This window comes from Vibrio ponticus (genome assembly GCF_009938225.1).
Taxonomy (GTDB): domain Bacteria; phylum Pseudomonadota; class Gammaproteobacteria; order Enterobacterales; family Vibrionaceae; genus Vibrio; species Vibrio ponticus.
In genome coordinates this window covers 1903161-2018503 of the sequence record NZ_AP019657.1, presented here as the reverse complement: position 1 = coordinate 2018503, position 115343 = coordinate 1903161, and the positions used below count along the sequence as shown (strand labels likewise).

The window sequence follows — 115343 nt, the reverse complement described above, 5'->3', positions numbered from 1 at the left end:
AAGAGATTGAGATTCGTCCAGAAGCGAAACGTGCAGTTGGTCTGTTCCTATTTGGTGCACTAGCCGTGGTTATTATGGGGGCATTCCCATTCCTACGACCAAATTTTGATGGTTCACCGATGGGCATGGCACATACGATTGAAATCATCATGCTAGCCATGGGTGCGCTGATTATTTTGATCTGTAAACCGGATGGTAACGCGATCACGCAAGGTTCGGTATTCCACGCGGGTATGCGTGCGATCGTCGCAATCTTCGGTATTGCCTGGCTTGGTGATACATTCATCGGTGGTCACGATTTGATGGTGAAAGAGGCGGTATCAGGCATGGTGGAAGTCGCGCCATGGACGTTTGCATTTGCGCTGTTTGGTCTATCTGTGATGGTAAACAGCCAAGGTGCAACGACTGCGGTATTGGTGCCTGTAGGTATTATGCTTGGTCTGCCACCAGAAGTAATTATCGCGACGTTTGTTGCGGTTAACGGTTACTTCTTTATTCCTAACTACGGTCCAATCATTGCCTCAATTGACTTTGACCGTACAGGAACGACTAAGATTGGCAAATATATCTTTAACCACAGCTTTATGATTCCGGGTCTACTGAGCTTAGTGTTCAGTATTATCTTCGGCTTTATCTTTGCAGGTATCGTGTTGTAATTATCTGATTAAAAACGCTATATGCTGCTTTGTTGTGGCAGTATAAAAACAAAGGCGCCTGCGGGCGTCTTTTTGTTTTTGTACGTGTTAGCAGAGGGAACACGCTAAAAAGCAGATATAAAAAAGCCGCGTCCTAAGACACGGCTTTTCTATGGAATTTGGCTCCTCCTGCTGGGCTCGAACCAGCGACCTGCGGATTAACAGTCCGTCGCTCTACCAACTGAGCTAAGGAGGAATTGCATTTAGCGAAGCGGATGTTAGCCGCAGCCATTCTCACTGTCAATAGTTGCTGAGGGAAAACAATAAAAATTAGTGAAGAAAAATAACTTTACTTTTCCCTAGCCCTCATGGCTATTGGGCTGCAAATAGTTATCCACTAAAATTGTGGATAAGTGTGTTAATTATGCTTTAATAACTATTTTGATGATTAAAACATGATCAAAGTCGCTCTGTTGTTGCGCAAATAGATCTTTGTTTAGATGTAGTAATAACAACCGTTTGTGACTGTTTTTGATCCGATTTGAGAGTGAGTGCAAAAAAATGATCAAAGCACGATCTGAGCTTAAATAGGAAATTTTGTGTATAAGCTGTGAATGGTTGAAAAGCGTTTTTTAGGCTGGGTGCCTTGATAGGGGCAGGAATATTATCAGCTTATGAGTCAGGGATCTAGCGTCAACATGAAAAATAATCGATAAAAGCAAAGCGAATTTTTCGATTAGGACTTGAGTCTGTATATATATACAGACAAAATGGCACCATTATTTTTAGATTAGATATCGAGGATGCGATGAGCAAACTGTATGACTTGGTCTCAGATTATAAGCCCTCAGGTGATCAGCCAACGGCAATCCATCAATTACTAGAAGGACTCGATGCCGGTCTTGCCCATCAAACCTTGTTGGGTGTAACCGGCTCAGGTAAGACTTTTACCTTGGCGAATGTGATTGCGACTGCTCAGCGCCCTGCAATTTTGCTCGCGCCTAACAAAACGCTTGCGGCGCAGCTCTACGGAGAGATGAAAGCATTTTTCCCTAATAATGCGGTTGAGTTTTTTGTGTCTTACTACGATTACTACCAGCCAGAAGCTTATGTACCGACTACGGATACGTTTATTGAGAAAGATGCTTCGATCAACGCGCATATCGAACAAATGCGTTTGTCGGCAACCAAAGCACTACTTGAGCGAAAAGATGCCATCATTGTCGCTTCGGTCTCGGCGATTTACGGCTTGGGTGATCCGCAATCGTATCTAAAAATGATGTTACATATTCGCCGTGGCGATGTGATGGATCAGCGTGACATATTGCGTCGTTTAGCAGAATTACAATACAGCCGTAATGATGTTGCTTTTGAGCGTGGGCAATTCCGCGTCCGTGGCGAAGTGATTGATATTTTCCCAGCGGAATCAGAGCAAGACGCAGTTCGCATTGAAATGTTCGATGACGAAATTGATTGTATCAGTGTGTTTGACCCATTAACGGGTGTGGTGAAACAGCGTGATTTACCACGCTACACGATTTACCCGAAAACCCACTACGTAACGCCGCGTGAGAAAATTCTTGATGCGATAGAAGAGATCAAAGTCGAGTTAGAGCAACGCAAAAAGTATTTGTTAGACAATAACAAGTTGCTTGAAGAGCAGCGTATTAGTCAGCGTACTCAGTTCGATATTGAGATGATGAATGAGCTTGGATTCTGTTCCGGCATCGAAAACTATTCCCGTTACTTAAGTGGTCGTAGCGAGGGTGAGCCGCCACCAACCTTGTTTGATTATCTACCCGCTGACGGTTTACTCATTATCGATGAGTCACATGTTACTGTGCCGCAAATTGGTGCGATGTATAAAGGCGACCGCTCACGTAAAGAAACGCTGGTGGAATACGGTTTCCGTCTACCTTCTGCTTTGGATAACCGCCCACTCAAATTTGATGAATTTGAATCACTGGCGCCACAGACGATTTTTGTTTCAGCCACACCGGGTAATTATGAGCTAGAGAAATCAGCGGATGAAATTGCGGACCAAGTGGTTCGTCCAACCGGTCTACTCGATCCAGAGCTTGAAGTTCGTCCAGTGGCGACTCAGGTTGATGATTTACTCTCAGAAGTGCGTATTCGCGCCGCTAAAGATGAGCGTGTGTTAGTGACCACTCTCACTAAACGCATGGCAGAAGATTTAACCGAATACTTGAGCGAGCATGATGTTCGCGTTCGTTACCTTCACTCAGACATTGACACTGTTGAACGTGTGGAGATTATCCGTGACTTGCGCCTTGGGGAGTTTGATGTGTTAGTGGGTATTAACTTACTGCGTGAGGGTCTTGATATGCCGGAAGTATCGCTGGTCGCGATTCTGGATGCGGACAAAGAAGGTTTCTTACGCTCTGAGCGTTCACTGATTCAGACGATTGGTCGTGCTGCGCGTAACGTCAATGGTAAGGCGATTCTCTACGCAGACCGTATTACCGGTTCGATGGAACGAGCAATGGGGGAAACGAATCGTCGTCGCGAGAAACAGCAAGCGTATAACCTAGAGCAAGGCATTGAACCACAAGCACTGAAACGTAATATTAAAGATATTATGGAGCTAGGGGATATCGGTAAGGCTCGTAAACAGCGTAACAGTAAGGCAGTACCACTGTCGAAAGTTGCCGAACCGTCGCAAGACTACCAAGTGCTTTCTCCGCAGCAGCTTGAAAAAGAGATCAGCAAATTGGAAGCGCAAATGTATCAACATGCGCAAGATCTTGAGTTTGAATTGGCTGCCGCTAAGCGAGATGAGATTGAGAAGTTGCGTGCGCAGTTCATTACCAACAGCTAACCAACTTGGTTGCTAAATTTCAGACAAAAAAATAGCCAATAGAAAAGGTTCTATTGGCTGTCATTTGTGAATACTAAGTTCACTAACAACGTCAGTTGGCTAGGTGACCCGTTAGGGTCATTGTTAATACTGCACTATTCGTGCCAATTAATTTTCTGCTGAATACCCTCGATATTTTGTATAGATCTAAGCTTTTTTGATGACGAGATTTGCAAAATGCAATGCGCAATGCAATTATTGGAACAAAATGCAATCAAAAATCTATGGCTAGGTTATGCAGCAAAATACGTTTACACAAAAAAATCGCTATCTTTTGATGGTAGAAGATACGGCTTCCGTTGCCGCCTTATACCGCTCTTATCTCACGCCGCTCGGGATTGATATCAACATTGTTGGTACAGGTCGAGACGCTATTGAGAGTCTTTCTTTTCGTACCCCTGATCTGATCCTACTGGATTTACGTCTACCTGATATGACGGGTATGGACGTTCTCCATGAAGTAAAACAACAAAACCCAGATGTGCCCGTGATCTTTATGACGGCGCATGGCTCAATTGATACCGCAGTTGAGGCAATGCGACATGGTGCACAAGACTTCTTAATTAAGCCTTGTGAAGCAGACCGATTGCGCGTTACGGTCAATAATGCAATTCGTAAAGCAAGTAAGCTAAAAACTGAAGATGGAATAAATCAAGGTTATCAGGGTTTTATCGGCAGTAGTCATACGATGCAAGCGGTCTATCGCACCATAGATTCAGCGGCAGCAAGTAAGGCGAGTATTTTTATTACCGGTGAAAGTGGTACCGGTAAAGAAGTGTGTGCGGAAGCTATCCATGCGGCGAGTAAGCGTGGAGATAAGCCATTTATCGCGATTAACTGTGCCGCAATACCGAAAGACCTCATCGAAAGTGAGTTGTTTGGTCACGTAAAAGGCGCGTTTACTGGCGCGGCGACAGACCGTCAAGGGGCAGCAGAACTTGCTGATGGTGGTACCTTGTTCCTTGATGAATTGTGTGAAATGGACTTGGATTTGCAAACTAAACTACTGCGCTTTATTCAGACGGGTACTTTCCAAAAGGTGGGTTCGTCAAAAATGAAGAGCGTGGATGTGCGTTTTGTTTGTGCGACGAACCGCGATCCGTGGAAAGAGGTGCAAGAGGGACGTTTTCGCGAAGATTTGTATTATCGCTTGTATGTCATCCCACTTCATTTGCCACCTTTACGTGAGCGCGACGAAGATGTCATTGAAATTGTATACTCTTTGCTAGGTTTCATGTCGAAAGAAGAGGGCAAAGACTTCATCAGGCTGTCGCCAGAGGTCGTTGATTGCTTCTCTCGTTATGAATGGCCAGGAAACGTACGTCAATTGCAAAACGTATTGCGTAACGTTGTGGTGTTGAATAACGGCAAAGAAATTCGGTTAGATATGTTGCCACCGCCATTGAATAAGCCAATTCATGGCAGTGAGGTTAGTGCCTCACAAGAGAAAGAAGTGCTAACTGTGCACGATATTTTTCCTTTGTGGTTGACGGAGAAGCGTGCCATTGAGCAAGCCATTCAAGCTTGTGATGGCAATATTCCCAAAGCTGCAGGGTATTTAGACGTTAGCCCGTCGACAATTTATCGCAAGCTGCAAGCCTGGAATGAAAAACAACTATAGTAGGGTCTCATGGACATTATTAATCAACAGCAAGTTGAACGTTTGAAGCAAGAGATTGGTGCGGATAATTTACCAATTTTATTGGAAATTTTCTTAAATGAGCTCAATCAATATGCCGAGAAACTGGATCTGCCAGACAGCGATCAAGACGCTTATCTTAAAGAGATAAGCCATGCCTTAAAAAGCAGTGCCGCGAGCTTTGGTGCAGAAGCGTTATGTCGTCTAGCGATTGATTATGACAGTTCAGGGAAGTCAGGACTGGCATTAACCAGCCCTGAAGATAAGCAAAAAATGTTAGATTTACTCAAAGAGACCCATCAACAATATGAAGGGTTATTGAGAGAGTAACTCAATAATGGCGGCATGGAGTTTTTGACGGTCATGTCGCCAGTCTCGGTTTGGTGAAGCCAAATCGGTTGTCACGCAATTCCAATCACTGAGTTCAGGATGCGATTCAGCACCTAGGACCACGTCGAGTTTACGACCTTGGCAAGCTCGCTCACACCACTCTAATTTTTCACGCAATGACATGCGACCAGCGGGACCGTATTCTGGTGATAAGTTTTCGACAAACACCAATTTAGCGGCACTATTACCAGCAATCGCGCGTCCAATTTCTGGTAATAATAACGGTGGCATAATGCTGGTGAGAAAGCTTCCTGGACCAAGAATGATCATATCTGCCTGTTCGATAGCTTGAACGCCTTCTTTTGTGGCGGGCACTTCAGGTTCGAGGTCTAAGCGTTGTAAATCCGCCTCCATCTCATCCACGCTGGTTTCGCCAGTCACCCATTTGCCTTCTTTTGAGAGGGCTTTAAGATCCGATGGGTGTTCAGACATCGGCACTAAATTGACATCCACTTTCAACATATTGCGGATCAGGTTAATTGCATCGAGTGGGCGCACCGAAAGGTTATCAAGAGCGGTCAACATCAGGTTACCAAGATTATGTCCATCCAATTCGCCAGCGCCTTTAAAGCGATATTCAAACATCATCGAGCTGATTGATGGTTCGGTAATGAGCTGATTAACACAGTTACGAGTATCACCCCAAGCAATGCCGCCTTGGCAGTGACGAATTCGTCCAGTGGAGCCGCCGTTATCTGTGGTGGTTACAATACCTGTCGCATTGGCTCCAAAATCCTTTAGCGCCGCAAGCATACGACCTAAGCCATGACCGCCGCCAATTGCGACCACTTTTTTTTCTGAATAGATTGTCATTCGTTTTCTTATTTTCAGCTATACCAACTACAATTTAAATTAATCGATTTACTCTGAGTACTCAATAGGGGGCAAATTGAGTGAGCTGTGCGTTTTTTTTCACTCTAAGGGTGGAATCCCTCACAGTTTTTAAGTATTTTATGCGGTAGCTGCTGTTAAATTCTCAATTGTACAAATTGTGAACATGTAACGGTTGCCATAACTCCGAGCTCCGTAAGCTAAGTTCAGTGACGAATAAGCTTTGTGAGCCAGTGACATGATGTCACAAGGGCACAGTTGGAAATGACTATGCCTCCCGTGTTTGGAAAGGTGTTCCGTGGCGCAACAATTAGAAGATAAATTCCATCGCAAGTTTTACTACTTGCGTCTCTCTGTTACAGATGTTTGTAACTTTAAATGTACATATTGCTTACCTGATGGTTACAAGCCTTCGGGGCAAAAAAACTCGTCTTTTTTATCGCTTCCTGAAATTCAACGTGTAGTACGCGCATTTGCTGACTGCGGTACGAGTAAAGTTCGTATCACCGGTGGTGAGCCAAGTTTGCGTAAAGATTTTACGCAGATTATCGAAACGGTTGCCAATACTAACGGTATCCGCAAAGTCGCCACCACCACCAATGGCTACCGTATGGAGAAGCAAGTTGCCGAATGGCAGCAAGCGGGTTTAACGCATATCAATGTCAGTGTTGATAGTCTTGACCCACGTCTTTTCCATCAAATCACAGGCGAAAATAAGTTCAATCAAGTAATGGCGGGTATCGACCGAGCTTTCGAGGTTGGTTATTCACAGGTCAAAGTCAATGTTGTATTGATGAAAGATCTGAACTCACACCAATTGCCGCTATTTCTTGATTGGATTAAACACCGCCCAATTCAATTACGTTTTATAGAATTGATGCAGACTGGTGAAATGGACGAGCTATTTCAAAATCATCACGTCTCCGGTGTACAAATTCGCAATCAGTTGATCGCAAATGGTTGGTTACTCAAAATTCGCGAGAATAATGACGGTCCTGCTCAGGTTTTTGTTCACCCTGACTACCAAGGTGAAATCGGTTTGATCATGCCTTATGAAAAAGGATTTTGTGAAAGCTGTAACCGACTACGCGTATCCGCATTGGGTAAACTACATCTTTGTCTGTTTGGTGATCACGGGGTTGAACTGCGTGATCTGCTTGAGCAAGATGAGCAAGAACCTTTGTTAATTCAACGCATTCAAGAGCAGTTACAAACCAAGTCTGTTAGTCATTTCTTGCAAGATGGCAACACAGGTATGACGCCACATCTGGCATCAATTGGCGGCTAATCAAACTCTCTTCCAAATTATTTATCGCTGACGTAGAGCGGCGAACAAAACTAATCACGATAGGTAGGTGAGCAAATGGGTCATGCAGAAAGCAAGTTCCAACCAGCAAACATTGCAGTTCTAACCGTTTCTGACACTCGTACAGAAGAAAATGATACATCAGGTCGTTTCCTAGTAGAAAACGCTCAAGATGCAGGTCATAACGTTGTTGATAAGCAAATTGTTATTGATGACATGTACAAAATTCGTGCGATCGTTTCTCAGTGGATTGCTGATGAAAACGTGCAAGCAATCATGATCACTGGTGGTACTGGTTTCACTTCACGTGACAGCACGCCTGAAGCGCTTAAGCCTCTATTCGACAAAGAAGTAGAAGGTTTCGGTGAGCTATTCCGTCTGGTTTCTTACGAGGAAATCGGTACATCGACTATTCAGTCTCGCGCGATCGCAGGCTTTGCTAACCATACGGTAATTTTTGCGATGCCAGGTTCAACGGGTGCATGTCGTACTGGTTGGACAAAGATCATCAAGCAACAGCTAGATGCGAGCCACCGTCCTTGTAACTTTATGCCACACCTTTCAGTTTAATTACTGAATCATCGAACGCGGAGCACTCATGAGCCAGTTTACCCATATTAATGCTTCTGGCGAAGCAAACATGGTGGACGTATCGGGCAAGGCAGAAACAGTACGTGAAGCACGCGCTGAAGCTTTTGTTCATATGGCACCAGAAACCTTGCAATTGATTATGTCTGGTCAACATCACAAAGGTGATGTGTTCGCAACGGCGCGAATTGCAGGCATTCAAGCAGCCAAGAAAACGTGGGATTTGATCCCGCTTTGCCATCCACTACTGCTTTCTAAAGTGGAAGTGCAGCTAGAAGCGAATGAAGCGGAAAATTACGTACGTATTGAGTCGTTGTGTAAACTGGCAGGTAAAACGGGCGTAGAGATGGAAGCACTAACAGCCGCTTCGGTTGCTGCGTTAACCATTTACGATATGTGTAAAGCGGTACAGAAAGACATGGTGATTGGGCAAGTTCGTCTGTTAGAGAAACTTGGCGGTAAGTCTGGACACTTTAAGGTGGAAGCATGATTAAGGTTTTATTCTTTGCTCAAACTCGAGAGTTGGTTGAAACCGATGAACTGCAACTTGAAGGTGAATTCACTACGGTTGAAGAGTTGCGTGCTCATCTAGCGGCGCAAGAGGGCAAGTGGGATCTCGCACTTGATCCTGGACGTCTTTTGGCTGCGGTAAATCAATCAATCGTTCCACTGACTCACCCGCTAACCGCTGGTGATGAAGTTGCTTTCTTCCCACCGGTTACCGGAGGCTAAGATGGATCCTCGTGTATTAGTACAAGTTGAAGACTTCAACGTTGGCGACGAGTACCAAGCACTCGCGCAGAGCAATGCTTCTGGTGCCGTGGTGACTTTTGTCGGCAAAGTGCGCGACATGAACTTAGGCGACGATGTAGTGGGTCTTTCTCTTGAACACTACCCAGGTATGACAGAAAAAGCTTTGGCTGAAATCTGTAATGAAGCTGAGCAGCGCTGGCCGTTAGAAGGCATTCGTGTTATCCACCGCGTAGGTGATATGACAACTGGCGATCAAATCGTGTTTGTTGGTGTGGCTAGTGCGCATCGCGGCGCAGCATTTGAAGCGTGCGAATTTGTTATGGACTACCTAAAAACCAAAGCCCCGTTCTGGAAAAAAGAGCGCACAACAGAAGCGACACGTTGGGTAGACTCACGTGACTCAGATGCGAAAGCCGCAGAGCGTTGGCAAAACTAGTTTTTAGATTTGAGCCGTATTTTTTAAGACCATAGGTATTTGCCTATGGTCTTTTTTTATCTCTCTTACGTAGCGATAGATAAAACCTATCAGAAAAATTGTTGCTTTCCATTTAGTAAAATCAAGAAATTAGGCGACACTTAGATTAACAACGTTATTTCTCAATAGAGTTTAGTCAGTGGCGCGACATAGGAGACCAACATGGAATCGTTAAAAGTAAGAGACTACATGAAGCTACAAGCGGTAACTTTTACACCAGAGATGTCACTCAGTGCGGCCCTAGATAAAGTGATGGGTTCCGATTATCTAGGTGGACCTGTTATCGATGAGAATAAAAAAGTAATTGGCTTTTTGTCGGGACAAGATTTGCTCGATAAGTTGATTAAAGTGAGTTATTACTGTCAAGACACCCATATTGTTAGCGATTGCATGTACCCTGATGTGCTTTCGGTATCACCGGAAATGTCAGTGATTGAACTGGCTGAGATGATGCAAGTGGGTAAGCCAAAAGTTTACCCAGTGATCGAAAATGGTAAGCTAATCGGCATCATTACGCGAAAGGATGTTTTACGAGCCATCGCTAAAAATATCGATGAGTGTTTCAAGCATCCTGTGTGATAATAATTTTGAACGAGATAAAGGCGCCAAGGCGCCTTTTTGTTTTGTTGAACGTATGGAAGTGCAGATGTAAACGGATTTGAGGAGAAAGCATGGAAAATCAAAGTGCCAAGTTTGTTGAAGGCTCAACAATGCGCCATATTCTGGTGATGTCGGGGGCCGGTTCGGTTGGTCTTATGGCACTTTTTGTTGTCGATCTCCTTGATATGCTGTTTATCAGTATGCTTGGTCAAGTGGAGTTAGCGGCAGCCGTCGGTTTTGCTGGTACCTTGGTTTTTTTCTCGACTTCTATATCAATTGCGACGTCAATCGCGATGGGCGCGTTGGTGTCAAAAGCGATTGGCAGTAAGCAGTTTACGTATGCTCGAACCTTGAGTAGCAGTACGTTACTCACCGCATTTACTATTAGTTGTGTAGTCAGCGCAGTGATGTACAGCTACATTCCAGAGTTGCTCGCAGCCATCGGTGCACAAGGTTTCGCCGCTGAAAGAGCGGCGGCGTATTTGCAAATCTTAATACCGAGTGGTCCAATTCTCGCGCTTGGTATGGCGGCAGGGGCTGGTCTTCGTGCTGCTGGTGATGCTAAGCGTTCAATGTGGGCAACGTTGGCTGGTGGTATTGTTAATGCAGTATTAGACCCACTGTTTATTTTTGTTTTTAAATGGAACGTAGAAGGGGCGGCGGCCGCTTCGGTCATTGCACGAATCACTGTGTTCGTATTTTCAATCTACCCATTGATTAAAATCCATGATCTCGTTGCTCCTCCTTCTTGGTTTGCATGGCGCTGCAATGCCAAACCCATTTTGGCGATAGCACTTCCCGCGATTATTACCAATATCGCTACCCCGATTGGCAACGCGATTGTTACTTCATCATTGGCTCAGTTTGGTGAAGATTTTGTGGCAGGTTTTGCGGTAATTGGACGGATCATTCCGGTCTGTTTTGCTGTGATTTTCGCACTGTCCGGCGCGGTAGGACCGATTATCGGGCAGAACTTTGGCGCAGAACGTTTTGATCGAGTGAGAGAGACGCTCAATAACTCGTTAATTGTTACTACGATTTACACCATCTTGGTGTGTATTGTGCTCTATTTTGTTCAAGGTTTTATCATCAGTGGTTTCAGTCTTACCGGTGACGCTGCCTTAATTGTGGGCGTATTTTGTACTTATATTGCCATCACGAATATTTTTAATGGTATGCAGTTTGTCGCGAACACTTCGTTTAATAATTTAGGTAAACCGCTATATTCGACGGCACTAAACTTAGGGAAAGCGACATTAGGGACATTACCTTTTGTTCATCTCGGTGCGGTTTGGTTTGGCGCTTTAGGTGTCCTTTATGGTCAGGCTTTGGGTGCAATTGTATTTGGTTTAATCGCAATTTGGGTGCTTCGTAAGCACATTCGAGACTTGATGCAAGGTGAGGTCACAGAGCTTGAACCTAAAGATCCGGCGATTAAAAGTGTTAATACCACACCATTTTGTAGTCATGATGCGGTATTAATTGAAGAAGTAGCCGCGAATAAAACGAAATTGACCGATTAAAAGCTTGACCTTGGAGTGTACTCCAAGGTTTATGCTTAGGGTGTACTTTGATAGGAGAATCAATTATGTGCACCAAACATGAAGCATGCCGCACAAACAAAGCGGTAGCGAACCCAACTCAAGCTAGCTCATGCGCTAGCCCGAAAATTACCAGTATAAAAATGGCTGGCGTTGAAAGCACTGGCTCAGAGTGTTGTGCTAGCTCAACCTGTGGTAGCGGCTCTGATCCAAGTGATGAGGAAGGCGATTCCGGCTTATCTTCACAAGCGCGTTTTAGCCATAGCTGGAAAATTAATGGCATGGATTGTCCTTCTTGTGCCCGAAAAGTCGAAACCGCAGTCAACAAGATCCAAGGGATTACCGAAGCCAAAGTGCTGTTTGCCACTGAAAAGCTGATTATTAAGTCTAATGACGCCTCAATTGCCGCTTTGGTCGAACGAACTATTTTAGATACTGGCTTTACCTTTAGTGCACCCAATCAAAAATCGACCCAACCTAAGCCGACTGGCTGGCTACCGATTATTAAGCAAAATGGACAGATTATCGCGATTGCTGCGGCAATGGCTTTTGCCGGTTTGATTAAGCCTTATCAACCCCAGTTAAGTGAATGGTTGTTTATTCTTACCTGTTTGGTTGGCCTCTATCCCATTGCTAAAAAAGCCATCTCTTTAGCCAAATCAGGCACGCCATTTGCGATAGAAACCCTGATGAGTGTTGCCGCCATTGGTGCACTTTATTTAGGTGAAAGTGTTGAAGCGGCGATGGTACTGCTGCTATTTCTGATCGGTGAACGTTTAGAAGCTTTTGCCGCATCCCGCGCACGCAGTGGTGTACAAGCGTTAATGGAATTGGTGCCAGAGACCGCGACCAAGATCATTGATGGTAAGCGAGTGGAAGTCTCCGCGAGTGAACTCAATCTTGGTGACGTAATTGAAGTCGCACCGGGTGCTCGCCTTCCTGCTGATGGCAAAATTATCGCTGGTGCCGCAAGTTTTGATGAGAGTGCTTTAACGGGTGAGTCTATTCCGGTGGAACGCTTGGCGAATGAATCGGTGATGGCAGGAGCCGTGGTGGTCGATAAAGTCGTGCGCTTAACCATTACTTCGCGCCAAGGCGAAAATGCTATCGACAGAATTCTCCATCTGATCGAGGAAGCGGAGTCGCGTAAAGCACCGCTAGAGCGATTCTTAGATCGCTTCAGCCGTTGGTATACCCCATTGATGATGTTGGTCTCGCTGCTGGTGATCATCACGCCACCATTGTTGTTTGCTCAACCGTGGGAAACGTGGGTCTATCGTGGTCTCGCTTTATTGCTGATCGCTTGTCCTTGTGCCCTTGTGATTTCAACGCCTGCGGCAATCACCTCAGGGCTTGCGGCGGCGGCTCGTCGTGGTGCTCTGATTAAAGGCGGTGCGGCATTGGAGCAACTTGGTCATGTACAAACGGTAGCGTTTGATAAAACTGGTACGCTAACCAAGGGTAAGCCCGAGGTAACGGATGTTGTGCCTGCTGACCATATTGATTCAGTTTGGCTGCTGAAACACATCGCGGCAATTGAAGTTGGCTCGAGCCATCCTTTGGCGAGCTCTCTAGTGAAACACGCTGAGAGTAAAGGGATTGAATTACCCGAAGCTAGTGACAAACAAGCGCTAATTGGTAGTGGTATTCAAGGTGTGATTGATGGTGAGCTATTCCGAGCATTGGCACCGAGCAAGCTAGAGTTTGAATTAGACTTTGCTTTGAATCAGCGCGTAGCCGAGTTGGAAGATCAAGGCAAAACAGTGATTGTGGCACTGAAGCAGGATCAGGTGTTAGGTTTGATTGCTTGGCAAGATACGTTGCGTGAGGATGCGAAGCAGGCAGTGAAAGCGCTTAAAGCCCTTGGTATCAGCTCAATTATGCTTACCGGTGATAATCCACGCAGCGCTTCAGCGATCAGCTCGCAAATTGATATCGACTTTCAAGCCAGTTTACTACCGCAAGACAAAGTACACTTTGTTGAGCAGTTGTCATCACGCAATAAGGTTGCAATGGTCGGCGACGGTATTAATGATGCACCAGCGATGAAAGCGGCGAGTATCGGTATTGCGATGGGCGGCGGAACCGACGTTGCGCTGGAAACCGCCGATGCGGCTATTACTCATAACCGTTTGGTTGAGTTGCCAGCCATGATTGAGTTGTCTCGCGCAACATTGAACAACATTCGCCAGAATATTGCGTTGGCATTAGGTCTAAAAGGGGTATTTTTAGTCACCAGCTTGTTAGGTATTACGGGGTTGTGGGTTGCGGTGTTAGCCGACAGTGGTGCGACAGCGATTGTGACGCTCAATGCGCTCCGACTACTTAAATTTGAAAGTAAGCTTGATTAACTCCCCTTTGCTGCGTTGGTAGCAAGTTAAGGTTGAAAGTAAAAATAGCCACTAAAGTCAATTTAGTGGCTATTCTTTTTATGCAATCACATCAGTTGTTATACATTGTTATGTGATGCCAACCGTTTTTATGTGCAAGTTGGTGGTTTATTACTTTTTTATGTGTGACATGTATCACTCTATATCCTAGGTGAGTTAGTTACATTAGTTGCGTACCCAATGAATTTATAGATCGAGTGTTAAACAACAACTCGACGTAATAAGGAGTTTCCTCATGTCTCAAGCTGTATTCCATTTAGGTGTTACCGAAGCCGATCTAGCTGGCGCAACTCTAGCGATCATTCCAGGTGATCCTGCGCGTGTACAAAAAATTGCAGAGGAAATGGAAAACCCAGTTTTTCTAGCCAGTCATCGTGAATACACACTTTACCGTGCAGAGCTTGATGGCAAGCCAGTTATTGTGTGCTCAACCGGTATTGGCGGTCCTTCAACATCGATTGCGGTAGAAGAGCTTGCTCAATTAGGCGTACGCACTTTCCTACGTGTTGGTACCACAGGTGCAATCCAACCGCACGTTAATGTGGGTGACATGATCGTCACTACAGGCTCTGTTCGTCTTGATGGCGCAAGCTTACACTTTGCACCAATGGAGTTCCCAGCCGTGGCTGACTTTGAAGTTGCGACCGCAATGAAAGCGGCAGTTGAAGAGAGTGGTGCAACGGTTCACATGGGTGTGACGGCATCAAGTGATACTTTCTACCCAGGTCAAGAGCGTTACGATACTTTCACTGGTCGAGTTGTTAAGCGTTTCCAAGGCTCAATGCAAGAGTGGCAAGAAATGGGCGTACTAAACTTCGAGATGGAGTCAGCAACGCTACTTACCATGTGTGCAAGCTCAGGGCTAAAAGCTGGTTGTGTTGCCGGTGTGATTATCAACCGTACGCAGAAAGAGATCCCAGATCACGCGACGCTAAAAGAAACCGAAGCACGTTCAATCAAAGTGGTGGTCGAAGCTGCACGTAAAATGCTGTAAGGCGATTGCCTGATGCTTGAGTCTGACGATTTAAAGTGATTTCTAGAAAAGATGCCGACCGTTGAAGTCGAATGAGTCAGCTTAAATGAATACCCCAAACACCCTCAATATTTAGCAATAAGTATTGGGGGTGTTTTTATAATGGCGTGTGGCGTTAGCCTGCAAACTCGATTGAGTCTGGGCGTTGGGTAAACTGCACACCGTTTAAGAAGTCACACAGTAGCTCATCACTACATTCTTTGTAGTTCTTATTGTTTGGCTTGCGGAAGAAAGCACCAATCTCATACTTGCTAAGGCTGATGCCCATTAGCTCAAGCGCATCTAACACATCTTCGTTCTTCATATTTAGCGCGATACGCAGTTTCATAAAGATCATGTTATTCGTCAGTTGTAGCTCAGGTTTTGGTTGCTCACCTTCTTTCTTGCCACGCTTAAGGTTAATAAAACCATTTAAAAATACCGCAAGATCTTTATCTTTCATTTTGGCGAAAGATTTTTCGTTCTCTGCTTTCAACCAGTTGTTCACTTGGTCATGGGCAACCGACACATCAGCTTGCTCAAAAGCTTTGATAATTTGGGCATTTTTCAGGTTCAAAGCGTGCTGAATGCGACGCAAAATTTCATTATTAGTCAAAGGTGATCCTAGTCTGGCTATGGGTTGAAGCGAATTGCTGCAACGAACGATATCAAGAATGAGCGCGACTCTATCAGAGAATGACCGCTATCAACAGAACTAATGGTTTTACGGTTAGTGCGCTTTACTCTTTTCTGTGTGAATGGTGGCAGATGAAATATCGGGCAGAGCCTGATAGAGGCTTTGCGTAATGTCAGACAACATATCATCATAAACTTGAGCAATGAGCTGTGAGATATCGGTGGTGAGTTGATAGAGATCTGCTTGGTTGATATCCAGTTTGTTTGCTGCAACCAGTTCATCGAGTTGCTCAAGCACTTGGGTGCCAACGGGAGAACGAATTGGCAGGGGGCTGATCAAACTGAGTTGGTGCAGTTTATGGCGAACTTTATCGCCGTAGTATCTGACTCTCATTTCACCAATTGGCTGATCAATCTCTTGAATACAAATTCTCAGTTGCGTTAATACCTCCATGCTGTCGAGCACTTGCTGCCAGTTCATATGGTATTCATCACTGAGATCGGCACGCCCAGACTCTAAAAGCCAAGCCAGAGCGATATCATCAATCAGAAACATACAGTGACGAATCGCCGTACCATGAATACGCTGGTTGCGGGCAAACGAACGTTGCTGCCACTCATTACTCAATCCTTTGAGTTTCATTTGCAGCACTCGGTACATGGGTTTATGGTCAAAATTAGCCAAGCTGATTAATCGGCTAGATTCTTTGTCTAGCTGTTGATCAATTTGCACCAGCGTATCCTCAATCGCTGAGTGGTTATTGGTCGTAGCAGCATGGTGAGTAACAGCGCGATGCTTTCGGCATAGCTCCATTACTAAGCGCAAAGTAACGATTTGTTGATAGTTACGCTGGTGGGAAAGAGAACGTTGCCTTGAGTAGTGATAGATCAAAATCAGAATGAGAACGGAAACCGAGATAGAAATAATAATGAACATAGCGACTCCTTGCTGCTGGTGGCATTAGAGTCTCAGCACTATCAGTGCCAGATTTTAAGCTGTTAATTATCAATAATTTAGAGTGAGAAGCTTTGTGTGGCTGTACCATTTTGGTGCAGTGGTTCACCAGTGAGGGGAGGGTATAATACCAACCAGCATAAGTCTTTAATCATTCGTGCTGATTAAAATCGCTTATAACGTTGTTGCAGATTTTGTAATTAGAATAACTAGTTAGCGGCAATCTGCGCCTAGTTCTAAGCGATTTTCCTTGCGCAATTTTCTGACCACTTACTTATCCTGATTGGTATAAAGTCGTTAAATAAAAAAATCCCCGCAGAGGCGAGGATTTTAAAGTGATTACAATACAAGCTTGAAGCTTACATTACACGCATACCAGGTTGAGCACCTTCGTGTGGTTCAAGGATCCACAGGTCGGCACCGCCAGGACCTGCTGCTAGGATCATGCCTTCAGACATACCAAACTTCATCTTACGAGGTTTAAGGTTAGCGACCACAACCGTTAGTTTACCTACTAGGTCTTCTGGGTTGTAGGCAGCTTTAATGCCTGAGAATACTTGACGCATTTCACCACCGATATCCAATTGGAATTTCAGTAGTTTGTCTGCTTTTGGCACTGCTTCACAAGAAACGATTTTCGCGATACGTAGATCAACTTTTGCAAATGCATCAAACTCAATTTCTTCTGCGATTGGGTCTTTGCTTAGCTCAGTTTCAGTTTTCGCTGCTTCTGCTTTCTCTTTTGCTGCCATTTCTGCTGCTGCGTCTTCTTTTGATGCTTCGATCATCGCTTCGATGTTCTTAGGATCAATACGGTTGAACAGAGCTTTAAACGCCGTGATTTCGTGAGCCGTTAGTGGCGCAGCAATACCTTCCCAAGTTAGTTCTTGGTTTAGGAACGCTTCAGTACGAGCCGCAAGTGCTGGCATTACTGGTTTTAGGTAAGTCATCAGAACGCGGAATAGGTTGATACCTACCGAACAGATTTCTTGAAGTTCCTGATCTTTGCCTTCTTCTTTTGCCACAACCCAAGGTGCTTTTTCATCAACGTATTGGTTTGCTTTGTCAGCCAATGCGGTGATTTCACGAATTGCACGACCAAATTCGCGAGTTTCGTAAAGCTCAGCAATGCGATCTGCTGCTGCAACGAATTCGTTGTATAGCTCAGGCTCTGCGAAGTTTTCAGCCAGTTTGCCTTCAAAACGTTTAGTAATGAAGCCAGCGTTACGTGATGCTAGGTTAACAATCTTGTTTACTACGTCAGCGTTTACACGTTGAGAGAAGTCTTCAAGGTTAAGGTCTAGGTCATCAATACGGCTGTTTAGTTTTGCCGCGTAGTAGTAACGTAGACATTCTGGGTCTAGGTGATTTAGGTAGGTGCTTGCTTTTACAAACGTACCTTTCGACTTAGACATTTTCGCGCCGTTTACCGTTACGTAGCCGTGAACGAATACGTTGTTTGGCTTACGGAAACCGCTGCCTTCTAGCATTGCAGGCCAGAATAGGCTGTGGAAGTAAACGATGTCTTTACCGATGAAGTGGTACAGCTCAGTTGTGCTGTCTTTCTTCCAGTATTCGTCGAAATCTAGACCTTCAGTTTTGTCACATAGGTTCTTAAATGAAGCCATGTAGCCAACAGGTGCATCTAGCCATACGTAGAAGAATTTGTTTTCTTCGCCTGGGATTTCAAAGCCAAAGTATGGTGCATCACGTGAGATATCCCACTGTTGCAGACCAGACTCAAACCATTCTTGCATCTTGTTCGCAGTTTCAGATTGTAGCGAGCCTGAGCGAGTCCACTCTTGTAGCATGCTTTCAAACTGAGGTAGGTCGAAGAAGAAGTGCTCAGAATCTTTCATGATAGGTGTTGCGCCAGACACTGCTGATTTTGGATTAATCAGTTCAGTTGGGCTGTACGTTTCACCACAGTTATCACAGTTATCACCGTATTGGTCTTCAGACTTACACTTAGGGCAAGTACCTTTAACAAAACGGTCTGGTAGGAACATCTCTTTTTCTGGGTCAAACAGCTGAGAGATAGTACGGCTAGAAATAAAGCCGTTTTTCTTCAGTTGTAGGTAGATGTGAGACGCCAGTTCGCGGTTCTCTTCTGAGTGCGTGCTGTGGTAGTTATCAAAACTGATATCGAAGCCAGCGAAGTCTTTTTGGTGCTCTTCGCTTACTGCTGCGATCATCTCTTCTGGAGAGATACCCATCTGTTGAGCTTTAAGCATGATCGGCGTGCCGTGAGCGTCGTCAGCACAGATGAAGTTTACAGTGTTGCCACGTAGGCGTTGGTAACGAACCCAGATGTCAGCTTGGATATGCTCAAGCATATGACCTAGGTGGATCGAACCGTTAGCGTACGGAAGGGCACAAGTTACCAGCATTTTCCTTGCAGGAAAGTTTCTTGGATCGTTTGCCATACTTAATATTCGCTTTTCTCGATAGGTACAAAAAATAGAGACTAATACTACCCGATTCAAACAGCGACTCCAAGGTGTCAAATTGGCAATCCCCTAGTTTTTTCAGGGTTCTGTATCGGCGATTCGAGTGCTACGATGGGAGGGATAAAGGAGGACCTATGCGTCAGTTCAATTCCAAACAAGATTTTTGCGATTGGTTAAGCCAATACGAGCACCATTCTGTGATTCAAAACTGGGCATCGACACCGGGTATTGTCAGTGTTGATGCAGAAGGTTTTTTTGATATTAAACTGCCTTATGCTGCGAATCAGTTAGTGACGGACATCGATCAGTGGATTCAAGCTCAGCAGCAGAGCCAAGCGGTGGCAAAATTTAACTACCGTATTGGTGTGCAGGTGAAAACACTGGCGAATCACGTTGGCAGTTCGGTCAAAGGTGTGAAAAACATTATTGCGGTTACCTCTGCGAAAGGCGGCGTCGGTAAGTCGACCACCTCAGTAAACTTAGCGTTAGCCATCTCACGTAGCGGTGCCAAAGTTGGGCTACTTGATGCGGATATCTATGGTCCTTCTGTACCTATGATGATTGGCCAAGTAGAGGCGCAACCCGCAGTACGCGATAATAAGTGGATGCAGCCAGTTGAAGCCCATGGCATTTATACTCACTCGATTGGTTATCTGGTATCTAAAGATGAAGCCACCATTTGGCGTGGTCCGATGGCATCGAAAGCATTGGCTCAATTACTCAATGAAACGGATTGGCCGGAGTTGGATTACCTTGTGATTGATATGCCGCCAGGCACGGGTGATATTCAATTGAGCCTCGCGCAGCAGATTCCAGTCACAGGTGCGGTGATTGTTACTACTCCGCAAGATCTTGCTTTAGCTGATGCGCGCAAAGGTGCCGCGATGTTCGATAAAGTGGGGATCCCTTTGGTCGGTTTGGTTGAGAACATGAGTTACCACATCTGCAGCAATTGTGGTCACCAAGAACATATCTTTGGTACGGGTGGCGCGGAGAAAATGTCAGCAGAATATAACTTGGATTTATTGGGGCAGATCCCACTCGATATTCATCTGCGTGAAGATATTGATGCGGGTTGTCCGACCGTGGCTGCACGCCCAGACTCAGTGCATACCAAACAGTACCTAGAACTGGCTGAAGCAGTCTGTGCTCGCCTCTACTGGCGAGGTGATGTTCAACCCGATGCTATCAATATCACCACGTTGTAAGTGTTGTTGCATATCTATATTTAGCTGGCGTTATGCCAGCTAAACGTTTGCTCTACCTTTTCTTATTCCATTTTGTATAGAAAGACGATTTCGTCTATTACTTTCTGGTATCTCACCAATGAACTCCCTATAATCAGGCAGTTTAATTTGGCTCTGCTAACCTTTCCATGCCAAACTATTAGCAGGTCACAGCTCACCAATCAATTCATCGGGTGCAAGAATAATGTCTGATAATAATCAATGTGTAATCGTCGGTATTGCTGGCGCTTCAGCTTCTGGTAAAAGCTTAATCGCAAGCACTATTTATAATGAACTTCGCGAGAAGGTAGGCGATCATCAAATTGGTGTAATTACGGAAGATTGCTACTACAACGACCAGACTCATCTGAGCATGGAAGAACGTGTAAAAACCAACTATGACCACCCGAGTGCACTAGATCACGATCTACTGTGTGATCACCTAGAGAAACTAGTTAAAGGTGAAGCGGTTGAAGTGCCTGAGTACAGCTACTCAGAGCATACTCGTACAGAGAACACCACAACAATGACACCAAAGAAAGTGATCATTCTTGAAGGTATTCTACTTCTAACAGATCCACGTCTACGTAAACTGTGTCACGCGACAGTATTTATGGATACTCCGCTTGATATCTGTCTACTGCGCCGTGTTAAGCGTGACGTAGAAGAACGTGGTCGTACAATGGAATCGGTACTTAAGCAGTACCAAGAGACTGTACGTCCAATGTTTATGCAGTTTATTGAACCATCAAAGCAATACGCAGATATCATCGTTCCTCGCGGTGGTAAAAACCGTATCGCAATCGATGTGCTTAAAGCGCACATTGCTAAGCTTCTGAAATCTTAACCTAATTCTGATTTTAGAGACTTTATTTTCTTCTAGATAAGTGGCACTTTAAGTGCCACTTTCTTTTTGCTGCAAGATAATCGTTTTTGTACTAATTTTGCGCTAAACCATTATACTTTCAGTAAACTTTTCCCATATCGCCGCTAGGCAGTTAAGCAAGGACTCTGCTGATGAAGAAAATCGCGTTAGTGCTCGCCATTCCTATCGTGGCAATCATCGCCGCCATATTGGCATTGGTGTTGCTCGTTAATCCTAACCAATTCAAACCGCTAATCGTTGAGCAAGCTAAACAGCAAACTGGTTTAGATCTTGTGATTGAAGGCGATATTGATTGGCAATTCTTCCCTTCGGTTGGTTTTACGTTAGGCAAAACTGAACTGAAGAACCCACAAGGTTTTAGTCAACCCAATTTGTTTAAAGTCGAACAGGTCGGTATTGATGTATCAGTGATGCCGCTGTTTAGTCAGCAGCTAGAAATTGGCAATGTGACACTTGATGGTGCAGAGTTTTATCTTGAAACGCGTAAAGATGGCGTGAAAAACCTTGATGCGTTGCAAGCAAATAAACCGCAAGCTGCTTCTGAGACAAAACAATCTGCACCGGAAAATACGCCAGCGACAGAGCCGAGTGCACAACCAGCATCTGCGTGGACGATCAGCCTAGCGGGGATCTCGATCACCAATGCATTACTTGATATTCAAGATGAGCAGGCAGGTACGCACACCAAACTATACGATGTGTCACTAACCTTAACCGAGTTCGCTTTGGATGCTTGGAGCAAAGCAGATTTTGCGATGAAAGGTGAAACCAATCAGCAACAATTTGCAGCGCAAGGCACCGCAGAGCTGAAATTGATGACAGGTTTTACTCAATATGAGCTGAAAAACATCAGCTTTGACGCGAGTTATAGTGATGCGACTAACAAGATCGAATCAGCTTCTATTCAATTGGATACCTTTGCTTTCGATCAAGCCAACAACCTTAAATACGCTGTGAAAGGAACCGCGGCAGACTTAGCCCTTGACCTAAAAGGTGGTGCGCAGCTGACGGTGGATAAAGCGATCAGTAAAGTGACTATGAAGCAGTTGGGTCTAGATGCGACATTTGAAGGCGCTACGCTGCCACAATCGCCAATGAAAGTGGATATGGCATCAGACTTAACATTTGATTTAACTAACAGCCACTTAAGTTTTGTATTAGAAAAACTGACGGCGAACGCCTTGCAGTTTGACGGTAAGCTGGACGTGACTCTTGCTGAGATTCCCAAGATTGTCTTTAACCTTCACAGCCCTGAAATTGACGTTGATGCCTTCCTAGGCGCTGACAAAGACGAGCAAGCCAAGGCGGACAAGGATGAAGCGAAGTCAAATGAATCGGCAGAAATTGCCAAGGATGACAGTAATCAAGAACCTGATCTCTCTGCGTTAAAAACACTGGATGTGACCGGTGCAATCACGATTGATAAGTTCAAAGCAGGCAACGCTAAAATGCAAAATGTTGCCGCTAAATTTAGCGTTAATCGTGGTCTAGTGAAACTCACCTCATTCAGCTCAAACCTTTACGATGGCTCTATCAAAGCGACTGCTACGTTAGATGCGCGTAAATCGCCAGCGACCTACAGTGCGAAGAAGCAGATCAAAGGGGTGCAAGTGCTGCCGTTACTGATTGATGTGGCACAAAACGATAAGCTAGAGGGTACTGGCAATATTGATGTGAATGTGACGGGTAAAGGTCTTGCGACAACCACAATGAAGCAAAACCTTGCGGGTACAATTAAGATCAACTTTGCGGATGGTGCAGTTAACGGTATCAACGTCGCGCAATTAATTCGAGAGAACTACGCGAAGTTCAAAGGTGAATCTTTAGAAGGTCAAGAGCAAGTTAAGAAAACCGACTTCAGTGCGATGACAGCAACACTAAACTTGAAAAATGGTGTGGTGTCGACCAATAACCTTCACGCTCAATCACCATTGCTACGTGTACGTGGCGAAGGCAGTGCAAACTACCTCAATGATACCGCAGATTTTACGATCAGCACCTCGATTGTTGGCTCACTAGAAGGGCAAGGTGGTAAGGATATCGATGAGCTAAAAGACATCACGATTCCAATCAACGTATCAGGCAAATGGGCGGATCCGAAGTTCAAATTGGTCTTTGATGATGTGCTGAAACAGAAAGCACAAAAAGAGATCGACCGTGGTCTTGAAAAGCTTGATGAAAAATTAGGCGAGAAAATCAAAGATGAAAAGACCAAAGAAGCCATTAATGGCTTGCTAAAAGGTCTGTTTAATTAACTCTTTAGAGCGTTCAATCGAAGCCCGCGTGATGACGCGGGCTTTTTTATACTTGGTACATTTATCTGATAGCGGTGATGCATTAGCCAGTCACAATCAGATTGGCGAAATTACCAATCCACGCCTTTAAGCGCTTTAACGCCAGACTCAAACGCATGCTTGACGTTTTTCACTTCAGATACGGTATCAGCCATCTCAATTAGAGTGCGATGCGCCGCTCGTCCGGTAATCACAACAGACTGCATTTTCGGGCGATTATTGAGCGCTTCAACCACTTCATCAAGATCAATGTAGCCGTAAGTAACCATATAAGTCAGCTCATCAAACAAAATGACATCAATAGACTCATCTTGCAGCATGCGTTTGCACTCTTGCCACACCAATTGAGCGGCCTCGGTATCGGCTTGTTTATTTTGCGTTTCCCAAGTGAAGCCCGTTGCCATGACTTGAAATTCAACCCCGAGCTTTTCTAGCAGATTACGCTCACCGTTGTCCCAAGTACCTTTAATAAACTGAGCCACTGCGCATTTTTGACCATGACCAACAGCACGAGCGATAGTGCCAAAACCTGAAGTAGATTTGCCTTTACCGTTACCAGTGATGACCAAAATTAAACCTTTAACTTCGGTTGCGGCAGCAACTTTGGCGTCTACCTGCTGTTTTACCTTCTCTTGTCGTGCTTTATGACGTTGTTGTTTGTCGTTTTCTGTCATGTTGCTAATTCCTTTTTTCGATTCGCTATTCTCGCTATGATAGACCAACCCAAGGGTAAGAAAAACCATTGATAATTCAGGGGAACGAATGAAAAAGATATTGGTTGTCTGTATGGGAAATATCTGCCGATCACCAACGGGTGAAGCCGTATTGCGTGCCAAGGCAAAGCAATTGGGGATTGATGTGGAGGTAGACTCAGCGGGTACGATTGGCTATCACCAAGGTAATCCACCTGATGAACGCTCACGACAAGCTGGCGAGAGACGCGGCTATTCGTTTAAAGGTATTCGTTCCCGTCAGGTTGAGCCACAAGATTTTACCTACTTTGATTTAATCCTGGCGGCAGATAATGATAATTTAAGCGATCTTCAAGCAATCTGCCCAGCAGAGCACCAATTTAAATTAAAGCTTTATCTGAGCTTTGGAGATTCGGAGCAACAAGAAATTCCTGACCCATATTATGGTGGTGAGCGAGGATTTGAGTTAGTACTAGATTTGTTGGAGGACGCAGCGGAGAGCGTACTGCGTCAGTTATAAATAGGAAAATTAGGCCGCCATTATGCGGCCATTGAAATAGTCATTGGTGACAATGTACTCCGTGTTACGGATGACTTCGTCTTGAACTTCTGCCCAATTTTGTCCGTTAGCTTCACCACATGGAACAACACCTCCAACGCGAATATTGAAAGGGTCGAGTTCTTTTGCCCAGCTTTGAGTAAACCCTGACACAAATGAAGATGCATTATCAAAACCCGCCATATCCTCATAGTTGGTGTAACCAATCACGTTGACGATCACGCCGCATTTATTCTCTTTTCTCATTCTATCGGCAGACACTTGCCCAAAGCCAAACAGCGTACTCGCCATTGAAGACAGGTTCATGGCAAAAGTGTCGTAAGCGCTGTGCTCAAAAATGTTTGGGATCGCTTTGGTGGTAAAGGTATTGATTAAAATGTCAGGCGAGCGCCCCAATGACGTCTCGATTGATTGAAATAAATGACGAATAGATGGGATTGAATAATCTTTAAGATCATATCGATGGACATTGTCATTGGTTGTGCGGCAACGTTGATAGGTTTCATCTAGAAGACGTTTGTCGCTATCACATAGAATAATGTGTGCACCTAAAGATGAAAAATGAGCTGCGAGTGTGCTCCCAACTCTAGAACCAGCAGAGGTCACTAACACAACTGCATTGTCTATTTTCATACCTTTGCTCTCCATCGATTGGTGACTAAATTTCTGTTCACAACAGAATGGTAGATTTATTGTTATTTAGATGTGAATAACATCAAATAAGCTGTGAGTATGTAGTATTAGTTGTCAGTTTTTTGCGTCTATTCACAAACTTGTAAACCCAAATATTGAATAGAAAAATATGTGCTAGAGCTCGCAATTCATTATGCTTGTGCGCGGATCTGATAAGTTCTTTGTGCTTCAACTAATTGATTATACAGATCAAAAGGCATGAGCTTCTTCGGCTCTTTCTCGCCAAGTTGGCGCTGTTGATGTAAAGACAGGTTATGGTAAACCTCTTCCGGAAGGGTATGGGTTTGTTCAGGAAGATAAACCAGCGCCTCTGGCATCAAATAGTGCGCAAGCTTTGCACTGGCGAGACCGCCTTGATGAAATTGGTGCGCTTGTTGTGCCGATATTTGATATGAGCTTTGGTCTGCTTGTAGCTGTTGAGGGCGCTGCAAATCAAAACGCTGACGTAAGGTTTGGTCTGTAATCTCAACATTATCAATTTGCTCGACAGGCGTGTTGTCACGTACGTCATTAGAGAACATTGAAAGGAGTAAAGCGAAGTCGGCACGACGACCTTCGTGAACGGCATGGTTAATCCCCGTACCGAACTGAAGTTCGTTGATAGCACTGATGTTATTGATCGCGTCGATTTGCATTGCGTCCCTCACTTTCCAGTTAAGTTAACGGCTAACTGTCGAGAAACTTTAAGCAAATTTTGCTGATAAACGAAAAAAGCCTGCATGATGCAGGCTTTTGAAATTTTGCGTAACCGCTGGATTACTTAGCTAGGTTCTCTGCTACGAAATCCCAGTTAACTAGAGCCCAGAAACCGTTCATGTAGTCTGGACGAACGTTACGGTAGTCGATGTAGTACGCGTGTTCCCATAGGTCAACAGTTAGAAGCGGAGTTACGCCTTCTTCTGTTAGAGGAGTAGCCGCGTTTGAAGTGTTAACGATCTCTAGAGAACCGTCAGCTTTCTTCACTAGCCAAGTCCAAGATGAACCGAAGTTGTTGATTGCTGAGTCAGTAAACTTAGCTTTGAACTCTTCGAAAGAACCGAATGCTGCGTTGATTGCGTCCGCTACTGCACCTGTTGGCTCGCCACCCGCGTTTGGCGCTAGACAGTGCCAGTAGAACGTGTGGTTCCAGATTTGAGCTGCGTTGTTAAATACACCGCCAGTAGAAGTTTTAACGATCTCTTCTAGAGTCTTACCTTCAAACTCAGTACCTGGGATCAGGCCGTTAAGTTTTACAACGTAAGTGTTGTGGTGCTTACCGTGGTGGAAATCTAGTGTTTCAGCTGAGATGTGTGGTTCTAATGCGTCTTTCGCATAAGGCAGAGCTGGTAGTTCAAATGCCATTGCTCGTTTCTCCATATATATAGAAAGAGATAACACTCTTTCAATTGCTTCCAGATGTTTATTGTTTTATCCGACTCGCAGCCTTGCGCGTCGTTGTCAATTTGACTGACTTGTTGCTAGTTTATCAAGTTTTTACGTGATTAAAAGCACACGGGAGTAAATAGTTATAGAAAAAATTCGTTTCTAACTGTTTATTTAAGCACATAAAAAACGTGGTTTTAGCGAAAATTCAGTGAAATCAGCTTGAGATTACGCCTAGGTAGATAACGTGTTAAGATAGCGTGAAAACGCCTTTAGTAATACCCGCAATAATTCTGTGCTTTTTATTCTTCAACAATGGTTTAAAATGTGCTGATATCTTGCAGTAACTCCATCAGAGGAAGCAATGGAAACTATTGAAAAAATCAAACAGCAAATCGCAGAGAACTCAATCCTTCTTTACATGAAGGGTTCACCTAAACTACCTAGCTGCGGTTTCTCTTCACAAGCGGCTCAAGCACTAATGGCTTGTGGCGAAAAATTCGCTTATGTAGATATTCTACAAAACCCAGACATCCGTGCAGAGCTTCCAGCATACGCGCAATGGCCAACATTCCCACAACTTTGGGTTGAAGGTGAGCTAATTGGTGGCTGTGACATCATCATCGAAATGTTCCAAAAGGGCGAACTTCAGCCGCTAGTTAAAGAAGCAGCTGCACGTGCTCAAGGCGATGCTGAATAATACTGTTTAAATTCACAGTTTTTCTTGATTTATAAGGGTCACATTCGATAATGTGACCCTTATTTTTTTGTGCTGCTGATAGAGATCACTAGGTACGTTATGTCACGTTTATTTATTGCTGAAAAACCAAGTTTAGGGCGAGCAATTGCTGCGGCACTTCCCGGGCCGAAAAAGAATGAACAAGGTTTTATTCGTTGTGGTAACGGTGATGTGGTGACTTGGTGTATAGGTCACCTGCTAGAACAGGTTGAGCCAGACGTCTATGACGAGCGCTATAAAAAATGGAACCTCAATGATTTGCCGATTGTGCCAGAGCAGTGGCAGTTAAGACCGCGCAAGTCAGCCAGTAAGCAATTGACGGTAGTACGTAAGTTACTTAAAGAGAGCGCACAAATCATTCACGCCGGTGACCCGGATCGAGAAGGGCAGCTCTTGGTTGATGAGGTGTTGGATTATTGCAAGGTATCTCAAAGCAAAAAGCAGAGTGCTCAGCGTTTGTTGATCAGTGACCTTAACTTACCTGCGGTGAAACGTGCAATTGGTTCAATGCGCAGCAACCGTGACTTTATTCCGCTCTCTGTATCGGCTTTAGCACGCTCTCGTGCCGATTGGCTCTATGGCATGAATATGTCTCGCGCTTATACCCTTTTAGGTCAGAAGGCCGGTTATCAAGGCGTATTGTCAGTGGGGCGGGTGCAAACTCCGGTATTGGGTTTAGTGGTACGCCGCGATGAAGAGATCGAGAACTTTATTCCGCGTGACTATTTCAGTCTCCATGCGCTGATTCCATATCAAGGCGAGTTTGGTGCGTTTGATATCCGTGCTAAATGGCAACCAAGTGATGCTTGTAAGCCTTGGCAAGATGAAGAAGGGCGAGTGCTGAATCGTAAGCTGGTGGAAAATGTTGCCAGTCGCATAGCCAATCAGCCCGCCAAGGTGACCGAGTCTCAGCAAAAGCAAACGAAGCAAGCTGCGCCACTGCCGTATTCATTGTCTGCACTGCAGATCGATGTCGCCAAACGCTATGGCATGAGTGCGCAACAAGTGCTGGACACGTGTCAGTCATTGTATGAAAAACACAAGTTGATTACCTATCCTCGTTCGGATTGTCGCTACTTGCCGCAAGAACATTACGCACAAGCGGGTAGTGTGTGTCAGGCTATTGCCCATAACGCTAAAGAGATGAGCGCTGCGGTTAATGGCGCTGATTTAGCGCTTAAGTCAAAAGCATGGAATGATAAAAAAGTCGACGCGCACCACGCAATTATACCCACGCCAAAGCAGGCTTCAGTCAATGGGTTGTCGGGCAATGAAATGAAAGTGTATCAGATGATTGCTCGTCAATATTTGATGCAATTTTATCCGCCAGCTGTCTATGCAGAAGCCAAGTTGGTGTTTGATATTGCCGGTGGTGTGTTTGTGGCAAAAGGTCGTCAGTTGGTTGCCGCAGGTTGGAAAGCCTTGATGGGTAAAGCGGACGATGACGACGCAGGTGTCGATAACGTGCCGCCCCTAGCGGAAGGGACAGTGCTGACTTGCCGTGAAGGGGAGATTAAGCAGCACCAAACTGAGCCGCCAAAACACTTTACCGAAGCAACGCTGCTGCAAGCGATGACAGGGATTGCTCGTTTTGTTGAAGATAAAGAGCTGAAAAAAATTCTACGCGAAACCGATGGTCTTGGCACTGAAGCGACGCGAGCGGGTATTCTCGATACGCTATTTAAGCGCCAGTTATTAACTAGACAAGGTAAGAGCATCCTAAGTTCACCAGCCGGTCGAGGGTTGATCCATGCACTGCCTAATGAGTCGACTTATCCGGATATGACCGCCAATTGGGAGCACCAACTGCAAGGCATGGCAGAACGAAATCATGCTTATCAGCCATTTATGCAAGCATTGCAGGAGCGAATCACAAATTTGATGACTCAAGTGAAAGGTGGTGAAGTGCCCGAGTCTTTGCGCCATCTACCGAAAGTTGAGCGACCAGCGTTTAAGCGTAAAAAGCGTTCATTCACTAAATCGACAGGCAAAAAGCCAGCGTCAGGGAAAGGTAAAGCGAGTAAATAACAGAGGCGGCTACGTCACAAAGCCGCGCTCGAACTAATCAAATAGGTTGCCATTATCAGCGATCGCTCCGCGTACATCATTTTGCGTCAATACTCGTTTACCAAGTTCACTTTTCACCTGCTTGCCCAAGTCAATCAAAGCATCTCGATTGGCTTGAGTTTGGCGTTTGCCAGCACTTCGTAGACAGTAATTCAACTCATGCGCTTCACTGAAATTCACTAGATGTTTATCCGCCATCAGACTCTCCTTATTGAGTGAAATCATTTTAATTTTGGAAGCCGGAGGCGAATTTTCAAGCGCGTTTAATAAGTTTATAAACTCGCTTGTATAGGGAATGTTGTAGCTAATTGATCACCAAGGAATTTGACTACCATCGAAATTGATAAACTGCCCGGATTGATCCTGGGTCAAATTAGCGATTACCTGTGTTAAGCCATTCACTGAGGTTGCGACATCAATCAGGGCATTAGGTCCGCCCATCTCGGTTTGAACCCAGCCCGGGTGCAGTGCCACGACAGTAAACCCTTGAGGTGAGAGATCATTGCTTAAGCTTTTGACCACCGAGTTTAGCGCTGCTTTTGATGAACGATAGATATAGCCCCCACCTGAGGTGTTCTCGGTCATACTGCCGACTTTCGATGATAAACAAGCAATGGTTGAAGAATCGCTTTGAGTGAGATTGAAATGCAGTGCCTCGACTAATTTAAGTGGCGCTATCGAATTGGTTTCAAATACCTTGCGCCATTCGTTAACGTCGGTATTGCCAAAACCATAGCCTTTAGGACCATAGTAGCCTGCATTATTGATTAGCAGATCGAGTCGTCCAATCGTCGCACTGAGCCGTTCGAACTTGTCATAGTCGGTGATGTCGAGACAATGGCAGTGCAGATTAGTATGTTTATGGGCAAGTGCGAGCAGTTGTTCGGCACTGTTGATATCACGGTAAGTTGCGTGAACTGTCGCTCCTTGTGCTAGGTAGTGATGAACAAACCCTAAGCCAATACCGCGGTTTGCACCGGTGATGAGTATGGTTTTCATTGCCTCTCCTTGGAATAGTGATAATGGTCTAGGTGATATTGTGTTAGGGCATAATAATAAAATCAATCATAAGCCATGCGGTGAGTATCATCGTGATAAACGCCAACATCGCGCCCAAGGTTCCGGCGGCAATGCCCAGCCAAAAATAGAGAGTAGAAGAGTACATAAGATTTAATTGAAAATGATAATTAATATCAATTAAATCTTTTTTGCAGCACAATTTCAAGCTGTTAACATACAGAGATACTTTGTTACTGCGATTGTCTCTATGCTTCCTATTGTTTACCACGCTATCTATTCGCAACTTGAGCTGCCAGCAGAGCACCGCTACCCAATCAGTAAATATCAGCGTTTGTATCAAGCTCTAGTAGAGAAACAACAGCAGGATTCAAATTGGTTGCAGTTGTTTGAGATAACGCAACCGTCCCCGCTGACTATTGAGCAGGTGCAGCAGGTACACAGTCCTGACTACATCGAGGCGCTGTTCAATAACCAATTGCCGGCAGCGAAGATGCGCCGAATTGGTTTCCCTTGGAGTGAGCAATTGATTGAGCGTACTTTGACTTCGGCAGGGGGCACCTGTTTAAGTGCCGAATTGGCGTTAGAGCATGGTTTGGCCATTCATTTAAGTGGCGGTTATCACCATGCTCATTATGACTTTGGCTCGGGATTTTGTCTGATTAACGACTTAGTCTTAGCAGCTAAACGAGCACTGGAATTTCCCCACATAGACAAAGTACTGATTATTGATAGTGATGTTCATCATGGTGATGGCACCGCGACTTTGTGCGCAGGTGAGGAGGATATCATCACGCTTTCCTTCCATTGCGATAAAAACTTTCCAGCCAAGAAGCCGGATTCCGATATCGACATCGCGTTGAGTCGAGAAACGGGTGACCAAGAATTTCTCGACCATTTCTGCAGTGTGGTGCAAATCGCGGTGAATCTGCATCGTCCTGATTTGATTGTTTATGATGCGGGTGTTGATATTCATCGTGACGATGAGCTGGGCTACTTCAACGTCTCGACACAAGCGCTATTTCAGCGAGACAGTTTTTTAATCCAACTAGCGAAAGAGAAAAGCATTCCCATGGCTTGTGTGGTTGGTGGCGGTTATCGTAGTGATCACCAAATGTTGGTTGCTTTGCATATGCAGTTGTTGGAAGCGGCATTTGCCAACTATACGGCTTAGCTGCATTGATGCTATGACAAAAAAAGCCAGTGACGAGAATCACTGGCTTGTGTCTGAGTAAGATCAGTATTAATTGAGCATTGAGAAACCACACACAGTAAATAGTGCAGTGGCAATCAGACCCGTTGTAATCGCGTATGGGAACTGAGTTCGAATGTGGTCAATATGGTCGTTCTTGGTCGCCATAGAGGAGACAATGCTGGTATCACTAATTGGTGAAGTCATATCACCAAAGATGGCACCTGAAATTGCCGCGCCAATCATAAGCTGAGGGTCAATGCCAACAGCTGCACCGACTTGAACGCCGATAGGGATCATAATCGAAAACGTTCCCCATGAGGTCCCAGTCGAAATCGCCATTAATACTGAAATCAAGAATACAAATGCCGCAGAAAAGCCCGATGGAATAATGCCGTCAATCGATTGAGTGATAAATGCGCCAGTATTGAGCTCTCCAGATACGTTACCCATCAAAAATGCCAGCGTCATGATCGCGCTAAGAGGAATCATTGACGCATAGCCAGCAAATAAGTGCTTAAAAAATGTATCGACGTTTAGGATTTTACGGCTGGTGAAGTAAACAAAAGAACAGGCGGTTCCGAGCATTACCCCCCAGAATACCGAGGTTGAACCAGAGCCGTTAGCGAGATCACCATTACCAGTAATGTAGAGACCCACAGGTACCATGATCGTTGTCGGAACTAATGGGATCAAAAAGTTAAGAATCGACTCTTTGTTGTGTGCACTTTCTACCACTTCAACGTCTTCTTCTGAAGTGATCGGAAACGCACCTTCGCGCAGTTCTTGTCCTGTGAGTGCTCGGCGCTCCGCTTCACCCATCGAGCCCCATTTGAAGCCACTAAAGATGTAGAAAAGCACGGAGGCGAGAGTGAGCCAAGCCATAAAGTTGTAAACCATGGAGCCGGCTAAAATACTGAAAGGTTCGCCATCGATGAAACCTTTGCTTACTTGCACGCCAATCACGCCCATCATGGCTGCGCCCCAGCCGTTAATCATTACGCTAGAGCAGACTGAAACACAGGATGCTTGAATGACGTAAGCCATTTTTTCACGCGCAACACCATAGCGTTTGGCTAACTCATTGGTTGAGGTACCCGCTGCCATGATGGAGATAGAGGATTCAATAAAGATGATGCTAGTGATTAGCATAGCCAACAACTGAACCGCTTTCGGGTTGTTGATGATATGCGCTTTTTCCGTTAAGTAACGGACCAGCGCTTTGGTGCCGCCAGTTACTTGGATTAAGCGAATCAATCCGCCCACCATAAAACAGAACAAAATGGTGCGGGTTGATCCTGCGGAAGAAAAGACATCGATGATGCCATCTAAGGTTGCCGCAATGCCAGAAAAAGGGTTGAAGCTATGAATAACCGTAAAGCCAACGAAAATCCCCGCGAGTAGCGATAGGATGACTTGGCGAGTCCAAATAGCCAGACCGATTGTGACCAAAGGTGTAATGATGGTCCAAATACCATAATCAGTCATGGATTAAGCCTCTAATGCTTGCTTAAGATCGTCAATAAGATCATCAGCATCTTCAATGCCAATCGAGAGGCGCAGAGTTTCAAAGTAGATCCCCATCGCTTCGCGTTCCTCTTTTGGTACCGAACCATGCGACATAGACGCAGTGTGATTAATCATGCTTTCTACACCACCTAATGATTCTGCCAAAACGAAATAACGCAACTTTCCAATGAATTGACGAACCTCTGCTTCTCCGCCAGCAAGACGAATCGTTACCACCGCACCACCGGTCTTCATTTGACGTTGACACAGTTCGTGCTGTGGGTGTGAAGCTAAGCCAGGGTAGTGAACTTCGATGACTTTGTCGTGTGTCTCAAGAAATTGTGCCACTTTCAATGCATTGGCACAGTGGCGCTCCATGCGAACGTCTAGTGTTTTTAATCCACGTAGGGATAGATAGGAATCGAAAGGCGAGGCAATGGCACCAACTGTGGTTTTAAACGCATTCAGGTGATCCGCGAGCTCTGAGTTGTTGGTGATCAGCGCACCCCCAATCACATCTGAGTGACCGCCAATGTATTTACTGGTTGAAAGCATCACCATGTCAGCGCCCAGAGCGAGCGGGCGTTGGTTCCACGCTGTTGAGAACGTATTGTCCACGCACGTCGTAATGCCGTTTGTTTTGGCTAAATCACACACCGCTTTGATATCAACCAGCTCTAGGAGAGGGTTGGTTGGTGTTTCAATCCAAATCAGCGCGGTTTGCGCGGTGATCGCTGCCTCAACAGCCGCCAAATCATTGAGATTAACATAACTAAATGTCAGCCCCGAAGTGCGTTTGCGCAGGCTTTCAAAAAGTCGATAAGTCCCACCATAGACGCTCGACATCACAATCACGTGTGCGTCTTGGTTTAGGATCTCCAAAGCGAGTGTCGTTGCCGCCATGCCAGAAGCCGTGGCAGTAGCGTAAATGCCACCTTCTAATTCGGCTAATGCAGTTTCATAAGCATGGCGAGTTGGGTTACCACAGCGAGAGTAAAAGAACTCACCACTTTCCCCCAGGTTTGGCTGGACAAACGTGCTCGCAGTAACAATCGGTGGAAAGATCGCGTTATTGCCCTTATCAGTTTGATTGCCACCATGGATGGCAATTGTGGCAATTTTATTGCTTTTCATAGGAGATCCTATTGGGTTTCGACGTTGAGGACGATGAATATCGCATAATGTAAAACTGAGTGAGGGGGGAACTCAATCTATTTAGAGTCAAATTAGTGAATAAGGTATCGAGGTGAGAAATTTTGTTGTAATGACTCACCGCTATTCGCTGAATAATTTCAATCTATTATTAGCGAGCAAGCAGCTAGATAGCTGCCGCTCGGGTTTTGTTGAGATGACTGGTGGAAATTAGTTTCGGTTTGAATCATCAATACAATCGAGGATCACCACACAACCTTTGCCTGCTGCTTTCGCTTGGTACATGGCGATATCCGCTTTATGGATAAGGTCATCACTATCACAGCAGGAGTCTTGGCAGTAATGTCCGCCAATACTGGTGCTCAGTTGGATTTTGATACCAGGCTCAACTTCAAATGGGCGCTTCACCACATCCAGTAACTCATCAGCATATTGCTGCGCTTGTTCAAAAATCAGCGATTGATGCAACAGCACCGCAAATTCATCGCCACCAATTCGACCAATAATCGCTTGTTCACCATATACCGATGTAATTGCTTTGGCGACGTGTTGCAAAGCGATATCCCCACCGCGGTGGCTATAGTTGTCATTAATCGCTTTGAAGTCATCCAGATCGATGAACACTAAACACAATGGGTTACCCTCTTTATTGGCTTTTTTCACTGCTTCAAGTGATTTTTCCTGGAAAGCGCCGCGGTTATACAAGCCAGTTAGATTGTCATAATGGGCTAAGTAGTGAATACGGCGATCGTCGCGATGCAGTCTCAGTTGATAGGTTGCAATGCAAAGCGCTAATACAATGCTGAGTAATACGCCAAGTTGGATCATCGAACCATGGAATGCTGTCGGATGCTGTACATCAATACGTTTTTCAAAATCCGCATAAGAAACCAATTTCCACGAGGTGGTATCATTGTTTGATACATGGAAGTCTTGGAAACAGTAAGGGTTAACTCTGTCTATCGCACCAACGGATTCTACCGTCATAATGCCAGTTTCAGATTCAAGTTGACCTGAAACAGTGGCTTTGATTTGCTCGGCTAATTCGGGAAACCTTGTATAAACAGTTTGATCTTGTTTGTCTTCAAACATAAAGGCAAATTCAAGATCCGGTCTTTCATCATTAAACAGAAAGTAGCCACTGTTGTTGATCAGCATGTAGTTGGTGCCGCTGTCTAGGTTAAACAGACGCAGACCATCCATCAGATATTTAGCTAGATAGTTGATGATCACGATGCCACGCTTCTGACCTTGCTCGTCTACAACAGGAGTTGCCATACGTATCATCGGCTTGTGTGGTTCTTCAATCATGCCATGTTCGATATTCAAATCGATTGGGGAAACATAGACTTGATTGCACCCTAGCGCCATTGCCTTTTGAAAGTAGTAGCGGTGGGCTTTGTTTTGCAGTTCATCTTTGGCAATAAGGTGTGCTTTACCATCGTAGAAATTGACGCGCACAATTTCATTGCCCTCAAGATCGAGATAGCGAATCTGGTCATAGATTTCTTTACGTTGACTCATTGCCAAAAGGGCGTTGCTGGTATGTTGTAGCAGCTGATTTTTGGTCTGTTCATCCAGCTGCGTACCGGTCTTGTAGATCTTTTGTTGACCTAAAAGATCGGCTAATAGGGCGGTTTCCTTAACAACCGAACCAATTACCCATTCAATGTAGTTTTTCTTGCCTTCAAGCAGTGCGCTTTGCTCCACTTTCATATTGCTTTTTACAGACGCAAGCTCTTGTTGAGAGTGATAAGTAAAAATGCCTAGAAACAACAGAATAAAGGCGCTGAATAAGACGAAAAATCGGGTAAAGAAAAACTTAAAGTCAGAGGAGTTCATGGCTGCGGACAAATCGAGATAATTCAAACGCGCGTATTATAGTGATACGAGTCACATATTGGTAGCAATAAAGCGAATTGTTTTCACGACAAAAATCTATTGAGTGTCGAACGAAGTTTACACATTTTGTTTACGTGATCAGCGGATTTCGCTTAAGGTCTAGATGATTGAATTTATGGGGAGCATACGATGGAGTTTTGGCGTAAAAAACGCTCGGCAAAGATCCGAGCGAATTTCAAAATCGTTGTTATGCACTTGCTTGGCTAGCAAGACGACCTAATTCGGTGAAGGTGGTGATGTTTTGTTTGGACTCGAAACGAGCGCGTTCACCATCGCCGCAGATGATCGCTTCGACAATACCTTTATGGCTCACCGCACTCTGCGACAAGTCATAATCGGTGTGAGTAAGCTTGATATAGCTCTTAAGTAGATTCGCGATTTGATCGTAAATCTTAAGAAACTTAGGGCTAGTACTGATCTCAACCACTTTTCGATGCAGTTCGAAGTCTTTTTGACAGACCGTCACTAACTCCAATGGTCCATTTTGGCACAACTGGCAAAACTCATCATAAACCTGACGCAGAGCCAATTTGTCTTCAGCGGTTGCTTTTTCAGCTGCCATTACCGCCGCTTGCGACTCAATTGCCACACGAAGGTGGTACAACTCCCATAAATCTTCATCAGAAAGATCGAACACTTGCCAACCAACATAGGGTTTTTGCACCACTAAACCTTCATGGGCGAGGGTATTGAGTGCCATTCGTACCGTACTACGAGAAAGTTCTAGCTGTTTTGACAAAGAACTTTCAACGATCTTTTCTCCTAGCGAAAGCTCACCACTGACGATCATATGTTTAATAAATTCAGTAGCTTGGTCTTCTAGGCTTTGTTTATTTATTTTCATTTCCCAGACTCATTAGTCACACGCATTTCAGAATATTCAAAAATATTACACCAAGTTGTGACTTTAGTCATATTTTGTCGTTTGTTTAACTGTATAATGCCGATTGTCGGACAATGGACAATTAACTGTTTAACGATAAGACAGAGTACATACAATGAAAGCAATAAAACTTTCTTCTACAGACAACGTAGCAACGCTACTTGGTGATGTAGAAAAACACGAATTAGTTGAAATCATTTCAGCAGACAACGAAGTAATCGCAGAAATCAAAGCGCTACAAAAGATCACTTTTGGTAATAAGATTGCGCTTGGCGATATCGCTAACGATGAGCACATCATGAAGTGTGGTCACTCTATTGGTAAGTCGATTGTTGAAATCCCACTCGGTCAACTTGTTCATGTCCAAAACGTTCGCAGCGAACGCCTAGACATTCCAGAAGCAATCATCGAAGAAATCATCAAACAAATGGGGATCGAGCAATAATGACTAGCACATTTAAAGGTTACCCACGTCCAAACGGTACATTTGGTATCCGTAACAGCGTAATGATTGTTGCTATTGATGAATGTTGTGAAGGTATCGCACGTAACATCAGTAAAGAGATTGATGACTCAGTTGTTGTAACTAACCACTACACCTGTATGTATGGTGGTAACGAAGAGATGATCGACACCATCATCCACACAGCAACTAACCCGAACATCGCAGGCGTACTGGTTATCGCAATGGGTTGTGGTTCAATCGACCCACAAATGATTGCAGAGCCAGTGCGTAAAGAAGGTCTACCGGTTCACACGCTAACAGTAATCAAGAACAAAGGTACTATCGAGACAATTAAAGATGGTATTGAGCTGGCAAAAGAGCTAAAAGCATACGCGGATAGCGTAGAGCGTGTTGATGCACCAGTTTCTGCACTGCGTATCGGTATCAAATGTGGCGGTTCAGACACATCAAGTGGTCTAGCTTCTAACCCATCTGTTGGTGCAGCTTCTGACAAGCTAATCGACATGGGCGCAACTACAATGGCGGGTGAGCTGCTTGAGCTACTAGGTTGTGAAGAGATTCTAAAAGAGCGTTCAGTAACACCTGAAGTGGGTGAGAAAATTGAACGTCTGATCGCTGAAGACCTAAAACGTTGGCACGTAATCGAAGGCACAGAAACCATGTCTATCGGTAACAGTGTTGGCGGTCTAACGACTATCGATGAAAAATCACAAGGTGCAATGCACAAGACGGGTACGCGTCCAATCCAAGATTGTTTGCGCATCAACCACATTCACCGTGAGAAACCAACCACGCCTGGTTTCTACCTAACTGAAACAACCATGCTATGTGGTGGTGCTGCAATGCACTTCGCTTCTCTTGGCTGTCAGTTAATTCTTTGGACTGCAGGTGCTGCAGGTTTCAACAACTCAATCGTTCCAGTAATCCGAGTGTCTGGTAACAGCTCTCTAATTACGGCTGATATGGATATCAACGCTTGTGGAATCATGGACGCAACAGACACTATCGACAATGTATCGAACAAGATCATTGAGCGCGTGTTTGATGTTGCAAATGGTGAGCCTACCAACCTAGAAGGTGTTGGTTTCGCTTACGCATCTCTATACCAAAAAGATCAACGTCTAGAACACGTTATCGGTATTTGCCCACAATAATCACTAAGTTGTTTACCCAAGTAAGTCTTGAGTGATACAGCGAGAAATTGCTTGGGTTATCCCAAAGGCGTTAATGAAACGCCTTTATATGAGAATAAAAAAATGAGTAAACCTGCTCCTAATAAATCACTTGGTTTGACCATCGCTCTTGTTTGTGCCGCCCTATGGGGTGCATCGTTCCCACTTGGCGGTGTGCTAGCTGGTAAGCTAGATCCTGTTGTTCTAGCGGTTGCGCGTTACGCGATTGCTACACTAGGTTTTGTTGTGCTATTCATGTTCTCTAAGAAGCACACACTTAAGAAAATCCAAAACAAAAAAGACGGTTTCCTATTGGCTGCAGCAGGTGTTTCTGCGCAAGCGGTATTCTTCTACTTTACTATCCTAGCTTACGAATACACCTCATCTGGTGAGATCGGTGTTATCAACGGTATGGCTCCGTTCCTAACCATGCTAGCGGTATTTGTTATCGATAAAATTAAGCCATCTGCACCTAAAGTATTTGCAGTTGTGCTATCTCTAGTGGGCGCTGGCGTTATTGCTTACGACCCATCGAACAAAATTCAAGGTCTTAACCTAGGTCACCTGTTCGCACTATTTGGTGTACTTGGCTTCGTAACTTACAACTACATTCTTGGTAAGTTCGGTTCAGATCTAAACTCTCGTTACGACACATTCTCTAGCTGTTTCTACCAATTCGGTGCAGCAACAGTCGCTCTACTTGTTCTTGGTTTAGTAACGGGTGCAGACTTCGCTTCAGCTTCAGTACTGGTTGAAAACGGCAAGCACATCGGCAGTATTCTAGCGCTTGGTCTACTGTGTTCAGGTATCGCATACGCTCTATGGGAAATTGCAACACTGAAAACTCAAGACGCAGTTATCACCACTATGGCACTGAACGTTCTACCGTTATTCGCGATGATCGTAGCTTACTTCCTACTAGGTGAGCTAATGACTCTGCAAAAACTTGCAGGTGTTGTGACTGTAGTTATCGCGCTATGTATCTACACAGTGGGTGACCGTTTCACTAAGAAAAAACCAGCTGTTCAAGAAGAAAAAGCAGCGGCTTAATTCTTAATTCAACCACGAGTTATGGCTGTCAGCATCGGGACTGACAGCCAATTCCCCCAAAAAATCAAATCGCTCCACAATTTGATTAACCCTGAAAGAACTTATTTATCTGAGTCACCTCAATATCGCTGCGCCTAGAGCGTGAGGTGACTTGGCTATCAATTGAATTATTGCCAATAGTAGAGAATTAACATGCTATTTAACGAATTAAAAATTACTGAAGTAGAAGTTATCCACCTACGCGTTCCAGCTGTTGATGAAGCGTGTGAATGGGGTGAAGATGGCGTACTAATCCGCGTTCACACTAACGCTGGTATCACGGGTGTTGGTGAATCTGACAGCTCACCAATGATGATCGAAGCTTGTATCAAAGCAACACAAAGCCACGGTTCTTCTCAAGGTCTTGAGCGTCTTTTAATCGGTGAAAACCCACTAGAAATCGAACGTCTATACACTAAGATGTACAACGGCACGCACTACGCAGGTCGTCGCTCTACAATGATCCACGCTATCTCTGCAATCGATATGGCGCTTTGGGATATCGCAGGTCAGTTCTACAAAGTACCTGTATGGCAACTTCTAGGCGGTAAATTCCGTGAGAAGATCCGCGCATACGGTACATTTATCCCGTCAGCAGTGAAAGAAGAGAACGTTGCTCGTACAACTGAGCTACTGGCTCAAGGTTTCACTTCGCTAAAATTTGGTGGTGGTCCGCTAGGTAAAAACGCAGAAACTGACTACGAAATCATCAAGACAGTGTGTGAAACAGCACGTGCGATCAACAAAGACGTTGAAATCGCAATCGACCTAGCAAGCGCGTGGCGCACAGCGGGTCACACCATTGAGATGGCTAAGAAGCTAGAAGAGTTCAACCTACTATGGATTGAAGAGCCAATCACAGATGACGTACTAGCGGGTTACCGTAAGGTTTCTCAGTCTACTTCGCAAAAACTTGCTGGTGGTGAGACGCTAACTACGCGTTACGAGTTCGCTAACTTCATCGAAAAATCAGGCGCTGACTTCGTTCAACCAGACGTAACACGTTGTGGTGGTATCACTGAAATGGTGAAGATCTACGATATGGCACATATGGCTGGTATGAAGCTAGTTCCACACGGTTTCTCAACCGGTATCCTGATTGCAGCAACGGTACACTTCCTAGCTTCTCGTGAGCACGGCGACCTAATTGAGTACTCTCAAAGCACAAGCCCACTGTTTACTTCACTAGTGAAAAACCAAATCGCATTTGAAGACGGTTACGTAGCAGTACCAAACACTCCAGGATTGGGTGTGGAGCTTGACGAAGAGATCATCGCTAAGTACCGCGTAAACTAATTGACGCGTCAGGATAGGAATTTGGGTCTTATCCTGGTTTATCGTCATAGTCAGCTTTGACGAAAAATTGGAACAGAAATAACGACAAAGAGGCAGCCATTGGTTGCCTCTTTTTTTATATCTAAATTAGAGGCTGTAAATAGGAGGCTTAACAAGAACAGCAACAGAGATACAACTATACTTATAGTGACGACTCAATCGATGAGGAGTGGCTGAATATGGACTTTACAGAGAAACTCCGTTTGCGCGGCAAGGTAGAAGAAGACCTCTATTTCGCCGAGCTAGACCGCCAATTGATCAAAGCGATGCATGAGCAGCATAAGCTTGATTATGGTGAGTGGAAAGCTTTTCAATCTGACTCTGAACGTATTGATGAACGAGAGGGTGAGAAATAAATACAACGTTTACCAGATGTATTTCAGCTTACTAAATGTGTGAGAGTGTGAGATCGCCTTCGATGAGGGATCTGAGTCCTTCATAAGTTTTTGGCGTTTTAAAACGAGAAAACTCGGGGACGCCTAGTCGGGGACGCCCAGTCCAGTCTTGCGACTCAATAATGTATAGGCTTAGAAACGACGAAAGCCCGCAAATTTCTTTGCGGGCTTTCTAAATGTGGCGGAGAGATAGGGATTTGAACCCTAGATACGCTATTAACGTATGCCGGTTTTCAAGACCGGTGCTTTCAACCACTCAGCCATCTCTCCGTGTGGTGCGCATAATATAAGGGAAGCCTTTGCTTGTAAACCCCTGTTTTTACTGTTTGATTTATTTGTGAGCGATTTAGGCTGTTTTTTTTGCTAAGAGATAAAAAAGTTGTGTTTAGTGCTTGTTTGATAAGTGACAACAGAGGCTAAAGGAAAAGATTATCAATTGAAATTGATAATCTTCACATTGATTGCGCTTAGTGTATTTTGCTAAAATTATTAATAAAAATAATAATATGTATTACTGTGGACTCACTTGATAGCCAAACGCAGATATTTTACAAACTCCTCGATCTTGACGATGAACACAAGCAATCGTTTTTAGAAAAACTGCAACAAGATAATCCTGCTCTGTATGCTGACGTCATTTGTTTGGTAAATGCAGATGCAGATGCGGATCAGCATTTAACGAAAATTCTTGGTTTTAACCTTTCATTTGCTAGCTCTCATAAAAGCGACTTAACTCATCAACAAATTGATAAGTACCTGATCACCCATGAGTTAGGGCGGGGTGGGATGGGGGTTGTTTATGCTGCATGTAGAGCTGATAAACGCTTCGAGCAAAAACTGGCAATCAAAGTCATTCATAAACAATTAGCGTTGATTTTCGATGAAACTGCCTTGTTTTCAGAAGCTCAGATGTTGGCCAAACTTAACCATCCGCATATAGCCAAAGTTTTTGATGGTGGAGTATATAATCAACAAGTCTACATTGTGATGGAGCAAGTAGATGGGGGGAACTTATCGTGCCTTTGTCAGCAGCAAGAATTAGATAGTCGACAAAAAATAGAGTTACTTCTCCAAGTCTGTCAGGCAATAGAGTATAGCCACGCTCAAGGGATCGTTCATGGGGATTTGAAGCCTGAAAATGTGCTAGTTGATGTTAATATGCAAGCCAAGATTATTGACTTTAACCTTACTCAGAAACTCAGTGCCAACGAAGGTGCTGTAACCGCACTTAGTCCATACTATGCAAGCCCTGAACAAAAGAGTGGTGCTAAACTTGAGCCTGCAAGTGATATTTTTGCTTTAGGTAAGTTATTAGAATGGCTGTTTTTGACTAAAAAAACACCGACAGATTTAACTTGTATTATTCAAAAAGCGACCCAAATACGCCCAGAACAACGTTATCAAACTGCATATCAATTGAGGTTAGATTTAGAGAATACTCTTAATAAACGACCGATCTCACAACGCAAGGGAAATATTCCTTATGTTTACTTGCGCATGTTTCAACGCCATCCAATATCAAGTTCATTAACCGTCACTCTTATGCTAACCGCAGTTATTTTCACGTCAGTGGTGTTGAACAAAAATAAACAGCTCGAACATGAGAAAAGTGTCGCGGAAAATCTTATCTATGAAGTGACCAGCATGATGTTTCATTCCAAAAGCTCTGCAGCACAAGCAATGCCAGTTAGCGCAGTGTTAGATCATACTCGTCGACGAATTTTATCTAATCCTCAGATACCTAAGCATATAAAACAGAAAATGTTTTTAGTAATGATTGAACCTGAGGATCAACTAGAAACGCTTGAGAAACGACAGAGCAAATAATTATGGACGATTTATTAGTAGGAAGAAAAGTAGGGTTGCTGCTGGTATTGCTTAGCTCGCCTTTGGTTTTTGCAGAGCAAGAGCCTATTCAGACGGGTTATTATATTGATGCGCCTGTTACTGGTCTGTACTACGAAACCAGTTCAAACCTGTCAGGATTTACAACTAAGGGTGCCTACAATTTTCGTCGTGGGGATGTGGTGAGCTTTTATCTTGGTGTTGACGAAAATAGCTTTTTACTAAGTCGGCTTTCTAGCCAAGAGGTAGTGACTCCGACGCTATCCACAACCAAACCATCACGAAGTATCAATATGACGCGTTTGTTACTTTCACTCGATAGTACACCAGAAAATCGCAGAGAAATTTTGTTACTTAGTGACTTGTTATCTGATCCTAAAGTTCAACAACAGTTGCAGCGTTTGGATCTAAATAATCTCACTGACGAACAGTTAGAGCCTCTAAATGTTGATTTAGTTTCAACTCAGGAGGCTGTTGAGCATTTAAATCAAAGTCAACAATACATAACAAAGAACTTTGCGTCAGATGAAATAGTTTTTGAACCAGTTAATCAGAAAGTAAAAAATATTATTATAAAACTGCGTGATTATAACGGGAAAATATGTGCTTACGATTTACGTTTACGAAATCATCCTGAATATCATCCTCCAATAGGAGGGCTAACTTACCGGGTTACCAAAAACGAATTGATTGAATACCCCGATATTGGAGACAGATTTAATGGATGCTTAATCCAACCTAATCAGAATGCTAAGGACATTCAGTATACGCCTTTAAGTGAAATGCCAGGCTACTATGGTGTGATGCGTTGCGCTCAAAACGGGTGCACGAGAAATGAAGTAAATGGTTTCATTATCGATGATTATAACGATGAGGGAGACTGGAAGTATCGTTCGCTCTCAATCAACTTTGATCCGACTACGCAACTTTTGATGGAAAAAATGCAGGGATTGGGGCGTACAAAAAACATCCATCATAGTAATCAGATTGAGGAAATTTGGTTTACGTATCCAGCGGAGTTTCATAATCAGTTTGCTTACGAGGGCATATGGAAGCAAACAACCTATCATGAGGGTTATTTAGCTGAAATTTGTTTATTGATTGAGGGGGGAAGCATCAAGAAATCTGAGTTAGAAAATTTGCAATGCCCTAATACTCGTTCCGCGTACCAAGAGGATGTGACTCTTCAATATGGTGATATGTGGTGGGTATCAAGTCAGTCCACAAGCTCCTCATTAGAACAAATGAATATGTCAGTACGCTGGTATCCAACCCCAGGTGTATCACAAATTACAACATGGGAATATTTACCGACAGGTAAAGATTGGCATCAGGGTATTTTGTATCGTTATCAACAAAATTTAAGCTTAGACTCAGACGGTATGGAAAAACTGAGCACACATACTATATCAGAATACGAGAAAATTCATGGAGTTATAATTTAATGGCATTACCTAACATACGCGATATAGAAAAAAGGAATACAGAGGATAAACAGTCGGATAGTCAACTTTATCAATTTATCTATTTTCAATTACGAAAAATTGCTCAACAAGAGCGGGAGCGTTGTGCGCTAAAGCATGGGGAACAAAACAAAGTCCTACTCGATAGTGTGAATAGTACAACAGCTCTTGTTCATGATGCGTATGTGAAATTATCCCAAAGTGATAATGCAGAACTGTGCAATCAGAGAGAGTTCTATTTAATGGCAGCTAAAGCAATGCGACAGATATTAATTGATAATGCTCGTATTCAATTAGCTCAAAAGCGTCAGGCAATCGTAGAAACTGATGAGTTTGCAACAGAACAACTTAGTTTCGAAGAGCTATTACTTGTAGACAAGGTTCTTGATGTGTTTAGTGATTCTTATCTAAGGCAATCTAATGCACTTAAGCTGAAGTATTTTATGGGTATGACAAATGATGAGATAGGTCAATTGCTTCATTGTAGTAGTAGTTTAGTAGAGAAAGATCTGCGATTCTCGAAAAGCTGGCTTCAGGCAAGGATGGCTTAAGATTAATTTGAACTAGAAATGGTCTAGCGTGGCGCTTGTTATTTCGATCTCTCAATTGAATGGGTTTACCTATCTATTACCTTCCGAAGGGACTACCTGTTGAATGAGTTAGGAAATGATACTTACGATTTTCGATTAGGGTTGTAGGGCTGCGGGAATATGGAACTCGCGTGGCCCCTAGCTGAGCTAGATTGTTTTGAGTTTCCAAGGCATTCTCAAACGGGGCAAGAGTCGTTGTCATTAGATGTAAATTGCTTACCGTATGACGAGTTCGTCGCAGGTGAAACCTAATGCTACATCGTACGCCCTAAACCCCAGTACGAAGATTGGGTTGAAGAAATTAAGCTAAACCTCATTTGCTCGTCTAAACAAAATTAATGAGAAAAATAATAAAAAAGTTTGAGGCTTTTTGTGCGTTTTTCGTGTCTTGAACAGTATGAGTAAAACTTCTATAAATTCGCTCGTTTTCTAACAAATATAATGAAGAACGGATTTAGGAATTCTTACAATGAAAAGAATCAGTTTACTAGCAGCGTCAGTGGCTATCGCTCTTTCTGGTTGTGGTGGTGGTGATAGCAGTTCATCGTCGAATGAAGGAAGTCAAGTAACGGGTGTAACTATTACTGGCTTTGATGGTTACTTTAATCAAGCCGTAGTGTTTGATGATAGAGACCATAGCGGTACTTTAGACAACAAAGACCTGATTATCGGTTTAACTGATGCTAACGGTAAATTTCAGCTATCAGAAAGCCAGTTTGCTGAGATTCAGCAGCTAGCGCTACAAACGATTATTCCTGGTGGTGCGATGCAAAAATCTTTGATTGAAAGAGATCCGCAACGTTTTGCTGGTAAATACACTATCGATATGGACCATCCAACTCAAGCTATGTCTCATGAAGTGGTTTTACGTGCCATCCCAGGAGATAAAGTGGTTTCGCCACTGACTGATTTAGTGGTTATTGAGGCTGGCGATAATCCATCGAAACAAAAAATCGAAGCAGCTAAAAAAGCAGTTAATGCATCATTAGCATTGCCTGAAGATAGCACCAGTGCTTTTGAAGATGTTATTGCAGCAGATAACAAAGTACTGCACAAGACGGCTCAAATTCTTACTGAATCGAAAGCAGCTGCTGGCACTGGTACATACGATCCAATTAAAGTAGCGACAGAAGCGAATAAAGTTGTTACTGAGAACCCAGATAAGCTAGATGACATCAATTTCAAGCCTGTAGTTGATGGTGATATAACAACAGTTCCTGTCATTAACAATAAACTGATTGTAAACGAAGACGTGAAGAAGCACTTGTTGGACTCTCTTGAACTTCAAGAGTCACACCAAGGACTTGATATTAGCTTGCCATTGAATCTTGAGGGTAAAGCGCTATTTTCAGATGCAGATAACGCTAATATTGAAATCGTTGCAACGATGACTTCTGCAACGATGGAGAGCGTTAGTGGCGTAACTCTAACTGCAACGAATGGTGATGTACTCACCATTGAGGGAACACCTTCGATTAAGCGCGAAGTTTATGTTGTGACGTTAACTGCCGTTGATGAAGATAAGCAAGGCAATGTTACATCAGGTAAAGCGATTGCTGCGTTTGAATTAAAGTTCAAACTAGACAATCAAGCCCCGGTAGTTGATGGTGACGTAAGCCAAGTAGTTCAAGAGCAGATTGAAAACCTTAAGTTAGTGCAAGGTGTGGCAGTGTTGTCTGAACCGATTGTGTTGAACGGTTTATTTGATGATGCAGATAATGACGCACTGAAATTGAGCGCGTTTAGCTCTTTAGCTGGTCTTGAGGTATCAGTTGAGCAAAATGAGCTAGTCGTAACAGGTAAGCCTCTTTATGAATCAGCAGCTGGTCAAACAATTACTATTGGCGCTAGTGATGAAAAAACGACGACTTACCACAGTTTTAGTTTGGGTGAAGTAGAGCAAGCGATTTCTATTGATAATTCTCGCCGCGTTGAGATTCAGTCTGAGATTAATGATGCGCTTGTTGATTTAGTCAGAAACGAACCTATCGTCGTGCATTCTCCAATTGCTATCGATACCCTTTTCAATACAGATAATGTGCCAACGGGTGTTGTTGAATACTATGCTGGTGATGACCAGGATAATGTCGGACACACAAGTATTCCAGGTATCAATGTTCGTGTGATTGAAGGTACCGGTGAAATTGAATTTTTCGGTACGCCAACGGTAGCGGCATCTGAGGGATATTTCTATATTGCGGCAGGCATGAATCTCGACACTAAAGATGAAGTAACATCGGAAATGGTCCGCTTTGCTATACCGGAAGTCGTAATTGCCGGTGGTATCGGTCCAGGTGAACCTGAAATCCATTCGTTAGAAAATAAATTCCTGCACTTCTCAGAAATGGGCGGCTTAAATGCGTGGTGTGATACCGTGTATTTTGATTCAGAAACTAATAAGGTGTACTGGAACAACCGTGCCGCAAGTGGTAATCAGACACAGACAACTTGTACTGAAACCGACCTTAGCATTGAAGGTGCGTATAACTACGAACTTGATTACGTGATTGAGAATGGTGTAATCAAAGCGATTAGTCCATCGAAGGAGCGCAGTGCGACATGGGTATTGAAGCAAAGTGTACTCGATGACTTTGTCGATGAGGAAAACCTTAATCGTTATATTCTAAGCATCACATTTGCTGAGAACAATGTTGTTGATGGCGAAATAGTAGAATCAGATAAAAGCACTGAAATCTACACATACTACGTAGACCCAAAAGCTGTAGAAGCCTCTTTAGCTCAGGAGACGGGCAAATCTATGTCGAATAGTGCGTGGGTTACTAAGATGCAACATTCTGTGATTGATAACCAAGTAGACGGTTTTGATGTTGGTGCAGCAGTCGAGGAATTTGATTCACCGACAGGTCAATTTGAAGGCACATATCGAGCGGCGAGTATTTATGGTAGAAACCCAGAAGTGTGCAAAACATTGAAGGATGACTACAACATTATGGAGTCATTTGATCTCTATGAGTCTACACAGCAAGCAAATTCTTACTTCTCACAGAAAGTTAATTATGAGCAACTTAATGATGGTTCTTGTTACTTCAAATTGTTGCCAGCTTGGGACCCTATGTTCCCGGATCAGCCTATTACTGCTTTGCCGAAAGGGATGTATACCATTCAGGTGAAACCACAAAATGAAGCTGAACTAGAACGCATTGTTATTAGCTTTAAGCACTGATAAAGTAAATAAAGCAGAAGTGTTCATCTGATAAAACCCTCGACTGCTATCGAGGGTTTTTTATTTTAATAACGGTAGCTTAGTACTGAACTGGCGTACTTAAGTACAGAGTCTTATTCAGTGTGGTTGTGTTCGGCTCTAGCTCGAAGTTCCAGTTACCCACGATTGGCTTGTGATAGCCACCTTCAACAACGAACTCAACGGTTTTGCTGGTCTTCTTCCAGATGCGAACCATACCCTCAATATTACTGGTGCGGATAATGCTGTGTGCGATTGGGTCTGCGCAACCTGGTAGGAATTCACCTTCGTTCAAGGTGATTTTGTAAAGAGTACGGTTTGAATCCACTAGGAAGTCTTCTGCGTGCACGCCATCGACATTGAGTGTTGCTACCGTGTTTGCAAGTGCATGTGGGGTATCTGGTGGAGTCACGTCGATATCAACTGGAATACGAATAGTTAAATCATGGTCAGTTGAAAGTACGCTTTTATCTAGCGTGAAATCAACGAAGTTAACCGCGCTGTGATCAAATTCACCTGAGATGCGGTAGCTAACTTTGTTTGCAGTTGCACGGTAAGGACGAACGATGTTGTGAGTCGAAATCGTTGTCGCCGCTTTTAGTGTGTTGACGTTGGTTGTGTTTAACGTCGCGCCTTCAAGTTCAACGTGCAGTTGGAAGCCAAATAGAATGTGCTGGTATGGAAGCACATCGTAGTTCACTTTAATTTTAGGAACTTCGATACCGTAGCGCTCTGCGTCTTCAACTGAAAGCGTGTACTCGTGAGCCATAGCAGGCTGAACCGCCAAACCTAGCGACAATGCAGAAGCCAAGAATAATGCAGTAAGTGATTTATTGGTTTTCATTATTACACCGTTGTTTTTCATTGAAAAAGGGAATGGGAAATTGGTGCTGCAAATTGCTGGAAAATGGTTGTACTGGCAATAAATTCGATAAAAATGATTTTAGAATTGAGATCTTGGTGCAAGGTGTTGATTTATAAGTGGTTGTTTGGGTTTGTAGCTGTAGGTGAGGTTGGGGGATAAGACTTGTGGGGAAAAGCGTACTTGTTAGTCGTTATAGGCGTTGAACCATGTGCTGTGTTTGGGTGAGAGAACGTTGCTAGAATTTTGAATACAGCCGAGTGTGGGGGCGCACAGTCCAATCTTTCGACTTAATAATTTGTAGGCTCAGAAACGACGAAAGCCCGCAAATTTCTTTGCGGGCTTTCTAAATGTGGCTGAGTGCTGGGGTCGCACACGACTAGGGATTTAAATCCCTTCGGGAATTTTTAGCTTTTTAAAACGAGAAAACCCCAGTCTTGCGACTAGGGTTTTGAATGTGGCGGAGAGATAGGGATTTGAACCCTAGATACGCTATTAACGTATGCCGGTTTTCAAGACCGGTGCTTTCAACCACTCAGCCATCTCTCCGTGTGGTGCGCATAATATAAGGGAAGCCTTTGCTTGTAAACCCCTGTTTTTACTGTTTGATTTAATTATGAGCGTTTTTGGTGTTTTTTTTCGTTAAACTCAAGTTTACTAACTTTTTATTGATTGTTGAGTAACAAAAAAGAGAGCCGAAGCTCTCTTTTCCTGGTGTATGGTCGGACTGAGAGGATTTGAACCTCCGACCCCCGACACCCCATGACGGTGCGCTACCAAGCTGCGCTACAGTCCGATGCGGTTAATTTATCTACATTAACCGCTGGGGTCAAACATAACTTTATGATTTATTGGCTTTTTGTGTAGAAGCGCTGCAATTCTGTTAATCCTTGCATAATGACAGGCAGTGCAGGGTTCTCGTCACGTAAGCGTTTATACTCGCTGTCATACAGCTTGTAGTTGCCATATTTATCAATCACGGTTGTATTCTGTTTAGTGATCAGAGCAAGTTCATGATAGTCACCTGCAAGAATCCACTTACGATTGCGTTCATCAAATAGGTTGCGACCGCTACTGTAGTCAGCTGGATTTGAAGAAACACCCATCAAGTCTTGCAAAATCGTTACTGATAAATCTAAATGGCTTGTGCGGTGGTTGTATTGTCCTGCCACCTTACCTGGCCAGTGAATTACCATTGGTACTTCCAACTGGTAACGACTGTAATTAGAGCTAGAACCCCAGCTATTGGTGCGAGTTTCATTAAACTCAGTACCGTGGTTTGAAGTAATGACTACAACCGTTGAATCAGATAAATTCAGCTCGCCAATTTGCTGGTACAGCTGCGCCAACTCGTTGTCGGCAGACATCACTGATTGCTCATAGCTGCTCTTTAGATCCGCAACCGTATCTCCGGAGTTGGTGCTGTATTGGTTAAAGTCGTCTAACGTGGTCAATTCAATAAAGCTAAACCAAGGTTGGTTGCCTTGCGCTTGTACCCAGTGACTCCACGCTTGGATCGCTTTCTGATCGCCGCTATCACCTTCATCTTCAGTAACCGCGGTCACTTCTAGACCATTGAAAACAATATCGCTGTAAAGCGGATCACTAAAGTTATCGCCACTAAATAGACCAATTTGGTAATCATTGTCTTTTAGTGTTTTCAGCATAATTGGCAGCGATTCTTGAGTCTTGATGCTGCTGGCGTAGCTGGTTGGCAAGCCATAGAACAGACCAAATACCCCATTGCTATCGTTGCTCGAACTAAAGTGATTATTGAAGCTCAAGTTGTCGAGCGAATACTGGAAGGTACTCGGCATGTTGGTCGAGTTAAGAGCGTCTGCGCGTAGATTGTTTATACTAACAACCAATACATTCAGTGGATTAGAACGGCGGCTGAACTCAAGCTTTTCTAACGGATAGCGAACTAATTCGGCTTCACCTAAGTTAGCTTGCTGGCGTTTTAAGTATTCTTCACGGTCAAGCAAGCCATGTTTTTCCATAAATGACTTCGCGGTCATTGGATACGACAGTGGGAAATTAGACTGCTGTGACGTGATTGGGTTGTAGAAATAAGCGTCTGCCCAAACATAAATTAGGTGGCTTGAGATAAAGCAGAGGAAAAAGACACCGGCAATCGGGCGACCAATATGTTTGTGTGAAAGCTTACGTTGTTTACGCCAAACCCACTCAGAAAGAGCAAGTTCAACAAGGAAAATGAGCGGCAGTACAACAAATAAATGCTGTAAGTCGGCACTGACACCGGTAATGTTTTTGCTGTTATCAGTAAACAGCACTTCCCATACGACAGGGTTAAGGTGCAAGTTAATCGATTGATACGCTTGAGTATCAATCAGAAGTAGAGTCAAACCTAACGTGGTTAAGCATACCGTCACTAAGCGGAATAGCTTTCGTGACGGTATCACGAAGGTTAACGGGAAAAGAACTAGCAGATAAACCGCAAATACAAGGAATCCGAAGTGACCAACCCAAGAAACCGCGAGGTATAGTTGCCCAAGTAGTGTTTCAGGCCACGGCGATTGAGTAATGTATCGGGTACCGATAAGCATGGCTGCGATAATGTTGAAAAAGGCGAACCAGTGTCCCCAACCAACTAGACGCGAAACTCTCTCGGCGTATGTATTTCCGTTATCTACCATGTATAGTTCTATTATCCGGTTAAATTAGTGTGCTTTGTCGTCGATTGAAGACAGTAGCGCTTGTGCAAATTTTTCCGCGATTGCTTTGCGTTGAGTAACACCCACGCGCTCGTTAATCACGTTAGTTGCAATGTTGCCAGCGATCATTAGTGATAGATCTGGACCTGCGCCATGCTTTTCAAGCACAGCAGCAACTTCCGTCAAAATGTTTTCGAATTTTTCGTCGCTGTATTTAGATGTAATCGGCATAAAGACTCTAATGAACAATAGTAAAGCGGCTTATGATAACCTACAATGCCGAGCAACTGAATCCTAGAAAGACGATAAATTTAACATGAGCCTACACCTTTCAAACGTAATTTTACATCAATTGCAAAAAAACGATTCTGATGAGCTGGTGGTTAACTTTCGCGCTGAAGCGCTAGCGAACGATAGCTCAACCGAAAACCTGGTCGCTGAACTGCATCGAGTATTTAACTCTAAAGCGGGTAAAGGTTTTGGATCATTTAAGTCTGACAGTGAATTCCAGCTCTGGTTGCAAGAACTTCGCAAAAATGAGCGTGATTTCTATGATTTCTCACAAGTTAGCGCTAACCGTTTAAAAGATGAATTAGCAAAATACCCATTTGCTGATGAAGGCATTCTGGTACTTGCTGAATACCAGTCTTTAGCAACAGACTACCTATTTGTTGGTATTATCCCATCAAATCAAAGCCTAAAAGTCACCGAAGGGTTAGATATTAGCGCTACAGAATACCTTGATCTAAGTAAGATGGACATTGCGGCTCGTATCGACCTATCGAGCTACGAAACCGACAAAGACTCGAATCGTTACCTTTCTTACATCAAAGGTCGTGTAGGGCGCAAGGTAGCGGATTTCTTCCTGGATTTTCTGCAAGCTGAGATTGGTCTTGATACCAAACAGCAAAACCAAGTGCTAATGCAGGCGGTAGAAGACTTCTGTGCCGATTCTAAGCTAGAAAAAGACGAAGCAATTAGTTACAAAAAGCAGGTCTACGATTACTGCAATGATCAATTGAAATCGGGTGATGAAGTGTACATTAAAGAGCTGTCAGGTGAATTGCCACCAGCGCAAGATGGCACTAGCTTTTTAGATTACACCCAAGACCATGGCTATGAACTTGAAGAAAGTTTCCCAGCCGATCGTTCAACTGTACGTAAGTTAACGAAGTACGTTGGTGCTGGTGGTGGTTTGAACATTAATTTCGACAGCCTGCTGTTGGGTGAACGTGTGTTCTATGATCCAGAAACTGACACACTGACCATTAAAGGTACGCCGCCAAACTTGCGTGATCAGTTAACGCGCAACCGCTAATACCTTCTCTGACTATCTAGCCTCGCTTTTTTAAGCGGGGCTTTTTTGTGCTTTGTCGACAAAATAATCAATCAAATCTACCGTTCAAAATTTTTCCGTATATGCTTGTATTGTTGGACAATAAAAGTGAAAAGCATATGGATAAGCGTCAATTGAAGCTAGGTTGGTCTCTAGTATTGGTCTGGTTCGTTCTCATTGCGGCAACAGCATTCAATTATCAAACCACAGAAAAGCGTGTGCAAAAAATAGAGCAGATGGCTGATTATGTGCATGACTTTCGCAACTCGCTCTATTTTGATAAGCCATATCGAACAGAGATGACTGCGCAGCAAGTTGAATTGCTAGAGAACATTAAGCGGTTGTGTGACGAGCTAAAAATTCCCGTGCAGTTTGCTTGGTTTCAGCCGGATGCGCAGCAACTGGTTTTTACTACAGGTCGCTTTGTCGAACTCAGTAAAGCGTTTATCAGCACCGAACTTGCGCTTAAAGATTTGATTGTAGACATTCAAGATAAACGCGAACAATTTGTCGCTGAGCCTCATGTCCAAGCCTATTACTATCAATTGAGCGCCAATGTTTTTGAGGCGTTGTTTGCTAACCAAATGGCAAGTTCGGTTGCCTACCGCTTACTGGATGAACTCTATAGCCAATCTCTTGATCTCGATGCACAACCACGTTCGAATTTACAGTCTACGCTTGCCGAGACTTCAAGTGTCATGGGGAGTTTTGCCAAGGGTGGGTACTTGGTTGAACAGCTGGTTAACCATTCGGTACATGAAGAGTTGCATCAAGTAAAAGTGCAATACCACCAAAACTCAGAGCGGATGCTGGTTTTCGGTACGGTGGTAAGTGGCGTGTTAATTTTGTTTTTGATGGGGACTTTGCACAGCCAATTGGTCAATCGTCAGCCTACACCAAGCGATGAGTTTGTTGAGGAAACAGCGGCGAGCAGCAGTGTTCATATTGACTCAAACTCCGACTATAACGTCGCGGAAGATTGGCAAGAGACTCCAGTCGAGAGCAAAACCCAATCGAAAGTCGATTTCTCTGCAATGCTCGATTCTCTGGATGGCGATCAAGAATCGCTTTGTATGTTGCTTGAAGTCTTTGTTGACGACCATGAAAACGACGTCGCTGAATTAACTCAATTACTCACGGACTCTCCTGAAGATGCAATGCGTAAAGCGCACAGTTTAAAAGGTGTGGGCGGAAACTTGGGGGCGTTTGAGTTACGAGATATTGCGGCGAGAATAGAAGTTGCGATAGAAAAAGACATTACCCAAGTCCCAGCTTTGCTACCGGATCTTGATAACAAGCTTAAGCGGGCGATTGAAGATGCCAAACAGTACATTGCTCAGCAAGGGTAACGTGGATAAGGGGGCGTTAAGCCCTATTGGAGCAGTTTTCTTGTTTGCTGATAATTTAATCAGAACTTTGAACTGTTTCTGACTCAGCGAAACGCAATTTGATGTATAAATAGACGTTCATATCCAAGCGATACTCTTCAATATGCTTGGATCACAAACTCAATCTATTTTGTTGTCAGGTTGGATTATGTTTATCGCTCGCTTTATGCCTTTCGCCACATTAGTGGTGTCCCTCTTCTTATCAGGTTGTTCGCTTCTTGAAGTGAAAATTGATAGTCAAACGGTCCCTCTCACCAAGCAAGAACTCAATATGCGTATTATGACTCGAGAATACGCACAGCAGTTTTTTGCTCAAGTTGAGCAAGCGGCTGATGTGTTGCACGGTCAATATGACTCACGTGATCAAATTAATCAGTCATACGTGCTGCTATGGAAAATAAACGCTGAAGAGGGGCTACAATCGGCGGCATACCAAGTGTCGCCAATGGCAGGGTTGATTGACACTTGGGTATTTACCGAGCAGATGAACCAATTCTACTCACAAGGCAATGGAAAAAGCTTGTTTAGCCATGATGCCGCCAAATTGGTATCTGCCCATCTCGCCAATGAAATCGATGAACTTGCTAAAGCACTATTGAAAGGAAATTCCTATCAAACATCACGTCAGTTTGTGACCGAGTTTGCCAAGCAACACCCATTCAGTGATTTAGGGTTCATTCGCACCCCTGCCTATCGTGCATGGCTTGCGGCAAATCAGATCAGCGAAGAAGATGCGGTGACGACGTTGGGTACTATGCCAGAAGCGATCGGTGATGTATCTGACCGTTTAAGCTTGGTTTCAGAGCAAACGCCAAAGATTATGACGTGGAAAGCGCAACTGCTGGCGATTAACAGCACCGCAAGCATCGAGCAAGTGAATCAAGCATTAGACAGTTTGAAAGTGACTTCAGATGCACTGAATGATTTCATTATTAATAACCCGCAATATATGAGTGACTTGGCTGAAAAGATGGCGATAGAGCTACAGCCGTTAGTTGAAGATATCGATAGTAAAACCGAGCAGCGCTTAAATCAGTTAAGTGAAGAGCGTAAAGCGCTAGAAGCGATGGTGGCAAGAGAGCGCCAAGAGGTTGCCGCGATTATCTCTCATGAGCGCGAGCAGTTAACCCGAGATTTAGACCATGTTTCACAGCAAGTGGTCAATCTTGCAATGGATAAGCTGATTGAGCTGATCAAAAGTACCATTTTGTACTTTGTATTGTTTATCCTAGTGATCTTCTTTGCGCCATTAGGGCTTGGCTATATGTTGGGTAAACGCTCGGCGGTAAGAAACAAGATCGCAGCTTAATCCAATAGGCTGATTTTATTCGATAGCAAAAGATAGATATAAAAAGAGCGCCTCACTGTTTGTATATAGTCACTTACAGGGGGGCGCTCTTCAGTTTTCACTAAACCATTTTATATAGCTTGTTTACGCAGTTTGCTGCTTCAACTCAGCTTGCTCATCATTATTGGTTTGAGCTTGTGGCTCGTATGGGTCAACAAACCAACCCATGTATGAACAGGTGATGGTAACGATAATACACACGAAGCTTAACCACATAAACGGCGCGTACGATAGGGTAGCAACACCAAGGATGCTCGCCATGTAGATACCGTTATCACTCCAAGGCACCATACCAGATGTCAAAGTACCGCCGAACTCGGCATTACGAGATAGGTTCTTGCGTTTGAAACCCAAGCGGTCATAGTTTTTCGCGCAGATTTTTGGTGTTAAGATCAGTGATACATACATCGCTGAGCCAAAAACGTTACCCATAAAGGCGGTTGCGATGGTCGAGGTTGCAAGAGAGCCCGCGCTCTTAACACGACGTTCGAATAGCTTGGCAATCGTTTCTAAAACGCCCACTTTGTCGAGCAGACCACCAAAACCTAGACCAAACACGATGACCGCAACTGAGCCTAGCATTGAAGACATGCCGCCACGGTTTAGAATTGAGTCAATAAAGTCGACGCCCGATGAAATCGCAAATGGTGCCCATGCGGTGTTAAATGCGGTGAGGAAGTCAACATCTTGAACCGTCACCGCCCAGATAATGCCGAGTAGTGAGCCAAAGCTGATCACTGGGAACGAAGGCATACGCATCGCCAGCAGAACCAGCACAACCACCACTGGTACAAATGAAAGTGGGGTAATGTAGAACTGGTTGTCCATCGCCGCAATCACGTTTTGTACTTGTGACATATCCACATTACCTGCGTAGTGGAAGCCAAACAGAGTGAACAGAATCCCGGTAATGATGTAGCTGATCAGCGCGATTGGTAGCATACCTTTAATATGCTCCATCACTTCAACGTTAGACATTGATGATGCCAGAATCACTGAGTCTGATAGCGGTGACATTTTATCGCCAAAGTAACAACCCGACAGTACCGCACCAGCCGTAATCGGGGCAGGAACACCAAGACCTTGACCAATCCCCATCATTGCAATACCCGCAGTACCAGCCGCGCCCCAAGAGGTGCCTGTTGCCAATGCTGTCAGCGAGCAGATTACCATGGTAGCCAAAAGGAAGATTGAAGGGTGGATAGCTTTAAGACCATAGTAGATGATGGTTGGTACAATACCGCCAGAAATCCAGGTACCGACTAGAGCACCGACCGCAAGCAAGATCAATACTGCACCGAGACCATTTGAAATACCGTTTAAGGCTGCTTGTTCAAGATCTTTATATTTGTGACCAAGTCTTAGACCCAAGGTAATGATGATGAACCAACCGATATAAAGTGCTAGCTGAATTGGTAGATTTAACTGGGCAGTAAATGAAAATGCCATCAGTAGAAATAAACCAAGTGAAACAATTACTTGTGTCAGGCTTGGCAATCGAGGGGTAAGTTGCGTCATAGCGAGCCTCTTTGCTATTAAAATCGAACTCTTCACGCGGTTTAACCCGATTATTCTGTAAATAATCATAGGTTGAACTGTTTCTACTCATGAGTGCGGGTTTTTTATAGTAAATCTCGCTTGAGAGTATGAAATTAGGTGAAGAACTTGAGTGTTAACTCCTTTTTATTCGGCGAAACCATACATTAGCTGGGTGAATATTTCGAGATTTTGTCGCTCTTTTGTAGGAAAAAACTTCAACTCAGTAAATGTGCGGTTAATTCGGTTAACAGTGTGTGATCTTTGGTTGGTCTTAATGTGCTGTTGTGTAGTGGTGATGTGCCACAGATGTTTCGTTGAGGCTGGTGGATGTTTGCTCGTTTAACAACGCTTGTTTAGCAAAATTGTCGCCTAAAAATGCCTTGTAACAACATTAATTTAAAAATAACCGATTAAAGTTCAATTTTTCACTTGAGATTTTTGTACGAAAAATGAAAGATGAGAGGAATACCTTTTTTAAATGAATACACGGAGAGTTGACGATGAGAGTAGGTTTAGTTGGGTGGCGTGGCATGGTTGGTTCTGTGCTGATGCAACGAATGGTAGAAGAAGGCGATTTCGACCTTATTGAACCCGTATTTTACAGCACATCACAAGTAGGCATTCCTGCGCCTTTCTTGGGTAAAGATGCTGGTGATCTACAAGACGCCTTTGATATTGAAAGTTTAAAACAGCTTGATGCGGTGATTACCTGTCAAGGTGGTAGCTATACGGAAAAAGTTTACCCAGCACTTCGCCAAGCCGGTTGGAAAGGTTATTGGATTGATGCTGCTTCAACGCTACGTATGGCAGAAGACTCAATCATTACCCTTGATCCAGTTAACCATCTGCAAATCCAACAGGGTATCCATGGCGGAACCAATACTTTCGTTGGCGGTAACTGTACCGTAAGTTTGATGCTAATGGGCTTAGGTGGTCTATTTGAAAAAGGTCTCGTGGAATGGACCAGTGCAATGACTTACCAAGCCGCATCGGGTGCCGGCGCGCAAAACATGCGTGAATTGATCTCACAAATGGGTGTGATTAATGACGCGGTGAGCTCAGAGCTTGCAAACCCTGCCAGTTCAATCCTTGATATTGACAAAAAAGTTGCCGACACAATGCGCAGCGGTACGTTCCCAACTGACAAATTCGGCGTGCCATTGGCTGGCTCTTTGATCCCTTGGATTGATGTTAAGCGTGACAATGGTCAGAGCAAAGAAGAGTGGAAAGCAGGTGTTGAAGCAAACAAGATCCTTGGCTTCCAAAACGCACCAGTGCCAATTGATGGGACTTGTGTCCGTATCGGCGCAATGCGTTGTCACTCTCAAGCATTAACCATTAAGCTAAAACAAAATGTGCCAATGGATGAGATTGAAGAGATCATCGCAACTCACAATGATTGGGTTAAAGTGATCCCGAACGATCGTGACATCACAGCGCAAGAACTGACGCCAGCAAAAGTAACAGGCACGCTATCAATCCCAGTGGGTCGTCTACGTAAGATGGCAATGGGTGATGACTTCCTCAACGCTTTCACTGTGGGTGACCAATTGCTTTGGGGCGCGGCAGAGCCGTTACGTCGCACACTGCGTATCATCTTAGCTGAAAAGCAATAAGTACTCAGCTAAGCAAAAATAGAAGGCTACAGCACACGCTGTAGCCTTTTGCGTTTATTCTGGTTGAATTTAATGCAATGCTGAGCATATTTAGAGCATACAGTTGTTAATGCGGCGTTATTAGTTCGGTGCTCCGATAGAATTTGGTATGATAGACCAAACATGGAAGGGATGTCGCAATCGGAACCGAGCGACGTATGCAAAAAACAAACACTATTCGTAACAATGAAAATCAATAAACAGAGCTTAGAAGAACAAGCAGCAGATTACCTGAGAGAAAAAATCGTCAAAGGCGAGATGGATCAGGGCGAGAAAATTGTTGAAAGCACGCTGGCAAAAGACTTAGATTTGTCGCGTAGCACTGTTCGCATGGCATTAAACACCTTATCTCACGAAGGTTTAGTGGTACAAAAGCCTTATGCAGGTTGGCACATCTTTTCTCTAGATGATGAAGACTTGTGGGAGCTGTATAACTTGCGCGTGGCGTTAGAGAGCCAAGCGGCAGCGATGGCAGCAGAAAAAGCCACCGAAGAAGATAAGACAAAGTTGCGAACCGTTTTCCAAGAGTATTGCGATCTTTGCGCGCAGCCTGAAAGTGATATTCAGATGATCAGTGAGGCAGATTTTAATTTGCATCGCTGTATTATCGAGATCAGTGGCAGTAAGCGCATGGAAAAAGCGTTTAGCCAGATAGCCAATCAACTACAAGGTTATCTATGCATGACACACGAAGATTATGATTTGACGCAAAGTGCGTTAAGTCATGCGCCTATGATTGAGGCGATTTGTGCTGGTGACGCAGATAAAGCTTGGACTGAAGCAAAAGCGAACATCACCCCTGTTACGCAGCAGTGTCAGTCATTGAAAGACAGCCAATAAGTGACGCTCAAATCGATTTGTTACAGATACCCACTTCGCGTGGGTATTTTTGTATCTGCCAAGCGGAAAATTGAAAGAATGGCTGTAACCCTGATCAAAAAGAACGCCATGCAGCGCTCTTTTCAGTATTAATCGACCGGAACTACTCGTTCGTCTGGCTCGGCTAAGTCACTGCCACAGTGCTTACAATACATCGCATCCGACTCATGCCCAGCTTTGGAACAGTTAGGGCACTTAACTAAAGTGCGGTGCGATTTCATCTCATTATTCAGCTCTGCGGTAATGATGCCAGTGGGTACCGCAAGAATCGAGTAACCCAGCAGCATAGTTAAAGATGCAATGCCTTTACCCAATGCCGTTTGTGGGACTAAGTCGCCATAGCCGACGGTGGTAATGGTGACGATCGCCCAGTAAATACTTTGGGGAATACTGGTAAAGCCATTCGCAGGTCCTTCAATCACGTAAATTAATGAGCCTAATATCGTGACGAGAATCGCGACGGTATTGAAGAAGATAAAAATCTTACGTTTTGCCATCAACAGCGAGCGCAGCAAGATATTAGAATCTTGTAGGTAACGCACCAATTTGAGTACGCGAAAAATACGCATCACACGCAGTAAGCGCACCACACCCATAAAGGCAACCGACGGGAAAAATATCGCGATGTAGGTTGGCAGGATTGCTAGTAAATCAATAATGCCGTAGAAGCTGGTGGCGTAAGAGCGAGGCTTTGGTGAGCAATAAAGTCTTAATAGGTATTCCATCGTAAATAGCGCAGTAAAGAAATACTCGCAGTAACGCAGCTGAGTGCTCCATTCAACCATCACCGATGGCAGCGACTCTAACACCAGAATCACAAGAGAAGTGAGGATGGCGATAATTAGCGCGATATCAAAGATGCGCCCAGCTTTGGTGTGGGTGCCAAAGATAACAACATATAGCTGATGCTTTAAGGATGTTTTAGGCATGATGTATCAAAGTGATTTTATATATCTGGCATCATACCAGAAAGGGGAGGTGAGGCTAACCGCCCTTAAGCGGTTAGCTTATATTTAGCCAGTTAGCCCATCAATGCCGGGAACAAGCCGCGTAGACCGTTGGCAATAAATTCGATACCTAGCGCACCAAGGATAAGACCCATGATACGAGTGATGATGTTGATCCCAGTTTGACCAAGGAAGCGCACGATAAATGGCGCTGAACGGTATAGAAGCCACGAGCAGAAACAGAATGCCACAATCGTTAGTGCAATACCGACGGTATCCACCATGTTTGGGTAACGTGCACCGTAAACGATGGTTGAGCTGATCGCACCAGGACCCGCTAACAATGGCATCGCTAATGGCACTACACCGATTTGTTCGCGGCTGATTGATTCGGTTCTTTCTTGGTTGTTCTGCTTATCTTCACCTAGCTTACCGCTCATCATCGAAAACGCGATGCTTAGGATAAGCAAACCACCTACTACGCGGAATGAATCAAGCGAGATACTGAACATATCAAGTAGCACCTGACCACCAATCAAAGAGATGATCAAAATACTCGCAATCGCAATGTGCGCCGTCAGCGCGGTTTTACGCTTTTCTTCTAAGGTCATATGACCCGTTAAAGAAACGAAGATTGGCATGATGCCAAGCGGGTTAACCGCAGCAACCAGTCCTAAAAAGAACTGTAAGAAAATAGCGAGCTCGATAGTCTGCATAGGGCACTCAAAGATTCACAGAGTTGAAAAACAGTAGGGGTAAAATTGCGCGCATAATGTAGTGCAAAACGGCTAAGTAAACGAATGAAAAAAACTAACGTATAAAGGTCGCTACGAGTGAGAAAATCTTATCGTTGGAGAATGTTGTAACGACAGAGGAGGTTGAATGTTAACCAGAGTGCTGTTTTGACACTTTGAGTGCTTCACAAACGTTAACATTCGCACACTTTCAACAAAATTTATGTCGAATTATAGAGAGATAATGTGGTTGAGATATACTCCTAGTAGCACAATTTTCGGGAGCTACATGAAAGTGTGTGGCGAAAAAATGAAACTTTTTTACAGATTATTGTCGTTTTATATGTTTTATGGTTCGTTTGCTTCTTTTTTGTCCAGTTTTTGTTTTTGTTGAAATGGTATGTTTTTCAATGATTTATGTGACTTTTCTGCAATTAAGCACCACTTTAGGGTTAATTAAATTGCGAGAACTGATCCAGGTCAATTTTTTTCACAACTTGAAATAATATACTCAGCCCTGAAAGCAATTTACTAAGCTTGTTGAAAGTCGGACCACAAGATGTGATTTGAAGCAACACAAAGCAACAGACTTAATAAAAAGTTTTTAATATTTGTTAATTTTAGGAGATTCCCTATGCCTGTAACTAACTTAGCTGAACTAGATGCTCTAGTAGAACGCGTAAAAGCGGCTCAAGCTGAATTTGCTACTTACTCTCAAGAGCAAGTAGACAAAATTTTCCGCGCAGCATCTTTAGCAGCTAACCAAGCTCGTATCCCGCTAGCACAACAAGCGGTTGCTGAGTCTGGTATGGGTATTGTTGAAGATAAAGTAATCAAGAACCACTTCGCATCTGAGTTCATTTACAACAAATACAAAGATGAAAAAACGTGTGGCATTCTTGAAGAAGACGACAACCTAGGCACAATGACTATCGCTGAGCCTGTAGGTATCATCTGCGGTATCGTTCCAACTACTAACCCAACATCAACAGCGATCTTCAAATCTCTAATCTCTCTGAAGACTCGTAACGGTATCATCTTCTCACCACACCCACGTGCGAAAAACTCTACTAACGATGCAGCTAAACTCGTTCTAGATGCAGCAGTAGCAGCAGGCGCACCAAAAGACATCATCGGTTGGATTGACCAACCTTCAGTTGAGCTATCAAACGCTCTTATGAAGCACGATGGTATCGCTCTTATCCTTGCAACTGGTGGTCCAGGCATGGTTAAAGCGGCTTACTCTTCTGGTAAACCAGCAATCGGTGTAGGTGCAGGTAACGTTCCAGTTGTTATCGATGAAACTGCAGACATCAAACGTGCTGTAGCCTCTATCCTAATGTCTAAGACTTTCGATAACGGCGTAGTATGTGCTTCTGAGCAAGCTGCAATCGTTGTTGACTCTGTATACGACGAAGTGAAAGAGCGTTTTGCTTCTCACAAAGCATACGTACTAAACAAAGCTGAAGCGGACAAAGTTCGTAAAGTTCTGCTAATCGACGGTGCACTAAACGCGAAAATCGTAGGTCAGCCAGCAGCAGCAATCGCTGAAATGGCAGGCGTTAAAGTTCCAGCTGATACAAAAGTTCTCGTTGGTGAAGGTCTAGGTAAAGTATCGATCGATGACGCATTTGCTCACGAGAAACTATCTCCAACACTAGGTCTATTCCGCGCTGACAACTTCGAAGACGCAGTAGCTCAAGCAGTAACAATGGTTGAGATCGGCGGTATCGGTCACACATCTGGTCTATACACTAACCAAGACGTGAACGCAGACCGTATCCGTTACTTCGGCGACAAGATGAAGACGGCTCGTATCCTTGTAAACATCCCGACTACTCACGGTGGTATCGGTGACCTTTACAACTTCAACGTAGCACCATCTCTAACGCTAGGTTGTGGTTCATGGGGTGGTAACTCTATCTCTGAAAACGTGGGTCCTAAGCACCTAATCAACAAGAAAACTGTTGCGAAGCGAGCTGAAAACATGTTGTGGCACAAACTACCTAAGTCAATCTACTTCCGTCGTGGTAGCCTTCCAATCGCTCTTGGCGACCTAGAAGGTAAGAAACGCGCATTCCTAGTAACTGACCGTTTCCTGTTCAACAACGGTTACGCAGATGACGTTGTTCAACTACTGAAAGCACAAGGTATGGAAGTTCAAACGTTCTTTGACGTTGAAGCTGACCCAACGCTATCTGTAGTTAAGAAAGGTGCAGAAGCAATGCAAAGCTTCCAACCTGACGTAATCCTAGCGCTAGGTGGTGGTTCACCAATGGATGCGGCTAAGATCATGTGGGTAATGTACGAGCACCCAGAAACTCACTTTGAAGAACTAGCAATGCGCTTTATGGACATCCGTAAACGTATCTACAAGTTCCCTAAAATGGGTCAAAAAGCTGAGCTTGTATGTATCACTACAACTTCAGGTACGGGTTCAGAAGTTACTCCATTCGCAGTTGTTACAGACGACGAGACGGGTGCTAAGTACCCACTAGCTGACTACGAACTAACACCTCAAATGGCTATCGTAGACGCGAACCTAGTAATGAACATGCCTAAGTCTCTAACAGCATTCGGTGGTTACGACGCAGTAACACACGCTCTAGAAGCTTACGTATCAGTTCTAGCGAACGAATACTCTGATGGTCAGGCTCTACAAGCACTTAAGATGCTAAAAGAGTACCTACCTTCAAGCTACGCGAACGGTGCAGGTGACCCAATCGCTCGTGAGAAAGTACACAACGCGGCAACAATCGCTGGTATGGCATTTGCGAACGCATTCCTAGGTGTTTGTCACTCAATGGCACACAAACTAGGTGCTGAGTTCCACCTACCACACGGTTTGGCTAACGCACTACTAATCTCTAACGTGGTACGTTACAACGCGAACGACAACCCAACGAAACAAACTGCGTTCTCTCAATACGACCGCCCACAAGCACGTCGTCGTTACGCTGAAGTTGCTGACCACCTAGGCTTAAGCCAAGCTGGTGACCGCACTGCTCAGAAGATTGAACGTCTACTAGCATGGTTGGACGAGCTGAAAGGCGACCTAGACATTCCACTGTCTATCCAAGCGGCTGGCGTAAATGAAGCTGACTTCCTAGCGAAAGTTGATGAACTAGCGGTAGAAGCGTTCGATGACCAATGTACTGGTGCGAACCCACGTTACCCTCTAATCACTGAGCTAAAAGAAGTTCTACTTGCTGCTTACTACGGTAAAGCTTTCGTTGAAGGTGAAACTTTCGAAGGTACAACTGTAATCAAGAAGAAAGCAGACCAAGAAGAAGCGAAAAAAGGTAAGAAAGAGAAAGCTGGCGCTTAATTAGCTTCTCCGTTATGAACTAAGGTTTTCGCTAGCACGTAACCTTAATTCGGGAAAAGGTGCGAAGCCCCCATCGAAAGATGGGGGCTTTTTTCTGCGCTTTCGCTTGGGAACGCAAAGCGAAGCTTTGCTATGGAAGACGGAACGTGCAGCAGAGCTGCACTTCGGGAGACGAGAATCGAGAACGCCCAGTAGGCTGGGCTTCGAGATGCGGGATTTGGGAACGCACTGCCAATGCAGTGCTTCGGGAGGGAGGAACGCAAAGCGGAAAAACGGAACGTGCAGCAGAGCTGCACTTCGGGAGACGAGAATCGGGATCGCCCAGCAGGCTGGGCTTCGAGAATCGAGATTGTAGAGCCGACCGCTCGCTTTTCCCCAAGCTTGGCTATGCCAAGCATTCCCGCATCTCGAAGTGGAGCAGAGCGAAACGTTCCGTATTCCGTAGCTAGGCAACGCCTAGCGTTCCGTTATCTTTCCCGAAGCGAAGCTCGGCTTCGCGTTCTCGCCTCTCGAAGCAAAGCTTTGCTTTGCGTTCCATTTATTCGCATACAAAAAAGCCGATGCATGTGCATCGGCTCTTTAGTCAGCGAAAAAATGCCTACTTCTCTTCATCCGGCAACTTAACGTTTAGCTCTAACACTGAGATATCGTCATCTTTGTGTTCAAACGTTAAATCGACCATTGAAGGATCAATCGCAACATACTTACTGATCACTTTAAGAATGTCTTCTTTAAGTTGTGGCAAGTATGAAGGCGCTGGATCGTCGTGACTGCGACGCTCAGCGACGATGATCTGCAAACGTTCCTTGGCTAAGTTTGCAGAAGTCTTCTTTTGCGGACGGAAAAATTCCAGTAATGACATGCCTTGTTAGCCTCCAAATAGTCGTTTGAAAATCCCTTTCTTCTGCTCCGTTAGGAAGCGGAAGTCAATTTGCTCACCTAACAGGCGATCAACGGTATCAGAATAAGCTTGACCTGCATCTGACTGTTCGTCAAAGATTACTGGCACGCCTTTGTTTGAAGCGTTTAATACCGCTTGGCTTTCAGGAATCACGCCTAGAAGAGAAATGTGCAGGATCTCTTCAACGTCTTCCACGCTTAGCATTTCGCCTTGGTTTACGCGAGCTGGGTTGTAGCGAGTTAGCAGTAGGTGCTGCTTAACTGGCTCTAGACCTTGCTCTGCGCGGATAGATTTAGAATCAAGAATGCCTAGGATACGGTCTGAGTCACGTACAGAAGATACTTCAGGGTTAGTTGTGACAATCGCTTCATCGGCGAAGTACAGCGCCATTAGAGCGCCTTGTTCGATGCCTGCTGGCGAGTCACAGATGATGAACTCGAAACCCATTTCGTCTAATTCATCAAGAACGCGCTTCACACCTTCTTTGGTTAGGGCGTCTTTATCGCGAGTTTGCGAAGCTGGCAGAATAAATAGATTCTCAGTACGCTTATCTTTGATCATCGCTTGGTTTAGCGTTGCTTCGCCGTTAATAACGTTAACGAAGTCGTATACTACGCGACGCTCACAACCCATGATCAAATCAAGATTACGTAGACCGATATCGAAATCGATCACTGCTGTCTTTTTGCCTTTTAGCGCAAGACCAGACGCAATCGCAGCACTAGATGTAGTTTTACCTACGCCGCCTTTACCTGACGTCACAACAATAATGCGTGCCATTCTTTAATCCTTATAATCTTTAAATCGTCAACAACTCGAATTTCAGCGAGTCATTTTCCAAACTAAATAAAACTTTCTGTTGCCAAAACTGTTCGGCAAATTGCTCGGTTAGCCAATAGTGACCAGCAATCGACATCAATTCTGCGTTGAGTTTATTACAAACAATCACCGCGCCGGTATTGCCACTTGCGCCTGCAATCGCGCGACCACGCAATGTGCCATGAATATGAATTGAGCCATCGGCGATCACTTCGGCGCCTTCGCTCACATGGTTGAGTACGACTAAATCTGCGTCTTTTGCGTAGATTTGCTGACCGGAGCGCACGGGGGTGCGTACAATCTTAGTCGGTGCCATTTTCGCGGGCGCTTGAGCGGCAGATTTGCTGGCAGACATAATGGCAAAGCCAGCTTCACGAGCCATATTTTGAATACGTTTGTCTTTGCTACCAGTGACCCCTACAGGGATCATACCCACATCAGTAATCCCTTGTTTAAGGGTGGCGAAATCAATATCACCTTCTACCAAAGAGACATTGATTACGACAGGGGCTGATGCGAAAAATGCGGGAGCGTGTTCAACCTTTTCCTGCAAGAAACGAATGGTTTTTTCAACATCGTTATCTGAAAGATGTAAAACTGACAAAGTAAAACTACTACCTTTTAGATCTGGGGTATGTGACATCTTTTACTTTGGACCTCTTTTGAAATTCGCTGTTGCAGAAATGACGTTGCCTGCGAGTAGGGGTCTCATGTTATATTCCCATAATAAGCTCAGCAAGTTATCTTGCTGTCAATTGCGTGTTTTGCTAAAAAAAAAGACAAAACACACATATTCCCAATGATTGATGGATTAAAGGCTACTCATGCTTTGTGCAATTTACAAAAGTGCTAAAAAAGAAGGCGCTTACCTATACGTGCCAAAAAAAGACGATTTTTCACAAGTTCCTGACCAACTAATGCAAATGTTTGGTAAACCTACCATGGTGATGATGGTGAACTTAGCGGGTCGTACTCTAGCGCAAGTAGATATCGAAAAAGTGAAACAGTCGATTAATGAGCAAGGATTTTTCTTGCAATTGCCACCACCACCAAAGAATCTATTAGACGAATACAAAGAACAGAAAGCACGTCTAAAATCAGAATAAGAACTCCGATTCTCAGGGAGGTAAGAGTGAAGAAATTACTGTCAGTTTTACTAGGTGTAAGCTTGAGTTCAACAGCGTTGGCGCAAGATAAAGACTTTGACCAGTACGTTGAAGGCTTGAAAGCGCAAGCACTGGAACAGGGCATTTCACAGCAAATTGTAAATAGTGCTTTTGCCGAGGTCACTTACAAACCTCGCGCCGTAAAAGCCGATCGCAACCAACCAGAAAAACGCCTGACGTTGGATGAATACATTCCGCGTGCGGTACCTGATTGGAAAGTCAAACAAGCCAAAGAGCTGTATAAAGAGCACCAAGCGGAGTTAACTCGTATTGGTGAAAAGTACGGTGTACAGCCAAGATTTATCGTTGCGCTGTGGGGCGTAGAAAGTAACTTTGGTCGCTTTACTGGCAACTATAGCGTGGTCGATGCACTTTCGACTATGGCGTACGATGGTCGCCGCGAAGAGTTCTTCCGTAAAGAGTTGATGGCAGCACTGACGATTCTCGATCAAGGACATATCGAAGTAGAAGATATGAAAGGCTCTTGGGCTGGTGCGATGGGGCAATGTCAGTTTATGCCAAGCTCATTCATCAACTTTGCCGCTGACGGCAATGGTGATGGTAAAAAAGACATTTGGAATACCAAAGCAGACGTTTTTGCTTCTACAGCGAACTACCTGAGCCAATCAGGTTGGGATGACAGCTATACTTGGGGACGCCAAGTTAAGTTGCCTAAAGGGTTTGATATGAGCCTGGAAGGACGTGTCGAAGGTAAAGAGAAGTCATTGGCGGAGTGGAGTAAGCTCGGTATTACTCGCTACGAAGGACAAGCGTTACCTAACGTCGATGTCAAAGCATGGTTGACCGCACCAGATAAAGCGGACGGTCGTGTCTACTTGGTTTACAACAACTACAACGTATTGATGAAGTGGAACCGCTCATACTACTTTGCATTAGCGGTAAGTCATTTAGCTGACCGCATCATGCTAGATTAAGTTGAATATCCACACGTATACTAAGGGGCTCATTGAGCCCCTTCAATTTTTCTAGGAGACGCTGTGCTTTCAGAACGAGCCGCACAAATGGTGGTGTTTGCTGCACTACTTAAACATAAGAACTTTACCCAAGCGGCAAAAAGCTTAGGGGTGTCGGTTTCGCACGTCAGTAAACAGCTTGCCCTGTTAGAACAATCGTTAGGTGTAAAGCTTGTGCAGCGCACTACACGCAGTTTTACCGCTACCGAAGCGGGGGAACGCTTTTATCGTCACTGCCAACAAATCGTGCTGACGATCGATGAAGCGCAAACCGAGATTGAGAGCCAACGAGATGAAGTGGAAGGCTTGGTGAAAATCGGGCTTTCACAATCATTTGGCACACTGCATATCATTCCTGCTATTCAAGAGTTAAGAGCGCAGCATCCTGACCTGCAGGTAGAGGTTCATCTGTTTGACTACAAAGTGGATATGCTCGAAGAAGGGCTCGACTTGTGGATCACCAATAATGAACGACTGCCAGAAGGCTATGTTGCGCAGCGTATCGCCGATTGCCAGTTTGTGGTTGCCGCTTCACCAGATTACTTAATGCATCACGCCGCGCCAACCCACCCGCAAGAGTTAGCCGAGCACAATTGTCTGATCTATCGCAGTTGGGAGCGTGACTACACCAACTGGAGCTTTAGTAATGCTGAGCAGCAGTTAGCAGTTAAAGTGAGTGGTAACTACTCGGTCGACTTAGCTGAAGCGGTGCGTGATGCGGCAGTCGCAGGGTGGGGCATTGCTTACTTGGCGACTTATCTGATCCGTGATGAGTTCAAGCACGGTCAGTTGATCCAATTGCTGCCAGAGTGGCGAGCCAGTCAAAGCATGCCATTTTATGCCGTGTATCCAAGCCGTCATTACATGCCGAAAAAGACCTCGGCGGTGATTGATTTCATCAAACAAAAAATTGGCTCTCCTTGTCACTGGGATGTTCAATTAGCCCCTTATATTAGCCGACCAAACGTTTAGTTATTTTTTCTGAAGTCAGAAACATATTTTCCATTTGGAAATAATGCTGTTTGGCAATCGTTTATCCTGTTAAAAAACATATGGTTACATTGGTGGTTGAAAACTAACCACTCAAAACCACAACTTTGCAACAAACGTGACTTGCGTCTCATTTTTTCGCGGTTATTATCCGGCGCCAATCTTGTTCCCCCACTTTTGTCGGATTCATTTTATGAACTCAATCCTTGGTATTGTGGCGATTCTGTTTACAGCATGGCTACTATCTACAAATAGAAAAAATATTAACTACCGAACGGTATCTTTGGCGTTTGCACTACAAATCACGTTCGCATTGCTAGTTCTGTATGTTCCGGCAGGTAAAGAAGCGCTAGGCAGCGTAACTGCAGCGGTTTCTAACCTAATCAACTATGGTCAAGAAGGTATCGCATTCCTATTCGGTGGCTTGGCAACAGGTGGCTTCACTTTTGCAATCAACGTATTGGGTATCATCGTATTCTTCTCAGCGCTGATTTCTGGTTTGTACCATATTGGTCTAATGCCAAAAGTGATCAACCTGATTGGCGGTGGTCTACAAAAACTTCTTGGTATCGGTCGTGCTGAATCTCTTTCTGCTACAGCAAACATTTTCGTTGGTATGATCGAAGCGCCACTTGTGGTTAAGCCTTACCTAAAACACATGACAGACTCTCAGTTCTTCGCAGTAATGACGGGTGGTTTGGCATCAGTTGCCGGTGGTACGCTAGTGGGTTACGCATCACTGGGTGTGGATCTCAACTACCTAATCGCAGCGGCATTTATGTCTGCGCCTGCGGGTCTGCTTATGGCGAAAATTATGATGCCTGAAAGCGGTGAAGTTGCACCAGAAATGGATCTAGAGAATGTAGAAATGCCAAAAGCAACTAACGTCGTTGAAGCAATGGCAGATGGCGCAATGTCTGGTCTACGTATCGCGGTTGCGGTAGGTGCAACACTGCTAGCGTTCGTCAGTGTGATTGCACTACTAAACGGTATTCTTGGCTGGGCTGGTGATCTATTTGGCATTGAACTAAGCTTTGAGCTAATTCTTGGCTACCTATTTGCACCAGTGGCATGGCTACTAGGTGTGCCATGGAATGAAGCGACCATCGCAGGTTCGCTAATCGGTAACAAAGTAGTGGTGAACGAATTTGTGGCTTTCATCCAGCTAATGGAAGTGAAACCACTGCTAAGTGAACACTCACAAGCTATCGTAACGTTCGCTCTATGTGGTTTCGCTAACATCTCGACTATGGCGATGCTAATCGGTGGTCTAGGCAGCCTAGTACCAGAGAAGCGTACATTCATCTCGAAATACGGCTTTCGCGCAATCGCAGCAGGTGTAATGGCGAACTTAATGAGCGCATCACTAGCTGGCGTAATTCTGAGTCTTTAAGGGATACGGAACGCGAGGTGAAAACCTCGCTTACGGATTCGAGATGCGGGAACGTTCGGCTGTGCCTCACTTCGGGAGTTGAAAAGCACACGCTAAAAGCGTTCCGTGGATTAAATCTTCAAATTAAAGCAAAGGGCTGACGATTATCGTCAGCCCTTTGTCTATCTCGTAGTTAGGCATCGCCTACCAATCTCGACTCCCGAAGCAAAGCATCGCTTTGCGTTCCCGCATCCGTAAGCCATGCACTCGCATGGCGTTCCCATTCCCGAATCATTGCTGTATATTACTCAAGCCTAAAACGATAAAGAGCGGTTGGTTATTCCGCTCCTTACCTTTGGTAAGAATTCATCTTTAGATTCCTTGGCACTACTTTCCTTATGGAGTAGTGCGTCTATATGTGCTGCTCCTACAACCAATTGGAGTACATACATGCCATTTACCATCAAGCCTATTTTATATTCTCAGGTCGAAGCAACGGCTCAAGTTATCTTTGACTCATTCGCTCGCGACCAATTTGATAGTGAGCATGTCAACCAAGAGTTCTTAGGCTACCTGACGTATGTCAGCTCTGAAAATGTTGAAAACGCATTGGGTTACGTTGCGTTGAACGAAAATGATGAAGTGATTGGCGGCGTCTTATGCTGCGATCTGAATGGGGCTCTATCTTTTGAAGGCGCTGACGAAGATTCAATGATGGCGATTTTAAAGTTACTTAACTCAAAATACTTTGAAAATCTCATGGTTGAAGAGAAAGCATACCTTCAAGTTAAGTTTATTGGTGTTCATGCTGATTATGTGGGACAAGGAGTTGCGACATCACTGATTAACGCGGCTCTTGAAAATGCTCTTTCGTTGGGCTTCAAATTTGCTCAAGCAGAATCTGCGGGCTCTCGCTCGCAATGGGTTTTTGAGAAGAGGGGTTTTGTTGCTAAGGCAGAAGTAAAATATGACGAATTCGTATTTAATGATACGAAGCCATTCCCTTCAACAAAAGACCACCAATCGATAAAGTTGATGATCAAAGAATTGTAGTTTCGCCTCTGCGTCGCATTCTAATCCTAACTTCTTTGTCATTCCATAGAGCGCGCAGCGCGAGTAGGGAATCTTGTTCTTGTTGAAGTTAACCCCGAGATCCCCAACTCGGTCGTCCCTCTCTCTCGGGGATGACAAGCGAACGGGAAGGCTGGGCTTACGCCTCACTTCGGGAATTGAAAGACACACGCTAAAACTATCCGTGGATTAAATCTTCGAATTAAAACAAAAGGGCTGACGATTATCGTCAGCCCTTTGTTTATCTTGTCGCTAGGCATTGGCTAGCGTTCTCGATTCCCGAAGCAAAGCTTCGCTTTGCGTTCCCGCATCCGTAAGCGTAGCGTTCCGCTCCGCCTACTTCTCCGTATGGAACTGCTCACAAGCCAGCATGGTGTTCTCAATCAGGCTTGCTACCGTCATCGGACCCACACCACCAGGCACGGGAGTAATGAAGCTCGCGTTCTCTTTGGCTTTAGCATATTCAACGTCGCCGACCAGCTTGCCAGTATCTAGGCGGTTAATGCCCACATCTACCACGACTGCGCCTTTCTTAATCCATTCGCCAGGAATAAAGTTTGGCTTACCTACCGCGACAACTACCACGTCAGCTTGGCGAACGTGACCTTCAAGATCTTTAGTAAAGCGGTGACAGGTTGTAGTGGTACAACCGGCTAGCAATAGCTCAAGTGTCATCGGGCGACCCACAATGTTTGAAGCGCCAACGATCACAGCGTGTTTACCACGTAGGTCGATGTTGTAACGGTCGAGTAGGGTAATGATACCTTTAGGCGTGCATGAGCGTAATTTAGGGATACGCTGCGCGAGACGACCGACGTTATATGGGTGGAAGCCATCGACGTCTTTTTCTGGATGAATTCGTTCTAATACGTGCGTGGTATCAATACCTGCTGGCAGCGGAAGCTGTACCAGAATGCCATCGATCTCCGCATCACCATTCAGTTCATCAATCAGGCTAAGTAGTTCTTCTTCTGACGTAGTTGCAGGAAGATCGAAAGACTTAGAGACAAAGCCTACTTCTTCACATGCTCTACGCTTACTACCTACATAAACCTGAGAGGCAGGGTCTTCACCAACAAGCACTACGGCTAAGCCCGGTGCACGTAAGCCTGCTTCCTTGCGTGCTTTTACTCGTGCTGCAACTTCAGATCGCACTGTTTGCGATATTAACGTCCCATCTATGTTTTGAGCTGTCATGACTTTCCTTCATAATTGAATGGCGAGAAATACGCGGTGCATTGTCGCAAAAAATTTGACGAACATCTATAAGCAAACGTTTGCTTCGTGTTATTTTTGCTCTTAGCCACGGATAATGAAGTTTTTTTAAGCATTCAGATCAGAATGTTACGAAAACCCCTTGTGTTAAGCGTTCTAACTCGTATAATCCTGTCCCTGTAGCGCGCCCTTAGCTCAGCTGGATAGAGCACGTCCCTTCTAAGGATGTGGTCGTAGGTTCGAATCCTACAGGGCGTGCCATTTATTCAAGAAAGCCCCGATAACTCAATGAGTTGTCGGGGCTTTTGCTTTTCGGCGGCATCAGCCAGCCACAATAGTTAACTCATTGTTTGACATTTTTAAGTTACACGTTTTACTAAATTAGTATCTCATGGATTTCAAGTTCATCTAATTTGAGATGTAATCTATGGTCTGGCCCACTTCGAAACTGGAAAGATAAGGGCATTCAGAAAGTAGACCTATCTATTCTACTTAAGGGTTTGAACACTAGGTGCTGAGACAGCAACAACGAAGTCTAAATGCTTCAGCTTTCTTGGGGTATAAGCCGAACCTATGGTGAGTCGGTTCGGCTTTTTATAAGGTGTATATGTCTCAGTAGCTTAAGGGGTGGGTTTAATCAGGTTAATCTTAAGCTCACTCTTTATTAAAGGAAACTTGCTCTGATTAATTGCAACACTAATTGCTTTGCGTAAATTGCTATTGGCAGCACCGACTAACTCATCTTGAAAAAAACAAAGCAATATTAGATTCAAGGAATTAAGTACTGATATTTCGCGCGTCCTCCAACTACTAAAGTCACTCGGAGAAGCAACATTAAGACCCTCAATCTGACCTGTTTTAGTCATTCTGAATAGCTTTGAAGAACCATGCACTGCTTTTGATAAAGTCGCGTATTCAGCTTTTAGTGTTTCAATACCATTGATAGTCGAATTCGTAGAGTGAAACTTTGGGTGCTTTAACAAGTAGTTTACCGTCTCAGTGAAACCTAACTTGTGCTTCCCTTCTGTCCACAACTCCAACTCAACTGGGTGCTGAATGTAATAAAGTCCAAATACTGTATTCTCTATACAGCTTCTAAGCGACATCAAGGCAACTCGCCAAGAACCTTGTCTCGCTAGAGAATGAGACATTAGCGCGTCATTTTGGGCTTCAATGAAAAATGACAATGACTCCTCACAAGTCACTTTTTCCAAAATCTCGCTCATCCAAGCTTGATAGGAAACCAAACGTCGATAACTTAGCTTAAACTGCTCTTTATCCGTATTGTTATTTTGAATAACATTGTCGATATTAACTTGAACTTCATTGAAAAAAACTTCGAAGTTAACATCGATCTCTTTGATAAATGAATCCATATCTAAGTCAACAATATGCTAAGAGCATCGGCTAGCTCTGAAGAAGAATTCGATACTTTTTTAGTTTTCTTCCCAGATAATTGTTCGCGAGCCTCTTTATTCTTGGAAAGGTAGTTTAATAGTTTCCCAATAATATCTCTGGTTGCATCACGAGAGCGAATATCTAAAGGAATATTATATTCTTCGATTAAGGCTAGCCACTGAGATTTTTGGACATTATTCAACCCAACGAGCATGCTTAAAGCACGAGGAATATCACTCTGCTCAACTGTCGGCTCAACATAAGATACGCTCCCGAAATTATTTATGTCTAATTGGTCTAGTTCTACATTTGGTCCGTTCTTAAGGACCTTAGCCATAAGTGCTAATTGTTTTGCAAAATCGTGACTCTTCATACTAACCTTCTATGCGTTCTAGGAGTTCTTCACACACAGCTAAAAACTCTTCTTTTGCCGCAATATCATTTAATGAGAAAATCGGCTTATTAGATTGTGCTGCCACACTAACAGATGTTCTTTCTTTTATTACACTATCGAGAATTGCGTCTCCAAATTGTGCTCTCAAAGTAGCATCTGTTTCTTCTCTATGTATCGCGGGACGACCAACTCGTGAAATAACAACGCCTGCTTGCTTTAAACTATGGTCGAGATCTTGGCCAAACTCTTCAACACGTTTAACTAATAGACTAACACCAATAGCAGACAGGAAATCCAATGTCACAGGAACAACATAGTGAGTACTGAATGCTAGTGCGTTTTGAGTAGGAATTGTAAGGTTAGGAGGACAGTCGCAGATCACAACATCATAGTTTTCCAGTACGTCTTTCAACGCGTTTTTCAATTTTGTTTCACGAAAGCGTGCAGAAGCTAGGTCTAAATCTACGGTAAAAAGGTCTATGTGAGAAGGTATTAAATCTACATTCTTGAAGACGTTCTTTACTATCACCTGTTCCGCGGTTTTACTTTGGCCTTGAGCACTAGTGTGTCTTTTAGCCCCTAGCAAATCAGCAACGGTGCCTTGGACTTTAACTTCATCATTCCACTTCTTAACACCAATCGTAGAAAACGTTGCATTGGTTTGAGGATCTAAATCAACTAGTAAGGTTTTTTTACCTTGAATACCGCAATAGGCGGCAAAATTTACAGCTAAGGCTGTCTTACCTACACCACCTTTTAGATTGATACACGATACGACCTTTGTCATATAAGCTCCAATTTATAATATTAACCAACTGATTTTTGTGGATTAGCTTATCATGAATTTAACTTCGCATATGAAACATCGTTAAATCGTAAGCAATAAAATATGATCAAAGGCATTGTTACCAGAGTTATCATTGCATCAGGTGTTGATAGTTAGTCAAATTTACCCCCGTAATGCAACAAAGGGATTAACACCAAACAGTATTATAAGTATGGATAACTTTTGGTAGGGAAAACGCATGTTAACAATATATGAATGAATATTTACCCTAACTTGGTTTAAGGCAAAACCAAGTTAGAACTACTTCTGTTTCAACTACTTCTGTTTCAAAGAAGCTCTTTATCAACCAAAGATAAACACCAAACTAGGTAAAAATGCAGGACAGCATTTTTAGGTTTTCGGCGTCGGGAACGCCTAAAACCGACCGGACCACACCAGCAGACTAAAGCGCCTTTCTGGTTACTCTTTGGTAAGGCAAAGAGTAACTGGACCGCTCGTAGTAAGGTGAAAGAGACCGGCAGAGTACTAAGCGGGACATACCAACATATCGTGCTAAAACGGATAGCCTTCAACCTCACTCCACATCAATAAAGTACGTCGATTGCGATGAAGGATTTAGATAGTGATACTGATCCAGCGTTAAATTTTTATCCGTTAATACTTTGTTGATGCTTAAGCCAAACTCACCAATATTGATAATCGCTGCTTGGTCACGTGGTACGTCCTGGTCATAGACCAAAACAAACGGGCTGAGGCGATTCTCTTGGTTGGTAGAAACCACCACGCCAATTTGGTGATCTGAAAGTTCAACCAAGGTTCCCGGTGGATAAACCCCAACCACACGAATTAGCGCCATAATGTCCTGCACATCATGTTGATCGCGGCACTTATTGTATAAATAGGTGAGGGCATCATGGGGGCAGCACTGGTTTTCTATTCTATTGCACAAGTTATCGTAGGCGTTGGCTAAGATAAGTATCCGAGATAGCTGGTGGATTTCATCTTTGTGCAGCCCTTTTGGGTAGCCTGTACCATCGTTGCGTTCGTGATGCTGGCTAATGAGTTTTAGCGCGGCTTCGGGAAACTTAGGAATTTTAGCGCCAATTTGTAAACTCTTATCCAAGTGAGAGCGAAGCCTTTGTCTATCACCGGCTTCCATGGGTTCATGAGCAGTAAGCAAACTCAGCGGCAACTGAGTTTTTCCTATGTCGTGATACAAGCCAGAAAACGCGACCAGTTGGCATTGCTTAGGTGTGAAACCTTTCGCCTGACAGATTAAGACTGATAATAACGAGACATTGAGTGAGTGGTAATGCAGGCGGCTGTAACCAACCGAATCGTTCATTAAGTGGATCGCGCTACCACTCTCACCACTAATGTTTTTATAGATAAAGTTTACGATCGCTAAAGCGTTATTGATGCTCGGACTTTGGGTGAGTTTGTCCAAGTCAAAAATGTCTTGGACATCATTAAGCGTGTCAGCAAAGGCGACCTTAGAGCGTTGAATTCTCTCTTCAATCGCCGCAAGTTTTTGACGACCTTCTTGTTTCTTCGACCACATATCATCGAGTGCTTCTGCTGCGATAGGCACAAGCTCACATTCGGTCTCAGGGGCAACAAGGTTGTCAGGCGCTGCTGTTTCATCGGGCGTATCGAGAACGTCACTTTTAAGCGCATTGATCGTGATAGATTTCAGACCAAGCTGCTTGATAATGGTGAGCTGTTCTTGGGTTTTGATCTTGAACGAATTGAGTAAGAAAGGGTGCTGTCCCCAACTAAGCGGGAGATGAACATAATGCCCAATCTGCAATTGTTTTACGTCTAGTCTTACTTTCATATTCGTTTCAAATCAAAAACTAAAAATAGTGTTTTGCCATTGGTAGGACGATTAAGTGCAACGGCAAGAATTCGCGTGGTCATTAATGCCTTGAATTCAGTAATTTGGCAAGATGAGAGTCTCGAATAAGTGACATTTCTATCTCAATGGAAGGGCGTTTATCTGTTCGCGGCTGATGCAATGAGAAAAGTTGGCGATAGGGAGATGGCTATCAATCTCTATAGAGATAGTAATTTGCTAGAAAAGGCGCATAATCGCGGTATACAACATACACAGAAGATATGACTCATGACTAACTTTCAATACTACTTCCATCAATTGCCATGCTTTAACTGCACCAAGACCACGGTAAGCACTGATCTTGGTTGGCTAACACCAGCGATGAAAGACGATGTTCTAGCGCAAGTGGCTGCGATTATCGAGCAAGGTAACGTTGAGGCAGATCTTTCAGTTAATGTGACTTGCACGAAAGAAGAAGCGCGCGAATATTTGCTGTTGAATTTCTTTGGCTATTCAGAAGAAGAATTGGCAAATGAAGTGGAAGCGGAAGATGAGCAAGAAGTTGCTGATGAAATCGCTGAGCTACTGGCTGAAGGTAACGACAAAGCCGTGTTTGAGCATGAAATCGCGCTACAAAGCTGTAATGATTGCGGTGTTGAGGAAGAGTAATTCCGCATCGAGTCTTTGAAAAGACTGATTAAACCGAATTGAAATTGAGGCGTTAACGGGATTGTTCTGGTTAGCGCCTTTTTTGATTGTTAGTTGGTATGGGTTGTATGTCCCGCTTTGGCGTTCGGTGTTGTTATTGTGCCTCGCTCAAACCTTAGGTCTTTGAATTAAGCAGCTAAACCAAGCCAATTAAATCAAGCCTTTCAACTTGGCTAGACCGTAGGCTGCGGTGGTTACACAATCTTTGATGTCGCCGTCTATCAGCATCTGTTCAAATTGCGAAAGTTCAAATGCTTGGCTAATGAGGTCTTCTTCTTCCAGATCAAGCTGGGTATCGGTTTGAGTTAGGTCGGTTGCAAGGTAGATATGGCATTTTTGGTTGAGAAAACCGTACGCGATAAATTGTACACCCACATAAACCATACTTTCGGCAACCAGCCCCGTTTCTTCTCTAAGTTCACCTTTGGCTAAATCAAGATGATCAGCATCAGGGTTGGCTTCCCAAGCGCCTTGAGGCAGTTCCCAAAAGCTCCCTTGTACGGTATAGCGATACTGATTCACTAAGTGGATTTTGCCATCACCAATTGCAATGATGGCAGCGCAATCGGGTTTATCCACTACGCCATAGATCCCTTGCTTACCGCTAGCGCGTTCAATTTTATCTTCTCTCACCGACATCCAATTATTTTGGTAAACGACGGTAGATGAAAGTTGTTTGATAGGCGGCATGGTGTGTCCTTGTTTTGGGCTGGAAGTGCTTGTAGAAAGCATATTATTAGAGATAAGTAGCTGGTTAAAGACAAGATTTGTATCACGAGTGAGCTAAATCCTTATCTGTTGCTCACAAAAAAGGTGGTGCGATGACACCACCTCGAATTGTCTTTTTTTTACGTTTTGGGAGAGCGGGTGCTTAACCCAAAGCCGCCAAAATCGCTTCTGCTTTACTCACTTCAAATTCTTTGGGCGCTTCAACGTTAAGAGTCGTTACCACACCATTATCGATGATCATCGCGTAACGCTGTGAGCGAATGCCGCCAAAGGTTGCGGTATCCATTTCTAAGCCTAGTGCTTTGGTAAAGCTGCCATCACCATCAGCGAGCATGGCAATTTCTTCGGCATTTTGTGTTTCTCCCCATGCTTTCATTACAAAAGCATCGTTAACACTCACGCAAGCAATCATATCGACACCCTTGGCTTTGAGTTGGTCAGCCAATACGACATAGCCAGGTAAATGCGCTTCTGAACAGGTTGGAGTAAACGCGCCAGGTACGGCAAATAGCACCACTTTTTTATTCGCAAATAGCTCGCTGGTTGAGTGATTTACCATGCCATCTTTGGTTAATTGGCTAAGTGTCGCTTCTGGTAATGCTTGTCCTTGTTGAATCATGGTTTGAATCCTTACTGTGTAAATGTTTAGTCAGTTTAGCGGCTCAGGGTGGCTCTAACCACCGAGAGAAAATAGGGTTACTGATTTAGAGGTTCTATTTCACTTGCGTACCGTTTACGTCGTGATTCTGTTGTTGGATCGTTTGCTGCAAAAAACTCACGAAGGCTTTGGCAGCAGAAGAGAGATAATGGCTCGATTTCCAACCAATGCCCAACTTTAAAGGTATGGCTGGCTCAAATGGGATGGCTTTTAGTTGCGGATCATCGGCAACCAACACCGGCAAGCAGGTACCAATGCCAATCTCTTTTCTCACCATTGACTTCAACAGTTCAGGCAGGTTGGTTTCAAAGTGGACATCCGGTTTGATTTTATGCCGTTGGCAATAGCTGTTCACGGCTTCGCGTAAGAAGTAGCCGTTTTTAAACAGCACAAGAGGCTGCTGGCAAAACTCCTCTAACGTTACGCTTTGTCTGTTTGCGAAAGGGTGATGGCTAGGCACGCAGGCAGAGATGTGATCTTCGGCTAAGAAGATCCGTCGGATCTGCTCATGCTCACGATCGCCGCGGATCAGCGCAAGATCGAGTTCACCGTTGATCAGCATCTGCTCAAGAGTAGCAGTGCCGGCTTCTTGAATTTTGATTTGGATACCCGGATAGGCTTTTTTGAATTGCTCTAGCGCATCGGGAAGAAAGTAAGACGCCAACATCGCTGAAGCGCCAAAGCTAATCGTCCCGCTGGTTAATCCTTTCAGCTCTTGCAGTTCTTTTTCTGCTTGTTCGACATCTTCCAAAATAATCTTGGCATGACGTAACAACACTTGCCCTTCTGCCGTCAAACTCATCTGTCGCTCGGTGCGATTGATAAGCTTTAGACCCGTTTGTTGCTCAAGTTTTTTGATGCTGGTGCTTAGCGCTGATTGAGCGATACCAAGCTGATCAGCAGCCTTGGTGAAGTTGCCCGTCTTCGCTAACTGGTGAAAATAGTGCAGCCGTTTAAAGTCCATTTTATCCGCCAATCTATTTTGGTTATGGAAAGTATATATACCATATATTGTTAATATGACCTCGCAAAAGTTATAGTTTTGTTAACTAAAGCGGAGGGCAAATTAGCCTAATCGCATGACAACAAAATAACGTGAAACGCAGTTTGCCTGCTCAGCCAAATAAGGAAGTTCAACAATGAATATTGCTAAGGTTTTCAATAATAATGTAGAGGAACGTTGTGGTTTTACTGTGACTGCTCACTCAGAAAATGCACGCCTTCAAGTGGTCACACTGAGCAAAGAAACCTTGGATACCTTTGCTGACCTGATCCAGAACTACAGTCTGCAATCTCTCGAGTACAAGCCATTTCTACGTTTCGCTGTTGCGGATGCATTAGATAAAGCGTGTGACTACCAGCTTGGTCAGTTCTTGGTTGAAGTGATGGAAGATCGTGAGCGAGCGGCATTCTTAGTTGAGCCATCAGAAGAAGCGGCAGCACTGTATGAAGATAGCGAAGCACAACGTGAATTCTTTGTGATTCTTTCTACGGCGATTTCGCACCTGATCGGTATTCCAAACTTTGATGCGATGTACGGCAAGTACTACGCACGCTTTACGGTGAAAAATGCCGATAACAGTGATAGCTACCTACGTCAAGCACACCGCCGTATGGAATTACACAATGACGGTACTTATGTAAATGAGCGTACTGACTTCGTTCTGATGATGAAGATGGATGAGAAAAACATGCAAATGGGTGACTCTCTATTGCTACACGTTGATGACTGGCAAGATCTTGAGAAGTTCTACCACCACCCAATGGCGAAGCAAAACATCGTATGGAGCGCGCCACCAAGTAAAAATGTCGGTTACAGCATTGAGCACCCAGTCTTTTTTGAAGAGGATAAAAATGGCAAACCACACATGCTGTTTATCGACCAGTTTGCTCAGCCACAGAACATGCAACAAGGTCTATACCTAAACGAGATGAGTGAGTCACTTGAGAGTGATACTAACTGTTTCAACGTGCGCGTGCGCATTGGTAGCATGTTGGTGGTGCAAAACCACTGTTGGCTACATGGTCGTGATAAGTTTGTTGCTCATGAAGGCTTAAAGCGTGAGCTGCTACGTCAACGTGGTCACTTTACTCGTTAAGCAATGAAACTGGCTAACATTAGCCTAGTTTAACCGCTTACTCTCTTATCAAATTGAAGTTGCAGTGGGGTGAACTGCAGCTTCAATTTATTTGCGTATTTATACCCAAGCAACTTCAAAGAAAACATCGCCACTAAGGTTTATGATAACAAGGTTTATGGTAACAAGGTGTTATGGTAACGAGTGAACTATTCAGGGGAAAATAACTTCTAAATAGTATGGCTCGACTCAGTAGGTTTCTTGGGTATAACTAAAATAAAGAAAGTGAAGGAGCACCGAAGTGAACAAAATGTATGATTACGTCGTCGTCGGCGGCGGGATTGTTGGCGTATCGACGGCGTGGCAATTACAAAGTCGTTTCCCAGATAAATCGATTCTACTTATTGAAAAAGAGTCGGGTTTTTCTTGCCATCAAACAGGTCACAATAGTGGCGTGATCCATGCTGGTGTCTACTATGCGCCGGGCAGCCTGAAAGCAGAATTTTGCAAAGCTGGGGTAGAAGCGACCACGGCGTTTTGTGCTAAGCATGACATTCCCGTAGAGAACTGCGGAAAATTGCTGGTGGCAACGTCAGAGCTTGAAGTCGAGCGCATGCAGGCGTTATTCGATCGCTGTCATCAGAACGGTTTGGATGTTGAACTGTTGGATCAGCACCAGCTTAAACAGCGAGAGCCGAATATTGTCGGCTTAGGCGCGATTTTTGTTTCGACCACAAGCATCGTCAACTATCGTCAAGTGACGGAAAAAATGGCACAAGAGTTTGCCGATGCTGGTGGCGTGATTTCACTTGAAACGGAAGTGCGTGGCTTAGTTGAACATGACGATAAAGTCGTGATTTCAACCCATTCTAAAGGTCAACCAGTTAACTTTGATAGCCAGTTTATTGTGGTGTGTTCAGGGCTTATGGCGGATCGCATGACCCGAATGATGGGCATCGACACTGACTTTCAAATTATCCCATATCGTGGTGAATATTACCGTTTACCAGCGAAGTATAATGACATCGTGAATCATCTCATTTATCCAATCCCTGATCCTGATTTGCCATTCTTAGGTGTGCACCTGACGAGAATGATTGATGGTTCAGTGACAGTTGGTCCTAATGCGGTGCAGGGCTGGAAGCGAGAGGGCTACGGCAAAATTAATATTAGCCTGCGTGACGTATTGGATATGTTGGGCTTTGCAGGTTTTTGGAAAGTCTCTGCTAAGCACCTAAAAACGGGTCTTATTGAAACCAAGAATTCATGGTGGAAACCGGGTTACTTAAAACTGGTGAATAAGTACTGTCCAAAAATCAAAGTAGAAGATTTGCAGCCATATCCAGCGGGGATACGCGCGCAGGCAGTATTGAGTGACGGTACTTTAGTGCATGACTTTTTGTTTGCCGAGAGCGCGCGTAGTTTGCATGTGTGTAATGCGCCTTCACCTGCCGCGACTTCTGCTATTCCGATTGGCGGTTATATCTGCGATAAGATCATGAAAAAGCAGGGGATTGAGCAGGCAGAATCGCCAGCAGAACAAGTTGCTGAAACCGCGTAATTTAACCAGTTAACTGACGAAGAACCTGAAGCTAAGCTTCAGGTTTTTTTATCGCCGTACCATTGGCGAGTTATTCTTTTATTTTCCGATAATAGTCGCGCATGGTTTTGATAAATAATGATCTCAATTTATTAATTGAGTTGGTTTTCTTGGTAATTGCCATGATCTCTAGGTAGTAATAGCGATCGCTTGGGGCAATTGCTACCAACTCACCTGAGTCGACATAAGGCTTGGCATAGTTTTCTGGCAGATAACCAATGTAGCGCGACGAAAGAATCAGCGCTAAGCGTGACTCATAGTTATACGCGGTGGCTTTAAGATTCATTTTCGCCAAGTGTGAATTGAGCCGTTCTTGAGTTTTGATACCGGCGTAGGCAACAGGGAAGCCATTGATTACCTCATCGGACAGCTCTTGTTCTGAAAGCTCAGCCAGAGGATTATCTTTGCTGGCGTAGAGGTAGCAGATATCGGTATAGAAGTGTTCGTACTCTAATCCATCGAGTTCGCGGTGGAAGGGAATAAAGCCAATATCCGCTTCTTCTTGTAGCACTTTACGTTCAATTTCCGTCATTCGTGCGACTTCAGCGGTTAGATACACTTCTTTGGCGATATTGGCAAAATTACGGATAACCTCTGGCATATGGGCGCGGGTATCCAAACTGATATTGTCGCTAAACAGCACCGTTAAGCTGCCGGATGGTTGAATATCTAAGTGGTTAATCGTATTGCGAAAATCTTCCAGTTCTCCGAGTAATTTAACCGTTGCATCATAAACTACCGCCCCTTCTTCCGTTAACGCAAATCCTGATCGCCCCCGACGGCACAAAATTAGGTTTAGTCGTGATTCTAGGTTAGAGATGTGAATACTGATTGTTGAGCGGCTCACGTTCAGTTCGGTTTCAGCAGCAGAGAAGCCACCGCAATCGGCGACCACTTTAAATATTTTCAGTTGTTTTATTTCGTAGTCACCAATGTGACCGATGGGCACAGAATTTTTAGTCATTGTTTTAGATCCGTAAAACTTTATGTTTATCGAGGAATATTTATGTTCCTCAAACGCTTGTTATAATTTTGTTACGTTCTGGCGCTATTATGCGCGATTTGGTTTTTTTTATCTTTGACATTGTTAATGTTTATAACAGTAGGAATGGAACTAATGGCAGATTTGGTCTTATCCCGTGGTTTTATTAATGGAGAGTGGGTTGATGCCATAGATGGCAAACAGGTTGATGTTGTTAACCCATCCACTGGTGAGCTTATTACTTCTGTGCCTGATATGGGCAAGGAAGAATCAGAAGCTGCCGTTGTTGCTGCCCACGCAGCGTTTCAAGAATGGCGTACGACGACTGCCAAGCAGCGTGCCGTATTGCTAAAGAAATGGTTCGATCTTATTGTCGAGAACGCTGATGCGCTCGCCAAACTCCTAACGACCGAGCAAGGTAAACCATACAAAGAAGCCTACGGTGAAGTGCTGTATGGTGCGTCGTTTATTGAGTGGTTTGCGGAAGAAGCGAAGCGCATTTATGGCGACGTGATCCCAGCGGCTAACCCGAACAATCGTTATATGACCATCAAACAACCAATTGGTGTGGTGGCTGCGATTACGCCGTGGAATTTCCCAGTCGCGATGATCACACGCAAAGTCGGTCCTGCACTTGCTGCGGGCTGTACGGTAGTGATTAAGCCAGGGGAAGATACGCCGTTATGTGCACTTGCAATGGTTAAACTGGCTGAGCAAGCGGGCATTCCTAAAGGTGTGGTTAATGTGGTGACGACTTCACGCCCGGCTGTGGTTGGTGATGTTCTTTGTCGTCATCCATTGGTGCGCAAAGTGTCGTTCACAGGTTCAACACCAGTGGGCAAATTAATCCTACGCCAAGCGGCAGATACGGTGAAAAAGGTGTCACTTGAGCTTGGCGGTAATGCACCGTTTATTGTTTTTGATGACGCTGATATTGATAAAGCAGTCTTAGGTGCGGTGATCTCAAAGTATCGCAATGCCGGTCAAACTTGCGTGTGTACAAACCGTCTCTATATCCATGATGCGATTTATGATGAGTTTATGGAGAAGTACACCCAAGCGGTTAAAGCGCTTTCTGTCGGCGATGGTCTTGTCGAAGGGACCGAGATTGGACCGCTCATTAATCAAAAAGCGTTTGAAAAGGTTGCGGCATTAGTACAAACCGCGATTGAACAAGGTGCCACATTGACACTTGGAGGAGCGGGGCATGACTATGGCGCGCAGTTCTATCAACCGACCATTTTGGCTGATGTCACCGAAGAGATGGATATCGCTCATCAAGAGCTGTTTGGTCCAATTTCGACTATTTTCCGCTTCAATGATGAGCAGGATGTGGTGCGCCGAGCCAACGATACGCCTTACGGTTTAGCTGCTTATTTCTATACTCGAGATCATGCGCGAGTTTGGCGCATGAGTGAGGCACTGGAATACGGCATCCTGGGTATCAATGAAGGCATAATCTCGACTGAAGTGGCTCCATTTGGCGGCGTTAAAGAGTCGGGCAGTGGACGTGAAGGCTCGAAATATGGCATCGATGATTACCTAGAAATTAAGTACTTATGCCACGGCATTTAATTTCCTAATTGGAAAAATAACAGATTCTCCTTTCTTAGTTTGACATGTTTTCCCTAACTAGTCCCCTTCCAGACCATTGGGGCAAAATATTTTAGCAGCACTGATGTGCTGCTTTTTTTTGCCTGCAATTTGGCATTAAACCCAGTGATTTCGTGTGCTCAAAGCAATGGTTTGATAGTGATAAAACTTTAGGTGGAGAATTACGAATTTAAAGAATGTAAACAGAATGTAATTATAAGTTACACAGTGACAACTAAGGATTAATCAGTCACGACAAACTGTTACTGGTCGAGCCAGAGCAAACAGAATCACTCAAGGAGAAAGTTCATGTTTAAAACTTTAACTAAATTGAACAAGGGAAGCCTAACCAAAAAAGTTGCTGCTTGCGCGCTTGCACTATCAAGCACTTTTTTAACTGTATCTGAGGCATTTGCCGCTGAGCATAATTGGCGCTTTGTAAACTTGTATCCACGCGGTACAGCTTACGGTGAAGTGTATAAAAGCTTTGCGGAAAATATTGAAGCAATGTCGAACGGTCGTATTGCGGTTCAAATGATGTATTCAGGTGAAGGCGTTGGTCAAACTGGTGTTCTTGGCTCGGTTAAATCAGGTCTTATGACCATGGGTGCACCTTTCCAACCAATGCATGCGGGCGAATTCCCTGCTGGTGTGGTGGAAGTGGGTCTACCAGGAATGACAGATGACGTGGGTGAGCTCAGCGCACTATTCCACGAAAAAGGCTGGGGTGAAGTACTGGAAGAAGCCTACGACAAGCAAAACCTCGTTTGGCTTGAACCATACATTCAGCTACCTGTTTACGTGCTAACTAAAGAGCCAATTAACTCAATTGAAGACTTCGAAGGCTTAAAAATCCGTGCACCAGGCGCTTACGGTAAATTTCTACGTAACCTAGGTGCGTCACCAGCATCACTTTCTTACAGCGAAATCTACACCAGCTTAGCGACTGGCGTTATCGATGGTTCTATCGGTAGTAACATCATCGACCACCGCGATGGTAACCACGTCGAAGTAGCGAAATACATGTACCGTCTTCCAATCGCCGGTGCGCAAACGCTGCCAATCGTAGTGAATAAGAGTGCATGGAACAAACTTCCGGATGATCTGAAAGCGATTGTACGCGCGGCAAGTGCTGTGCACGCTCGTGAGCAGATGACTAAGTCTCGCCTTTGGGAATCTCAAGCCATTGCTGATATGGAAGCAAAAGGTATGAAGTGGAGCCCAGAGCCAAGCGCAGCAGATGCCGAGCAGTGGAACAAAGCGGCAGGTTCACTATGGGCTGAGTATGCCGACTCTGACAAATACAGCCAGCGTCTAATCAAAATTGTACAAGACACACAATAAAAACTATCGACAAAACCATGTTGAAAACACAGGTGATTTAAAGCGAGATTGACCCTCAGGCTGAATCACCAATAAGGGGGGCTGGATCCCCCCTTCCTCCTTTTATGCTGTTAGGGATGAAGTCTATGTTGAGTACAGTGTTAGCAACGTACTGTCGCGGCGTGAACAAGATAATCTATTTGATCGGTGTGTCAGCATCGCTCTTAATGCCTATTCTGGCAGCGACGGTCGCTTTTGAAGTCTTTTCTCGTTATGTACTGGGTGCGCCAACCATTTGGGCATACGACGTATCACTTTTCTTATTTGGCTATATTGCTGCGCTAGGTGGCGCATTAGCCCAACAAAATAAAGCTCACATTAATGTGGATGTGCTCTACCTATCGGTTTCGGCTCGAGTACGTTCACTGTTCAATCTATTTTCTTACTCGCTGGCGATTTTCTTTCTTTATGTGGTGCTGATTATGGCACTGGGTAAGTTTGAAGAAGCCGTCGAGTTTAATTACCGCCGTCAGTCTGAATGGGCACCATCGATGGCGCATTTCTGGGTCATGATGGTGGTGGCTTGCGGCGCGTTCATCGTCCAATTTACCAGCGATATTGTGCAAGACCTTTACTACTTGTTTACCGGTAAATCGTTAATTGAGCAGGCTCCAGAAGAGAGCGAAGAAACCGAGACACTAGTCGAACAAGCGGGGGATTTATGAGTATTGAAGTATTAACGCTGTTGCTCATTGGCTGCATTCTTGCCAGTTTTGCACTGGGTGCACCGGTAGGGCTTGCCCTTGGCGGTATCGCGATGGGGATGGGTTATCTCACTTGGGGCGAGGGCATTTTTAACCTAGTGCCGACCACCATCGAAAGTAATTTCTTTAGCTTTATTCTGCTGGCTATCCCGCTGTATATCTATATGGGACAGTTGCTGACTCGCTCCGGTATTGGCGATGCGATGTTTAATGCCAGCCAAATGGTGATTGGTCGTATTCGTGGCTCTTTAGCGGTCAGCGTTATCGGTGTCTGTTCGATGATTGGCGCGATGGTAGGCATCATCGGTGCCGGCATTATGACCTCAGGCAGTATCGCCCTGAAGCCGATGTTAGAGCGTGGCTACGATAAACGTCTGGCACTTGGCGTCATCATGGCGGGTGGCGGATTGGGTATTTTGATCCCGCCGAGTATTCCGATGATCATGTATGCCGCGACGACGCAAAACTCGGTGGGGCGTATGTTCCTTGCTGCGATCATTCCGGCGCTAATCTCGATCGTTTTGCTGATGGCTTACGTCATTATCAGCTGTAAGCTCAACCCGAAAAAAGCTCCGCTTGGCACTGGCAGTGAAACCCAAATGTCGGGCAAAGAAAAGTTCACAACAGCCCGTGATGGTTTCTTTTCTTTACTACTGATTGTCGCGGTATTGGGCAGCATTATTACCGGTATAGCAACGCCAACCGAATCTGGGGCGATAGGGGTAGTCGGCGCGATTATTTTGGCGATTCTGTTTAAGCGCTTTCGCTTTGAAATGTTCAAGTCGTCGGGTTTTGAAACTGCGATGTTGGTCAGTGTCTCGATGTGGATCATTCTCGGCGCGTCGCTATTTAGTAACTTCCACATGTTAAGTGGCGTGCAAAACATGGTGGCGCAAATTACCCAAGATCTCGGTTTGCCTCCGCTTGGGGTGATCATTCTGATGCAAGTGATCATGTTACTACTCGGCTTTATCATCGACGAGCTGATCATCGTTTTGATGTGTGCACCACTGTTTACCCCGATAGTTGTCTCACTTGGCTACGACCCTATTTGGTTCGGCATTTTGATGATTCTGAATATTGAGATCGCGGTACAAACCCCTCCTTATGGTTTCGCACTTTTCTACCTGAAAGGCATCGCGCCTCCGGGTGTCAGTATGATGGATATTTATCGCTCAATTCTGCCGTTTATCGCTTTGAAACTGTGTGTGCTGATCATGTGCATGATGTTCCCAGAAGTGGTGATGTGGCTACCGAATAAAGTGATGGGAGTAAATTAGTATGAGCCTTAAGCGAATCTTGATGCCCGTTGACCTTGTCTACCCTGATGTGGTGAAAAAAGAGGTCGATATGGCGCTTAAATTAATTGATGAACATGGTGTTATCGACATGCTCTACGTTGATGAGGCGAAAGTTCACCACAGTATGGTGCCAACCGCTTCCGGCAGTGCTTTTTCTGAGCAGCATAAAAGCGCCTTTGACAGTGTGCAAACCATGCTTGAGATGTATGTACCCAAGCAGCACCGCGGTAAGGCGATTGTACGCAATGGCGTGGTATTCGATGAAGTGGTACTGCAAGCCAAACGTTCTCAAGTGGATGCGATTGTAATGGCATCTGCCAAGCCCAAGTTGCGTTCATATTTTCTTGGCTCAAATGCCGCCAAAATTGTGCGCCATTCTCATTGCTCGGTGTTTGTCGTCAAAGATGATCCCAGTTAATTAATCTCGCGCCAAACGGCGCACATAATCATAACCATAAACATAAAGTTAAGCTGCCAAAGGGAGTAATTCCTGGCGGAGGTACACTCACAAACTCAAGGAATAGACAATGACCAACCAACAACTGCACCAGAGAAGAAGTCAGGCATTTTCTAACGGTATGGGCGCGCTCTACCCAATTTATGTCGCTAAAGCAGAAAACGCGTTAATTTGGGATGTCGAAGGCAATCGCTATATCGATTTTGCCGCGGGTATCGCGGTAAACAACACCGGTCACTCTAATAAGCGCATTACTGAAGCGGTTAAGGCTCAGCTGGATAACTTTTCCCATACTTGTGCGCTAGTTACGCCATATGAGTCGTTTGTTGAACTGGCAGAAAAGCTGACAGAAATTGCCCCAGGTGAGTCTGAAAAGAAAGCGATTTTCTTAACCACAGGCGCAGAAGCGGTCGAAAATGCGGTCAAAGTGGCGCGTGCGCATACTGGTCGCAGTGGTGTGATTGCGTTTAAAGGTGCTTTCCATGGTCGTACCAATTTAACGATGGCACTTACTGGTAAGGTTGCGCCGTATAAAGCGAGTTTTGGTCCGTTCCCTGGTGAAGTGTTCCACGCACCATACCCAAATGAGTTCCACGGTGTGAGTGTTGAACAGAGTCTACAAGCGCTTGAAGATCTCTTTACATGCGATATTGAAGCCTCACGTGTGGCAGCGATTATCTTTGAACCTGTGCAAGGTGAGGGTGGTTTCTATAAAGCGCCAGCAGAGTTTGCTCAAGCACTACGTCAAATTTGTGATAAGCACGGCATCATGTTGATTGCCGATGAAATCCAAGCGGGCTTTGCTCGTACCGGTAAGATGTTTGCCACAGAGCATTTGGGTATTGAGCCGGATATGATGACGTTAGCGAAAGGTATTGCCGGCGGTTTCCCAATTTCCGCTGTCGTCGGTAAAGCTGAGGTAATGGATTCAGCACCAGCTGGTGGTCTAGGCGGCACTTATGCCGGTTCACCAATGGGGTGTGTGGCAGGTCTTGAAGTGCTTAAGATTATCGAAGAGGAAGACTTGTGTGCCAAAGCCAATGGCATTGGTGAAATCGTGAATGCACGTATGACTAAGTTGCAGCAAACGGTACCGCAGATCGGTCAGGTGCGTACGCATGGCGCAATGATGGCAATTGAGTTTACTGATCCGCAAACGGGTCAGCCGCTACAAGATTTGACTAAAGCGATTATTGGTAAAGCGCAGGAAAATGGCGTGATCTTGCTGTCATGTGGGGTGAAAGCGAACGTAATCCGTTTGCTACCGGCACTGACAATCGAGTCTGAAATCCTCAATGAAGGATTAGACAAGCTAGAAAAAATCATCCTAGAACTGGTTTAAAGCTTCGTCTCGTTCACTAATCAACGTTGGCTAACTCAAAACCCAGTGGTGTCAAACTGCTGGGTTTTGTTATTTTACTGCGTGTTATGGGGGAGTTGATGAGTTGTCGATAGAGATAATAGCAACAAAGTTTATAAATTTAACTGTCACATCTGTCATTTAACTACGCGACAAATCTCGCTTGTATCAAGGAAAGCATAATCGATTCTGAAGGTTATGATTTTATCGGTTAAAGTAGCAGACGATGTTTTGTTTAATTTAATGGATTGCGTTAAATGAAAAGAATAGTACGTAAGTTTGCCTGCTCTTTGCTGGTCATTTCTCCATGTCTTTATGCTCAAGATAACTTTTTACATGCCTCTGGCGATCAATTTTACCTTGGTGCAGATGTTGTCGTTGGCGGTTCAACTAAGCTCAAAGCGCGCGGTCACACCTTTGACGATAGTGCCAACGTTGGCGTGAGTTTGGTTGGTGGGTATGAGTTTAATACCCATAATGTGGTCAAACCGAGCTTGGAGCTCGAATATCGTCATTATGGTCGAGCATCAATTTACGATCTGGATGTAGACGGGCAAGGACTTTTTGTTAACGCAAAAGCCAAGTTATTCGTTGAATACAATTTTGGTAACGTGTATCTAGCACCCATGGTTGGAATTGGGGTCGTTAACTTTGACTTAAAATATCGTACTGATAACACAGTTTATTCAGGTTCTGAGACAGAGAGTACCTTCCAAGCGGGTGCTGAAATAGGCACACGACTTAATAAAAATATCGATTTAAGTGCAGGCTATCGCTGGGCTTATGCCGATATCGATTGGCTAGATGTTACTTTAGATGGCTTTTATCTCGGTATCCGCTACGCGTTTTAATGCCAGATAGCAAAAACAAAGGCACAAAATATTCGCTTATTTTGTGCCTTTTGTCATTAATTGGACGGCTTTGTAAGGGAGTGCAGTTCAATTTAATGAGTGAATGGCTTTAATCAAACCTTCTACGCCACGCTCGACTTTTTCCCGCTGGCAACCCACGTTTAATCTTAAATGGTTGATGCCAAGTGGACCGTAGCAATCGCCGCGCATGATGGCAATTTTCTGCTGGTGGATAAGTGCGTGTTGCAGTTTATCCATATCGATATTGAGCGGTGTTAAATCCAGCCATGCTAGATAGGTCCCTTGCGGTACATGCAAGTTAAGCTGTGGAAATTCTTGATTGAGACGCTCGGTTACCCACTGCAAATTACCGTGCAGATATTCTTTCAGTGCATGTAGCCAAGGTGCACCTTCGCGATAAGCCGCCATAGTGGCAATCACCCCAAGAATCGCGGGTGACGATAACCCTTCCGTTTGTTTAAGAATATTGAGATAGGCTTGCTTGGTTTCTTCACACGCTATCGCCGCATACGCGCCCGTTAACGCGGGAATGTTAAATGATTTCGATGCAGAGCTGACGATTGCCCATTGATCGTCACAGGCGACTTCTACCCAGGGGTTATACGGAGTAAAGCAGATATCCATATGGATATCATCACTGATCACTTTGAGCTGATTACGCTTGGCTATCTCGGCAATTTTCTTGAGTTCTTCTCGCGACCAAACCTTGCCAGTTGGGTTGTGCGGGTTACAGAGTAGCAGCACTTTACAACGCGGATCTTCCGCTTGTGTGGTGAAGTGTTGCCAATCGACTTGATAGCCGCTGTTTTCACCATTTTCGACGTAAGTGAGTGGACTTGCCAATGCTTGGCGATTGGCGCTCTCTATCAGTGGACGAAAGGCATCATAAGCTGGGTCGAAAAACAGCACTCCATCATCAGGAGCAGACCAGAGCTGAATGAGTTTCGCGACGATATAGATGACAGAAGGTCCATAAACCAAGTTTTCTGGATCTAAATTGGCGTTATATTCGCTGCGAAACCAATGGCAAATCGCCTGTTTAAAGTCATCATGATTCCAACGACTGTAACCAAAGATCCCGTGATCTAAGCGTTTTTGCAGTGCTGCGGTAATACAAGGTGCCGCCGCGAAATCCATGTCGGAAATAGTGAATGGCAAAAGATCAGCAGCGCCAAAACGGTCACTGACGTAATCCCATTGGGTTGAATAGCTATTAAGGCGGCAGGTAGGGGCAGAAAAATCAAAACTCATTGCGCAGTTCCAAATTAAACCATATCCAAATAAACCTGAGGGAGACGTGGCGTGTAAACGCCACGTCGGCATTACTGCAGGAGCGACAAACCTTTGGGGGAAAGGTTGTTTATTGGTTCAGCAATGCTTGTTCTAATTTGTATAGGCGACGGTTTTGTTCAATCATTTTACGGATGAGTTCGCGTTCAGATAGCGTGGTCATCAGGTGATCTTGTGCGTGTACCATGATCATACTCACGACGATTTTTTCACCGCTGATCTCTTGGCGAATCAGGTCAGTTTGTACTTCATGTGCTTTGCGCACGCTGACGTTGCACTGCTCCATCATAGCTGCCGCTTCTTCAAATTTGCCTTCTTCAGACAGCGTTAAAGCTTCATAAGCATAGCCCTTCGCTTCGCCAGAATAACTAACGATAGAGATTATGATTTTTTCGAATTCTTCATTCATTTCTTGAGAGTTGCTCATGGGGATGTTCCTTGGATTTCACTTGATGGTTGCACATTAGCAGAAGCGAATTAAAAAGCGATGAAACTTGATTTCACAATATCAGTGAAATCAAGTTTCGTTGACGAATGTAAGTAAATGTTTGTTAATTAGCCCGTACTCAAATATGAAAACAAAGGGCTGTATGATGAATATTTTATTAGTTTGTGCTGGCGGTTTTTCAACCACGATGATGATGGAAGAAATGAAGAAAACCATCAATGGTAGTCAAATGCTGAATATTGAAGATTTTACACTTGAAGCTATTTCAGTTGATCGCCTGTCAGAAAAAATTAATAACTTTGATGTGATCTTGGTAGGTCCTCAGCTAAGCCACAAATATAAAAACATTGAAGCGGCAGCTTTAGAAAATAACAAACCATCAGTTCTACTATCAGCCGAAATTTACGGTGCAATGGATGGAGCGACGGTGCTTAAGCAAGCACTACTTGCCCATAAAAAGCACCAAATGAGCCTGGTTGACTAAGTTTTACCTCTCTCCCTACCACCTGCGGATACACGCAGGTGTTACTTATTATAATGAATGAAGGTTACGTATATGAGCCTATTCGCCTCTTTTGAAAAACTGCTCAGCAAAATATTATTGCCGATTGCAGAGAAAATAGATAAACAAGTCCATCTTAGTGCCGTTAAAAAAGGCATGGTGGTATTAACGCCAATCCTATTATTAGGTTCAATGGCTTACCCATTAAAAGCACTGAAAAACGTATTTTCTGATTCGGCAGCAGTGCAAGAATGGTTTATTAATAACACTTATCTTATCGATCTTTTAATTAAATTTTCACTTGGTTTTATCGCCATTTACACTGTGATAGCAATTGCTTACTTTTTGAGTGAAGGCTACAAAATATATACAGTGGGTGCGGTTGCCTTATCCCTTTTTGCTTATTTGATCATGACCACTTCGGTCAACCCAGATGGTTCGTTAGATATTCGCTTCTTTGACTCAAAAGGTCTATTTACAGCGATATTTGTCGCGATTGCCAGTGTGGAAATCTATCGTTTCTTTACCGAAAAGAGACTGGTGATCAGAATGCCAGAGGGTGTGCCAGACTTCGTATCTAGCTCATTTGAACTGATCACGCCGACCGCATTTATTGCAGTGCTGTTTGTCTCTGCGCGTTACTTTATTGCGGAGTGGACGGGTGGTTTGCTACTGCCTGAAATCCTAATGCAAGTGCTTGCGCCAGTGGTAGGTAGTTTGGATAACCTATGGGTGGTGTGGTTTGTGATCATGCTACGTCTGTTGTTCTGGTTCTTTGGTATCCACTCAGCAGTATTAAGCCCGATCCTATCGCCAATCTTCGTGCAATATCTTTCTGAAAACATTGCCGCGAAAACGGCAGGCGTTGAACTGACTCACTTTGTTACTGGTGGTACGTTCTCAGCGTTCGTTAACTTTACAGGGTCAGGTGTTACTTTAGGTCTGGTTATCGCGATGTTGATTGCGAAAACTCAACGCTACCGCAAGGTTGGTCAGGTTTCTTTAGTGCCAAGTTTGTTTGGTATTAACGAACCAGTGCTATTTGGTGCGCCAATTATCTTGAACCCGATTCTATTTATCCCGTTCGTACTGGGTGGTTCGCTGATTGGTATCTTCCCACTGGTATTGATGAAATATGGCTTCTTAGCGAAACCGTTCTTTGATCCACCGTATCTACCATTGTTCTTTGAAGGTTACTTAACAAGCTTTGACTGGAAGACGCCATTTGTTCAAGCAATACAGATTGTCGCCTCATTCTTCTGTTACTACCCGTTCTTTAGAATCATGGACAGACAAGAGATGGCTCGTGAAGCGGCGCTAAAAGCAGAACAAGAGAAGAAATCAGTATTCAGCAAGAAAGACGATGAATTGTTGGATGAGCTGGGACTCGATTTCTAACCCAACACACTCGATGCATGGTTTCTCGAAATAACGGATGAATGGATATTAAAATGCGGACATTCAGCTTAGAGCCTTACTTAGAACAGTTTGATGCTTTGCTTGTGAGTGACCCTCACCACAAGCGTTATCTGAGCGGTTTTACTGGCAGTGGCGGGTACTTATTGCTAACGCAGTTAGGGTGCGAACTTTTGGTCGCAGGTAAGTATTGGCAGCAAGTGGCAGAGCAAAGCCCGGATTGTTTGAGCGTGTCGACAGACCAACACGGTTGGTTAGAGACACTGCAACAAAGGCTGAATGTTCACGGTATCCAGAGATTAGGTTTTGAGAGCCATGCGCTAAGTTTTCAACAAGTAGAACAGTTAAAACAGGCGCTCTCGCAACAACTGGTGCCGACCAACAATGTCGTTACTCCTATGAGACGTTGGAAGTCAGAGCAAGAAATTGCTCTGATCCGCAAGGCATGCGAAATCACCGAAACAGCGATTGAGCGAGGTTTACGTGATTTTCATCTTGGTATGACTGAACATCAACTCGCGGCACACCTAGAGTTCCATGCGCGAATGTTAGGAGCTGACAGCATTGATTTTCTGATCGTGGTTTCTGGTGAGCGAGGGGCGTTACCTCATGGTCGACCATCCCAGCGAGTGATTGAGCAAAATGAACTGGTCACGATTGATTTTGGCGTGGTGTATCAAGGTTATCACTCTGATGTGACCCGAACGTTTTGTACCGGACCGGTTTCTGAGCAGCTGCAGGCAATTTTTGATGCGGTGTTTACTGCGCAGCGAATGGGGGTTGAAATGCTTCGACCTGGTATCGCTGCCAGTCGAGTGGATGATGGTGTTAGACAGTACCTTGCTCGCCAAGGGTATCGAGAGGCATTTTGTCACGGCTTAGGTCATGGCGTTGGGTTGCAAGGTCATGAATACCCGAAACTTGCCTCCGATAGCAGCGCCACATTAGAAGTCGGTATGGTGGTTACCGTTGAACCGGGCGTCTATTTGCCTCAGATTGGCGGTGTCAGGATTGAAGATACCTTAGCGATCACTGAAAACGGCTGTGAAAGTCTGACTCAATTGCCAAGAGAGTTACGCATGATTCCCTTACAGCCTGTTGCAACAGAGCCAGTAACCCAAGAATCTGGTCACCAAAGCAGAGAGCCAGGAGTATCAAATTAATGAATGACTTCCGTTTGTTGGCGCAATTGAATAATGCTCATGGTCCATCTGGGCGTGAGTATGAAGTAAGAAAAATTTTGTGTGATGAGCTTGCCGATATCGCTGATGAAATCAGCTTTGATGGTTTAGGCAGCCTGATTGCACGACTCAATCGCAACGCTACCGGTCCTAAAGTGGCGGTGGTTGCACATATGGATGAAGTGGGCTTTTTGATCCGCGAAATTCGTAGTGACGGTTTACTGAAAGTGTTTAAGCTCGGCGGTATTGATCCACGTGTTGCGATCAACAGTGAAATCGAGCTCAAAACCCGCAGTGGTGAGAAATACACGGGCTTAGTCTGGAGCGATAAGCCGCTGGCAGAACTCACCATTGATGACCTATGGCTTGATGTCGGTGCAACAAGCAGCGAGCAAGTGGCGGCAATGGGTATCGAAATTGGTGATAGTGCGGTCTTTGCTACTCGTCACTTCCAGTTAAATAACAGCGAAACCTTAGTTGGCAAAGCGATGGATGATCGCATTGGCTGCTGGCTTGGGGCTGAGTTGATGCGCTCACTCAAACAGAGCGCACCACAGTGTGACCTCTATTTTGTTGCCACAGTGCAAGAAGAAGTGGGCACCAAAGGCGGAAAAACTGCGATTGAGCAACTGAAGCCGGATGTGGTCATTGTGCTGGATGTAGCGACGGCTAAACATCTAACGCCACAGTCTGGTTCTCAACGTCTGTTTGGTCACGGACCATGTTTAGTGGTGGCTGACAAGATTGCTTTAGGGCATTACCCTTTGCTGAACTTGGTCAGTGATGTGGCGAAAGAATACGGTATTGCCGTTCAACGCGATTTTCTTGCTGGTGGCGGTACCGACAACGGTCCGGCAACATTGGTAGGCAGTGGCATTGCTGGCTTAGCGATTATATTACCTGTACGTAACTGCCACTCAGCTTACACCCAAGTGAAGCAAAGCGATGCGCTCAATTGTCTCGCTTTGCTCAAGCATGTGGTTACTCAGTTGGATGAAACGCAGACAGCGCGCTTGTACTCCTATTGCTAAGTGGGGTTTCCGTATCTGCGGCAAGAAGGAACGGTCCCTGCTCGGTAAGCTTTTGGTGTAATTGATGTACAGCACGTAAGTGCTGTACGTTATCCAGATGGCTGATCATCATGATTTGGCGGATATTACGCTGGAAAACATCACTGATTGGCTTATCCAAGCGTAAGTGAGCGATGCTTATTCGTTGACAGTGTGATGCGCTTTTACCGTGACAAACGAGCAAACCATGTTGAGCAAAGTAGGCATGGTTACGGGCGTAAAATAGCGTGACGATACCGTGGGAATAGCGTTCGTTAACTAAGCCGAGTTGTTCCATTTCACCACTTAACCAGTTGAGTATAGGCACTAGCTCACCTTGAGCGGGCAATGTTGACGTATCGCTTAGGGTAACGAGTAGATCATCCAGTGAGGGTAAAGCGCGATCATCGATCACCTTGTCACCGAGTTGCGCCAGCACCTGACTCACAAACGCTTCGTTGTTGAGCTCAACACTGCTGCTTTTCGCAATCGCCAATAAGGTTTCCAAAGAGACACAATGGCTGCTGCGCGCTTCAATCGCCCGATTGATTAAACGGGTAATGTAACCAATTTCTTCGTTGCGCAGTGGCTCAACAAGATGATGTCGATACTGTTCGGTAACGGCTTTAACTTGTTCAAACAATGCTTTGGAATATGGGCTTTGTTCACCAAGTTGCGTGTTGAGATTATTCTTCGCGCGATAAACGGCGGTCGTCAGGTAGGTGACGATGTCATTCAGCAACGCGGTATCAGTTAACAAATCTTTGCCGCAATCTTGGCTAATCACACTCAGCAGTTGGAATATAAAGCTTTCCGCTTGTAGGCGTTTTTCATAGAAGCCATCGGTATTGATCCCGCCAAGGAAGTACTCGGCTAAATGCAGCGCTTCAAAACGATACCCTTCCTGTTGCCAACCGAGCGCTTGCTTGATATAGCCAAATGCTTTGGTTGATTGCAAAAACGTACCGTTATTTTTGCGGTTAATAAACACCCCTTGCTGAATACGGCTTAAGGTGATCATCACATAGATGGTAAAGAGATTTCTGAACTCATCACTCAAAGCGCAGTTGGCACTTTGTTCAATTTGAGTAACCGCCAAAAATGCCTCATATGGCTGATACTTTTCAACATATGCCTGCACAATCGCCACAATATCCCGCTCATAGAAATAGCGCTTCTTGAGATAATGTACTTGGTCGTTTTTACAAAAAAGGTACTTAGAGGCGTAACACATTTGCAAGTAACGTATCTGCTTTTCTTTGCCTGAAACGTGCAGGTGCTGATCGATCACTTCGAGCTCCAATGCCAAGCTACTGAACATCTCATTGGTGGCGCGTAGATCTTTGTTAAGTGTTGGTCGACTGACTTTAAGATACTGCTGAACCTCACATAAAGGCGTTTGCGGCGCAAAGAGCGCAATGACGGCTAAGTATTCTTCTCGCTCCAGTTTGGAGTAGACAAAATTAGTCGCGAACACATCGCTAAAGAATGGACTGGCATCATAAGGATAGTGGAGCTCGCCGTTGGTTAGGGCGATGGGCGTCATTCCCAATTTTTCGAGATAGAAATTGATGTTCTCAATCGCATAGCGCAGGTTGCGCGAAGTCATATTGAATACTGAAGCGAGGGCATTGAGGGACGTGCATTGCATCGTAAGGGCAGTGACGATATCAAAATGCTGTTTATTGAGACTCATGAGCAGTTAGATCGGTCGAATTTGTCTAATTCTATCAATAGCAAACCAGCAAAGATGAGAGCTAGCCTACTAAATGAGGTAGAGAGAATGATGCGAAAGACAACGGGATACGGCGAAATTTAGCAAACTGTTATCAAGTTGAGTGAAAGGTTGGAAAATGCGGTTCATGTCTAACAGTGGGATGAAATGTAGAGTGATTGCAAGATGAAGCCTTTAGATGCGCTTGTAAGTGTTAATGATATTTGTTTTCATTTGCGTGTTTTTTTAGGGTAGCAAAATGTCGGAATAGTAAACATCTGTTTTGCAAGCTAGTTTTTGTCGCCCTAAGCAAGAGTCATCATGTTAGCGCCAGTAAGGAATTCAATCAGTTATGAAGTATATCAATTGTGGTAAGTGGACTACGATATTCAGTGTGTTCGGCTTGTTAGTATCAACATTATCATTTGCTCAAACTAGAGTAATACAAGACGAACAGGGTAGTTTTGAAATTTCAACGCAGCCGAACAAAATTGTCGCACTGGAATTCTCATTTGTAGATGCGCTCGCTGCAGTCGGAGTTTCTCCGGTAGGTGTGGCGGATGACAATGATATCAATCGAGTTATACCTGCAGTTCGCGCTAAAATTTCGCCTTGGACATCGGTAGGTATGCGCCCTCAGCCTAGCTTAGAAGCGATAGCAGTACTGCAACCTGATTTGATTATTGCTGATGCTGAGCGTCATACTGCGATTTATCAAGATTTGAGAAAGATTGCGCCAACGTTGCTACTCAAAAGTCGCGGTGAAACTTACACCGAGAACCTAGAAGCAGCTCTAAAAGTCGGTATTGCTGTTGGCAAGCAAGCGGAGATGGAAGCTCGTATTCAACAACATCATCAAAAAATGGCTGAGTTTAAGCAACGATTTGATAGTAAAGACACAATTCAGTTTGCTGTGGTGAATGCCAAAGGTATGTGGATGCATGGTCCTTCTTCATATGCTGGTGGTGTATTAGAGCAACTGGGATTGCATAGCCCAATTCCCGAGCAAACTGAGAAAGCTTATCTGCCAACGAGTTTTGAGTTACTCCTAAAAGTGAACCCTGACTGGTTGTTAGTGGGTTCTTACTCAGATCCAGATATCTTGGACGAATGGCAGAAAAATACTCTCTATAAAGCGCTTAAGGTAACAAAGAATGAGCAGATGATTAGTGTTTCGCCAGCCCTGTGGTCATTGAACCGAGGCATGGTCGCCGCTGAAGAAATCGCCGTTAATCTTGAGCAAATACTGCAATAATAGCGATGAGTGGTTTGTCACACGAATTACGACAGACCAATACGATCAAGCGAGAGATAAGAGTCGCGACACTTGCGACTCTTATCTTTATTGTTGTGTTGGTGGGTTACGTATTTTCTATGATTGCTTGGTCGAGTTTCTCGCTAACACTCGTTGATCTAGGTGGTTTTCTCTTTTCCTTTGATGACGATGATATGCGGCATCAAATCATAGCTACGCTTCGTGCGCCCAGAGTACATGCCAGCCTAGTTATTGGCGCGAGCTTGGCGATGTCTGGCGTATTAATGCAAGGTCTAACTCGTAATCATTTAGCCTCGCCATCAATACTTGGTCTTAATGCCGGTGCAGCATGTTTTATGGCTTTAGCAGCCATTGGTGTACCATTTTTCGCTCAGCTTAATAGCATATTGAATGCGGTGTTAGGGGCATTGTTGAGTGGCTTTTTCGTGATGTTACTAGGGGGATTTTTTTCACAGCGTTCTCATCCTCTTAGGTTAATTTTAGCTGGTATCGCGATGAGCGCATTATTGATTGGTTTGACGAGGGCCGCGGTCATTTTAGCCGACGATATGGCCTATAGCGTATTGCATTGGTTAACCGGTTCATTATCTAGCATTGATCAACAACAGTGGAAACAGTTATGGCTCCCCGCGTTATCTGGTTTCGTTCTCGCCCTGATCCAAGCTCGTAACTTGAATCTTCTATCACTAGGTGAGGAAGTTGCTGTGGGCTTAGGTGTAAATATTCAACGTACTCGTATTTTGAGTAGCCTTGCCGTAGTTTTGCTCGCTGGTAGCAGTGTTGCTATTGCCGGGCCGATAGGTTTTGTTGGTCTGCTTGTTCCTCACTTAATACGTCCTTTGGTCGGTAACAACTACTTCGTATTGTTGCCTCTTTCGGCATTAGCTGGCGCAGCATTGGTTTCATGGGCAGATGCAATCTCCAGGTCGATTGCTTTTCCTGCTGAAACGCCGGTCGGGGTAATCACGGCTTTAATAGGTGCACCTTGTTTTATCATTGTGGCAATGAGGAAATCGTGATGAGCGAGCCATTTAAACTAGGTATCATACTAGGTGTTTTAGCCTGTTTCTCTTTTTCAACCTTATTTGTTGGGGCTGCGACTCTCTCTTTTGAACAAGTTCTGATGATCTTGTTTGATTTTGAGCAACTCGACTTTGTGGTGCATCTTTATCGTTTACCAAGAATGGTTCTCGCGATTGGTGTTGGTGCTGGTCTTGGTTTAGCGGGCACGTTGGTTCAAGGTGTGATCCGTAATCCTCTGGCATCGCCAGACTTGATGGGTATCAGTGCTGGAGCGGGGTTAGCCGCAACGCTAATGCTCGTGGTTGCACCAAACGTACCGATCTATTTTTTACCCCCAATAGCGATGGCTGGTGGTTTGTTGGCAGCTGGTTTAATTGCTTTGCTTGCTTATTGGTGCCGTCCAACGCCAGCAAGACTTGCCCTAATTGGTGTTGCTGTCAGTAGTTTCCTTGCAAGTGGCATCGATTATCTTTTGATCGTCCATCCAATTGAAATTAATACCGCGATGGTTTGGCTAACAGGTAGCCTTTGGGGTAGAAATTGGCAACAGGTTCCGTTTATTTGGGGGGCTTTGGTTGTCTTGCTTCCTTTGGCATTTTGGTTGGCTTGGCGATTGGATGTTATGGGGATTGGCGAGGAGAGCTCTACGGCTTTAGGCATTCAGCCGAGGAAGGTGCAGGTTTGGTCATTGGCGATAGCGGTATTGCTTGCCAGTATTAGTGTGTCCGTGGTGGGGACAATCAGTTTTGTTGGTTTGCTTGCTCCTCATTTGGCAAGATTGATGTTTGCTCATGCACATCGATATCTAGTTCCAGCTTCTGCATTGATAGGCGCTCTTTTGGTGATTACTGCTGATGGGGTCGCTCGTGGAATTCAACCCCCAATTGAGTTGCCAGCTGGTGTGCTTACATCATTAATCGGTGCGCCTTACTTTATTTTTTTACTTTATCGATATCGGGGTTGGTAACTATGTTAAGAACAGAGAACTTATCGGTGGGGTATGGTAAGAAAACTATCATACATAATCTTTCCCTGACGATCCCGTTAGGCAAAGTGACTGCGTTGGTTGGACCAAATGGCTGTGGAAAGTCGACCCTGCTCAAAACGTTAGTACGAATTAATAAGCCTTTGTCAGGTTCCGTTCTATTGGGTAACAAATCGCTACGAGATTATCATGATAAACAGCTTGCTCAACGGTTATCACTCTTGCCACAAATTTTGGTGAACCCTGAGGGGATTACAGTCCGTAAGTTGGTGGAGTATGGGCGTTCACCTTATGTCTCTCATTGGGGAAAGCTGTGTGTGGAAGACAATAAAATTGTTACTCAAGCGATGCGGGATACAGGTGTCATTGAGTTCGCTGATTTTCCGCTTGAATCACTTTCAGGAGGTCAACGTCAACGAGCTTGGATTGCCATGGTTATGGCACAAGATGCTGATATTATTCTACTTGATGAGCCAACAACGTATTTGGATATGTCTCACCAAGTAGAGTTGATGAACTTGATGCGTGCGATGAATAGCAGAGGAAAAACAATTGTTGTGGTTTTGCATGATTTGAACCAAGCATGCCGATATTGTGATCATCTAATCGTACTAAAAGCCGGTAGTTTGATCACTCAAGGAACGCCTAAGCAAGTGCTTACTGAAGAGATGCTTGATAAGGTGTTTGATCTGCGTGCGAAAGTTTTTGTTGATCCAGTCGCTCAAACACCAATGTGCGTGGCGGTCTGAAATACGTTGGTAAATACAAGGACTCTCAATTATTCGAGAGTCCTAAAATTCCTGCTGTGTTGGCAGACTAGACGAGACTAGATGCGCTGAATTTTTGCTGTAATTAGCGGTAAATCAGGTTTGCCCAGTGAGTTAAACCGGCGGTGACAGAGCCAAAGTAGTTGCCGCTGACAATTTCGGTATTTGGCAACACTGATGCAACTGCTGAGGTGAGGGCTTTTGAGCGTGATGAACCACCAGTCATGTAAATCACATCTGGTTGGATGCCACTCTGTGTTACGGCGTCTTGAACCAAGCTGCGGATCTTGTGCATTGGGTTTTCAATTGCAGCATCAATGGCTTCACGTGTGGTAGGTACGTTGAATGCTTCGCTCACCAGATCGATAGTGGTGGTGTAATCGTCATGTTCAGACATGGCAATTTTAGCCAACTCCGCTTGATGGATAACCCCGTGACCTAATGTCTCTTGGTGCAACTTAACCAGACGTTGTAGCTTTTCAGGTTGCATCGCTTCTTTGTGGAACTGGCGTAGCATCGATAGGTTATCGTGGGCATAAAAGTCACGTTGAGCTTGAACGTCATTAATTGCAATCGCATTCCAGAATTGGATTAAAGGCAGATCTAACCCACTTTTTAGTTTGCTACCCAAGCCGAATTCGGTCATCAAGCACTTAAAGGCGATGAAGATATCCAGATCGTTACCACCCACCATTTGACCGGTGTGTGCCAGCAGTGAATCACGACGATCTTGCTTACCACGCCAAGTCGGTCCCATTTGAATCATCGAGCAGTCTGTTGTACCACCACCGATATCGACAACCAGTACTTTTTTGTCACTATTTAAGGTTGCCTCAAAGTCTAAGCCTGCTGCAACGGGCTCATATTGAAACTCAATATCTTTAAAGCCCGCACGTTTTGCTGCGCGAGTTAGGATATCCACCGCTTGAATGTTGGATGCTTCGCCGCCGCGACCTAAGAAGTTGACTGGGCGACCAATAACAGTCTGAGTAAATTCTTTGCCTGCTGAGCTTTCTGCGCGGCGTTTGATGTTGCTCATCATAGCGCAGACCAGATCTTCAAAGAACGAGAGTTGTAAATCGCGCAAACCCATCGCACCCAAAAACGATTTAGGTGATTTGACGAAGTAAACGTCTTTAGGATCGTCGAGATAAAGCTCCAATGCTTCATTACCGAATTTTACGTCATCGGTGCGCACTTCAAGCCCTTCTTCACGGTTGATTGTGATCGCTCTTCTTAATACCGCTTGGTTTGCGTCGTTGCTTGGCTCGATGTTTAAGCAGCGAAATAGGTACTCTGAAACCGACTCAGCATTTGGCGCGCAAAGTGTTGATGGCAAGTAGATGTTCTCTCCTACCAAAGGGATAGGTGTGACTTTATCTTCAACAAGATGAGCGACACAGCAGTTGGCCGTTCCAAAATCAAATCCAAGGGACATCTTAACCTCAACGTTAGGGAAAAAAGTGGGGCGCACACTAAACCTTACACTGGTAGTCGGGTCAAGGATAAATTGTGTAGTCGATGTTATTCAAAGCAATAATTTACTCAATAGAGGTTGTGTTTTGCTGCTTTTGTCACCAGATTATCTATAGTCATTCCAATCGGAATCACACAGCAATCGATAAGGAACTGTCATGACAAGTGAATATACGCCACCGAAAGTGTGGACAACCGATACTGAGACGGGTGGAACTTGGGCAAGCATTAATCGACCAACCGCTGGGGCGAGACATGAGCAAGCGCTGCCAGAAGGCGAGCACCCTTTACAGCTTTACTCGATGGGAACGCCAAATGGTCAAAAAGTTACCATTATGCTCGAAGAGTTGTTGGCTTTAGGGATCACTGAAGCTCAGTACGATGCCCATATGATCCGAATTGGTGATGGCGACCAGTTCTCATCAGGCTTTGTCGCGGTCAATCCAAATTCAAAAATTCCTGCGTTGGTAGATAAATCCGTGATTCCAGCGGTAAATGTATTTGAATCGGGGCATATATTGCTTTATCTCGCGGAGAAATTTGGTTGTTTGCTGCCACAAGACCCAGCAACTAAAACAGTAGCGATGAACTGGCTGTTTTGGCTGCAAGGCAGTGCGCCTTATCTAGGCGGTGGTTTTGGGCATTTCTATGCTTACGCCCCTGAGAAGTTTGAATATCCCATCAACCGCTTCACGATGGAAACCAAGCGCCAGTTAGATCTGCTCAACAATCATTTGGCGGATAATCGTTATTTAGCAGGCGAAGAATATTCAATTGCTGATATCGCGACTTGGCCTTGGTATGGCAACTTAGTACTCGGTAAGCTTTATGACGCAGCAGAGTTTTTGGATGTTGCCAGCTATCCACACCTCGTTCGTTGGGCGCAAGAAATTTCTGAACGCCAAGCGGTGCAACGTGGTCGTATTGTCAATCGAGCTTGGGGTGAAGAGTGGGAGCAAGTGGTGGAGCGCCATAGTGCTGACGACATAGATCAAGTGCTTGCTAAGCAACCGAAGTAAATTTAACCAGCCCCTCAGATTGAGGGGCTTCCTTTTTCTGGCTTAATAGAGCAATTGGAATCTGGATTTTAGTCACTTAATAGCGGGGAACGATGATGTCAGCATTGGCGATAGCATAAGCCGAGGCATGGTCTTGATTGCTCTGTTTGCCTATTTTGGCAACACTTGGAATGACGACAAAAATAATCTCAGGGCGATTGGTGATTCTGGTTCCTCTTTCACCATTGGTATCCAATTTATAACCGTCAATGTAAACAGTTAATACCGTATCTTTTCTGTCGCGTTGTCTGACAAAGAAAGAACCCATCTCATGGACAGCGCCCCAGGTATATTCGAGAGAGACCTCTTTGGCACTGGGTAGATAAATATCATAGCTACGATTAGGCATGTTGGGTCTGATGCTGTTAACCGAAATTTCGAGTCTATTGTCAACAAATTGCCCGCTTTGGAAGGGCTTACCTTCTTTGGCATCTTTATCAATGACTAAGCCATTGCAAGTTCGTGCTTGACCTTTTTGGGCTTCAAAACGGTAGGTTGCGCATGCAAATTCTCCGATTAACTGTCGGATACCGTTAATTAACACCGGTGAAGCAAATGCATCGAGTTCGAATTTGCCAAGCGCATTTATTTGTTTGAATAGATCTGGCGCAGCACTTTCAAACTTGGCGTCGTAGCTAAGGGAAATAAAGTTATCATGTTCTATCGCTGCTTTAATGACGTTGTTGGTGTCGTAGACACGATTGCCTTTTGTATCACTGACGGACCAAGCGAAATTGCTGTAGTCGGCATAGATGTTGAAGCTGCAAAACAGTAGTAGACCCGCGATGGTTTTATGCATCTTTCTTTCCCTGACAATCCATCAATAACTAATTATTTTACATAGACTATTTTGGGAATCTACGCCAAGGTTAGAGTAAGTAATAATAGTGATATCGAGCTCTAATTAATTTGTAATTGCCCCTGACAAATTATGGTTTTGTAACGAATCTGACTGGTTACACAGTGTAATGTGATCAATAAGAATTAAAAATTTAAGCCATTCCTTTCATTAGTAATGTCCATGTTTATAATTTCTCTTTAATTGAGAGTGAGAATTATTATTATGAAAGGTGTTATGATTCCTCTTTTAGCATCATTAACGACAACGCTAGCGCACGCGGTAAGTGATATTGAAGAAACCGTGTCGATATCGGATGCTTATCAAGCTGAGATACACATTGAGAAAACGAGTTATATTCGCGGTAGTGTGGAGAGTAGCAAGTCTTTAGCATTTGCTCGGATCATTGATGCTCAAGGTCGCGTTGTAAAAGATATTGTGGATGAAGGTCAGCGTGATGGGGAGATTTTCTGGTTGGTAACAACGCCAGGCAAGTATAGTTTGGAGATTGTTACGCAAGAAAAAGATAATCAAATTAAAGTGATGGTTGAAGAGAAATCACTTAAATCCGATCAAAGCGTTAATCCCAATGAATCACCAATTAGTCCTAAATTAATTGAGGTAAGTAAAAGCCTCTCTGCGGGTATGAGTGATGTGGATAGACAATTTTGGCAACAGATTGCACTCTCGGGCTCACCGTTAATCGAGCCTAACCATGATGGTAGTGCTATTGTCACTTTTTTATGGCGAGGTGATGAGCATAATGTGCGTCTGTTTGGCGCACCTTATGATGGTCACGTTTATCTATCGCGATTGAAAAACACCGACATTTGGTACAAAAGCTACCACGTCCCAAATGGCAGTAGGCTTTCTTATCGCATGGCTCCTAATGTTCCTCAGCTTTCCGGTTTTGAGTGGATTGAACAACGACGAGCTGTACTGGCAACTGCACAAACGGATCCGCTCAATATTCGAGCTAAGTTTATTGCGGCAAATGATAAATTTGGTGACGCTTCTACGCTGGAATATGGCGATGTGATTTCTGATCAATACACACTCGAGAGCGGAGCGGTGAAAGGGGAAGTACACGAGTACCAGCTAACTAGTGAGATTCTCGACAATTCTCGCTCGATAAAAGTTTACCTACCCAATGCTCAATATCAGACAGCCAAAGATGCCCCATTGTTAATCGTATTTGATGGTGACCAATATTTAACTCGCGTCCCAACCCCAACGATTCTTGATAACTTAATTGCAGAGAAGAAAACTCCACCGTTACGCGCGATATTTGTTAATCACCCGACCAATAAACTGCGCGGAAAAGAGTTACCACCAAATCCTAAATTTGCCCAATTTATGGCAACAGAGCTAATACCTTGGGCTAAGCAAGAGTTTCAAATTGAACCAGTAGCAAAGCAAACCATCTTGACAGGATCCAGCTATGGTGGCTTGGCTTCGATGTATGTGGCTCATCAGTACCCTGAGGTATTTGGCAATGTGTTAAGTCAGTCAGGCTCCTTTTGGTGGGCACCGAGCCGACTACAAAAAGCTTGGTTGACCAAACAGATAGAAAAATCGCCAGAAAATAACCTTAAAGTTTACATGAATGCCGGCGTATTCGAAGAGCAACCTGAGCGAGCCAGTATTATTGAGACCAACAGAAAACTCTATCAACTGCTTAAAGATAAACAGTATCAAGTTCATTTCGATGAACTAGCTAGTGGGCATGATTATTACAGTTGGCGAGTGACGATCGTTAATGGTCTTGACTATCTTTTTAAAAACTAGCGTTTGGTTGGTGATAGCTTGGAATGTCTGCAAAAGGGATGGTTTTATCTGTCAATATCCCCTAAATTCAGCTGGTTAAATGTGAGATTGCTCAAATAGTGTCACAAAAAGTTCATCATAAAAAAATTGTCAATTCGCCCAATTTTCATATTATTGTAATTAAGATGTCATATTAAGTGAGGTGGTTATGAGAGAACAAGAAATGATACAACCTTCCAATTTTGGAGTGATTAGCCGTACTTGCATTTTTTCGCTGGCAGGTATTGTGAGTGTGTTCTTCCTGGTGCAACACATTATCTAGTAAAGTATTAGCAAGTATGTGGGTACTAACATAGTACCTTTATCTCTTAGCGCCCACATATTTTGTTTGTTAGTTTGAAGTCTGAGCTTAGCAATTAAACAGACTTAAAATGGCTAACTGTCACCTACCTCTTATCTTCAAGCGATACGCTCAACTGTTCAAAAATTTTTGTAGTCGAGTGACATCTCTGCTATTGATTAATACTCACCGAGTCATATCAACTGATTAGTTTGCTAAAAACTTAACGTTACCTGAAGAAACGACTTCAAATTGTCTAAATTAGCAATTATGCACAAAGTGATCTCATGTGACTTTTACTTTTAGTGACCAAATATGCCCGATGTCCATTTGATGTCTGTTACTTCGGTTTTGGTGACGGTCGACGGGCGGGAAATAAGCCGTTGGGATAGGGATGCAAAATGGGGGATTTCACCCATTTGTCATTTTTTATGGGTGAAATTCCACCCATTTTTGGTTTTCTCTTAGCGGAGAGCTTTCTTTATTTTTGCTTTTGTTTTTGTTAACTATTTGTAAATAAATGATTTTACATTTATTTAACTAAGTTGGCTTGGTTATTGCCCTTAGTTAAGCATCAACACCCAGTGATGGGGTTGTCCACTTAACAAGGAGAATAATAATGTTTAAGCCTTTGACCCTACTATCCGTATCTGTATTGGCAGCCACAAGTTTTAATGCGATGGCGGCCTGTGATCCTGGTGAGACAGTGATTAAGTTCAGCCATGTCACCAACACAGATAAACACCCTAAAGGCATTGCAGCTTCACTATTGGAACAGCGTGTAAACGATGAGATGAATGGCAAACTGTGTATGCAGGTTTTTCCAAACTCAACGCTATACGATGACAACAAAGTACTCGAAGCGCTACTAAACGGTGACGTGCAACTTGCTGCCCCTTCTCTCTCTAAGTTTGAAAAGTTCACGAAAAAGTACCGTATCTTTGACCTACCATTCCTATTTGAAGACGTTGATGCGGTTGACCGTTTCCAAAATTCGGAATCGGGTGAGAAGCTGAAAAATGCGATGAACCGTCGTGGTTTGCAAGGTCTGGCATTCTGGCATAACGGTATGAAGCAGATGTCGGCGAATAAGCCACTGCTGACTCCTCAAGATGCGGAAGGCTTGAAGTTCCGTGTACAAGCATCCGATGTATTGGTCGCGCAGTTTGAGCAGCTAGGCGCTAACCCACAGAAGATGTCATTCAAAGAAGTGTATGGCGGTCTGCAAACTAAAGTTATCGACGGTCAAGAAAACACTTGGTCAAATATCTACGGTAAGAAGTTCTTCGAAGTTCAAGACGGTATTACTGAAACCAACCACGGTATTCTTGATTACCTAGTCGTGACTTCTACGGATTTCTGGAAAGGTTTACCAGACGACCAGCGTGAGCAGTTAAATACAATTATTCAAGAAGTCACCGCGACACGTAATGCTGAATCGACCAAGGTAAATAACCAGAACAAAGCCAACATCATTGAAGCAGGTGGCGTGGTACGTACTCTAACTCCAGAGCAGCGCCAACAGTGGGTAACAGCCCTACAACCGGTTTGGAATAAATTCGAGAAAGATATCGGTTCGGATCTTATCCAAGCAGCTCTCGATTCCAATAATTAATAACCAGTTAATACTGGCTCAGTTTTAGGTCCTTTTTATACCCAAGTAATTTCACGGTGTTTAATTTCGTACGCCAAGAACTTGCTTGGGTATATCCCAGTAGTCTTCTTCCCCTATTTAAGATTCGTTGGGTATTTTAATAGAAGGACCTGTTTTCTTTTTCTCTTTAGGGAAACAATTCAGAAGCGAATAACTATGGAACAGTCATTTTTTACCAAAGTCGGACGGGTAACTGACGCCATTGAAGAGTCTCTCATCGCCTTTTTTCTTGGTGCGATGACGCTATTAACGTTTGCCAACGTTATCTCCCGTTATGTGTTTAACGACAACATACTTTGGGCATTAGAACTTACGGTATTTATGTTTGCCTGGATGGTGTTAGTTGGCGCCTCTTATGGTGTTAAAAAGCACTTTCATATTGGTGTAGATGTGATCATTAACATGGCGCCGGACAACCTGCGTAAAGTTTACGCCTTGCTGGCGGCGGCGTGCTGTTTGGCGTTTTCTATCTTGCTACTCGTTGGTTCATGGAACTATTGGTTCCCATTTGTTACCGACCGCGCTTGGTACGAAACCGACGACATTCCAATGCCTGAAATGCTGCAGTTTTTAGCCGACTGGCTTAATGAAGGCGAGCGTTATGAAAAAATGCCGCGCTTTATTCCTTATATGGCTTTACCGATAGGTATGGCACTGCTGACTTTCCGTTTTGCTCAAGTGACTTGGTACATTGCAACCAACAAACAAGATCGTTTGATTGCCGGTCATGAAGCGGAGGAAGATTTAGAAGCGCTGAAAGCGGAACTGGCGGATGCCGGTGATGCGATGGATACAAAAAACAATAAAAGCGACAAGGAGAGCTAGGTAATGGATATTTTGTTGCTATTCGTTATGGTGGTTGGCTTTATGCTAATTGGTGTGCCAATCGCCGTTTCGCTGGGTTTGTCCAGTATGCTATTTTTGATGATGCATTCAGATGCGTCATTGGCATCCGTCGCTCAAACACTTTTTAATGCCTTTGCTGGGCACTACACTCTACTTGCGATCCCATTCTTTATTCTTGCTTCAAGCTTTATGTCGACGGGTGGTGTGGCGAAACGAATCATTCGTTTTGCAATCGCTATGGTGGGTTGGTTCCGCGGTGGTCTTGCTATGGCATCCGTTGTGGCGTGTATGATGTTTGCGGCACTGTCTGGCTCTTCGCCAGCAACTGTGGTTGCGATTGGTAGTATCGTTATCGCAGGTATGGTTCGCAATGGTTACTCGAAAGAGTTTGCTTCTGGTGTTATTTGTAACGCGGGTACATTGGGGATTTTGATCCCGCCATCAATCGTAATGGTGGTGTACGCGGCGGCAACGGACGTATCGGTTGGTCGCATGTTCCTAGGTGGCGTGATTCCAGGCTTGCTTGCTGGTGTGATGTTAATGATAGCTATCTACATCGCAGCACGCGTTAAGAACCTTCCTAAACAACCCTTTGTCGGTTGGGGCGAAATGTTTGCTTCCGCCAAAGACGCAAGCTGGGGTTTGCTGCTGGTGGTTATCATTCTTGGTGGTATTTACGGCGGTGTATTTACACCGACAGAGGCAGCAGCCGTTGCGGCGGTTTACTCATTCTTTATCGCTAACTTTGTCTATAAAGACATGGGGCCATTTGCTGATAAACAAAATACCAAGCCAGCGATTGTGAAAATCTTCCAAGCCTTTGTACACAAAGATACTAAACATACCTTGTATGAAGCGGGTAAGCTGACGATTATGCTGCTGTTTATCATTGCTAATGCTCTGATTCTAAAGCATGTGCTTACCGAAGAGCGCATTCCGCAAATGATCACTGAATCGATGCTATCGGCAGGCTTAGGACCAATTACTTTCCTTATCGTAGTTAACGTGTTGTTGCTTATTGGTGGTCAGTTCATGGAGCCATCAGGGCTGCTGATCATTGTCGCACCGCTGGTTTTCCCAATTGCAATTGCGCTTGGTATCGACCCAATTCACTTGGGTATCATGATGGTAGTGAATATGGAGATTGGCATGATAACGCCGCCGGTTGGTCTCAACTTGTTTGTGACTGCCGGGGTAGCGAAGATGTCGATGATGCAGGTAGTAAAAGCGGCGCTGCCGTGGGTTGGTGTGATGTTCCTCTTCCTCATCATAGTCACTTACGTGCCTTGGGTATCCACTTGGTTACCAACCACCTTGATGGGACCAGAAATTATTACCAAGTAATTCGACGATAGGTGAGGGGGTTAAATCTCCTCATCTATCGATTTTGATTGCGGGTTACGTGGGTCATGCCCCTTTCTTCTCTCATAAAATCGCCATTTCACATGGCGATTTTTTCTTCGGTCTTTTCCTGAGCGACACTCGGTTTGGTACACACCATCAATCAGCGCGGTATCAATAATCACTTTGATTTTGGTCTTCTCACCCATAGCTTTTCACTCCCTGAGAGCTATTTCCTATCTAATAGTATGGGTGAGGCAGGGAGATTCGCCAATTCGATCAAGATGTTAATCAGACAAATACTCAAACACGAGAATATTTGAGTGAGGCAAAACAAAAAGGTTTGCTGAAGGGTGTCAGCAAACCTCTCTATTGGCAGTAAGCCAATAGTTAATTGGCAATGACGAGTGGGTGTCCTAATTGTGGATGAGGGATAATGGAAACTTTGTGGCAATACACTTGTTCAATAATCTCCTGCTGCAAAGCAATTTCAGGCGTAGCATCAATCGCAACGCTACCTTGATTAAGGATCACCAGTCGATCGGCATATTGTGCCGCAAGGTTTAGGTCATGAAGCACGGCAACTACAGTTGCGCCTTGTTCTGCTAAGGACTTAGCCAAAGCAAGTGTGGTGTGCTGATGGTGTAAATCTAACGCAGAGGTAGGCTCATCTAACAAGATAGTAGTGTTATTTTGGCTTTGCTCCAGTTGAGTTAACACTCGAGCCAGATGTACCCTTTGTTTTTCACCACCTGATAGCGTTGGGTAATAGCGCTGTGCTAAATGTGTGACATCGGTTTTAAGCATGTTTGCCTTGACGACATTTTTGATTTCGCTATTTGTCATGCTAAGACCAATAGCACCCAGTTCGACCACTTCTTGCGCGGTAAAGTTAAATGACAAACTGCTGTGTTGTGGCAACACGCCTAAATGACGCGCCAATGCGGGTGCTGACCAAAGACAGCGTTCTTGTCCATAAAGTTTAATATTTCCTTGGTGTTCGATCTCATTGGTGATGGCTTTTAGCAGAGTACTTTTACCCGTGCCATTGGGACCCAATAAAGCGGTAAACTCACTACGATGTAAGCAGAGATCGATATTGCGTAAGATTGGCTTATTCGCAATTTGAACTGTCAGTTGTTGTACTTCGACGCTAACATTGCCGTTGTAATCTGCGAGTGAGATTTGGTGCTGATTTGATTGGCTAGAGAGTAGAGAAAACATGGTCAGACGCGCCCCTTTTGTTTGATTAACAACCAAAGAAAGAAGGGCGTACCAATTAATGCGGTCACGATGCCTACCGGCATATCGAGTGGTGCAACCACCGTTCTCGCTAACATGTCGGCAAACAAGAGTAATAAGGCTCCGAGTAACATGCTCACGGGCAGCAGTGACTTGTAGTTAGGACCAATTATCATACGGGCTAGATGGGGAACAATTAGACCCACAAAACCAATAATGCCAGCCAGTGATACGGTGATACCAACCCCAGTTGCGGCTAACACAATTAGACGTCGTTTCAC

General features: G+C 44.4%; 103 protein-coding genes, 5 tRNA genes and 1 riboswitch (2 of these 109 cut by a window edge). Of the genes, 64 read left to right on the top strand and 44 right to left on the bottom strand.

What is annotated here, in order from left to right:
- On the top strand, positions 1-656 hold the final stretch of the coding sequence (locus tag GZN30_RS08785) for an anaerobic C4-dicarboxylate transporter family protein (RefSeq protein ID WP_075650091.1). 658 nt of this gene lie to the left of the window's left edge; 656 of the gene's 1314 nt are visible here — the last part of the coding sequence; the start codon falls outside the window, past its left edge; the stop codon is at positions 654-656.
- Positions 657-815: 159 nt separating this feature from the next.
- Here the strand turns inward: GZN30_RS08785 and GZN30_RS08780 are convergent.
- A tRNA-Asn gene (locus GZN30_RS08780) sits at positions 816-891 on the bottom strand.
- Between the two features lie 552 nt (positions 892-1443).
- Between GZN30_RS08780 and uvrB the strand changes: the two genes are divergently transcribed.
- The 3 genes from uvrB (at position 1444) to luxU (ending at position 5482) form a co-directional block, all read left to right on the top strand.
- Entirely contained in the window at positions 1444-3474 is a 2031-nt protein-coding gene (uvrB, locus tag GZN30_RS08775) for an excinuclease ABC subunit UvrB (protein ID WP_075650092.1), read from the top strand.
- A gap of 274 nt (positions 3475-3748) precedes the next feature.
- Positions 3749-5134: a quorum-sensing sigma-54 dependent transcriptional regulator LuxO gene (luxO, locus tag GZN30_RS08770; RefSeq protein ID WP_075650093.1), complete on the top strand. Its 1386-nt coding sequence runs from the start codon at positions 3749-3751 to the stop codon at positions 5132-5134.
- A 9-nt stretch (positions 5135-5143) separates the two neighbouring features.
- Positions 5144-5482 (top strand): quorum-sensing phosphorelay protein LuxU, encoded by a 339-nt coding sequence (gene luxU / locus GZN30_RS08765; RefSeq protein WP_075650094.1) that lies wholly within the window; start codon positions 5144-5146, stop codon positions 5480-5482.
- Here luxU and GZN30_RS08760 read toward each other — a convergent pair.
- Positions 5468-6355 (bottom strand): YvcK family protein, encoded by an 888-nt coding sequence (locus GZN30_RS08760; protein ID WP_075650095.1) that lies wholly within the window; start codon positions 6353-6355, stop codon positions 5468-5470. The genes luxU and GZN30_RS08760 overlap by 15 nt on opposite strands.
- Positions 6356-6545: 190 nt before the next feature.
- Positions 6546-6683: riboswitch (molybdenum cofactor riboswitch) on the top strand.
- Between GZN30_RS08760 and moaA the strand changes: the two genes are divergently transcribed.
- From moaA to udp, 9 genes are all read left to right on the top strand, one after another.
- Positions 6672-7661, top strand: coding sequence for a GTP 3',8-cyclase MoaA (gene moaA, locus GZN30_RS08755; protein WP_075650096.1), 990 nt, complete (start codon positions 6672-6674; stop codon positions 7659-7661). Its footprint overlaps the riboswitch before it by 12 nt.
- Positions 7662-7736: 75 nt before the next feature.
- Positions 7737-8249: a molybdenum cofactor biosynthesis protein B gene (moaB, locus tag GZN30_RS08750; protein ID WP_075650097.1), complete on the top strand. Its 513-nt coding sequence runs from the start codon at positions 7737-7739 to the stop codon at positions 8247-8249.
- Positions 8250-8277: 28 nt separating this feature from the next.
- Positions 8278-8757, top strand: a complete 480-nt coding sequence (gene moaC / locus GZN30_RS08745; RefSeq protein WP_075650098.1) for a cyclic pyranopterin monophosphate synthase MoaC — start codon at positions 8278-8280, stop codon at positions 8755-8757.
- Entirely contained in the window at positions 8754-8999 is a 246-nt protein-coding gene (moaD, locus tag GZN30_RS08740) for a molybdopterin synthase sulfur carrier subunit (RefSeq protein WP_075650099.1), read from the top strand. The genes moaC and moaD overlap by 4 nt, the downstream gene beginning before the upstream one ends.
- 1 nt (position 9000) lies before the next feature.
- Positions 9001-9456: a molybdopterin synthase catalytic subunit MoaE gene (gene moaE / locus GZN30_RS08735; protein WP_075650100.1), complete on the top strand. Its 456-nt coding sequence runs from the start codon at positions 9001-9003 to the stop codon at positions 9454-9456.
- 201 nt (positions 9457-9657) lie between these two features.
- Positions 9658-10074, top strand: coding sequence for a CBS domain-containing protein (locus GZN30_RS08730; protein WP_075650101.1), 417 nt, complete (start codon positions 9658-9660; stop codon positions 10072-10074).
- Positions 10075-10166: 92 nt separating this feature from the next.
- On the top strand, positions 10167-11618 hold the full coding sequence (locus GZN30_RS08725) for an MATE family efflux transporter (RefSeq protein ID WP_075650102.1): 1452 nt from the start codon (positions 10167-10169) through the stop codon (positions 11616-11618).
- Between the two features lie 65 nt (positions 11619-11683).
- Positions 11684-13987, top strand: a complete 2304-nt coding sequence (locus GZN30_RS08720; RefSeq protein ID WP_075650103.1) for a zinc/cadmium/mercury/lead-transporting ATPase — start codon at positions 11684-11686, stop codon at positions 13985-13987.
- Between the two features lie 274 nt (positions 13988-14261).
- The gene (udp, locus tag GZN30_RS08715; RefSeq protein WP_075650104.1) at positions 14262-15020 is read left to right on the top strand and encodes a uridine phosphorylase; all 759 of its coding nucleotides are present in this window, start codon (positions 14262-14264) and stop codon (positions 15018-15020) included.
- Between the two features lie 154 nt (positions 15021-15174).
- Here the strand turns inward: udp and GZN30_RS08710 are convergent, their stop codons facing one another.
- The 3 genes from GZN30_RS08710 to metG form a co-directional block, all read right to left on the bottom strand.
- Positions 15175-15654 (bottom strand): YehS family protein, encoded by a 480-nt coding sequence (locus GZN30_RS08710; RefSeq protein ID WP_075650105.1) that lies wholly within the window; start codon positions 15652-15654, stop codon positions 15175-15177.
- 114 nt (positions 15655-15768) lie between these two features.
- Positions 15769-16611, bottom strand: coding sequence for a hypothetical protein (locus tag GZN30_RS08705; protein WP_075650107.1), 843 nt, complete (start codon positions 16609-16611; stop codon positions 15769-15771).
- A gap of 377 nt (positions 16612-16988) precedes the next feature.
- Positions 16989-19055, bottom strand: coding sequence for a methionine--tRNA ligase (gene metG / locus GZN30_RS08700; RefSeq protein ID WP_075650374.1), 2067 nt, complete (start codon positions 19053-19055; stop codon positions 16989-16991).
- A gap of 158 nt (positions 19056-19213) precedes the next feature.
- Here metG and apbC point away from each other — a divergent pair, with 158 nt between their 5' ends.
- From apbC to GZN30_RS08685, 3 genes are all read left to right on the top strand, one after another.
- On the top strand, positions 19214-20287 hold the full coding sequence (apbC, locus tag GZN30_RS08695) for an iron-sulfur cluster carrier protein ApbC (RefSeq protein WP_075650372.1): 1074 nt from the start codon (positions 19214-19216) through the stop codon (positions 20285-20287).
- A gap of 223 nt (positions 20288-20510) precedes the next feature.
- Positions 20511-21152 (top strand): uridine kinase, encoded by a 642-nt coding sequence (udk, locus tag GZN30_RS08690; protein WP_075650370.1) that lies wholly within the window; start codon positions 20511-20513, stop codon positions 21150-21152.
- A gap of 170 nt (positions 21153-21322) precedes the next feature.
- A complete protein-coding gene (locus GZN30_RS08685; protein WP_075650368.1) occupies positions 21323-23446 on the top strand; it encodes an AsmA family protein in 2124 nt (707 codons plus the stop codon).
- Positions 23447-23556: 110 nt separating this feature from the next.
- Here GZN30_RS08685 and cobO read toward each other — a convergent pair whose 3' ends face one another.
- Positions 23557-24228 (bottom strand): cob(I)yrinic acid a,c-diamide adenosyltransferase, encoded by a 672-nt coding sequence (cobO, locus tag GZN30_RS08680; RefSeq protein ID WP_408646802.1) that lies wholly within the window; start codon positions 24226-24228, stop codon positions 23557-23559.
- Between the two features lie 19 nt (positions 24229-24247).
- On the opposite strand from cobO, the gene GZN30_RS08675 reads away from it, so the two are divergent.
- Positions 24248-24697 (top strand): low molecular weight protein-tyrosine-phosphatase, encoded by a 450-nt coding sequence (locus GZN30_RS08675; RefSeq protein WP_075650364.1) that lies wholly within the window; start codon positions 24248-24250, stop codon positions 24695-24697.
- A gap of 9 nt (positions 24698-24706) precedes the next feature.
- On the opposite strand, the gene GZN30_RS08670 is transcribed toward GZN30_RS08675, so the two are convergent.
- The 3 genes from GZN30_RS08670 to sodB all read right to left on the bottom strand — a co-directional run bounded on the left by GZN30_RS08670 (position 24707) and on the right by sodB (position 26770).
- A complete protein-coding gene (locus GZN30_RS08670; protein ID WP_075650362.1) occupies positions 24707-25369 on the bottom strand; it encodes an SDR family oxidoreductase in 663 nt (220 codons plus the stop codon).
- A gap of 191 nt (positions 25370-25560) precedes the next feature.
- Positions 25561-26064 carry a VC2046/SO_2500 family protein gene (locus tag GZN30_RS08665; protein WP_123780377.1) on the bottom strand — a complete coding sequence of 168 codons (504 nt, stop codon included), beginning with the start codon at positions 26062-26064 and terminating at the stop codon, positions 25561-25563.
- Between the two features lie 121 nt (positions 26065-26185).
- The gene (sodB, locus tag GZN30_RS08660; RefSeq protein ID WP_075650358.1) at positions 26186-26770 is read right to left on the bottom strand and encodes a superoxide dismutase [Fe]; all 585 of its coding nucleotides are present in this window, start codon (positions 26768-26770) and stop codon (positions 26186-26188) included.
- Between the two features lie 385 nt (positions 26771-27155).
- On the opposite strand from sodB, the gene GZN30_RS08655 reads away from it, so the two are divergent.
- Both GZN30_RS08655 and GZN30_RS08650 read left to right on the top strand, forming a co-directional pair.
- Positions 27156-27491, top strand: coding sequence for a Grx4 family monothiol glutaredoxin (locus tag GZN30_RS08655; RefSeq protein ID WP_075650356.1), 336 nt, complete (start codon positions 27156-27158; stop codon positions 27489-27491).
- A 99-nt stretch (positions 27492-27590) separates the two neighbouring features.
- Positions 27591-29558, top strand: a complete 1968-nt coding sequence (locus GZN30_RS08650) for a DNA topoisomerase III (protein ID WP_075650354.1) — start codon at positions 27591-27593, stop codon at positions 29556-29558.
- A 33-nt stretch (positions 29559-29591) separates the two neighbouring features.
- Here the strand turns inward: GZN30_RS08650 and GZN30_RS08645 are convergent, their stop codons facing one another.
- Together GZN30_RS08645 and GZN30_RS08640 are read right to left on the bottom strand one after the other, a co-directional pair.
- Entirely contained in the window at positions 29592-29798 is a 207-nt protein-coding gene (locus GZN30_RS08645; RefSeq protein ID WP_123780495.1) for a hypothetical protein, read from the bottom strand.
- A gap of 111 nt (positions 29799-29909) precedes the next feature.
- A complete protein-coding gene (locus GZN30_RS08640) occupies positions 29910-30596 on the bottom strand; it encodes an SDR family oxidoreductase (RefSeq protein WP_075650350.1) in 687 nt (228 codons plus the stop codon).
- Positions 30597-30864: 268 nt separating this feature from the next.
- Here GZN30_RS08640 and GZN30_RS08635 point away from each other — a divergent pair, with 268 nt between their 5' ends.
- Positions 30865-31788 (top strand): histone deacetylase family protein, encoded by a 924-nt coding sequence (locus tag GZN30_RS08635; RefSeq protein ID WP_075650348.1) that lies wholly within the window; start codon positions 30865-30867, stop codon positions 31786-31788.
- Positions 31789-31857: 69 nt separating this feature from the next.
- On the opposite strand, the gene GZN30_RS08630 is transcribed toward GZN30_RS08635, so the two are convergent.
- The 4 genes from GZN30_RS08630 to GZN30_RS08615 form a co-directional block, all read right to left on the bottom strand.
- Positions 31858-33294, bottom strand: a complete 1437-nt coding sequence (locus GZN30_RS08630) for a Na+/H+ antiporter NhaC family protein (RefSeq protein ID WP_075650346.1) — start codon at positions 33292-33294, stop codon at positions 31858-31860.
- Between the two features lie 3 nt (positions 33295-33297).
- Entirely contained in the window at positions 33298-34449 is a 1152-nt protein-coding gene (locus GZN30_RS08625) for a trans-sulfuration enzyme family protein (protein ID WP_075650344.1), read from the bottom strand.
- Between the two features lie 228 nt (positions 34450-34677).
- Positions 34678-36183 carry a sensor domain-containing diguanylate cyclase gene (locus GZN30_RS08620; protein WP_332058068.1) on the bottom strand — a complete coding sequence of 502 codons (1506 nt, stop codon included), beginning with the start codon at positions 36181-36183 and terminating at the stop codon, positions 34678-34680.
- A gap of 373 nt (positions 36184-36556) precedes the next feature.
- Positions 36557-37213 (bottom strand): GntR family transcriptional regulator, encoded by a 657-nt coding sequence (locus tag GZN30_RS08615; RefSeq protein WP_075650340.1) that lies wholly within the window; start codon positions 37211-37213, stop codon positions 36557-36559.
- 154 nt (positions 37214-37367) lie between these two features.
- Here GZN30_RS08615 and GZN30_RS08610 point away from each other — a divergent pair, with 154 nt between their 5' ends.
- From GZN30_RS08610 to GZN30_RS21290, 5 genes are all read left to right on the top strand, one after another.
- Entirely contained in the window at positions 37368-37697 is a 330-nt protein-coding gene (locus tag GZN30_RS08610) for a UxaA family hydrolase (protein WP_075650338.1), read from the top strand.
- Positions 37697-38872 carry a UxaA family hydrolase gene (locus tag GZN30_RS08605; RefSeq protein WP_075650336.1) on the top strand — a complete coding sequence of 392 codons (1176 nt, stop codon included), beginning with the start codon at positions 37697-37699 and terminating at the stop codon, positions 38870-38872. Before GZN30_RS08610 ends, GZN30_RS08605 begins: the two co-directional genes overlap by 1 nt.
- A 102-nt stretch (positions 38873-38974) precedes the next feature.
- Positions 38975-39940, top strand: coding sequence for a DMT family transporter (locus GZN30_RS08600; RefSeq protein WP_075650334.1), 966 nt, complete (start codon positions 38975-38977; stop codon positions 39938-39940).
- Positions 39941-40132: 192 nt separating this feature from the next.
- Positions 40133-41275, top strand: a complete 1143-nt coding sequence (locus GZN30_RS08595; RefSeq protein ID WP_075650332.1) for a mandelate racemase/muconate lactonizing enzyme family protein — start codon at positions 40133-40135, stop codon at positions 41273-41275.
- A gap of 218 nt (positions 41276-41493) precedes the next feature.
- The gene (locus GZN30_RS21290; RefSeq protein ID WP_167521310.1) at positions 41494-41670 is read left to right on the top strand and encodes a hypothetical protein; all 177 of its coding nucleotides are present in this window, start codon (positions 41494-41496) and stop codon (positions 41668-41670) included.
- A 218-nt stretch (positions 41671-41888) separates the two neighbouring features.
- Here GZN30_RS21290 and GZN30_RS08590 read toward each other — a convergent pair.
- Positions 41889-41979, bottom strand: a tRNA-Ser gene (locus tag GZN30_RS08590).
- Between the two features lie 246 nt (positions 41980-42225).
- Between GZN30_RS08590 and GZN30_RS08585 the strand changes: the two genes are divergently transcribed.
- The 4 genes from GZN30_RS08585 (at position 42226) to GZN30_RS08570 (ending at position 48791) form a co-directional block, all read left to right on the top strand.
- Positions 42226-43536: a serine/threonine protein kinase gene (locus GZN30_RS08585; RefSeq protein ID WP_232060472.1), complete on the top strand. Its 1311-nt coding sequence runs from the start codon at positions 42226-42228 to the stop codon at positions 43534-43536.
- Between the two features lie 2 nt (positions 43537-43538).
- Complete coding sequence (locus tag GZN30_RS08580; RefSeq protein WP_075647654.1) at positions 43539-44999, top strand: chromosome partitioning protein ParA; 1461 nt, start codon at positions 43539-43541, stop codon at positions 44997-44999.
- Positions 44999-45568 carry an ECF-type sigma factor gene (locus GZN30_RS08575; RefSeq protein WP_075647653.1) on the top strand — a complete coding sequence of 190 codons (570 nt, stop codon included), beginning with the start codon at positions 44999-45001 and terminating at the stop codon, positions 45566-45568. Before GZN30_RS08580 ends, GZN30_RS08575 begins: the two co-directional genes overlap by 1 nt.
- A 508-nt stretch (positions 45569-46076) precedes the next feature.
- On the top strand, positions 46077-48791 hold the full coding sequence (locus tag GZN30_RS08570) for a hypothetical protein (RefSeq protein WP_075647652.1): 2715 nt from the start codon (positions 46077-46079) through the stop codon (positions 48789-48791).
- Positions 48792-48870: 79 nt separating this feature from the next.
- Here the strand turns inward: GZN30_RS08570 and GZN30_RS08565 are convergent, their stop codons facing one another.
- The 5 genes from GZN30_RS08565 to GZN30_RS08545 form a co-directional block, all read right to left on the bottom strand.
- A complete protein-coding gene (locus tag GZN30_RS08565) occupies positions 48871-49653 on the bottom strand; it encodes a hypothetical protein (RefSeq protein WP_075647651.1) in 783 nt (260 codons plus the stop codon).
- 476 nt (positions 49654-50129) lie between these two features.
- Positions 50130-50220, bottom strand: a tRNA-Ser gene (locus tag GZN30_RS08560).
- 170 nt (positions 50221-50390) lie between these two features.
- Positions 50391-50467 (bottom strand) — tRNA-Pro (locus GZN30_RS08555).
- Positions 50468-50519: 52 nt separating this feature from the next.
- Complete coding sequence (locus GZN30_RS08550) at positions 50520-52328, bottom strand: DUF3413 domain-containing protein (protein ID WP_075650330.1); 1809 nt, start codon at positions 52326-52328, stop codon at positions 50520-50522.
- A 24-nt stretch (positions 52329-52352) separates the two neighbouring features.
- Positions 52353-52577 (bottom strand): YejL family protein, encoded by a 225-nt coding sequence (locus GZN30_RS08545; protein WP_075650328.1) that lies wholly within the window; start codon positions 52575-52577, stop codon positions 52353-52355.
- Between the two features lie 85 nt (positions 52578-52662).
- Between GZN30_RS08545 and yejK the strand changes: the two genes are divergently transcribed.
- From yejK to GZN30_RS08530, 3 genes are all read left to right on the top strand, one after another.
- Positions 52663-53664 (top strand): nucleoid-associated protein YejK, encoded by a 1002-nt coding sequence (yejK, locus tag GZN30_RS08540; RefSeq protein ID WP_075650326.1) that lies wholly within the window; start codon positions 52663-52665, stop codon positions 53662-53664.
- Between the two features lie 137 nt (positions 53665-53801).
- Positions 53802-55031, top strand: coding sequence for an Hpt domain-containing protein (locus GZN30_RS08535; protein WP_075650324.1), 1230 nt, complete (start codon positions 53802-53804; stop codon positions 55029-55031).
- A 187-nt stretch (positions 55032-55218) separates the two neighbouring features.
- Positions 55219-56379, top strand: a complete 1161-nt coding sequence (locus GZN30_RS08530; RefSeq protein ID WP_075650379.1) for a chemotaxis protein — start codon at positions 55219-55221, stop codon at positions 56377-56379.
- A 123-nt stretch (positions 56380-56502) separates the two neighbouring features.
- Here GZN30_RS08530 and nhaC read toward each other — a convergent pair whose 3' ends face one another.
- Positions 56503-57936, bottom strand: coding sequence for a Na+/H+ antiporter NhaC (gene nhaC / locus GZN30_RS08525; protein ID WP_075650322.1), 1434 nt, complete (start codon positions 57934-57936; stop codon positions 56503-56505).
- Positions 57937-58457: 521 nt separating this feature from the next.
- On the opposite strand from nhaC, the gene asd reads away from it, so the two are divergent.
- A complete protein-coding gene (asd, locus tag GZN30_RS08520) occupies positions 58458-59573 on the top strand; it encodes an aspartate-semialdehyde dehydrogenase (RefSeq protein WP_075650320.1) in 1116 nt (371 codons plus the stop codon).
- Between the two features lie 225 nt (positions 59574-59798).
- On the top strand, positions 59799-60452 hold the full coding sequence (locus GZN30_RS08515; RefSeq protein WP_075650376.1) for a GntR family transcriptional regulator: 654 nt from the start codon (positions 59799-59801) through the stop codon (positions 60450-60452).
- Positions 60453-60580: 128 nt separating this feature from the next.
- Here the strand turns inward: GZN30_RS08515 and GZN30_RS08510 are convergent, their stop codons facing one another.
- The gene (locus tag GZN30_RS08510) at positions 60581-61420 is read right to left on the bottom strand and encodes an ion transporter (protein WP_075650318.1); all 840 of its coding nucleotides are present in this window, start codon (positions 61418-61420) and stop codon (positions 60581-60583) included.
- A 92-nt stretch (positions 61421-61512) separates the two neighbouring features.
- Positions 61513-62154 carry a YchE family NAAT transporter gene (locus tag GZN30_RS08505; RefSeq protein WP_075650316.1) on the bottom strand — a complete coding sequence of 214 codons (642 nt, stop codon included), beginning with the start codon at positions 62152-62154 and terminating at the stop codon, positions 61513-61515.
- 652 nt (positions 62155-62806) lie between these two features.
- On the opposite strand from GZN30_RS08505, the gene adhE reads away from it, so the two are divergent.
- Positions 62807-65500, top strand: a complete 2694-nt coding sequence (gene adhE / locus GZN30_RS08500) for a bifunctional acetaldehyde-CoA/alcohol dehydrogenase (protein ID WP_161987045.1) — start codon at positions 62807-62809, stop codon at positions 65498-65500.
- A 598-nt stretch (positions 65501-66098) separates the two neighbouring features.
- Here adhE and minE read toward each other — a convergent pair.
- From minE to minC, 3 genes are read right to left on the bottom strand one after another with little or no spacing between them, the layout of a single operon-like run.
- On the bottom strand, positions 66099-66362 hold the full coding sequence (gene minE / locus GZN30_RS08495) for a cell division topological specificity factor MinE (RefSeq protein WP_075649271.1): 264 nt from the start codon (positions 66360-66362) through the stop codon (positions 66099-66101).
- A gap of 6 nt (positions 66363-66368) precedes the next feature.
- Entirely contained in the window at positions 66369-67181 is an 813-nt protein-coding gene (gene minD / locus GZN30_RS08490; protein WP_075649270.1) for a septum site-determining protein MinD, read from the bottom strand.
- Positions 67182-67200: 19 nt separating this feature from the next.
- Positions 67201-67863 carry a septum site-determining protein MinC gene (gene minC / locus GZN30_RS08485; RefSeq protein WP_075649269.1) on the bottom strand — a complete coding sequence of 221 codons (663 nt, stop codon included), beginning with the start codon at positions 67861-67863 and terminating at the stop codon, positions 67201-67203.
- 181 nt (positions 67864-68044) lie between these two features.
- Here minC and GZN30_RS08480 point away from each other — a divergent pair, with 181 nt between their 5' ends.
- The 5 genes from GZN30_RS08480 (at position 68045) to GZN30_RS08460 (ending at position 72775) form a co-directional block, all read left to right on the top strand.
- Positions 68045-68326, top strand: coding sequence for a YcgL domain-containing protein (locus tag GZN30_RS08480; protein WP_075649268.1), 282 nt, complete (start codon positions 68045-68047; stop codon positions 68324-68326).
- 26 nt (positions 68327-68352) lie between these two features.
- Complete coding sequence (locus GZN30_RS08475) at positions 68353-69321, top strand: lytic murein transglycosylase (RefSeq protein ID WP_075649267.1); 969 nt, start codon at positions 68353-68355, stop codon at positions 69319-69321.
- Positions 69322-69384: 63 nt separating this feature from the next.
- Complete coding sequence (locus GZN30_RS08470) at positions 69385-70332, top strand: LysR family transcriptional regulator (protein ID WP_075649266.1); 948 nt, start codon at positions 69385-69387, stop codon at positions 70330-70332.
- Between the two features lie 211 nt (positions 70333-70543).
- Positions 70544-71743 (top strand): NupC/NupG family nucleoside CNT transporter, encoded by a 1200-nt coding sequence (locus GZN30_RS08465; protein ID WP_075649265.1) that lies wholly within the window; start codon positions 70544-70546, stop codon positions 71741-71743.
- Between the two features lie 429 nt (positions 71744-72172).
- A complete protein-coding gene (locus GZN30_RS08460; protein WP_075649264.1) occupies positions 72173-72775 on the top strand; it encodes a GNAT family N-acetyltransferase in 603 nt (200 codons plus the stop codon).
- A gap of 354 nt (positions 72776-73129) precedes the next feature.
- Here GZN30_RS08460 and folD read toward each other — a convergent pair whose 3' ends face one another.
- On the bottom strand, positions 73130-73990 hold the full coding sequence (gene folD / locus GZN30_RS08455) for a bifunctional methylenetetrahydrofolate dehydrogenase/methenyltetrahydrofolate cyclohydrolase FolD (protein WP_075649263.1): 861 nt from the start codon (positions 73988-73990) through the stop codon (positions 73130-73132).
- A gap of 202 nt (positions 73991-74192) precedes the next feature.
- On the opposite strand from folD, the gene GZN30_RS08450 reads away from it, so the two are divergent.
- Positions 74193-74269, top strand: a tRNA-Arg gene (locus GZN30_RS08450).
- A gap of 359 nt (positions 74270-74628) precedes the next feature.
- Here the strand turns inward: GZN30_RS08450 and GZN30_RS08445 are convergent.
- From GZN30_RS08445 to GZN30_RS08430, 4 genes are all read right to left on the bottom strand, one after another.
- The gene (locus tag GZN30_RS08445) at positions 74629-75384 is read right to left on the bottom strand and encodes a hypothetical protein (protein ID WP_075649262.1); all 756 of its coding nucleotides are present in this window, start codon (positions 75382-75384) and stop codon (positions 74629-74631) included.
- A 2-nt stretch (positions 75385-75386) separates the two neighbouring features.
- On the bottom strand, positions 75387-75779 hold the full coding sequence (locus tag GZN30_RS08440; RefSeq protein WP_075649261.1) for a hypothetical protein: 393 nt from the start codon (positions 75777-75779) through the stop codon (positions 75387-75389).
- A gap of 1 nt (position 75780) precedes the next feature.
- Positions 75781-76587 carry a ParA family protein gene (locus GZN30_RS08435; RefSeq protein WP_075649260.1) on the bottom strand — a complete coding sequence of 269 codons (807 nt, stop codon included), beginning with the start codon at positions 76585-76587 and terminating at the stop codon, positions 75781-75783.
- A gap of 574 nt (positions 76588-77161) precedes the next feature.
- Positions 77162-78424, bottom strand: coding sequence for an HD-GYP domain-containing protein (locus GZN30_RS08430; protein WP_075649259.1), 1263 nt, complete (start codon positions 78422-78424; stop codon positions 77162-77164).
- Positions 78425-78712: 288 nt separating this feature from the next.
- Between GZN30_RS08430 and GZN30_RS08425 the strand changes: the two genes are divergently transcribed.
- A complete protein-coding gene (locus tag GZN30_RS08425; protein ID WP_075649258.1) occupies positions 78713-79093 on the top strand; it encodes a hypothetical protein in 381 nt (126 codons plus the stop codon).
- A gap of 189 nt (positions 79094-79282) precedes the next feature.
- Here the strand turns inward: GZN30_RS08425 and GZN30_RS08420 are convergent, their stop codons facing one another.
- The 3 genes from GZN30_RS08420 to GZN30_RS08410 all read right to left on the bottom strand — a co-directional run bounded on the left by GZN30_RS08420 (position 79283) and on the right by GZN30_RS08410 (position 81483).
- Positions 79283-79822, bottom strand: a complete 540-nt coding sequence (locus GZN30_RS08420) for an NUDIX domain-containing protein (RefSeq protein ID WP_075649257.1) — start codon at positions 79820-79822, stop codon at positions 79283-79285.
- Between the two features lie 181 nt (positions 79823-80003).
- Positions 80004-80480 carry a peroxiredoxin gene (locus GZN30_RS08415; RefSeq protein ID WP_075649256.1) on the bottom strand — a complete coding sequence of 159 codons (477 nt, stop codon included), beginning with the start codon at positions 80478-80480 and terminating at the stop codon, positions 80004-80006.
- Positions 80481-80574: 94 nt separating this feature from the next.
- On the bottom strand, positions 80575-81483 hold the full coding sequence (locus GZN30_RS08410; RefSeq protein WP_075649255.1) for a LysR family transcriptional regulator: 909 nt from the start codon (positions 81481-81483) through the stop codon (positions 80575-80577).
- Positions 81484-81658: 175 nt separating this feature from the next.
- Between GZN30_RS08410 and glaH the strand changes: the two genes are divergently transcribed.
- On the top strand, positions 81659-82618 hold the full coding sequence (gene glaH / locus GZN30_RS08405) for a glutarate dioxygenase GlaH (RefSeq protein ID WP_075649254.1): 960 nt from the start codon (positions 81659-81661) through the stop codon (positions 82616-82618).
- Positions 82619-82898: 280 nt separating this feature from the next.
- Positions 82899-84158 carry an L-2-hydroxyglutarate oxidase gene (lhgO, locus tag GZN30_RS08400; RefSeq protein WP_075649253.1) on the top strand — a complete coding sequence of 420 codons (1260 nt, stop codon included), beginning with the start codon at positions 82899-82901 and terminating at the stop codon, positions 84156-84158.
- Positions 84159-84228: 70 nt separating this feature from the next.
- Here the strand turns inward: lhgO and GZN30_RS08395 are convergent, their stop codons facing one another.
- On the bottom strand, positions 84229-85161 hold the full coding sequence (locus GZN30_RS08395) for a LysR family transcriptional regulator (RefSeq protein ID WP_075649252.1): 933 nt from the start codon (positions 85159-85161) through the stop codon (positions 84229-84231).
- A 153-nt stretch (positions 85162-85314) separates the two neighbouring features.
- On the opposite strand from GZN30_RS08395, the gene GZN30_RS08390 reads away from it, so the two are divergent.
- The 7 genes from GZN30_RS08390 (at position 85315) to GZN30_RS08360 (ending at position 92828) form a co-directional block, all read left to right on the top strand.
- Positions 85315-86754 (top strand): NAD-dependent succinate-semialdehyde dehydrogenase, encoded by a 1440-nt coding sequence (locus GZN30_RS08390; RefSeq protein WP_075649251.1) that lies wholly within the window; start codon positions 85315-85317, stop codon positions 86752-86754.
- A gap of 327 nt (positions 86755-87081) precedes the next feature.
- The gene (locus tag GZN30_RS08385) at positions 87082-88116 is read left to right on the top strand and encodes a TRAP transporter substrate-binding protein (protein ID WP_075649250.1); all 1035 of its coding nucleotides are present in this window, start codon (positions 87082-87084) and stop codon (positions 88114-88116) included.
- 125 nt (positions 88117-88241) lie between these two features.
- Positions 88242-88820 (top strand): TRAP transporter small permease subunit, encoded by a 579-nt coding sequence (locus tag GZN30_RS08380; protein ID WP_075649249.1) that lies wholly within the window; start codon positions 88242-88244, stop codon positions 88818-88820.
- Positions 88817-90139 carry a TRAP transporter large permease gene (locus GZN30_RS08375; RefSeq protein WP_075649248.1) on the top strand — a complete coding sequence of 441 codons (1323 nt, stop codon included), beginning with the start codon at positions 88817-88819 and terminating at the stop codon, positions 90137-90139. The genes GZN30_RS08380 and GZN30_RS08375 overlap by 4 nt, the downstream gene beginning before the upstream one ends.
- Before the next feature lies 1 nt (position 90140).
- Positions 90141-90578 carry a universal stress protein gene (locus GZN30_RS08370; RefSeq protein WP_075649247.1) on the top strand — a complete coding sequence of 146 codons (438 nt, stop codon included), beginning with the start codon at positions 90141-90143 and terminating at the stop codon, positions 90576-90578.
- Positions 90579-90687: 109 nt separating this feature from the next.
- On the top strand, positions 90688-91959 hold the full coding sequence (gene gabT, locus GZN30_RS08365; protein ID WP_075649246.1) for a 4-aminobutyrate--2-oxoglutarate transaminase: 1272 nt from the start codon (positions 90688-90690) through the stop codon (positions 91957-91959).
- Between the two features lie 275 nt (positions 91960-92234).
- Complete coding sequence (locus GZN30_RS08360; protein WP_075649245.1) at positions 92235-92828, top strand: outer membrane beta-barrel protein; 594 nt, start codon at positions 92235-92237, stop codon at positions 92826-92828.
- An 87-nt stretch (positions 92829-92915) separates the two neighbouring features.
- Here GZN30_RS08360 and GZN30_RS08355 read toward each other — a convergent pair whose 3' ends face one another.
- Together GZN30_RS08355 and GZN30_RS08350 are read right to left on the bottom strand one after the other, a co-directional pair.
- Complete coding sequence (locus GZN30_RS08355; RefSeq protein ID WP_075649244.1) at positions 92916-94100, bottom strand: MalY/PatB family protein; 1185 nt, start codon at positions 94098-94100, stop codon at positions 92916-92918.
- Between the two features lie 109 nt (positions 94101-94209).
- Entirely contained in the window at positions 94210-94566 is a 357-nt protein-coding gene (locus GZN30_RS08350) for a PTS lactose/cellobiose transporter subunit IIA (protein ID WP_083627166.1), read from the bottom strand.
- A gap of 166 nt (positions 94567-94732) precedes the next feature.
- On the opposite strand from GZN30_RS08350, the gene GZN30_RS08345 reads away from it, so the two are divergent.
- From GZN30_RS08345 to GZN30_RS08330, 4 genes are all read left to right on the top strand, one after another.
- Positions 94733-95071 carry a PTS sugar transporter subunit IIB gene (locus GZN30_RS08345; RefSeq protein WP_075649243.1) on the top strand — a complete coding sequence of 113 codons (339 nt, stop codon included), beginning with the start codon at positions 94733-94735 and terminating at the stop codon, positions 95069-95071.
- Positions 95072-95143: 72 nt separating this feature from the next.
- Entirely contained in the window at positions 95144-96487 is a 1344-nt protein-coding gene (locus GZN30_RS08340; RefSeq protein WP_075649242.1) for a PTS sugar transporter subunit IIC, read from the top strand.
- Positions 96488-96540: 53 nt separating this feature from the next.
- A complete protein-coding gene (locus GZN30_RS08335) occupies positions 96541-97668 on the top strand; it encodes a M24 family metallopeptidase (protein ID WP_083627165.1) in 1128 nt (375 codons plus the stop codon).
- Entirely contained in the window at positions 97668-98717 is a 1050-nt protein-coding gene (locus GZN30_RS08330; RefSeq protein ID WP_075649241.1) for a M42 family metallopeptidase, read from the top strand. The genes GZN30_RS08335 and GZN30_RS08330 overlap by 1 nt, the downstream gene beginning before the upstream one ends.
- Here the strand turns inward: GZN30_RS08330 and GZN30_RS08325 are convergent.
- Positions 98668-100431: a BglG family transcription antiterminator gene (locus tag GZN30_RS08325; protein ID WP_075649240.1), complete on the bottom strand. Its 1764-nt coding sequence runs from the start codon at positions 100429-100431 to the stop codon at positions 98668-98670. The genes GZN30_RS08330 and GZN30_RS08325 overlap by 50 nt on opposite strands.
- A gap of 370 nt (positions 100432-100801) precedes the next feature.
- Here GZN30_RS08325 and GZN30_RS08320 point away from each other — a divergent pair, with 370 nt between their 5' ends.
- The 4 genes from GZN30_RS08320 (at position 100802) to fecE (ending at position 104482) form a co-directional block, all read left to right on the top strand.
- The gene (locus GZN30_RS08320; RefSeq protein WP_083627164.1) at positions 100802-101704 is read left to right on the top strand and encodes a Fe(3+) dicitrate ABC transporter substrate-binding protein; all 903 of its coding nucleotides are present in this window, start codon (positions 100802-100804) and stop codon (positions 101702-101704) included.
- Positions 101705-101823: 119 nt separating this feature from the next.
- Positions 101824-102744: a FecCD family ABC transporter permease gene (locus GZN30_RS08315; RefSeq protein WP_232060497.1), complete on the top strand. Its 921-nt coding sequence runs from the start codon at positions 101824-101826 to the stop codon at positions 102742-102744.
- On the top strand, positions 102744-103715 hold the full coding sequence (locus tag GZN30_RS08310; RefSeq protein ID WP_075649238.1) for an iron chelate uptake ABC transporter family permease subunit: 972 nt from the start codon (positions 102744-102746) through the stop codon (positions 103713-103715). Before GZN30_RS08315 ends, GZN30_RS08310 begins: the two co-directional genes overlap by 1 nt.
- 2 nt (positions 103716-103717) lie before the next feature.
- Positions 103718-104482, top strand: coding sequence for a Fe(3+) dicitrate ABC transporter ATP-binding protein FecE (gene fecE / locus GZN30_RS08305; RefSeq protein WP_075649237.1), 765 nt, complete (start codon positions 103718-103720; stop codon positions 104480-104482).
- 103 nt (positions 104483-104585) lie between these two features.
- Here fecE and yegD read toward each other — a convergent pair whose 3' ends face one another.
- On the bottom strand, positions 104586-105938 hold the full coding sequence (gene yegD, locus GZN30_RS08300) for a molecular chaperone (protein ID WP_075649236.1): 1353 nt from the start codon (positions 105936-105938) through the stop codon (positions 104586-104588).
- Positions 105939-106134: 196 nt separating this feature from the next.
- On the opposite strand from yegD, the gene yghU reads away from it, so the two are divergent.
- Positions 106135-106995 (top strand): glutathione-dependent disulfide-bond oxidoreductase, encoded by an 861-nt coding sequence (gene yghU / locus GZN30_RS08295; protein WP_075649235.1) that lies wholly within the window; start codon positions 106135-106137, stop codon positions 106993-106995.
- 76 nt (positions 106996-107071) lie between these two features.
- Here the strand turns inward: yghU and GZN30_RS08290 are convergent, their stop codons facing one another.
- Positions 107072-107833, bottom strand: a complete 762-nt coding sequence (locus GZN30_RS08290) for a hypothetical protein (protein ID WP_075649234.1) — start codon at positions 107831-107833, stop codon at positions 107072-107074.
- 276 nt (positions 107834-108109) lie between these two features.
- Between GZN30_RS08290 and fes the strand changes: the two genes are divergently transcribed.
- The 4 genes from fes (at position 108110) to GZN30_RS08270 (ending at position 113823) form a co-directional block, all read left to right on the top strand.
- A complete protein-coding gene (gene fes, locus GZN30_RS08285) occupies positions 108110-109660 on the top strand; it encodes an enterochelin esterase (protein ID WP_161987044.1) in 1551 nt (516 codons plus the stop codon).
- A gap of 938 nt (positions 109661-110598) precedes the next feature.
- Positions 110599-111594 carry a TRAP transporter substrate-binding protein gene (locus tag GZN30_RS08280; protein WP_075649232.1) on the top strand — a complete coding sequence of 332 codons (996 nt, stop codon included), beginning with the start codon at positions 110599-110601 and terminating at the stop codon, positions 111592-111594.
- A 195-nt stretch (positions 111595-111789) separates the two neighbouring features.
- Positions 111790-112458, top strand: a complete 669-nt coding sequence (locus GZN30_RS08275) for a TRAP transporter small permease (protein ID WP_075649231.1) — start codon at positions 111790-111792, stop codon at positions 112456-112458.
- A gap of 3 nt (positions 112459-112461) precedes the next feature.
- Positions 112462-113823, top strand: a complete 1362-nt coding sequence (locus tag GZN30_RS08270; RefSeq protein ID WP_075649230.1) for a TRAP transporter large permease — start codon at positions 112462-112464, stop codon at positions 113821-113823.
- A gap of 20 nt (positions 113824-113843) precedes the next feature.
- On the opposite strand, the gene GZN30_RS08265 is transcribed toward GZN30_RS08270, so the two are convergent.
- The 3 genes from GZN30_RS08265 to GZN30_RS08255 form a co-directional block, all read right to left on the bottom strand.
- Positions 113844-114029: a hypothetical protein gene (locus tag GZN30_RS08265; RefSeq protein WP_075649229.1), complete on the bottom strand. Its 186-nt coding sequence runs from the start codon at positions 114027-114029 to the stop codon at positions 113844-113846.
- Between the two features lie 181 nt (positions 114030-114210).
- On the bottom strand, positions 114211-115044 hold the full coding sequence (locus GZN30_RS08260) for a heme ABC transporter ATP-binding protein (protein WP_075649228.1): 834 nt from the start codon (positions 115042-115044) through the stop codon (positions 114211-114213).
- 2 nt (positions 115045-115046) lie between these two features.
- Positions 115047-115343, bottom strand: the end of a protein-coding gene (locus GZN30_RS08255; RefSeq protein ID WP_075649227.1) for a FecCD family ABC transporter permease. 744 nt of this gene lie beyond the right edge of the window; the window shows 297 of its 1041 coding nt (coding positions 745-1041); the start codon falls outside the window, past its right edge — the gene reads right to left on this strand; it ends in the stop codon at positions 115047-115049.

Coding starts and splice junctions, on each gene's coding strand:
- uvrB (WP_075650092.1), top strand. CDS start 1,444: ATGAGCAAACTGTATGACTTGGTCTCAGATTATAAGCCCTCAGGTGAT.
- luxO (WP_075650093.1), top strand. CDS start 3,749: ATGCAGCAAAATACGTTTACACAAAAAAATCGCTATCTTTTGATGGTA.
- luxU (WP_075650094.1), top strand. CDS start 5,144: ATGGACATTATTAATCAACAGCAAGTTGAACGTTTGAAGCAAGAGATT.
- GZN30_RS08760 (WP_075650095.1), bottom strand. CDS start 6,355: ATGACAATCTATTCAGAAAAAAAAGTGGTCGCAATTGGCGGCGGTCAT.
- moaB (WP_075650097.1), top strand. CDS start 7,737: ATGGGTCATGCAGAAAGCAAGTTCCAACCAGCAAACATTGCAGTTCTA.
- moaC (WP_075650098.1), top strand. CDS start 8,278: ATGAGCCAGTTTACCCATATTAATGCTTCTGGCGAAGCAAACATGGTG.
- moaD (WP_075650099.1), top strand. CDS start 8,754: ATGATTAAGGTTTTATTCTTTGCTCAAACTCGAGAGTTGGTTGAAACC.
- moaE (WP_075650100.1), top strand. CDS start 9,001: ATGGATCCTCGTGTATTAGTACAAGTTGAAGACTTCAACGTTGGCGAC.
- GZN30_RS08730 (WP_075650101.1), top strand. CDS start 9,658: ATGGAATCGTTAAAAGTAAGAGACTACATGAAGCTACAAGCGGTAACT.
- GZN30_RS08725 (WP_075650102.1), top strand. CDS start 10,167: ATGGAAAATCAAAGTGCCAAGTTTGTTGAAGGCTCAACAATGCGCCAT.
- GZN30_RS08720 (WP_075650103.1), top strand. CDS start 11,684: ATGTGCACCAAACATGAAGCATGCCGCACAAACAAAGCGGTAGCGAAC.
- udp (WP_075650104.1), top strand. CDS start 14,262: ATGTCTCAAGCTGTATTCCATTTAGGTGTTACCGAAGCCGATCTAGCT.
- GZN30_RS08705 (WP_075650107.1), bottom strand. CDS start 16,611: ATGTTCATTATTATTTCTATCTCGGTTTCCGTTCTCATTCTGATTTTG.
- metG (WP_075650374.1), bottom strand. CDS start 19,055: ATGGCAAACGATCCAAGAAACTTTCCTGCAAGGAAAATGCTGGTAACT.
- apbC (WP_075650372.1), top strand. CDS start 19,214: ATGCGTCAGTTCAATTCCAAACAAGATTTTTGCGATTGGTTAAGCCAA.
- udk (WP_075650370.1), top strand. CDS start 20,511: ATGTCTGATAATAATCAATGTGTAATCGTCGGTATTGCTGGCGCTTCA.
- GZN30_RS08685 (WP_075650368.1), top strand. CDS start 21,323: ATGAAGAAAATCGCGTTAGTGCTCGCCATTCCTATCGTGGCAATCATC.
- cobO (WP_408646802.1), bottom strand. CDS start 24,228: ATGGTTTTTCTTACCCTTGGGTTGGTCTATCATAGCGAGAATAGCGAA.
- GZN30_RS08675 (WP_075650364.1), top strand. CDS start 24,248: ATGAAAAAGATATTGGTTGTCTGTATGGGAAATATCTGCCGATCACCA.
- GZN30_RS08670 (WP_075650362.1), bottom strand. CDS start 25,369: ATGAAAATAGACAATGCAGTTGTGTTAGTGACCTCTGCTGGTTCTAGA.
- GZN30_RS08665 (WP_123780377.1), bottom strand. CDS start 26,064: ATGCAAATCGACGCGATCAATAACATCAGTGCTATCAACGAACTTCAG.
- sodB (WP_075650358.1), bottom strand. CDS start 26,770: ATGGCATTTGAACTACCAGCTCTGCCTTATGCGAAAGACGCATTAGAA.
- GZN30_RS08655 (WP_075650356.1), top strand. CDS start 27,156: ATGGAAACTATTGAAAAAATCAAACAGCAAATCGCAGAGAACTCAATC.
- GZN30_RS08650 (WP_075650354.1), top strand. CDS start 27,591: ATGTCACGTTTATTTATTGCTGAAAAACCAAGTTTAGGGCGAGCAATT.
- GZN30_RS08640 (WP_075650350.1), bottom strand. CDS start 30,596: ATGAAAACCATACTCATCACCGGTGCAAACCGCGGTATTGGCTTAGGG.
- GZN30_RS08635 (WP_075650348.1), top strand. CDS start 30,865: ATGCTTCCTATTGTTTACCACGCTATCTATTCGCAACTTGAGCTGCCA.
- GZN30_RS08630 (WP_075650346.1), bottom strand. CDS start 33,294: ATGACTGATTATGGTATTTGGACCATCATTACACCTTTGGTCACAATC.
- GZN30_RS08625 (WP_075650344.1), bottom strand. CDS start 34,449: ATGAAAAGCAATAAAATTGCCACAATTGCCATCCATGGTGGCAATCAA.
- GZN30_RS08620 (WP_332058068.1), bottom strand. CDS start 36,183: ATGAAAGTGGAGCAAAGCGCACTGCTTGAAGGCAAGAAAAACTACATT.
- GZN30_RS08615 (WP_075650340.1), bottom strand. CDS start 37,213: ATGAAAATAAATAAACAAAGCCTAGAAGACCAAGCTACTGAATTTATT.
- GZN30_RS08610 (WP_075650338.1), top strand. CDS start 37,368: ATGAAAGCAATAAAACTTTCTTCTACAGACAACGTAGCAACGCTACTT.
- GZN30_RS08605 (WP_075650336.1), top strand. CDS start 37,697: ATGACTAGCACATTTAAAGGTTACCCACGTCCAAACGGTACATTTGGT.
- GZN30_RS08600 (WP_075650334.1), top strand. CDS start 38,975: ATGAGTAAACCTGCTCCTAATAAATCACTTGGTTTGACCATCGCTCTT.
- GZN30_RS08595 (WP_075650332.1), top strand. CDS start 40,133: ATGCTATTTAACGAATTAAAAATTACTGAAGTAGAAGTTATCCACCTA.
- GZN30_RS21290 (WP_167521310.1), top strand. CDS start 41,494: ATGGACTTTACAGAGAAACTCCGTTTGCGCGGCAAGGTAGAAGAAGAC.
- GZN30_RS08580 (WP_075647654.1), top strand. CDS start 43,539: ATGGACGATTTATTAGTAGGAAGAAAAGTAGGGTTGCTGCTGGTATTG.
- GZN30_RS08575 (WP_075647653.1), top strand. CDS start 44,999: ATGGCATTACCTAACATACGCGATATAGAAAAAAGGAATACAGAGGAT.
- GZN30_RS08570 (WP_075647652.1), top strand. CDS start 46,077: ATGAAAAGAATCAGTTTACTAGCAGCGTCAGTGGCTATCGCTCTTTCT.
- GZN30_RS08565 (WP_075647651.1), bottom strand. CDS start 49,653: ATGAAAACCAATAAATCACTTACTGCATTATTCTTGGCTTCTGCATTG.
- GZN30_RS08550 (WP_075650330.1), bottom strand. CDS start 52,328: ATGGTAGATAACGGAAATACATACGCCGAGAGAGTTTCGCGTCTAGTT.
- GZN30_RS08545 (WP_075650328.1), bottom strand. CDS start 52,577: ATGCCGATTACATCTAAATACAGCGACGAAAAATTCGAAAACATTTTG.
- yejK (WP_075650326.1), top strand. CDS start 52,663: ATGAGCCTACACCTTTCAAACGTAATTTTACATCAATTGCAAAAAAAC.
- GZN30_RS08535 (WP_075650324.1), top strand. CDS start 53,802: ATGGATAAGCGTCAATTGAAGCTAGGTTGGTCTCTAGTATTGGTCTGG.
- GZN30_RS08530 (WP_075650379.1), top strand. CDS start 55,219: ATGTTTATCGCTCGCTTTATGCCTTTCGCCACATTAGTGGTGTCCCTC.
- nhaC (WP_075650322.1), bottom strand. CDS start 57,936: ATGACGCAACTTACCCCTCGATTGCCAAGCCTGACACAAGTAATTGTT.
- asd (WP_075650320.1), top strand. CDS start 58,458: ATGAGAGTAGGTTTAGTTGGGTGGCGTGGCATGGTTGGTTCTGTGCTG.
- GZN30_RS08515 (WP_075650376.1), top strand. CDS start 59,799: ATGAAAATCAATAAACAGAGCTTAGAAGAACAAGCAGCAGATTACCTG.
- GZN30_RS08510 (WP_075650318.1), bottom strand. CDS start 61,420: ATGCCTAAAACATCCTTAAAGCATCAGCTATATGTTGTTATCTTTGGC.
- GZN30_RS08505 (WP_075650316.1), bottom strand. CDS start 62,154: ATGCAGACTATCGAGCTCGCTATTTTCTTACAGTTCTTTTTAGGACTG.
- adhE (WP_161987045.1), top strand. CDS start 62,807: ATGCCTGTAACTAACTTAGCTGAACTAGATGCTCTAGTAGAACGCGTA.
- minE (WP_075649271.1), bottom strand. CDS start 66,362: ATGTCATTACTGGAATTTTTCCGTCCGCAAAAGAAGACTTCTGCAAAC.
- minD (WP_075649270.1), bottom strand. CDS start 67,181: ATGGCACGCATTATTGTTGTGACGTCAGGTAAAGGCGGCGTAGGTAAA.
- minC (WP_075649269.1), bottom strand. CDS start 67,863: ATGTCACATACCCCAGATCTAAAAGGTAGTAGTTTTACTTTGTCAGTT.
- GZN30_RS08480 (WP_075649268.1), top strand. CDS start 68,045: ATGCTTTGTGCAATTTACAAAAGTGCTAAAAAAGAAGGCGCTTACCTA.
- GZN30_RS08465 (WP_075649265.1), top strand. CDS start 70,544: ATGAACTCAATCCTTGGTATTGTGGCGATTCTGTTTACAGCATGGCTA.
- GZN30_RS08460 (WP_075649264.1), top strand. CDS start 72,173: ATGCCATTTACCATCAAGCCTATTTTATATTCTCAGGTCGAAGCAACG.
- folD (WP_075649263.1), bottom strand. CDS start 73,990: ATGACAGCTCAAAACATAGATGGGACGTTAATATCGCAAACAGTGCGA.
- GZN30_RS08445 (WP_075649262.1), bottom strand. CDS start 75,384: ATGGATTCATTTATCAAAGAGATCGATGTTAACTTCGAAGTTTTTTTC.
- GZN30_RS08440 (WP_075649261.1), bottom strand. CDS start 75,779: ATGAAGAGTCACGATTTTGCAAAACAATTAGCACTTATGGCTAAGGTC.
- GZN30_RS08435 (WP_075649260.1), bottom strand. CDS start 76,587: ATGACAAAGGTCGTATCGTGTATCAATCTAAAAGGTGGTGTAGGTAAG.
- GZN30_RS08430 (WP_075649259.1), bottom strand. CDS start 78,424: ATGAAAGTAAGACTAGACGTAAAACAATTGCAGATTGGGCATTATGTT.
- GZN30_RS08425 (WP_075649258.1), top strand. CDS start 78,713: ATGACTAACTTTCAATACTACTTCCATCAATTGCCATGCTTTAACTGC.
- GZN30_RS08420 (WP_075649257.1), bottom strand. CDS start 79,822: ATGCCGCCTATCAAACAACTTTCATCTACCGTCGTTTACCAAAATAAT.
- GZN30_RS08415 (WP_075649256.1), bottom strand. CDS start 80,480: ATGATTCAACAAGGACAAGCATTACCAGAAGCGACACTTAGCCAATTA.
- GZN30_RS08410 (WP_075649255.1), bottom strand. CDS start 81,483: ATGGACTTTAAACGGCTGCACTATTTTCACCAGTTAGCGAAGACGGGC.
- glaH (WP_075649254.1), top strand. CDS start 81,659: ATGAATATTGCTAAGGTTTTCAATAATAATGTAGAGGAACGTTGTGGT.
- GZN30_RS08395 (WP_075649252.1), bottom strand. CDS start 85,161: ATGACTAAAAATTCTGTGCCCATCGGTCACATTGGTGACTACGAAATA.
- GZN30_RS08390 (WP_075649251.1), top strand. CDS start 85,315: ATGGCAGATTTGGTCTTATCCCGTGGTTTTATTAATGGAGAGTGGGTT.
- GZN30_RS08385 (WP_075649250.1), top strand. CDS start 87,082: ATGTTTAAAACTTTAACTAAATTGAACAAGGGAAGCCTAACCAAAAAA.
- GZN30_RS08380 (WP_075649249.1), top strand. CDS start 88,242: ATGTTGAGTACAGTGTTAGCAACGTACTGTCGCGGCGTGAACAAGATA.
- GZN30_RS08375 (WP_075649248.1), top strand. CDS start 88,817: ATGAGTATTGAAGTATTAACGCTGTTGCTCATTGGCTGCATTCTTGCC.
- GZN30_RS08370 (WP_075649247.1), top strand. CDS start 90,141: ATGAGCCTTAAGCGAATCTTGATGCCCGTTGACCTTGTCTACCCTGAT.
- gabT (WP_075649246.1), top strand. CDS start 90,688: ATGACCAACCAACAACTGCACCAGAGAAGAAGTCAGGCATTTTCTAAC.
- GZN30_RS08360 (WP_075649245.1), top strand. CDS start 92,235: ATGAAAAGAATAGTACGTAAGTTTGCCTGCTCTTTGCTGGTCATTTCT.
- GZN30_RS08355 (WP_075649244.1), bottom strand. CDS start 94,100: ATGAGTTTTGATTTTTCTGCCCCTACCTGCCGCCTTAATAGCTATTCA.
- GZN30_RS08350 (WP_083627166.1), bottom strand. CDS start 94,566: ATGAGCAACTCTCAAGAAATGAATGAAGAATTCGAAAAAATCATAATC.
- GZN30_RS08345 (WP_075649243.1), top strand. CDS start 94,733: ATGAATATTTTATTAGTTTGTGCTGGCGGTTTTTCAACCACGATGATG.
- GZN30_RS08340 (WP_075649242.1), top strand. CDS start 95,144: ATGAGCCTATTCGCCTCTTTTGAAAAACTGCTCAGCAAAATATTATTG.
- GZN30_RS08335 (WP_083627165.1), top strand. CDS start 96,541: ATGCGGACATTCAGCTTAGAGCCTTACTTAGAACAGTTTGATGCTTTG.
- GZN30_RS08330 (WP_075649241.1), top strand. CDS start 97,668: ATGAATGACTTCCGTTTGTTGGCGCAATTGAATAATGCTCATGGTCCA.
- GZN30_RS08325 (WP_075649240.1), bottom strand. CDS start 100,431: ATGAGTCTCAATAAACAGCATTTTGATATCGTCACTGCCCTTACGATG.
- GZN30_RS08320 (WP_083627164.1), top strand. CDS start 100,802: ATGAAGTATATCAATTGTGGTAAGTGGACTACGATATTCAGTGTGTTC.
- GZN30_RS08315 (WP_232060497.1), top strand. CDS start 101,824: ATGATTGCTTGGTCGAGTTTCTCGCTAACACTCGTTGATCTAGGTGGT.
- GZN30_RS08310 (WP_075649238.1), top strand. CDS start 102,744: ATGAGCGAGCCATTTAAACTAGGTATCATACTAGGTGTTTTAGCCTGT.
- fecE (WP_075649237.1), top strand. CDS start 103,718: ATGTTAAGAACAGAGAACTTATCGGTGGGGTATGGTAAGAAAACTATC.
- yegD (WP_075649236.1), bottom strand. CDS start 105,938: ATGTCCCTTGGATTTGATTTTGGAACGGCCAACTGCTGTGTCGCTCAT.
- yghU (WP_075649235.1), top strand. CDS start 106,135: ATGACAAGTGAATATACGCCACCGAAAGTGTGGACAACCGATACTGAG.
- GZN30_RS08290 (WP_075649234.1), bottom strand. CDS start 107,833: ATGCATAAAACCATCGCGGGTCTACTACTGTTTTGCAGCTTCAACATC.
- fes (WP_161987044.1), top strand. CDS start 108,110: ATGATTCCTCTTTTAGCATCATTAACGACAACGCTAGCGCACGCGGTA.
- GZN30_RS08280 (WP_075649232.1), top strand. CDS start 110,599: ATGTTTAAGCCTTTGACCCTACTATCCGTATCTGTATTGGCAGCCACA.
- GZN30_RS08275 (WP_075649231.1), top strand. CDS start 111,790: ATGGAACAGTCATTTTTTACCAAAGTCGGACGGGTAACTGACGCCATT.
- GZN30_RS08270 (WP_075649230.1), top strand. CDS start 112,462: ATGGATATTTTGTTGCTATTCGTTATGGTGGTTGGCTTTATGCTAATT.
- GZN30_RS08265 (WP_075649229.1), bottom strand. CDS start 114,029: ATGGGTGAGAAGACCAAAATCAAAGTGATTATTGATACCGCGCTGATT.
- GZN30_RS08260 (WP_075649228.1), bottom strand. CDS start 115,044: ATGTTTTCTCTACTCTCTAGCCAATCAAATCAGCACCAAATCTCACTC.